Below are 112606 nucleotides of genomic sequence, written 5' to 3' on the forward strand. Positions count from 1 at the left end.
GTCACCGACCGTATCCGCCGCCTGCTGCGCTCGCCACGCGCGGGCTCCGGCCACATCGAAGTCCGCTGCGGCCTGCAAGACCCACGCCCCTTCCCTCCCCAATACCTGAGCTGGGTAGACGTCGAGGGCGACGGCCGCTACATCTACCGCGAGCAGCACAACGACTTCCACGTCGAACCCTGCTCCCAACAAGCCGTCCTGCACGAACTCACCCGCATGTCCCAGCAGGGTGCAGCGGACCGGGCCGGGTGATCCCTACCTCCTCCGCCACCACCCCACCAACATCCCCGCCACAGCCCCCACCCCGAACAACGCCGCCCCCGCCCGTCCTGTCATCCCCACGTTCACCCTCGGCTCGATGATCGCCGGTGGGGGCGGGGCAATTTCGGCTTCGGGTTCGTTCTCGCGGGCGGTGGCGGCCCAGGCGGTGGCGAAGAGGATTATGCGGGCGGTGATGTAGGCGAAGACCATGAGGCCGATGATGGGGCCGAAGGTCACCCCGGCGGGGCTGTTGAGAACGGATTTGAGGTAGATGCTGGCGAGTTGTTTCCAGATTTCGAAGGCCAGGGCGGCGAGCAGGGCCGCCTTGACCGCGCTGACGAGGGTGACCGGTTCGCGGGGGAGGCGGGCGATGATCCAGACGAATACCGCCCAGGACGCGAGCACGGCCAGCACCAGCGAGACGATGGTGAGCAGGACGCCCACGCCGGGCGCGTTGTCGAGGCGGACCGACTTCAGCACACTGCGGCCGAGTCCGCTGCCCGCCAGTGCCGACAACCCCAGCGAGACCACCATCGCCACGCCCAGTCCGAGCAGCGCGAGCAGGTCGGATACCTTGCTGCCGAACCAATTGCCTTCGGTCGTCTTCTGTTCCCACTGTTCGGTGAGCGCGGCGCGCAGGTTCGCCATCCAGCCCAGCCCGGCGTAGAGGGCACCGACCAGGCCGACCACACCGACGCCGGTGCGCGATCGCACCGCCTGATCGATCAGATCGGTCAGCTGCCCGCCGAAGGAGCCCGGCACCTTCTCGACCACCTTCTGCTGCAGCTCGGCCAGCAGGTCCGGGTTGCGCGCCAGCACGAACCCGGCCACCGCGAAGCCGACCATCAGTAGCGGAAACAGTGACAGCACAGTGAAGTACGTGATGCCCGCGGCGTAGTAGTCGCCGCGCTGACGCTGGTACCGCCCGCCGGCGCGGATGGCGTGGTCCAGCCACGGCCGTGCCTGTACTTCCCGTTCGATCCGCGCCTTGACCTTGCCGAACACCAGACCTCCCGAAACCCGGCCCCGCGAGGCGGACGTCAGCGAGGCAGGAACCCCACCCGGTCGTACACCTGCGCCAGGGTATTGCCGGCGATTTCCCGAGCGCGCTCGGCACCGGCGCCGAGAATACGGTCGAGTTCGCCCTGGTCGTCCAGATACTCTTGCACTTTCGTCTGCAACGGCGTGACGAATTCGACCAGCGCGTCGGCCACATCGCCCTTGAGATCGCCATACCCCTTGCCGGAGTAATCATTCTCCAACGTCACGATGGGGCTGCCGGTCAGCGACGACAGAATAACGAGCAGATTGCTGATACCGGGCTTGGTCTCCGGGTCGTAGCGGATCTCGCGTTCGGTGTCGGTGACCGCGGAGCGAATCTTCTTCGCTGAGATCTTCGGATCGTCGAGCAGGTTGAGCAGCCCGGCGTCGGTGGCGGCCGACTTGCTCATCTTCGATGTCGGATCCTGCAGGTCGTAGATCTTCGCGGTGCCGGAGACGATGTGCGCCTCGGGGACGACGAATGTCTTCTTGAACCGGGTGTTGAACCGCTGGGCCAGGTTGCGGGTCAGCTCCAGGTGCTGGCGCTGATCCTCGCCGACGGGCACCTGATGCGCCCGGTACAGCAGGATATCGGCGGCCATCAGGACCGGATAGGTGAACAGGCCGACGGTGGCGTTCTCCGCACCCTGCCGCGCCGACTTGTCCTTGAACTGCGTCATCCGGCTGGCCTCGCCGAAGCCGGTGATGCAGTTCAGCACCCAGGTCAGCTCGGCGTGCTCGGGTACCTGGCTCTGCACGAACAGCGTGGACCGCTTCGGGTCGATGCCCAGCGCCAGCAGTTGGGCAGCGGCTCGCTTGGTGCGGTTGCGCAGTTGCTTGGGGTCCTGCGACACGGTGATCGCGTGCATGTCCGGGATGAAGTAGAGGGCGTCGTAGTCGTCCTGCAGCGTCACCCAATATTGCAGTGCGCCAAGGTAGTTGCCGAGGTGGAAGGAATCGCTGGTCGGCTGGATGCCGGACAGGACACGCTGTTTGCGCTCACCGGGTGCTGCGGGACTCGACATGCACCGATCTTCGCATGCCCGCGATCGGCGGCGGATCGGCACCTTGCTCGCTGGAAATTCACCCGGCAACCGTGTCGCGGTAACCCGCCGCCTGCGTGTCGTTGGTTTACTGGGCTCATGGCCAACCTTTCCCGGCGGCATCTGCTCGGGCTGGCGGCCGGTGGGGCCACCGTGTCCCTGCTGCCGCCCGCCGTGCACCGGGCGATGGCCGCCCCGATGCGGCCGGGCGGGCTGCGGGCCATCGAGCACGTGATCCTGCTGATGCAGGAGAACCGCTCGTTCGACCACTACTACGGGACGTTGCGGGGCGTGCGCGGGTTCTCCGATTCGTCGCCGCTGCGCCTGCGCAACGGCGCCTCGGTCTTCCGGCAGCCGGTGTCGGGAGTCTCGCTGGTGTCGGACGCGCGCGGATCGCCGCGGCCGGGACTGCCCGACTCGGCGGGCGGCTCGGTGCTGCCGTTCTCGCTGCGGCAGGCGGCGGCGCGGGCGGGCCGTCCCGACACCGACATCCAGTACCTGGACAGCCTCGACCACGAATGGGACGGCAGCACCGCGGCGTGGGCGCGCGGCTGGTGGGACGGCTGGATTCCGGCGAAGACCCCGGCGACCATGGCCTACTACGAGCGCCGGGACCTGCCGCTGCAGTACGAGCTGGCCGACACCTTCACCCTCTGCGACGCCTACCACTGCTCCCTGTTCGGCGGCACCAATCCGAACCGCAACTATTTCTTCACCGGCACCACCGGATACGAACCCGGCACCGACGAGCGCGCCGTGGACAATGCCGCCTACGCGGCCACCCATCCCGGCTACGAGTGGACCACCTATCCGGAACGGCTGGAAGCCGCCGGGGTCTCGTGGCAGATCTACCAGGAGTGGGACAACTTCACCGACAATCCCGTCGAGTATTTCGCCACCTTCAAGCGCATCGGGACCGAGCTGCTGACCCAGGTCGAAGGCAACTATCCGACGACGGAGAAGTTCTACGAAGCGCTGCAGCAGAAGCCACCGCCGGACCAGCGGCGGCTGCTCGGGCAACTGGACGCGGCGCGGGCCCGGCTGAGCCCGACGGAGCGGCGCCTGTTCGACCGGGCGATGTATCGCGGCGAACCCGGCAGCCTGTTGCGGCGGCTGGCCGCCGACATCGAGGAGCGGACGCTGCCGAAGGTCAGCTGGCTGGTACCGCCCGCGAAGTACAGCGAGCACCCGTCCTCGTCGACCCCGCTGGGCAGCGCGAACCTGATCTACCGGCTGCTCGACATCGTCGCCGCCGATCTCGACACCTGGTCCCGCACAGCGATTTTCATCAATTTCGACGAGAACGACGGCTACTTCGACCACGTGCCGCCACCCGTGCCTCCACCGGGCGGCGACGACTGGTACGACGGCAAGCCGATCGGGCTGGGGCCCCGGGTGCCGATGACGGTGGTGTCGCCGTGGACGATCGGCGGTTTCGTCAGCTCGGAGGTTTTCGACCACACGTCGGTGCTGCGGTTCCTGGAACAGTGGACGGGCGTGCGGGAGCCGAACATCAGCGGCTGGCGGCGCACCGTGTGCGGGGACCTGCGGTCGGTGTTCGATTTCGGCGCTGCGGGCAAACCCCCGAAACTCGCTGAGCCCAAAGCTGTTCCGGACCCCGTTGCGCGGTGGAAGCCGGCGCCGCCGGACACGCAGGCGCTGCCCGCTCAGGAACCCGGTGCGCGGCCCGCTCGGCCGCTGCCGTATCAACCGGCGGTCTCCGGATCGCTGTCGGGGACGACGCTGACCCTGCGGCTCGCGAACAGCGGTGCGGCGTCGGCGCATTTCGTTCTCTACCCCTTCGGTGGCGCGGCGGACAGCCCGCGGCACTGCGATGTGCGCGGCGAGCGGACCGAGACGTTCACCGTCGCCGACTCTTACGAGGTGTCGGTACAGGGACCGAATCGGTTCTGGTACGAAATGCGCGGCGGCACAGCGGGTCGTGCGGCGGCAGTCGAGGTCGGGACGGTGCCCTCGGGTGGCGGACTCACGATCTCGCTCGCCAATCGGGGGCATCGGCAGGTCACGGTGACGGTCGCGGCGCTGCGGTACGCCGGGCTCCGGGAGCGCGTCGAACTTCCGGCCGGGGCATCTCACTCGCTGGAGTGGAATACCGAAAATGGTTGGTACGACGTGGAAGTCACGGCCGACGAAGATCCGGCCTTCCGGCGGCGCGTCACGGGGCGCATCGAGAACGGCAAGCCCGGAGTGAGTGCGGACTGAAAGGTCCGGGCGCGGACACGGTCAGCGGATCGCACCGCGCGCGATCGACTCGACTACGAAACCCCGCGTTGCTCGTGATTCAACGGATCGACCCCCGGCATACTGGGCCGCCCGGAACTCACCAGCTCGTGCTCCCGGCGGCTGAGCAGCCGATACACCGGGGCGCTGGGCCCCGCGAGCGTGTTACGGAACGGGCGCGGCGCCAGCGGCGGCCTGCGATGCGCCGTGCGGACGCCCTGGGCCAGCGCGCGAAAGGCCAACTCCTCCTTGGCGCCCCACCCGATTCCGTACATCTTCCGGATCCGCGGCGGCAGGCTGCCCTGGATCAGCAGATACACCCCGGAGGTGACCTGGTGCAGTGGCGCGCGCAGCGGGTACGGCACCCGCTTGCCCGCCAGGTACGAGCCGACCAGCCGCGCCTCGTCGGTGAGAAAGACTTCGTCGGAGGCCAGATAGTCGTCGAAGAAGCGGCGGAACGCGGGGTAGTCGGCCGGGGCCGCCGTGCGCGGCATGCCGAACAGTTCCCCCCAGCGCACATAGTCCTGGTAGAGGTCCTCCCGCTCGGCGGCGGTGAGCCTGCGGATCAGCACATCGTGCATGACCTCGGCCGAGTCGAAGGTGAATGCCATGGTCATGAACATCAGGTGCGGGTCCGTCGCGGAGTAGCCGCTGCCCGCCGGATGGTGCGGACCGGCGTCCTCGGGCAGCGCACCCGATACCCGCGCGTGCTTCTTGTGCGTGAAGGCCAGCGCCCGGTCCGCCTCCGCCCGGCTGCCCAGGAACACCGCCTCGAACAGTTTTCCGGTGAGCGCGAGCCGCGTGTAGGGCGTGGTCCGATGCTCGGTGTTCTCGGCGGTCCCGACGTACAGCAGCGGATGAATGGCCCCGACCACCAGCGCCCGCTGGCCGTAGGTGAGGCCCACGGCTCGCTTGCGCATGACGCGGCGAATCATCGAATCGTCGGAGAAATAGCCGGTCTCGGGCATCGTCGCCTCCTCGCACAGGACATCTGGCAATAGAATCCACCAGATTTACCAATCTGGCAAGAGGAGCCCCCAGAATTACGCGGCCCACGCGGCCGACCCGCCATGTGTGCGTCCGGGGCGGGCGCGCGCCGTGCCACAATCGGGTGCGTGGCAGCGCAACGGACGTACGGCGGAGTCTCCGCGGCGCAGCGCCGCGCGCAACGCAGGTCCGCACTGCTCGACGCCGCGCTGGAGATCATCGGCACCCAGGGCCTGGAGAAGCTGACCGTCGCCGGGCTGTGCGCGCGCGCCGGGCTGAACGAGCGCTACTACTACGAGCAGTTCGACGGCCGCGACGCCGTGCTCATCGCCCTGTTCGACGGCGTCGCCGAGGAGCTGGCGGTCGCCATCGTGGCGGCGTTGCAGGGGGCACCCGCCGACACCCGCGGCACCGCGCGGGCCGCGATCGCGGCGGGCATCCACGTGCTCACCGACGATCCGCGCAAGGCCCGGGTGGTCTCGATCGTCGGCACCGCGACTCCCGAATTGCGCTCCCGCACATTGGAATCCATTCGCTCGTTCGCGAACCTCGTGGCCGCCAGCGGAATCGACTTCTACGGGCTCACGACCACCGAACCGGATCCGGTGATCGCCTTCCGCGCCACCTACCTCGTCGGCGGTCTGGCCCAGGCCCTGACGAGCTGGTTGCAGGACGATCTGCCCATGACTCGCGACGAGCTGATCGACCACACGACCGACATCTTCGTTCTGCTCGGCGAGGATCTGGCGAAACGCCTCCGCTGACGGGCCGCGGCGGCCGCGCGTCAGTCGTCCGCGAGCGTGAGCGGCACCGCGGCCAGCTCGGGACGGCCTTGCAGGACAACGCGATACGCGGTATCACGAGTGGACCAGTAGGCGGCCGCGTCGCCCATGGCCCCGGCGAACCAGTCCAATTGGCCCGGCTGATCGGCCAGCAGCTGATCGGCGTCGCGGACCACCACCAGGTAGCCTCGCGCCGGACCGACGAAATCGTCCAGGTCGCGCAGACATTCGTCGAAGGCGTCCTTGTTCGCGCCGAAGTAGTACGGGAACTGGAAGGCCGCGGCGAATTCGTCGTAGACGCCCGCGAGGGTGCGCATCTTGGCGCCGCGCAGCTCACGGACGCGAAAGTTCTCGGGCGCCTGGTAGCGCACACCGCTGAACTTCCCGTCGTCGGCGGCGAGCTCACCCACCACCGGACCGGTGCCGGACAGGAACTGCGACAACGTCATCGGCCTGGTCATCACCGCATCCTCGTGAAGGTCTCGTAGTGGTCGCCGGTGTAGTAGGCCGAGCCGTCGCTGCCGGTGACGATGCGTTCGGCGTCGCGAGTCTGGCCGCGCTTCTTGGGATTCACGTCCCATTCCTTGTAGGCGATCGCCTTGCCGGAGGAATCCGTTCTCGCCAGTGTTCCCTCGCGATTCATCCACTGGTCACCGCCCTTGGTGCCCGGTGCGCCCGCCGAATCGGGCCAGCGTCCGGCGTCTATCTCCACCAGCGTCCGATACGCGCGCTCGGGGACGCCCGCCACCCTGGTGGGTGCGGAAGTGCTGCTGTCCGCCTTCGCGGTCGGCTTCGCCGTCGCACTCGCGGCGACGGACTGCCCCGAGCCGCTCCCGGAGTCGGTGCCACCGCGCAGGCCGAGCACGCCCGCGACCACCACCGCCACCGCCAGAACGGCCAGCACCAGCAGAGTGCGAATTCGCTTGTCGGAGAAGTTCATCGGTACTGCACCGTCACCGGGGCGTGGTCCGACCAGCGCAGCGCGTACTCCGACGCCCGCTCCACCGCCGCGTGCTTCGTCCGCCCGACCACAGCGCCGCGGGGCAGGTGGTATGCGATGCTCCATCGGATCGACTCGGTTCTACAAACAAGAATCGGCTCTGACCACGGAGGTTCCATGGTGGACACCACTCCTCCGCTACACGCCTTGCTGGTCGCGCGGCTATCCGTCATGACAGACGAATCTACGTCACCGGCACCACGAATTCCCTCACCCTTGATGCGGCCAGAACACGACCACAAAGAACACCACCAACGGCACACCGAACGCTAGCCACAGGCCCATCACGCGGGCTCCGTCTCGTCGTCCACCAGGCCAAGCCCTTCAGCCACGCCACGGCCGAACGCGCTTGCGTTGCTCCAAGACTGCCGATACTCCAGGTACACGCCTACGCCTGGTTCATCTCCGGGGTACTCCTGCACCTCGAAGACTCCACCGGGAAACGTGTAAAGCCTTGTGCGCCTTGGCTCTGCGTCCATGTCGTCTCCGTCGCCTCATGTCCGTGGAATGACACCCGGCACCGTGGATGTCGGGTTTCTGCCCGATGCCTGGCTAGTCAGAACCGTATGAACCGAGCCAGACCATGGTCTACAAATGTGCCAAAACTTGCCAACATTTGGCGATATTCATGCAGATGATGTCCATGTCAAGGAGCATGGTCGGTGGTGCTGCACAAAGTGGCACACACCCAGATGGAGAGGCTCAACCATGAGATTGCATTTCCTGGGCAAAGGTGGGTCAGGCCAGGACGACTGCCCGGCGGTGTATGCCACCGACGACGGCCGCTACCTCCTCGTCGGCTGGCGCACCGACACACCCGAAACGGTCGAGATACCTCACCTGCTGCTCGGGTTCGTGGACTCCCGGACCTACATCGGGGCACCGTTGACCGACACCGGCCGGGGAACGTTCACCGTGACCGGCGTACCCGTCACCGCCCGTGAGACTGTCTCAGAACTGAAAATGGAAGACTACGAGACAGCGGTTCTCGTACCCAAGCTAGAGAGGGCTTACTTTGGAATTCCGGCCGACACGCGACCTCTTGCGGCAGTGTCGAAATGAACTGTTTCGCGTAGAGGTCCGAGACACCTATGGGGTGCCGAACGAAGATGAACCGTTCCAGCGGTTCATGAATGGCGAACCGTTCGACTACCGGGAATGGTTCCGGGGCTGGGCGGAACTAGTCCAATGCCTCGTGTCCGAGGGCGCTTCAGTGCGTCGGGTACGTGTGGTTACGGTGCCAGTTGTAGATTATCAACGTTGGTCACTGACGGAGATAACTCCGCTGAACGTTGAAACTGGTGAAGACATCCGGTACCTGAACCGGGCCGAAGCGAGTTCAGTACCGGCCGACGATTATTGGATTATCGACCGGGAAACCGTCGCGTTCACACTCTCCGATTCGGATGGCCGCGCGGTCGGTAGGTCCGGTGTCACAACCGACCCGCAAATAGTCGGATTGTGCCTGAGCGAGGCACAACGACTCTGGTCAGTAGCGACACCCTACGGGGAATTCGTGCGGTGACGAGTTCTGTTCAAGAGGCGAGGCAAGCTCTCGGTAAGCGCCTCCGAGAGATACGCAGGCGTGCGGGATTATCTGCCCGAGAGCTTGCCCGACTCGAAGGCTACCACGAATCGCGTATCTCAAAAATCGAGTACGGGAAGCTGCGCCCGTCCGACCACGATATCAGGGCGTACTGTAACCATGCCGGGGCTGACGATCAACTCGAAGACTTGTTGGCGACCCTGCACAATATCGACTCGGCGTATGTCGAATGGCGTAGACATCTCAGCTCCGGCGTGAAATCGGGCCAGAAGAAGACGTCTAAGCTCGAAGCGCAATCCAAGATCATACGAAACTATCAACCGCATATCGTCACGGGCCTACTCCAAACACCCGAGTATGCCGAAGCAATGATTCGGTGGGTGTCTGAGTTCTATCAACTTCCTGATGACGTAGAGCAAGCGGTAGCCGCTCGAATGGAGCGGCAACAAGTCTTGTATCGGCGAGACCACCGATTCCATTTCATCATCGGCGAGCAAGCTTTGTACACCACTGTCGGAGACAACAACGTGATGATTGGTCAGCTTGATCGTTTGCTTTCCGCTGGGAGTCTCCCACGAGTGACCTTCGGAATCGTCCCGCTTACTGCCGAGGCTCGAGTGTTGTTCAACAATTTCGTCATGTACGACAACCGGTTAGTGACCGAAGAAGGTTCAACCGCAAAACTGACAGTAACTCAGCCGAGAGAGATCGCCCTGTATGGCCGAGCGTTCGAAAAACTCGCCGAACAATCAGTCATCGGTGAAAATGCGCGCAAATTGATAAGGAAAGCGATCGACGCCCGGAATTCATAACCGAACGTCCCGCTAATGCCAGAGTCGCAGCGTGCGGATAGTTACATGCACGGAATCTACCGCAGGCGACTAACCGGAACGCCAGTAAACCGCCGGAGCGGCGATTCTGAGACGTTACTAGCGCGGAGGGGCAACCGGTTTGTGGGAAGACGAACCGCCGACCGGGACCTCCATCGGTCCCATGTCGTTAAGCCCTCAGGCATTGGCCCCCGGCGGTCAGCCCTGCCGGAACCTATCAACAGAACTTGGCGAATGCGACATCGACCCGACCCTGCGGCTACAGCGTTGGCGGTTTCCTCGGGGAAGACCGGGGGTTATCTTCGTCCTGGTCCGACACTCTCCGGCGTAGTGGTCTGAACAGGTTCGCAAGCGCGTTGATAATCTCCGCACGAGTCTCGGGTGGTGCGTCCCAGAGGGCAAAGATACAAACAGCCGATCCACAGACGGCCGCGATTGCGGCAGTTGTTCCCGCGTCCATACCGGTTCAAATCCTTCCTCGGCCAAAGGAAGGCACGACGGCCTCACCTATGACCAGCTGTGTACTAATGCTGGCAAGGTGACGGCTCAATCCGTCGAACTGGCAAGACTTTACATCAATCCGCCTGTTTGTACGAATGCCGCGTCGGCAGCGCGGATCGTGTTGGTCGGGCCGGGATGACTACCGACCCACGCGCCTTGTCGGAGAGGTTCATCGATACTGCACCGTCACGGGGGCGTGATCCGACCAGCGCAGCGCGTACTCGGACGCCCGCTCCACCACCGCATTTTTCGCCCGCCCGGCCACCGCACCGCGGGCCAGGTGGTAGTCGATGCGCCAGCCGGCGTCGTTGTCGAAGGCGCGGCCGCGGTAGGACCACCAGCTGTAGGGCCCCGGTACGTCGGGGTGGAGGGTGCGTACCACGTCGACGTAACCGGCGGCCAGTATCTCATCGAGCCACGCTCGCTCGCCGGGCAGGAAGCCGGAGTTCTTCACATTGCCCTTCCAGTTCTTGATGTCGAGTTCGGTGTGCGCGACGTTCCAGTCGCCGCAGATCACGAAATCGCCGGTCCGCGACCGCAGATGCGCGCCCAGCGCCGCGAGGAACCGGTACTTCTCGTCCTGCATCGGCGTGTCGGCCTCCCCGGTGTGCACGTACACGCTCGCGACGGTGAGCCCGTCGAACTCGGCCTCGACATACCGGCCGACGCCGTCGAACTCCGCGCTGCCGAACCCGGCGCGCACCGCGCGTGGCTCCTGCCGGGACAGGATGCCCACCCCCGCCCGGCCCTTCGTGCCCGGTTCGGCGTGTGCCAGATGCCAACCGGCGGCCAGCGCCGGGGCCAGCGCCTTGCGCGTCTGCTCGTCGGTTGCCCGCGTCTCCTGCACGCAGATGATGTCGGCCTCGGTGGCGGCCAGCCACTCGAGCATGCCCTTCCCCGTCTTGCCGGTCGCCGCCCGGATCCCGTTCACGTTGATCGTGGAGATCGTGCAGTACGAGGCATAGTCGTCCGACGAGGTCTGCTGGAACAGATCGTGAGAACCCACAGCGACACGATAGCCCGAAGCCCGTGCGCCGCACTCACCCAGCAAATTGAAACGAGTCTTGTTTACATCATACCGTAGCGGTGATGTAGACCACATTTCGTCCGTACAATGCTGTCATCAACTCCCTGTGGACATCGAGGTCCAGGAAGGGGTGACGAACGATGACGTCCGGCACCGCCCGATCCGCGCCCCCGCTCGTACCGATGCGGGCACTGCACACCGGATCCGGGGATCCGCTGTTGTTGTTGCACGGGTTCATGCTGTCCCCGCACTGCTGGGAGCAGGTGGCGTTCCGATTATCCAGTACCTGCGAGGTATTCGCGCCCGCCTTCACCGGCCATTGGGGCGGGCCCGACCTGAACGGCTGGTACATCGATGTGGAGGTACTCGCCGATCGGGTCGAGGCCCAGCTCGACGAATTGGGCTGGCGCACTTGCCATATCGCGGGTAATTCGCTCGGCGCGTGGGTCGGCTTCGAACTGGCGCGGCGCGGGCGGGCTCGGACGCTCACCGCCATCGCACCGGCGGGTGGGTGGCAATCGCCGTCGCTGCTGCAAATCCGGGTGGGTCTGAAGTTCTTGTCGCTGGTACCGGTGGTGCAGATCGGCAAACGCTTGCCGACACCGGTCCAATTCAGCGCTCCGGTCCGGCATTTCGCCGCGTACCTGCTCGCCAAGAACACCGGTGCGGCGGCGCGGCGCGGGGTGGAGGCGGCGATCGCCTCGGCGCTGCACTGCACGGCCATGCTGCCGCTGCTGGCCGGTGGGCTGCGCATGCCCGCGCTGGAGGACATGTCCACGCTGCGCACCCCGGTGCGCCTGCTGCTCAGCGAGCACGACCGGGTGATCCCGAATCGCGCGTTCGCACAACGCTTCCTGCGGGAGCTGCCCGATTCGGCGGATCGCATTCTCGTGCACGGCGTCGGCCATGTGCCGATGCTGGAGGCGCCCGACCGCATCGCGACCCTCATCGCCGAGCACATCTATGCCAGCCGCACGCATCTGCGCGCGGTGTGAGAAAGGCCGGCGGATCGGTCACCACCCCTCGGCACCGATCCGCCGGCCGCACTCACCGGGTCATGCCCCGAGCAGGCCCTTGGCGATGTGGGTCACCTGGATCTCGTTGCTGCCCGCGTAGATCATCAGCGACTTCGCGTCGCGGGCCAGCTGTTCCACGCGGTACTCGGTCATGTAGCCGTTGCCGCCGAATCAACTGCACCGCCTCCATGGCGACCTCGGTGGCCGCCTCCGAGCAGTACAGCTTGATCGCCGAGGCCTCCGCGAGTGTCGGCGGCTTACCGGCGCGGGCCCGCTCGATCGAGTTGAACACCATGTTCTGCACGTTGATTCGCGCCACCTCCATCTTGGCCAGCTTGAGCTGCACCAACTGGAAGCGGCCGATCTCCTGGCCCCACAGCTTGCGGCTCTTGGCGTAATCGACGCAGAGCCGGTGGCATTCGTTGATGATGCCCAGCGCCATGAAGCCGACGCCGAGGCGCTCGGCGGTGAAGCTGGACCTGGCGCTCTCGCGGCCGTCGCCGCCCCTGTGCTCCTCGGTCTCACCGAGCAGCCGATCCCGGCCCAGGCGCACGTTGTCGAAGAACAGTTCGCCGGTCGGCGAGGCGTGCAGGCCCATCTTCCGGAACGGTTTGCCCTGGGTGAATCCCTCCATGCCCTTGTCGAGCACGAAGGTCAGCACCTTGCGGTCGCGCTTGTCGACGCCCGCGTCGCCCTCCTCGAGCTTGGCGTAGACGATCACCGTATCGGCGTAGGGACCGTTGGTGATGAAGGTCTTCTGCCCGTTGAGGATGTAGTCCTCGCCGTCGCGCTTGACGTAGGTCTTCATCCCGCCGAAGGCGTCGGACCCGGAGTCGGGCTCCGTGATCGCCCACGCCGCGACCTTTTTCATGGTCACGATGTCCTTCAGCCACCGCTCCTGCTGCGCGAGCGTGCCGCGCGACATGATGGTGGTGGCCCCGAGACCGATCGACACGCCCAGCGCGGAGACCAGCCCCATGCACACCCCGGACAGTTCGCTGATCAGCACGGCCATCAGCGACTCCTGGCCGCCGAACGGGCCGCCGCCGGACCCACCGGGCTTCGCGGCGGATTCCGCCCGCTCGGCCTTGGCCCGCTGCTTGGCCAGCATCTTGTCGACCGCCTCGGCGCCCATCGCGTCGATGCCGAACTCGCCGAACAGCTTTCGGATCACGGGGTAGGGCAGCATCTCGCCGCTCTCCAGGGCGTCCAGGTGCGGACGGACCTCCTTGGCGATGAAGCCGCGGACCGCGTCGCGGATCAGTACGTCGGTCTCGGACCATTCGAACACGTTGTTCTCCAGTGGTTTTCGTGGTTATGGCAGGCGGGCGGCGATGTCGTCGATCAGCCAGGGGCCCTCGGTCTCGATCGTCTTCACGTCGTGCCAGCCCGCCAGTTCGGAGATGGCGCCGCCCTGCACCGCGAACACCTTGCCCGTGATCGCGCACTTGTCGCTGGCCAGATAGGCCACCAGGGGCGAGATATTGGCGGGACTGAAGGCGTCGAACTCGCCCTCGGGGACCTCGGCGGCGAAGATCGCGCCCATGCCCGGGGTGGCGAGGGTCAGGCGGGTGCGGGCCATCGGCGCGATCGCGTTGACCCGCACCCCGTACCGCTCCAGTTCGTCGGCGGCTACCAGGGTGAGCGCGGCGATCCCCGCCTTCGCGGCCCCGTAGTTGGCCTGCCCGGCGTTCGGAACGGTGACGCCCGAGGCCGAGGCGGTGTTGACGACCGCGGCGTTGGGCCGGTTACCCGCCTTGGCCTGCTCTTTCCAGTAGGACGCCGCGTGCCGTAGCACGTTGAAGTGCCCCTTCAGATGCACCGCGATCACCGCGTCCCATTGGGATTCCTCGAGCCCGGCGATGAAGCCGTCGCGCAGGATGCCCGCGTTGTTGACGACCACGTCGAGTTTACCGAACTCCGAAATCGCCAGGTCGACAAGATCTTTCGCGCCGTCCCAGGTGGCGATGTCGCCGGTGTCGGCGACCGCCCGGCCGCCCGCCGCGGTGATCTCGTTCACCACTTCCTGCGCCGGACCGGCGTCCGCGCCCGTCCCGGTGTTGTCGCCGCCGAGGTCGTTCACCACGACCGCGGCGCCCTCCCGCGCGAACAACAGCGCGTGTTCGCGGCCGATACCGCGGCCGGCGCCGGTGATGACGGCGACCTTGCCTTCCAGTGCGCCCATCCGTCTCTCCTGTCTGTGTTCGTTCAGTCCGCGATCTCGGCCAGGCCGTCGCTGAGCACGACGTCCTCGCCACGCACCGTTTCGAAGGCGTAGGTGGTGATGCCGTTGTCCGACTTCACCTTCCAGATCCGGGTGCGCAGCTCGTCGCCCGGGAAGACCAGCTTGGCGAACCGCACCGCGAACCGCCGCAGCCGGCCCACATCCGAGCCGCCGACCTCGGTGAGCACCGCCCACGAGGCGAAGGCCATGGTGCACAGGCCGTGCGCGATGATGCCCGGCAGCCCGGCGTCCTTGGCGACGTCCTCGTCCAGGTGCAGCGGCACCGGGTCGCCCGAAGCCGGTGCGTAGCGGTAGGTCTGGTCGAGGTCGATGCGCTGGGGCACCTCGGCGACCGGGTCCCGGGCGCGCAGGTTCTCGTCGAACTTGTGCTCCGGCGCGGCCTGTCCCGCCGTCCTGCCCGCATCGATGTTGCGGAAGAAGGCGGTCAGGTACTGCTCGTTGACGAGTTCGCCGGAGTCGGTGCGGCTTTCGATGTGCACCGTGATGCCGCTGCCGTTGGACCGGCCCGCGTACCCGATCGCCCGCGCCCGCGAGACCAGCGTCTCCCCCGGCCGGATCGGGCGGTGGAAGTGAAAGTCCTGCTCGCCGTGCACGACTCGGCCGAAGATGTCCATCGGGGCCACATCGAGGACCGGCACCAGCATGGCGTCGAAGACCGGCACGATCGCGAAGACGGGCGGCGCCACCGCGCCGCTGCGATGCGCCTCGATGGGATCGTTGGTGGCGGCGGCGTATTCGGCGATGCGCTCGGGCAGCACCTCGAAACGTTCCTCGTCGCACCAGCGATTCAGGCCGGAATCGTCGAATTCGACTACCCGGCCGCCGGTTTCGGTACTCACGCAGCGGCCGCCAGCGCCTCGAGCTGCTCGAGCGACTTCTCGAGCTGCTTGCGGCCGTCCTTCTCCACCGCCTTGCCCAGCGCGCCCTTGATCAGCGCGCCCTCGAAGTCACCGTTGACCGACAGCTCCGTGCCCGCGGCGGCGGGCGCGAGGGTGAAGGTGAATTCGACCTTGACTCCGGCCATTCCGGTCGCGGTGAGGGTCAGCGTGCGCGGCGCCTCGACCGCCGCGACATTCCATTCGAACTTGTTGGCCATGCCCAGCATGACCACCTTGGCCACCAGCTTGTTGCCGACCGCCAGCGTCGTCGGCGGCTCCTCCATCCAGCGCTCGTGAATGGAGAACCAGTCGCCCCAGGTGTTCGGGTTGCCGACCACGGCCCACAGGGCCTCGGGGGTGGCGGACAGAGTCTTGGTGTATTCGATGTGGCCCATGGTGCTCTCTTTCGTCGTCGGCCGGACTCAGCGGTCCGCGCGCTGGTAGGCCGTGACGACGGCCGCGCCGCCCAGGCCGATGTTGTGTTGCAGCGCGGCGGTGACGTTCGGCACCTGCCGCTTGTCCGAGTGGCCGCGCAGCTGCCAGGTCAGCTCGCTGCACTGCGCCAAACCCGTTGCGCCCAGCGGATGTCCCTTGGAGATGAGGCCACCGGACGGGTTGACCACCCACTTGCCGCCGTAGGTGGTCTGGTTGTCGTCGACGAGCTTCCCGGCCTCGCCCTCGCCGCACAGGCCCAGCGCCTCGTACAGCAGCAGTTCGTTGGCCGAGAAGCAGTCGTGCAGCTCGATGACCTGGAAGTCCTCCGGGCCCAGGCCGGACTGCTCGTAGACCTGGCGCGCCGCCTGCACGTTCATGTCGAAGCCGATGATGCTCTTGGCCGTGCCGTCGAAGGTGGAGGCGAAGTCGGTGGTCATGGCCTGGCCGACGATCTCCACCGCCTGGCTCGCCAGGTCGTGCTCGTCGACGAACTTCTCCGACGCCAGGATGGCCGCGCCGGAGCCGTCGGAGGTCGGCGAGCACTGCAGTTTGGTCAGCGGGTCGTAGATCATCCGCGCGTCGAGGATGTCCTGGAGCGAATACTCGTCCTGGAACTGTGAATACGGGTTGTTGACCGAATGCTTGTGATTCTTGTACCCGATCTTCGCGAAATGCTCGGCGGTGGTCCCGTACGCCCGCATGTGCTCGCGACCGGCGGCGCCGAACATCCACGGGGCGGGCGGGAACAGCACCTCGGAGATCTCCGCCAGCGCCATCATGTGCTTGGCCATCGGCTGCTCGCGGTCGTCCCAGGTGGAGCCGAGCGAGCCCGGCTGCATCTTCTCGAAGCCCAGGGCCAGGGTGCAATCGGCCAGGCCGCCCCGAATCGCCTGTGCCGCAAGATAGAGCGCGGTGGAGCCGGTGGAGCAGTTGTTGTTGACATTGACCACCGGGATGCCGGTCATGCCCAGCTCGTAGACGGCGCGCTGGCCCGAGGTCGACTCGCCGTACACATAGCCGACGTACGCCTGCTGCACGCGGTCGTAGGAAATGCCCGCGTCGGCAAGGGCTTTGGTGCCCGACTCGCGCGCCATGTCCGGGTAGTCCCACGCCCGCGGGCCGTCCGCGTCCTCGACCTGACGCCGGCCCGGCTTCTCGAACTTCGTCATGCCGACGCCGACGACGTAGACCTTGTTCGCCATCGAACTCCTCACCTCGCGTGGTCTGATCCGGAAACAAACATACAGAGATGTATGTAACTAGGCAAGAGGAGGCGCGTGATTTCCGGCAGCGGTACCTGCTCGGCAGCTCAGCCGAATCGCGGCGACATACATCCCGCCGTGTACGCAGCCGGACATCGGGTCGCGATACCGATCGTCGCGGCCATCGCCCGGCTCGCGCCGCGCACTCAGCCTCCGTGCGCGAGGCCGGTTCGGGCTATGCCACGCTCAGCCGTCGGCAGGCAAGGCGGGGAACGTGGCGACCGTCAGTCGTCGGCAGGCAAGCCGGGGAACGTGGCGACCGTCAGCCCTCGGCACGCAAGCCGGGCCACGTGGCGACCGCGCGCTCAGCCGTCGGCACGCAAGCCCGGCAGCGACGACTCGGCGGCGGTACGCAGGTGCGTCGAGGCGCGCTTCCACCGGCGCAGCGCGCGGTCGGAGTCCGGATCGATGAAGTTGGACATCAGGATTCCGCGCAGCGCGTCCATCGCGGTGTAGACGAAATCGCGGGCGGTCTTGCGGTCGACCTCGTCGGGCACCAACTGGGCGACCGCCATCAGCACGGCGTTGTTGACGAACGGCTCGACCTTCGCCATCTCGGCGGCCAGCACCCGGTCGACGCGACCGGCCACCCACAGCTCCATCGCCGCGATGAACAGCGGACCCTGATGCAGTTCCCACAGGAAATCCAGCACCGCGGCGACCGGGTCGCCCTCGTGCCGGAACCGGCCCAGCTCCCGCATGGCCGCGTCGGTGCGGCGCTGCGCGAGGTGGCTGATCGCGGCCACGACGAGATCGGTCTTGGACCCGAAATGGTGCACCTGCGCACCCCGGGTGACGCCCGCGCGCTCGGCCACCCGCGGCGTCGTGGTGCCCGCGTAGCCGTACTCGACCAGGCAGTCTATGGTGGCGTCGAGCAGCCGGACGCGCATCTCGCTACTGCGCTGCTCCTGCGTGCGGCGCTGTGGTTTCGAGACTGCGGGCCTGACCATCCGGGAATCATACACTTACATGCAGTGGTGAATGAAAATGCGCATGAATCGCTACCGGCCCCCTGCGGCTACAGGCGAGTCGCAGGGCGTCGGCGGGCGAGCCACACGGTGCCGGTGAACGTCAGCACGCCCACCACCGCCAGCCCCGCGCCGACCACCGCCGGAGCCGTGTAGCCGAGATTCGCCGCGATCACCAAGCCACCGAGCCACGCGCCCGCGGCATTGGCGATGTTGAGAGCCGCGTGGTTGAGTGCGGCAGCGAGGGTCTCAGCATCGCGCGCTACATCCATCAGGCGGATCTGCAAGCCGGGAGCCAGGGCCGCGCCGGAGGCGCCCACCAGGAAGGCTCCGACCCCCGCGGTGTACGGATTGTGCGCTGCCGCAACGAATCCGGCGAGGATGACGACCATCGACAGCAGCGCCAGGAACACCGCGCGGTCCACACCGCGATCGGCCAGCACGCCGCCGACGATATTGCCGGCGATCATGCCCAGCCCGAACAGCGCGAGCACGATCGGCACCAGCCCGATCGGCATGCCCGCGACATCGGTGAGCGTGGTGGTGATGTAGGTGTAGACGGCGAACATGCCGCCGAAGCCGACAGCGCCCACCAGCAGGGTGAGCAGCACCTGGGAGCGGCGGAGCGCGCCGAGTTCGGTGCGAGGGTCTGTGACGCGGACGCCGGTGAGTTCCGGTACGAACCGCGCGATGGCGAACACCGTCGCCAAACCGATCACGGCGACCACCGCGTAGGCATCCCGCCAGCCCAGATGCTGCCCCAGCCAGGTTGCCGCGGGAACGCCGACAACGTTGGCGGCGCTCAACCCCAGCATAACCGCGGCAACCGCCTTGGCACGCTGCCCGACGGGCGCCAGGCTGGCCGCGGCCAGCGACGCCACGCCGAAGTACGCGCCGTGCGGCAGGCCGGAGACGAAGCGCGCGGCGGTCAACGTGGCGAACGAGGGCGCCAGCACCGTGGCGATATTGCCGATGGTGAAGGCCGCCATCAACGCGATGAGCAGACGCTTGCGCGACATCCGCGCGCACAGCGCCGCGATCACCGGCGCCCCGACCACCACGCCCAGCGCGTATGCCGACACCGCGTGCCCGGCGGTCGGCTCCGACACGTTCATGGCACGCGCGATATCCGGCAGCAAACCCATGGTGACGAATTCGGTGGTGCCGATACCGAATCCGCCGAGCGCCAGGGCCAGCAGCGCGGGAACATGCCACCCGGTGCGGTCGGGCCGCTCGACCGCGGGCACGTCGGCAACAGGCGTCTCACCACGGTCGCGCGCGGGCGCGACCGAGGCGGTGGTCAGGGACTGGGTGGTGGGCAGGGACTGATGGAAGGCCACGGCGGGCTCGGGTACGGAAGCCACGACACAGCGCAACACGGCGGCGAACGCTCGCGCATCCCCGGACGCCGGTGATCTCACTCACCGCACCGCGATGCCGTACCTTCTCCCGGCTCGCGGCGCGAGCGCGCGACCCCGAATCATGGGAGGTCGGGAAACAATTCGGGCACCCGCGGCCACCGGGGTTCGGTGGGGGCGGGTGCCCGGATGTGCGGTACGAGAAATTCTCGCGGGGCCTAGCGCAGTTCGCGCGCCAGGTTGGCGTCGAGCACGCCGAGGAACTCCTCGGTGGTGAGGTAGCCCTGATCGCCGCCGACCAGCAGCGCCAGGTCCTTGGTCATCTGGCCGTCCTCGACGGTCTTGATGACGACATCCTCGAGGGTCTGCGCGAAGCCGATGACCTCGGGGGTGTTGTCCAGCTTGCCGCGATGGGCGATGCCGCGGGTCCACGCGAAGATCGAGGCGATCGGGTTGGTGGAGGTCGGCTTGCCCTGCTGGTGCTGACGGTAGTGGCGGGTCACGGTGCCGTGCGCGGCCTCGGCCTCACAGGTCCGCCCGTCCGGGGTCAGCAGCACCGAGGTCATCAGGCCCAGCGAGCCGAAGCCCTGCGCCACGGTGTCGGACTGCACGTCGCCGTCGTAGTTCTTGCACGCCCAGACGTAGCCGCCCTCCCACTTCAGCGCGGAGGCCACCATGTCGTCGATCAACCGGTGCTCGTAGGTGAGGCCGGCGGCGTCGAACTCGTTCTTGAACTCGGTCTCGTAGATCTCCTGGAAGGTGTCCTTGAACATGCCGTCGTAGGCCTTCAGGATGGTGTTCTTGGTCGACATGTAGACCGGGTAGTTCTGCTGCAGTCCGTAGTTCAGCGACGCGCGCGCGAAGTCCTCGATGGACTTCTTGAAGTTGTACATGCCCATGACCACGCCGCCGTCCTCGGGCAGCCGCACGACCTCGTGCTGGATCGGCTCGGAGCCGTCCTCGGGCGTGAAGGTCAGGGTGACGGTGCCGGCCTGATGCACCTTGAAGTCGGTGGCGCGGTACTGGTCACCGAACGCGTGCCGGCCGATGATGATCGGCTTCGTCCAGCCCGGCACCAGGCGCGGGACGTTGGAGATGATGATCGGAGCGCGGAAGATCGTGCCGCCGAGGATGTTGCGGATGGTGCCGTTGGGCGACCGCCACATCTTCTTCAGGCCGAATTCCTTGACGCGCGCCTCGTCCGGGGTGATGGTGGCGCACTTGACGCCCACGCCGTGCTGCTTGATGGCGTTGGCGGCGTCGACGGTCACCTGATCGTCGGTCTTGTCCCGATACTCGATACCGAGGTCGTAATACTCGAGATTGATGTCCAGGTACGGATGGACCAATTTGTCCTTGATGAACTGCCAGATGATCCGGGTCATCTCGTCGCCATCGAGTTCGACGACGGTACCTTCAACCTTGATCTTGGACATGGATCTTCGTGTCCTCCTAGGAAGGTGCTCCCATTGCACGGCCAGGTGAACACGCTTGTGAGCGGACCCCAGCTGTTCAACAGACAACGTATACGCCCCGCGTTGTCCGCGAGACTTCGAGGTACTAAACAAGACAAGCGTACTGGTGCGCTGGGTCTCACTTCCAGGGGCTGCCCCATTGAGAGGTGCCCGCGTCACATTCGCGGGACGCGCACGAGGGCCGGTGCCACCTCAGCGGCACCGGCCCTTCCCCGCCTGTGAGTAATCAGACAGCCATCGGCGCGTGCTCGGCGCCCTCCAGCAGGTTCTCCGGCTTGTCGCGGATCATCAGCGCGACGATCGCGATCGCGGCCAGGAAGAAACCCGCGCCGATGTAGAAGGCCACGTCGTAGCTGTGGATCGCGGCGCGGGCCATCAGGTTGTCGGCGGTCGGGTTGTTCTCGGCGTAGCGCTGGGCCACCTGCACCGAGATGGTGGTCAGCAGGGCCGTGCCGATCGCGCCGCCGACCTGCTGGGCGGCATTGAGCAGCGCACTGGCCACGCCGGAGTCCTTCTCCTCGACCTGGTGCAGCGCGGTGGTCTGCATGGACACGAACAGCGCTCCCATGCCCAGCGCGATGAGCACGGTGGCGGGCAGCACGGTCGCGGCGAAGCTGTCGCCGAAGTTCAGCTGTGCCAGGTAGAGCAGGCCCGCGATACCCAGCACGCCGCCGGCGATCATCAGCGGGCGCGGCCCGATGCGGGGCAGCAGCGCGCTGGCCACGCCCGCGGAGATCACGATGCCGACCGGGAACGGCAGGAACGCGACACCGGCCTTCAGCGGGCTGTAACCGAGGGTGATCTGCAGGTAGTAGCTCAGGTTGATGAACATCGCGAACATCGCGATCGGCACCAGCAATGCCACCAGGAACGAGCCGCCGCGGTTCAGCTCGCCCGGAATATGCAGCGGCAGTAGCGGATTGGCGCTGCGCCGTTCGATCGCCACGAACGCGATCAGCAGCGCCACCCCGGCGATCAGCAGCGCGAGCGTGGACGAGGCGAGCCAGCCGTCGTCGGCGGCGCGGCTGAAGCCGTACACGACCGAGATCAGGCCCAAGGTCACCGTCACCGCGCCCGGCACGTCGTAGCCGCCGGTCCGCGGCACGGGCACGTCCTTGATGACGAACGCGAACGCGCCGACCAGCGCCAGCAGCGCGACGGGCGTGTTCACCAGCAGGCACCAGCGCCAGTTGGCGTATTCGGTGAGCGCGCCACCGGCGATCAGGCCGATCGCCGCGCCACCGGCCGAGACGCCCGCGAAAACGCCGAAGGCCCTTGCCCTTTCGCGCGCCTCGGTGAAGGTCACCGACACCAGCGACAGCGCCGCCGGGGCCAGCAGCGCGCCGAACGCGCCTTGGAGCGCGCGGCCCGCGAACAGCTCGGCGGAGTTCTGCGCCAGCCCGGCCAGCGCCGAGGCGGCGGCGAAGCCGACCAGGCCGATCAGGAAGATCCGGCGGCGGCCCAGGTAGTCGGCGAGGCGGCCGCCGAGCAGCAGCAGGCCGCCGAAGATCAGCGTGTAGGCGGTGAGCACCCACTGTTTGTCGCCGTCGCTGATGCCCAGATCCTGCTGGGCGAACGGCAGCGAGATGGTCACGATCGTGGCGTCGAGCACCACCATGAGCTGGGCCAGGGCGATCACGCCCAGCGCCCACCAGCGGGCCGAGCTCTTGGGCTCGGTCGATATGTCGGGTGGAACGAGTGTCCCGGTTTCGGTCATGAGGGGGACTCCTGCATCGGAAGAAGTGTGCCGCCATCGTGTCATCGGACGACAATTGGCGTCAAGAGAAAAATGTCTGAGTGTGACATTTGGCGTCCATAGTCACATTCAGAGCGGTTAGCGATAGAATCGGGCCATGCTCGACTCATCGCCGCGTCCCGCCCAGGCCGGCCTGCGCGAACGCAAGAAGCAGCAGACCCGGCGCCGCATCATCGAGGTGGCGCTGCGGTTGTGCGACGCGAACGGGTTCGAGGCGACGACGGTCGAGCAGATCGCGGAGGCGGCCGACGTGTCGCCGCGCACGGTGAACCGGTACTTCGAACTGAAGGAGGACATCGTCCTCGCCCCGATCGAGGACTGGGGCAAGGCGATCGGGGCGGAGCTGCGCAAGCAGCCGGTCACCGGCAACGAACTACAGGCCCTGCTGGACACCTACCTGGCCGTCACCGCACAGAGCATCGCGGAGGGGGAGGTGCCGTTCGAGTGGTTCCAGCGGATGCAGCGGATCAGCCGGGCCAGCACCACGGTCCGCGCGCGCAGCATGGAGATCGCCGACACCAAGACCGTCGAGATCCACACCGCGCTCGCCGAGCGCATCGGCGCCGACAGCGAGTCCATGACCGTCCGGCTCATCGCGGCCACCTTCAACGCGATCCTGCGCACCGGCATGGAATGTGATGCCGAGGTGCCCGAGGGCGAACCGGCGGTCTCGGCGGAGGCCAGCGTGCGGGCGGTGCGCGGCGCCTACGACGAATTCGTCCGCCGCTGCGCGATTCCCGTGGCGGCGGCCGACGGCGGTGGCACCGGCTCGCGGCGATAGCGGCGACCTGGCCTCGCACCCGTCGCCGACGATCCGCTACCATCCCAGTCAGGTCATGAGTGCCAGCGCCAAGCCCCGGCTCGCTGGCCGGCAACCCTCCAGTTGCGGTGGGGTGCTCCGGGTGATGACCGGGCTCTCGAAAGCCGAGAGCAAGCGCGACTTATCAGGAGGTCCCCGAAATGTGTTGTTGCCGGTCGCTACCCGAGCCCCGCTGACAGCCGCATACGGCCCCTTCACCTGGAGTAGTACATGAGCGACTCGACTGCTGCTGTCTGCGACCCGGCGAACATCTCCTACGGCCCGCGCGGCACCGAGCATCCGATGCCGTCCGGTCGTATCGCTACCATCGAAGACGTGTGTTCTCCCCTGCTCGCTCCGGCATCGGCCCAGCATGCGCGGCCGTCGCGCGGCGGGCGCCCGGTCACCGGCGGGGCGGCGCACGGCATCGATCACGTTCCGGCCGGCCGCTGTGGCGGGCCCGCGACGGCGGCGCGGTGACCGTGAGCACCGAACCGACGACGGCCCGGTCGGCCGCCGCTGCCCTGTTGCCCCCGCCGGACGGCACGCTCGGCACCATCGCCGTCGGCGCGGTCCGGCTGGAGAACGGGGCGGTGATCCCCGAGGTCGAGCTGGCCGTGCAGCGCTGGGGCGAGTTGTCGCCCGACGCGGACAACGTCGTACTCATCGAGCACGCGCTGACCGGCGACTCGCACGTGGTGGGTCCGCCGGACGAGGTGCATCCGCTGCCGGGCTGGTGGGACGGCATCGTGGGGCCGGGAGCCCCGCTCGACACCGACCAGTGGTGCGTGATCGCCACCAATGTGCTCGGCGGCTGCCAGGGCAGCACCGGGCCGTCCTCCCTCGCACCGGACGGAAAGCCCTGGGGCGCAAGGTTTCCCGAAATCTCCATCCGTGATCAGGTGACCGCCGAAGTGGCGCTGTGTGACCTGCTCGGCATCGAGCGGCTCGCCGCGGTGGTCGGCGGATCGATGGGCGGGATGCGGGTGCTGGAGTGGATGGTCGGCTCTCCGCAGCGGGTCGAGGCCGCGCTGGTGCTGGCCGTCGGAGCGCGCGCCACCGCCGACCAGATCGGCACCCAGACCACCCAGATCGCCGCGATCCAGGCCGATCCGAACTGGCAGGGCGGCAACTATCACGGCACCGGGCGCGCGCCGATCGCCGGGCTGGGGATCGCCCGCCGCATCGCGCACCTGTCCTACCGCACCGAATTCGAGCTCGACCACCGTTTCGAGAATCACGCGCAGGGCGACGAGGATCCGCGCGCCGGCGGCCGTTACGCGGTGCAGAGCTACCTGGAGTATCAGGCGCAGAAGCTGGTGCACCGGTTCGACGCGGCCACCTACGTGCTGCTGACCGAGGCGATGAACCGCCACGACGTGGGCCGCGGGCGCGGCGGGATCGCGGCCGCGCTGGCGGCCACCCCGGTGCCGTGCATCGTGGGCGGCGTCGACTCGGATCGGCTGTATCCGCTGCGCACGCAGCAGGAGCTGGCCGATCTGCTGCCGGGCTGCCGCGGCCTCGAGGTCGTGCACTCGCGCGACGGGCACGACGGGTTCCTCACCGAGACCGAGGCGGTCGGCAAGCTGCTGATGGAGACGATGGAGCTGGTGCACTCGGCGCGGGCCGCGCGCTGAGCCGGCGGTTCGCCGTCAGCCGACGCCCAGGCTGTTGATGGTCGCGGCCAGGGCGATGACGGCGCCGCCGAGCACCGCGTAGGCGCCGACGTCGAAAGGCTTGCTGCGCACCGCGAGCAACCCGACCCGGGCGGTCGGCAGGCAGGCCCGCAATGTCGCCGCCAGCAGCGTCGCCCCGCCGATCACGTACGCGCCGCGCCGCCAGCGGTCCTGCGCCACGAACACCACTGCCACCAGCAGCACCGCCACCACGAGCAACAGCGGCAGGTGGTTGCGGAAGAACCGGCCGGACGGGCCGGAGTGCTGTGCGGGAGCTGCGGGGGCCTCGGTCACGCCCCGATTCTCGCATTGCGCGCGCGGGTCCCGCCGATGTGGCACCGAGGCGGTCGATTCTGGGGTCGTGCGATGCTTGTCGCCGTGCTCCATGTGGTGTTCTTCGAGCCCCGTATCCCGCCCAACACGGGTAACGCGGTCCGTCTGGCGGCCGGCACCGGCTGTGAGCTGCATCTGATCGAGCCGCTCGGCTTCGATCTGTCCGAACCGAAGCTGCGCCGGGCTGGGCTGGATTACCACGATCTGGCGTCGGTTACCGTGCACGCGAATCTCGCCGCCGCATGGCAGGCCATCCGGCCCGAGCGGGTGTACGCCTTCACCACCAAGGCGACGACGCGCAACACCGATATCGCCTATCGCAAAGGCGATGTGCTGTTGTTCGGGCCCGAGCCGACCGGGTTGCCCGAGGAGGTGCTCGCGGACTCCCGCATCACCGATCAGCTGCGGATTCCGATGCTGCCCGGGCGGCGGTCGATGAATCTGTCCAATGCGGCGGCGGTGGCGGTCTATGAGGCGTGGCGACAGCTGGGGTTCCCGGGCGCGGTGTAGGGCGTCGGCGTCAACCGATCTCGAAGCGCTTGAGTCCGGACGTGGCTCCCGCCGTGAGCCGGATCGAGCTTTTCGGAACGCCGTAGTGCGCGGCCAGCAGGTCGATGGCGGCCTTGTTCGCCTTGCCCTCGACGGCGGGAGCGCGCACGTAGAGCTGTAGCGTGCCGTCGCCGAGGGTTTCGACCAGCGGTCCCTCCCTACTGTTGGGCTTGATCACCGCCCGGACGACGGTCGGCGGCATCGGCACCCCCCGGCTCCGCCGTTCCGGCCTGCTGCGGTGAACCCTCTTCCGCAGCAGCACCTTTCCCCCGCCCCGACCCCTTCTCATCGGCGTCTCCTCCTGGAGCCGACACCTTCTCGCCCGCAGCAGTCTCCGCGGGGGCCGATCCCCCCTCACCCACAGCAGCTTTCGCCGGGGACGATGCCCCCTCGCCCGCAACAGCTTTCGCTGAGGCTGATGCCTTCTCGGCCGCAGCAGCTTGCGCCGGGGACGATGTCCCCTCGCCCGCAGCAGGTTCCGCCGAGGCCGATGCGCCCTCACCCACAACAGGTTCCGCCGAGGCCGATGCGCCCTCACCCACAACAGGTTCCGCCGAAGCCGATACCCCCTCACACACAACAGGTTCCGCTGAGGCCGATACCCCCTCACCCACAACAGGTTCCGCTGAGGCCGATGCCTTCTCGGCTGCAGGAGCTTGCGCCGGGGCCGATACCTCCTCTGCCGCAGTAGCTTGCGCCGGGCCCGATGTCCTCTCGGCCGTAGTGGTTTCCGCAGGGGACGGCGCGGCCGCGGTGGCCGGTTGGCGCTCCGATTCCGAGCGTGTCGGCGGGGGCTGGTGCGGTGCGGGGGAACGGCGCCTGGTTGCCAAGCGGACGACGCCCCAGGCGAGGGCGGCGAGGACCAGGAGGAAGGCCAGCCACGGGAGTGCGTTGCCGGTGGACTTCAGCGCTCGCAGCAGTGAATTCCAGCCGTCGACGATGCGGTTCCAGTAGTTGTCGGGCTTCGAGCCCGGCGGCTCGTCGGTGCTGAGCTGGACGGTGAGCGTGGACAGGGCGACCTCGTCGTCCAGCTGACGTTTGCGGGCGGTGAGGCTGTCCAGCTCGCCCTGCCGACTCGACAGCGCGTTCTCGGCGGCGATCAGGTCGGCGGTGGTGGCCGCGCCCGACACCAGCGCGCGCAGCCGATCGACCGAGGCCTGCAGGGCCTTGATCCGGGCGTCGAGGTCCTGCCACTGCATGGTCACGTCCGAGCGTTCGGTCGTCACACTGGTGACCTCGCCGATGCCGCCGAGCCCGTCGACGAAGGCGTCGGTCTTGTCGGCGGGCACCCGGATGGTCAGTGTCGCACGGGGTTCGGTGGTGTCGGTGCCGGGCTGCTCGGAGCGGCTGTCCACCCGGCCGTCGAGGGTCCGCACCCGGTCGGCGACCTTACCGGCGGCTCCGATCGGGTCGTCGGTGGTGATGTCGACGCTGCCGGTGACGATCTCCTTGCGCTCGACGGTGGCGTCGGCGGAGTCGCTGTTCTGCTGCTTCGGGCTCGCGGGCCCGGACTCGCGCAGGGCGGGCGGACCGGACGGCGCGGTCGCCGCGTACGGAGCGCCCCGGGCACCCGATCCCTTCTCGGAATCGGAGTGCTCGGATCCGCCACACCCGGCCAGCAATGCCAGGGCCAGCAGGCCGACCGGCAGGACAGCGAGTCTTCTCATGGGACGCAGCGTAGCCACCCGCCGGACATTTCACCCGTGATCCGGCACCGACCGTAATCGTGGTGGTGGCCGCTCTCCGGGCGCCCCCCTGCGGCCGCATCGCCATTCGCGGTGTTCGCCAGCGCGGAGAGGATGGCCGGGTGCATACGGGTGGATCCGCCCACCCGCCATTCGGCGTCGCGAGCTGTGTGCGCGACCCGGCGGGCCACCCCGGTTCGGGCAGTCATCCGAGGACCTCCAGAGCGCGGGCGTAGTACTCCTGCCTGGCGGCCAGGCCGTTGTAGCCGCCGTTGACGGCTCGGGTGACGGCGGCGAAATCGTCGGCGTCGGCCAGGGCGTTGATGTTGCGGGAGGTCCAGTACCACTGGGCGATTCGGAAACCGATATCCGGCTGGGCGGCAAGCTCCGGGTTGGCCTCGAGGTCGAGGCCGAGAGCCGCACCGGCCTCCCGGTAGTTCGCGCGTCCGGTCAGCTGGATGGGCCCGCGGCCGTGATAACGCGGCCCGTCACCGGGTTCGGTGTTGCCCGCCGCGGTATTCGGCCGGCCCGGGTCGTACTGGCTGAAATAGTCGTCGTCGCCCAGTTCCTCGAAATAGCGGAGCTGGCAACTCTCATGGGCCAACTGAGCCAAGAAGGCGGCCTGCCGAGGCGGCGTAGTGATGTCGCCCTCCCGCATGGCAGCGTTCAGTGCGGGCAGATACTCCCCGGCCAGCTCCGCAGACAGATCCGGCATGATCGCCACCAGCTGTTCAACGCTGACCCCACCCGGCGGCGGGTCGATCACCGCGGGCGGCAGCAGCGGGACGAAATTCCCTGCCGCCGAACCGGTTTCAATCTCACCGTGCCCCGCCACCGCCGCGGCCGGGATCGTCGGCGCGGACAGGGGACCCGCACCGCCCTGCGCGGTCGACACAGCCGATTGTTGCTGCCCATCGGCGGGAATCAGGGCGGCTGCCGAAGTTTCGGTCTGCGGGCCTTCCTCGTTCCCCGGCCCTTCCGGTACGGCGTCCTCGTCCGATACCTGCCGTGCACTCCCCTCCTCGCCCGATTCCCGCAGGTCATCGTCCTCACGTGGCTCCCGGGAACTACCGTCCTCTCCCGACTTCCCTGAACCACCGCATTCATTGGGCTGCGAGTTGTGCTCCTCCCGCGTGCTGTCGCTTTCCGCCGCGGTCTGTGGGCAGTGGCACTCGTGCGGTGATTGTGAACCGGCTCCGGGGCAGCTGGGGGCCGTGAGGGCGCTCAGGCCGGTGAGCAGCATGCCCGGGAGGTCGAAAGAGGTTGCCAGGTGGTTTATCTCGGTGGTTATCGCTCCGATGGCCATCCGGCCGCACTCGTCGGCTCGTTCGACCGCGGCTACGGCCTCGGTGATTACCTCGGACCACTCCTGTGCGGCCGCGCCGGCGGTTACCGCCCAGTTGTCGGCGACTCGGCAGCCAGCGGCCTCGGCGTCGGCTACGTAGTCCAGCAGGGCCGCGGTGGTGTAGTGCAGTTCCGAGAGGGCTCGGGCCCCCGCGTCGCGCAGTTGTTCGGCCTGCTCGCACAGGCGCTGATGCCGTCGGTGGGCGGCGTCGACGTGGGCGAGCACCGCGTCGTAGGCCAGGCCCTGCCAGCCGTCGCCGTCGAGGCGGTGGCAGGTGTCGCGGACGGTGGCCGACAAGGTTTCCAGATCCTCGATGTGGCGGTCGAACTCCGCGCACAGCAGGTCGGCCGCCTCCAGTGCGCGCCATGACGCCACCACGGGCCGCGGCGGGATCATATGCGGGCCACCGAACGGTCGATGTCGCCGGCGCAGCGGCGGTCGGCCGTGCAGAGCACGTCGACGGCCTGCTCGGTGTGCTCGGCGAGCCGCCGGAAGCCCTCCGCGCTGCGGCGCACGATCTCCAGCGCCACTTTCGCCGAGTCGCACCACTGCGGCGCGGTGGCACTCTGCGGCACCAGGTTCGCGATCGACGCGCCGGCGTCGGCCGCCGTGTCGACCATCTCGCAGATATCTCGAAATACTTGCAGCGCAACGACTCCGAGCCGGAGCACCGCATCAGCATCGACAACGCATGGACCGGACATGCCTCCCCCTCTGCCGTGACTTCCCCTACCTCGGCCACCGTAACCATCGCCTTCGGCCCCTGTCACGGCTCAACGCACTCCCGCACCCCGTGCATGTTCCCGCACCCCTGCCAGCGATGGTGAGGTGCGGGAATGTGCGCGAGAAGCGGAAGATGACGTGCCGCGCTCAGCGGAAGTCTCGTGATTTGGCGGCGATACGCAGGTCCAGGAGTTGCAGGTGTTCGGCTATGACGCTCACCGCGCCCTCGGCGTTCTGTACCCGGCCGCGAATCAGGAGGGCGGAGGCGCCCTGGGCAGTGCGGCGATAGCGCCGCCACAGGCCCACCGAGCACACGATGTTCACCATGCCGGTTTCGTCCTCCAGGTTGACGAAGGTGACTCCGGCGGCGGTGGCGGGGCGCTGTCGATGCGTAACCGCGCCCCCGACAAGCACTTTGGACCCATCGGGCACCTGGGAGAGCTGCGCGGCCGACAGCGCGCCGAGCGAATCCAGGTGCGAGCGCAGGAATTCGGTCGGATAGCTGCCCGGTGACACCCCGCTAGCCCACACGTCGGCGGCGGCGAGTTCCAGTTCGCTCATGCCGGGCAGGGCGGGCGCGGCGGTGGCGGCACCGGTGCCGGGCAGCCGCCCCGCTCGCTCTCCCGCCGCCGCGCCCGCCGCCCACAGCGCCTGCCTGCGATCGAGACCCAGGCTGTCCAAAGCGCCTGCGGTGGCGAGCGATTCGGCCTGCGGCACGGAGAGTTCGACCCGCCCGGTCAGGTCCAGAAACGAGGTGTATGGACCCGATTCCCTTGCCGCGACGATCTTTTCGGCCAGCTCGTCGCCGATGTGCCGGACCGTGGACAGTCCGAGCCGCACCTCGGTGCCGCGCCGCTCCAGCGTGGCACCGGCGCGACTGTGGTTGATGTCCGGACCGTGCACCACCACACCGTGCCGCCGGGCATCGGCGACCAGCGACTGCGGCGAGTAGAACCCCATCGGCTGCGCGTTGAGCAGACCGGCGCAGAACGCCGCCGGATGATGCAGCTTGAACCACGCGGAGTAGAAGACCAGCGAGGCGAAACTCTGCGAATGGCTTTCGGGGAAACCGAAATTCGCGAACGCGTACACCTTTTCGTAGATGTTGTCCGCCAATTCCCCGGTGATGCCGTGCAATTCGCGCATGCCCTGATAGAAGCGCTCGCGCAGCCGTTCCATCCGCTCGGTCGAACGTTTGGATCCCATGGCGCGGCGCAGCTGATCCGCCTCGACCGCGGTGAAGCCGGCGACGTCGACGGCCATCTGCATCAGCTGCTCCTGGAACAGCGGCACCCCCAGCGTACGTGACAGCGAATTCTCCAGTGCCGCATGTTCATAGATCACTTCTTCACTACCGTTGCGGCGGCGGATGTAGGGATGTACCGAGCCGCCCTGAATAGGGCCGGGCCGGATCAGCGCCACCTCCACCACCAGGTCGTAGAACTCGCGCGGCCGCAGCCGCGGCAGCGTGGCCATCTGCGCCCGCGACTCCACCTGGAACACCCCCACCGAGTCGGCGCGCTGCAGCATCTCGTAGACGCCCGGCTCCCGCAGATCCAGCCGATGCAGTTCGATGGCCTCGCCGGTGTGCTCGCGCACCAGGTCGATCATGTAGTGCAGCGCCGACAGCATGCCCAGGCCGAGCAGGTCGAATTTCACCAAACCCGCTGCGGCGCAATCGTCCTTGTCCCATTGCAATACGCTGCGGCCGGGCATGCGCGCCCACTCCACCGGGCACACGTCGGCGACGGGGCGATCGCAGATCACCATGCCGCCCGAGTGGATGCCCAGATGCCTCGGCAGTCCCTCGATTTCCCCGGCCAGTTCCAGCACCTCGCCGGGAATGTCGGTGTGGGTTTCGCCCGCGACGCCGGTCCAGCGGCTGACCTGTTTGCTCCACGCATCCTGCTGCCCGGGTGAGAAGCCCAGCGCGCGGGCGGCGTCGCGGACCGCCGACTTGCCGCGATAGGTGATCACATTGGCCACCTGAGCGGCGTATTCGCGACCGTACTTGGCGTAGACGTGCTGGATCGCCTCCTCGCGGCGGTCGGATTCGATGTCGATATCGATGTCGGGCGGGCCGTCGCGCTCCGGCGACAGGAACCGCTCGAACAGCAGCTCGTTGGCCACCGGGTCCACATTGGTGATGCCGATCGCGTAACAGACCGCGGAATTCGCGGCCGAACCCCGGCCCTGGCACAGGATGTCGTGCTCGCGGCAGAAATCGACGATGTCGTGCACCACCAGGAAGTAGCCCGGGAACTTCATCTCCTCGATAATCCGCAGTTCGTGCTCGATCTGCCGGTACGCCTTGGGGTTTCGCTCCGGACTCCCATACCTGCGAGCCGCACCCCGCATGACGAGTTCGCGCAGCCAGGAGTATTCGTCGTGCTCTTCCGGCACGGTGAACGGAGGCAATTCGGGCGCTATCAAGCGCAGATCGAAGGCGCATTCGCGGCCGAGCGCAACGGCATCGGTGATCGCCCGCGGATACTCGGCGAACAATCGCGCCATCTCGGCGCCCGAGCGCAGATGGGCGCCGCCCGCCGGTGCGAGCCACCCGGCCATCTCGTCCAGGCTCTGCCGGGCCCGGATCGCGGCCAGCGCCATGGCACGGCGGCGCTGCGCGGGGGCCGCGAAATGCGCCGCGGTGGTGGCGATCACCGGCAGGCGCACGCGCTCGGCGAGGGCGAGCAGGCGGGCGTTGCGCTCGTCGTCCTCCGCAATGCCGTGCCGGGTGAGTTCCACGGTCACCCGATCGGCGCCGAACCGCTCCACCAGCTCTCGCAGCGCCGCCTCGGCCGCCGCGTCGCTCTCCCGAAGTGCCCGGCGCACATGGCCTTTGCGGCACCCGGTGAGGATCTGCCAGTGGCCGCCGGCGGCCGCGGTGAGCCGGTCCAGGTCATAGCGCAGCATCCCCTTCTCCCCCGCCGCCATGTGCGCGGCCGAGATCTCGCGCGACAGGCGGCGATACCCCTCCTGCCCGCGGGCCAGCACCAGCAGATGCGGGCCCGCGGGGTCGGGGGCACCGGCGCGAGGTTCGGAGTCGGCCACCACCGGATCGCTCAGTGACAGTTCCGCACCGAAGATCGTCGGCAGGCCCCATTCGGCCGCCGCCTCCGCGAAGCGCACCACACCGTAGAGACCGTCGTGATCGGTGAGCGCGAGCGCCTCCAGGCCCAGCCGCACCGCCTCCTCCACCAGCTCCTCCGGCTGGCTGGCCCCGTCGAGGAAGCTGTAGGCGGAGTGCGCGTGCAACTCCGCGTAGGGCACCACCGGTTCGCCCGGCTCTGGCCGCGGCCCGGCCTGATACTCACCACGCTTACGTGACCAGGCGGGACTGTCGCCGCCGTCGCCGGGCGGATCGTCGGTGCGGCCCGGTCGCCCGGACAGCACCCGCTCCATCTCCGCCCACGTCGGCGGGCCGTTACCCCAGCCCATGCGCACCTCCGGCAAACCGATCGGTCCCTATGTTGTCGAACATACATTCGATACCGTGGAGATGGTCACCGGGGTTGCCGGACTGTGACGAAGCGGCGTTGGCGATGGAACTTACTTTGGAGTAAGTTCGGGGCAACTCGATCTGCAAGGGAGCAGCGATGACCGACAACCATGCGGCCTCCGAGCCGGGCGACGGCAGCGCGCGCGGTCGCCGGCGCGCCCGCCGCGATCTGACCGGCAGACACATCCTGATCACCGGCGCCTCTTCCGGCATCGGGCGGGCCGCCGCGTTCGCGCTCGCCGGTAAGGGCGCGGTCGTGTTCCTGCTCGCGCGCCGCGGTACGGAACTGGACGCGGTGGTCGAGGAGATCCGGGCCGCGGGCGGCGAGGCTTACGGCTACCAGTGCGACGTGACCGACTCCGCGTCCGTCGAGAACACCGTCGAGACCATCCTCGCTACGCACGGCCACGTCGACATGCTGGTCAACAATGCCGGCCGGTCCATTCGCCGCGCCGTGCACCGTTCCACCGATCGGCTGCACGATTTCGAGCGCACCATGGCGGTCAACTACTTCGGCGCGGTGCGGATGACGCTGGCGCTGCTGCCGCAGATGCGCGAGCGCAAGTTCGGCCACATCGTCAACATCTCCAGCGCCGGGGTGCAGGTCGCCACCCCGCGTTTTGCCGCCTACCTGGCCTCCAAGGCCGCCCTCGACAAGTTCGCCGAGGTGACCGCGGCCGAAATGCTCGCCGACAACATCACTTTCACCACCATCCACATGCCGCTGGTGCGCACCCCGATGATCACGCCGAGCGGCAAGCAGGGCCCGTCGGAGTCGCCCGAGTGGGCCGCGGCCACCATCGTGCGCGCCCTCACCGATCGGCCCAAACGCATCGACGTGCCGCTGGGCACCCTGGCCGAGTACGGCACCCTGTTCACCCCGCGGTTGAAGGACCGCATCCTGCACCGCTACTACCGGGCGCTGCCGGATTCCCCCGCCGCCAAAGGCGAGTCGGCGCCGGAGGACGGCCCCGGCTCGGAAGAGCTTGTGCCCGTAGCGGAACCGCGCCGTCAGCCCACGGCCGCGGGACGGATCACGCGCACCACACTCCGCCGGGCCGCCCGCTTGGTCCCCGGCACCCACTGGTGATCAGAACCGCTCTCCCGCGGCCAGTTTGCCGATGATCTGCGCCATCCGCCGCGCCCGCGTCTCCGGCCGGACGGCGTTGCCGAGGTGGTAGCCGATCGCGGCCCGGGACTGGCCGTCGAGGGTTTCGAAGAAGGCCGCGGCCTCCGCGTTCGCCGCCAGCGCGGCGAGGAAGTCCTGCGGCAGCTCCCGGCCGTAGGCGTTGGCCCAGCGCCCGTCCAGCTTGGCGCGTTCGATCTCCGCGTGCCCGGCCGGATGCACCAGCCCCTGTTCGATCAGCTCCTCGACCAGGCCGATATTGCGCTGCGACCAGGGACTGCGCCGACGGCGCGGGGTGAAGCCGACCAGGTAGAAGTCCTCGTCGAAGGAGCGGGCCTGACCATCGATCCAGCCGAAGCACAGCGCCTGCCGTAACGCGCCCGCGTAGTCCAGGGAGACGATCCCCGTCCCCTTCTTCGCGAACTTCAGCCAGATGCCGTCGACCGCGGCATGGTTGGCCTCCAGCCATACCCGAAATGCCTGTTCATCGGGGAAGAACAGGGTCGGACGCTCCAGAACGGACATCGTTTCACTGTAGAAGCCGCTGCCCGGTCAGTGACCGAGGAACGGCAGCACGGTGGCAGTGAACTGCCGGTAGCGGTCGCGGTGGATGCTGTGGCCGCAGTCGAAGTCGTCCACGGTGCAGTCGGCGAGCGCGGTACGGAACAGCTCCAGCTTCTCCGGATCGACCATGCCGCCGGGGCCGCCGCGCAGCATCAGGGTGGGTGCGGTGATCTCCGAGAGCCGCTCCCACCATTCCGGATTCGGCTTGCGGAACTGCTCCAGCGCGATCCGCGTCATCGACCGGTCGTAGGCCAGCACCGCGCCCGGATGGCGGACCAGGCTGCTGGTGGCGTGCCACAGCTCCGGCAGACTCGGCAGACGGCGGGTGAGGGTGAGTTGCTCGTCGCCGGACCGCAGCGGCAGCGGCTGCTCCTCGATGACCAGGCGGCGCACCAGTTCGGGCCGCTCGATCGCCACACACGACACCGCGTAGCCGCCGAGCGAATGGCCGACCAGATCCGCGGTGGTCAGCTCGAGCCGATCGCACAGCCGCAGCACGTCCGCGCCGAAATCGTCGAACCGGTAGGAGCCGGTGTGCGCGCTGCGTCCGTGGCCGCGCAGATCGGGGATGATCACCCGCCGGCCCAGCCGCACCAGCCGCCGGGCGAACCGGTCCCAGGTGTGGCCGTCGCCGCCCATGCCGTGCACCAGCACGACCGGGATCTCGGCGAGAGGGTGCGCGACGGACGGGGTTCCGGAATCGCGATAGGCGATCCGCACGCCCGCCAGCGACACCCGGGTAACCGTCGACTCCACGATCAGCCAGCGTACGGGTTTCGCGAGGCCGCCGCCGCAGGTTGTGGGCGGAGCCATAGGGCGGTGAGCGGGAAAATGCTTGGCGTGTCCGGGGCGCGGTTCGCGATACTGCGGCGCATGCCCACCTTCGCGGAATTCGACCGGCGTAACTATCGCACCGTGGACGTCGCCACCGGGTACGACGGCTGGGCGCCCACCTACGAGCAGACCGTCATGGACGAGATGGACCTCGCACTGCTGGGACGGCTGCGGCGACCGGACTGGAGCCAAACGCGGCGGGCCGCCGACCTGGGATGTGGCACCGGGCGGACCGGCGCGTGGCTGCGCGAGCGCGGCATCGCGCACATCGACGGCATCGACCTGAGCGAGGGGATGCTGGCTCGGGCGCGGGAACGCGGCGCGCACACCAGTCTCGCCCTGGGCGATGTGCGCGCTACCGGATTGGCAAGCGGCACATACGATCTGGTGATCTCCTCGCTGATCGACGAGCATCTGCCCGACCTCGCGCCGTTCTACACCGAGGCACGGCGGCTGGCCGCGCCCGGCGGCGCCTTCGTCCTGGTCTGCTACCACCCGCAGTTCATGATGGTGACCGGGATGCCGACCCATTACACCGCCGAAACCGGTGAGCCACTGGCGATCAGCACCCATCTGCACCTGTTCAGCGAGCATGTGAACGCCGGGGTGGCGGCGGGCTGGCAGCTCGTCGAGTCGGCCGAGGCGGTGGTGGACGACGCCTGGCTCGCCGCCAAACCCAAGTGGGCGCGACTGCGCGGGCATCCGTTCACCATGGCGTTGGTGTGGATGGCGCGCTGACTCACTCGTAGAGGCCCTCGACGTGCCATGCCCCGTCGTAGCCGAGGAGCAGCAGGACGCGGAACTCGGCGTCCAGCAAGATCTGGGCGCGGACGGTGCAGTCGGTGAGATGATCACCGGCCCACCAGCGTTCGTCGAGTAGCCACGGGCCGGTCCAGCCGGTCACGTCCCACTGTTTGCTGCCCCAGCGCAATCTGGCCGGTTCGGCGGTGAACAGGCCGCGGTCGGTGATCCACACCGGGGTGCCGTCGGCGGTCTCCAGTGTCACGCCGGGGTGGTTGACCAGGACCACGGCGGGCGCGGGCGCGGGCAGCCTGCCGGGCCAGGGCAGCGCCGGGTCGGCGGCGGGCATCCGCTCGTCGCCCAGCGCGACCAGGGTGACGCGTTCGGCCGGGCCGCGGCCGCCGCTGAGCACCCCGATCCGCACCGCCTCGCCGCCCAGCAGACCCTGCACTCGAACCAGGGCGCGGCGGGCGCGCTCGTCGCCCTCCCCGACCCCGCCCCACAAGCCGAGCTGCAAGGCCCCCGACGTCACCACTTCGACGGGTTCCAGCCGGAGCAGCGTGATCGGGGCACTCGGGACAAGGCTGCGCGCGTTCGAGGCACTCGATCCGGAAGCACCCGGGGTCGGGGCACTCGCGTCCGGCGGGCTCGGGGCCGGGGCGAATCTCTTACGGCTGTTCGGGTTTTCGGAGTGCGGCTGGGCAGGCGCATTCTCGTCGGCTGGTCGGCCGTGGATGATGCCGAATTCCGATTCCGGCTGGGCGGGGCCGCCGCGGAGCGCGCGGTGGGTGAGCCAGCCGTCCAGCTGCCAGCGCACCCGGTCGGCGGTCTCCTCCGGGGTGAGTGGTTCGGCGCACCGCCAGATTCGGGAAAGGCGCTCTCCGGCAGCGGTTTCGGCGATCACCGCGAGTCGGGTGCACGCCACCGAGGCGGCGGACAGCCGCTCGTGCAGTCGCGTGGCCAGCATGCGACCGGCGAAGGCGGCGGCATCGACCCGGTCGATCGGGGGGTCGCAGGAGTACTCCACCGCGAGGTCCGGCGCGGGTGGGCGGGCCGACGGCGGCCGCTCCGGCTCCGCCCGGGCGCAGCGGTGCGCGCGGATCGCGTCGGCGCCGAAGCGCGAGGCGACCTCGGCCGGGGTCAGCGCGGCGAAGTCGCCGATCCGGCGCAGGCCCAGGCGGTGCAGCAGGTCCACCAGATCCGCGCGCTCGGGTGCGGCCAGGCTCGGTTCCGCGGCGAGTTCCCGCACCGGCAGCGGCGCGAGGAACCGGGCGCCCGTCCCCGGCGGCACGATGGCGGCCCGACGGGCGGCGAGCACCGCCGTCGACAGCTCGTCGGCGATACCGATCCAGCATTCCACCCCGACCGCCGCCACCGCGTCGACGAGCCGCTCGGCCGCCGCCGGCTCGGATCCGAAGTACCGGGCGGCGCCGCGCGCGCCCAGCGCCAGCAGCCCCGGCCGGAGCACCTCCACACCGGGCACCGTCGCGTCCACCGCCGCCACGACCGGTTCGAACAACCGCGCATCCCGATCCGGATCCGCCTGGGCCACATACAGATCCGGGCAGCGGGCCTGCGCTTCCCGGCGCTTCAGCCCGCGCTGCACACCCGCGGCGCGCGCCACCGCCGAACACGCCACCACCCGGTTGGCGTGCAGCACCACCACCGGCCGCGTCGGCGGCACGTCGGCCAGCGCGGCCGCCGCGGCCGCAGGCCAGTCGGGACACCACAGCGCCAGCACCCGCCGCGCCTTCACCCCCATCGCGGGACCGCTCGGGCGACGGCCGTCTTCACGAAGCGACCTCGCGGACGGGTGTCAGTTGCTGTGGCGTGTTCGGCTGTGCGGCAGTCCATTCGACTCGGTCGTCGCGGGGGCTCAGTTCCAGGGTGCCGGTGCGGGGTGGGGAGGATCGGCCGTGGACGCGAACGTCCAGGCGCATGGTGCGCAGGCGGCCGCAGCCGCGGCCGACGCCGTCGTAACCCGCGACCCGAGCCTCGATTCGCAGGGACGGGCCGCTCCAGGCGCCGCCGGTGACGATCAGGGTGGAACCCTTGCTGCGGGCGCGGGCGGCGAGCACCCGAGTTCGGCTGGGCGGCACCGACACTCCGCCCAGGCCGAGCACCACCAGATCCAGGCCGTCCAGCAACACAGCGGCGACCTCCACCGGGTCCGATCCGGGATCTGGCACCACCGCCAGCCGTTCCAGCTCGGCACCCATCTCGGCCGCGGCGAGCAGGCCGAGCCGGGGCAGGCCGACCGCCGCGGCATGACCGCCCGTGCCCGTCACCGCGGCGAGCAGACCGGCCAGCAGCGAACTCGCGCCCGCGTACGCCACCACCGAACCCTTCGGCAGACCACCCTCCGGCAGGAGTTCCACCAGCGCGGACGGCACCGGCAGCGTCTCCCGGCGCAGGGGGCGGCGCAGCGTCGCGCCCGCGCCGCGCGCCGGGACGGCCGCCATTCGCCGCCGCAGTTCCGCGAGCCGCTCTCGTTGCGCCTCTCCAGCCGAACCCATCCTCGACCACCTATCTCCACCGAATGGACTCCACCGCTCGGGCCGCCGGAGCCGCCACTCCAGCACCGATTCAGCTATCGATCTGTATCGAATATACGTTCGACTTCCCTTCAGTAGAACCCCACCCCCGATTCCCGTCAAGCGGCACGCGCGCGAGCGCACTCGCGCGAACCCGAACCGCTGAAGCAGGCCAGTCAGGACGGTTTTCCGCTATCCTCGCGCCGTGACCGAACGCGCCCGTCCCATCGTCGGCCCCGACTACTTGGTTGCCGGCCGCTATCGCCTGCAATCGAAGCTGGGCGGCGGCGGCATGGGCGCGGTTTGGCTGGCCACCGACCGGCTGCTGAACCGCGACGTCGCCATCAAGCAGGTGCTCACCACGGCCGGGCTCAGTGAGCAGGAGGCCACCGAGGTCCGCAACCGGATCATCCACGAGGGCCGCGTCGCCGCGAAGCTGTCGCACGAGCACGCCATCGCCGTCTACGACGTGGTCCTCGAGGCGGGCGAGCCGTGGCTGGTCATGGAGTACCTGCCCTCGCGCAGCGTGGCGAAGGCACTGGCGCTGGCCGATACACTGCCACCGATCGAGGTGGCGCAGATCGGCGCGCAGGTCGCCGACGCGCTGGCCGCCGCGCACGCCGCCGGTATCACCCACCGCGACATCAAGCCCGGCAATATCCTCGTCGCCGACCGCGGCGCCGAGGTGGGCAAGGTCAAGCTCAGCGACTTCGGCATCTCCGCCGGCACCGGCGACCCGCACGACGAACTGGACGACGTGATCACCGGAACCCCCGCCTACCTGCCCCCCGAGGTGGCGCGCGGCGCCCGGCCGACCGAAGCCAGCGACGTATTCTCGCTCGGCGCAACGCTTTACACCGCGATAGAGGGCCAGCCGCCGTACGGCCTGGACGACGACAACGACGCGATCGTCATGCGCGCCGCCATGGCACAGATCATCCCGCCCAGCCGCAGCGGCGCCCTGACCCCCGTGCTCCTGCACATGATGGAGCCCGCCCCTCAACGCCGCCCCACCATGGCCGAAGCCCGCGACGAAATCCTCACGGCCACTTTCGGTCCCGGCACCGCCCCCTACATCCTGGGCGCACCCGTCCGCACCGACGACGGCACCATTCCCGCGTGGGCCGCCCGGAACTCGGCCGCCGGGCTACGCAGCCCCCACAGCACTCCCCTCCCCCGCCCCCCGCGAGCGACAACCTCGAACGCCCCTGCCGCACAACAAAAATTCCAGAACTTCGATCTCTCGGCCCTGGGCCCCAACGCCGCCCCCCTGGCAATAGCCATAGGGCTCCTGATAGGGCTGCTGATCCTGATAGTCATCCTGGTAGCGGTCCTGTAGGACCCCCGTAAGCCGGAGTGTTCGGCCGCCTAATCGATCCGCCGCCGATGCGCCCATCGCGTCAGCGCGTTCCGATTGGACTGCTGAGTCTTACGCAGCACGTTGGAAGCATGCGTCTCCACAGTCTTCACCGAAATGAACAGCGACTCGGCGATCTCCCGATACGTGTACCCCCGAGCGAGCAGCCGCAGCACCTCCAACTCCCGCGGCGTCAGCGAGTCCAACTCGGGATCCAGCGGCGGCTCCGGCACCGGCGACCGCCCGGTGAACGAGTCGAGCACGAACCCCGCCAGCCGCGGACTGAACACCGCGTCACCCCCGGCCACACGCCGAATGCCGTCGGCCAGTTCGGGTCCCGAAATCGTCTTGGTGACATATCCACGAGCACCGGCCCGGATCACCGCGATCACATCCTCGGCAGCGTCGGACACGCTCAGCGCCAGGCACACCGGGCCGTCCTCCACTCCTTGCAGCACCGCCACCCCGCCGCCGTCGGGCATGTGCACATCGAGCAGCACCACGTCGGGCCCGGCCGCCTCGACTCCGGCGATCGCCTCGGCCACCGTGCCCGCCTCGCCGACCACTTCGATATCGGATTCGCGGCTCAGCTCGGCCCGCACCCCGGACCGGAACACGGCGTGATCGTCCACCAGAAACACCCGGATACTCACTGCTCTCCTCACTTCGGACCGATGCCCGCTGCTCGGGCGCGGCGACGCCCACTCATCGGTACCACAAGGCGGGCCGGTGCGCCGTCAACCTGGTAGGCGGTCGGAAACCCGGGTGCGGTCGATCAGCTGGTCTTGTCGAGGACTTCCCGGAGGGTGCGGGCGAAAGCCTCGGGCCGGCCCGGGTAGCCGGATTCGGGGCCGGTGAAGCCGCCGTGATGGCTGGGGAACAGGACCGGCCGCCGACCGAGCCGATCGGCGATCGCCGCCGAGGTGCGGTGGGTGACCGTGCCCGCCGATTCCTCGCCGTAGCCGATGACGATCCGGGTCGGCGCCGCGGTGAGGGCGGCGATGTCGGGGCGGTAGCCGAGGACCGGCCGGGAACGCTCCGACAGCAACGGGTCGTCGCGGGAGCCGTCGTCCTCGGACGGCAGGCCGAACAGGGCGGGATCCGGGGCGGGCGCGGCGAAATAGTCGTCGGTGAATTCGCCCTGCCAGGACGTCATCGCGATGAAGGCCGCCATGCCCGCGCCGAAGCCTTTCGCCGCGTAGGCGTCGCGGTATCCGGCCGCCGCACGTGCGGCCGCATCGGCATCCGGGAGCGCGGCGAGCAGCGGCGGTTCGTGCGCCACCAGTGTGGTCACGTCGCCGGGGTGGGCGGTGACGAGTGCGAGGGCGACAATGGCTCCGCCGCTGCTGGCGAAGATCTCGACCGGGCCGGAGTCCAGGGCTCGGATGACCGCGTGCACATCGTCGGCGTGGACGGCGGGGACGTTGTCGACCTGACCGTCAGTGCGGACGCTGCGGCCGAGTCCGCGCGGGTCGTAGGTGACGACCGTGCGATCGGGGAAATGCGATGCGAGCGCGGAGAATCCGCCGGCCTCCATCGGGAGACCGATCATGAGCAGCGGCGGCCGTCCCTCCGCAGTGGGAAGTGGCCCGTGGACGTCGTAGGTGAGCGTCGCGCCGGAGGTTTCGAGCTTGTGTGTCGTCATGCCGGTACTGACGTGTCCGGAGACGGGAACTCATCGGCGGGTGCGCGAGTACGGCTCCGCAGCGAAGCGGCCATCGTCCAGGTCGGTGTCCGCCGACTCCTCCGGCGCGGCTTCGGCGCTGACTTCGCTCTCGGAGTCGTTGCGGGGCAGCATGATTCGGACCTCGGTGCCGCGGCCCAGGGTGGATTGGATCTCCACGGTGCCGCCGCGGCGCTCGATGCGGGCGCGGATGGATTTGGCCAGGCCCCGACGGTCGGCGGGGACGTCGGCGGGGTCGAAGCCGGTGCCCCGGTCGCGCACGAAGATGCTGACTTGATGCGGTTCCACCTCGGCGAACAGGTCGATGGTGGGGACGCCCGCGTGCTTGGCGGCATTCACCAGCGCCTCGCGGCTGGCGCCCAGGACGGCCGTGAAATGCTCACGGGGCAGGCCGATTCCCGTCTCGCCCGGATCCATCGACACGTCACCGACCGTCACCGGCGTGACCTTCACCCCGTGCTGGTCCTCGACCTCACCGGCGATGGTGCGCAGCGCGGCCGCGAGGCTGGACTGGGCCGGGACGGTGTCCTCGAACAGCCAGCGGCGCAGCTCCCGCTCCTGGCTGCGGGCCAGCCGCGCCACCTCCTGCGGGTCGTCGGCCTGCCGCTGGATCAGCGCGAGCGTCTGCAGGACCGAGTCGTGCAGGTGCGAGGCGATCTCCTCGCGCTCCTCGTTGCGGATGCGGGCGGCGCGCTCGGCGTTCAGCGCCCGCATCATCCGCAACCACAGCGGCACCGTCAGCAGACCCACCCCGATCAGCGTCACCGCGACCGCGATCAGCGCCGAGCCCATGGAACTCAGATTGATCCGGGCCAGCACCACCACACCCAGGCCGACCACGATCAGCGTGATACCGGCCAGGATGCGCGTCCAGGTGAGCACCGAGGGCCGCGCGGGCAGCCCGAGAATCGACCGTGGCCCCTCCGCGTCGAACTCGCGCCACACCAGCGCCGCACCGACCGCCACCACGATGATCGGCGCGACCACCTTGGCCGCGGTGCCGCTGAACAGCCACGACATCGACACGGCCAGCGCCAGCCCGAGCAGGATCAGCCCCACCGCCTGCCGCCGCTCCGAACTGGACGGCGGCGGCGCGTCGGCACCGGCCGGGGTGCACACCCACAGCATGCCGTAGGCGACGATGCCCGCCCCCATCAGCGCCGACAACAGCACGAACGCCATTCGCACCTTGAAGACGTCGACCCCGAGATGATCGGCGACCCCACCCGCGACACCGCCGACGACCCGCCCTCCGGAGCGCCGCATCAGCCGCGCGAACGGCGGCGCGGCGGGAACCCCGCGCGCATCGAACGCAGGCATGGACGGATACATACCTTCGATACTGGCACGCCCCACCGACACCGACCATCGGGAAATACCCCCATTCCGCACTGCGGCGCGGTGGAGTTCAGGTTCGTAATCAGGGTGAACCCCGATGTGCCGGCGCGGCGGCGGTCGCCACCATGGAACCATGACCAGAGCGAACGGCTGGGCCGGCGGGACCGGCCGGATGGGATTCAACGAGCAACTCCACCATTTGTGGCGGACGCGACCCCGGCGGCTGCCGCGGCAGGGGCCGATCGCCGGTGTCGCGGCCGGGTTCGGGCGGCGCTACGGGGTCGATCCGGTACTGGTGCGGGTCGTGTTCGTGGTCGCGTCGATCTTCGGCGGCGCGGGCGTCGTGCTCTATCTGGCGGCCTGGCTGCTGCTGCCCTCGGCCGGTGACCAGGTCTCGGCCACCGAGGGACTGCTGGGCCGGGGCCAGAGTTCGCAGTCGCCGACCAAGACCGTGGTGCTGATCGTGGCCTTTGCCATCGCGGTGAGCACCATGGGCCCGGTCGGGGTGGGGCTGGGCGGGTCCGGCCTGATCAGCTTCGCGCTGATGCTGGCGGGTTGGTGGCTGCTGTACCTGCGCCAGACCGAGCCGCCCGCCGACGGCTACGACGCGCTGATCGCCGAGGGCGGCCCCGCCTCCACCGGGTACCCGGGAACGATGTTCCCCGGCGCCTCGCCGTGGGTAGGCCCCACCTACGGCCCCTACACCAGACTACCGGATCGCTACGAACCCGAGCCATCGAAAACCCCTGCCGCACAAGCTTTCTCCCCGGACAACACGGCCACGGACGTAATCCCCCGCCCGGACACCGGCACGATGTCGAGCCCGGCTACCGGAACCGACACAGCTCCGGCCGCAGCCACAACGGCAACCGGCGCGGTCACCGACGACACGGCATCGGACGCGATCCGCGACGTAGGGGCGACATCGGAGCCGACCGCCGACGCGGCCTCGGACGCGGCTACCGGCAAAGCAACGAGGTCGAATTCCGACGTCGGCACAGCATCGGCCTCCGATACGGCACCCGACTCGAATGCCGACACCGGCGCGCCCTCCGACTCGAATGCCGACACCGGCGCGCCCTCCGGCTCGAATGCCGACACCGGCGCGCCCTCCGGCCCGGATACCGACACCGAGGTGCTGCGGACCAGGGAAGGCGCCGCACGGCCGACTGCCCCGCTGCCCCTCCGCGACTGGCGCACCCGCACCGCGCCCGGACCGGCTCGCCCCGGTCTCACCCCGCCGGGCTGGGATCCGCTGGGGGTCGCACCGCTGGCCTGGGATCTGCCCGAGCCCGGGCCGACGCAGCCGGTCGCGGTGCAGCCGCTACCGTCGCGGCGGCCTCGTTCCCGGCTGACGCCGGTGGTGATCGGTCTGGCCGTGCTCGCCGCGGCGACCGCGGGTGCCGTGGCTGCCTCGGGTGCGGAGTGGATGACTCCCGCGCGGATCGGCGCGGTGGCGCTGGCGGTGGTGGCGCTCGGCCTGATCGTCGGCGCGTTCCTGCGGCGCGGATACGGGTTGATGGTGGTGCTGGCTCCGCTGGCCGGTTTCGTGATCCTGGCGGCGATCGCCGGGCCGCTGGAATTCGACCGCGGCGCGATGGGAGACCGCACCTGGACACCGGCCACCGTCGCCGACCTGAATTCGGACTATCGGGTGAATCTCGGTTCGGGCACCCTGGACCTGCGTTCGCTCGCCCTGACCGAGGACCGCACGGTGGACGTGTCGGTACGCATGGGCAACGTCCGGGTGCTGGTGCCCGAATCCATGCGGTTGCAAGCCAATTGCACGGCCCGCATGGGTGAGTTGACATGTCCGGACGGACGCACCGGCCCGGCCGACGGCCCGGTGCTCACCCTCAATGTCGATGTCCACGCCGGAGACGCGGAGGTGAAACGTGGCTGACAATTCGGAAACCCGTCGGGGACCGTCGTTCTCGATGCTGCTGGCGGGAGTGCTGGCACTGCTGATCAGCATATGGGCCTTCATCGGCCCCTCCTCGTGGCCGGCGCACAGCATCATCCCGATCGGCTGGATCGTGGTAGCGGCCGCGATCGTGGTCGGCATCGTCCTGGTGGTCGCGCCGCGAAGGAAGAAGGACTGACGAAAGGGGCTCGGATCGCGATGATCCGAGCCCCTTTCGCCGCAAGTACTCTCAGCGCATTCTGGTGAAACTGCGATAGTGATCGCCGGTGTACCAAGCCGAGCCGTCACTGCCGGTGACGATGCGCTCCGCGTCCCGAGATCGCCCCGGCTGCTTGGGATTCACGTCCCATTCCTGATACTCGATCCGGTTACCGCTACCGTCGTTCGCGGGCAGCTGCCCCTCACGGTTGCTCCAGGTGCCGCCGCCCTTGGTCCCTTCGGCGCCGGCCGCATCGGGCCACTGCCCGGCGTCGATCAGCTGCAGCGTCTTCCACGCCCGGTCCGGAACGGTGTCCGCGACCGGCCGGATCTCGACCGGCCCCGCCGCGACCGAAGCCGCGCCGGCATGGTCACGCCCCGCATCCGCCCCCGGCATCAGCAAGACGGACACCGCCGCGAGCACCGCCATGGCGAACCCAGCGAAGACCGTAATCGCCTTGGCCCACCGGCCTTTCGCCCGATCGGATCCCTGCGTCATCGGCTACCTCCCCACAATCGGCCGGGCCCGATCCGGCCCGGCGCCTGACCCGAGCACCGAGCGACACCCTGGCAGCAGTGCCTGAACCCCCGCGGCACACCACACGAAACCGACCTTGCTACTGGATGAAATCTCTAGGCACACACCGAGGTTCCACCCTCATTCCCACTCGATGGTCCCCGGCGGCTTGCTGGTCACATCCAGCACCACTCGATTGACCTCCGCCACCTCATTGGTGATCCGCGTGGAAATCCGCTCGAGCACCTCGTACGGCAACCGAGTCCAATCCGCGGTCATCGCGTCCTCACTCGACACCGGCCGCAACACGATCGGATGCCCATAGGTCCGCCCGTCCCCCTGCACCCCGACACTGCGGACGTCGGCCAGCAGCACCACCGGGCACTGCCAGATCTGCTTGTCCAGCCCCGCCGCGGTCAGCTCCTCCCGAGCGATCGCATCGGCCTGCCGCAACGTAGTCAGCCGATCGCGAGTCACCTCCCCGACGATGCGGATGGCCAGCCCCGGACCCGGGAACGGCTGGCGCGCCACGATCTCCTCGGGCAACCCGAGTTCGCGCCCGACGGCGCGCACTTCGTCCTTGAACAGCAGCCGCAACGGTTCGACGAGCTCGAATTCCAGATCCTCGGGCAGCCCACCGACGTTGTGATGACTCTTGATATTGGCCGTCCCCGTGCCGCCACCGGATTCCACCACGTCCGGGTACAGCGTGCCCTGCACGAGGTACTCCACGCTCGCGGCGCCGCCCTCCTCCGCGCCGGTCTCCTCGACGATCTGCGCGACGGCGTCCTCGAAGGACCGAATGAATTCACGCCCGATGATCTTGCGCTTCTCCTCCGGATCGGTGACGCCCTTCAGCTCGCCGAGGAATTTGTCGACCGCATCGACGGTGATCAACTTCGCCCCGGTGGCGGCGACGAAATCGCGCTGCACCTGTTCGCGCTCACCGGCGCGCAGCAGACCGTGGTCGACGAACACACAGGTCAGCTTGTCGCCGATGGCGCGCTGGACGAGCGCGGCGGCGACCGCCGAGTCCACGCCCCCGGACAGGGCGCAGATCGCGTGCCCGTCGCCGATCTGCTCGCGCACCCGGTCGATCAGCAGGTCGGCGATATTGGCGGAGGTCCATGAGCCGGGGATGCCGGCCATCTCGTGCAGGAACCGGCTCAGCACCTGCTGCCCGTGCGGGGAATGCAGCACCTCGGGGTGGTACTGCACGCCGGCCAGCCGCCGGGCGCGGTCCTCGAACGCCGCCACGGGCGCACCCGTCGTGGTGCCGGTGACCTCGAAGCCCGCCGGGGCGTCGGTGACGGCGTCGCCGTGGCTCATCCATACCGGCTGCACGGTGGGCAGGCCGCCGTGCAGGACGCCGCCGTCGATGTTCAGTTCGGTACGGCCGTATTCGCGGGTGCCGGTGTGCGCGACGGTGCCGCCGAGCGCCTGCGCCATCGCCTGGAAGCCGTAGCAGATGCCGAATACGGGCACGTCCAGGTCGAACAGCCGCGCGTCCAGTTGTGGGGCGCCCTCGGCGTAGACGCTGGCCGGGCCGCCGGAGAGGATGACCGCCGCCGGTTTGCGGTCGGCGATCTCCTCGACGGTCGCGGTGTGCGGAACCACCTCGGAGTAGACGCTGGATTCACGCACCCGCCGGGCGATCAGCTGCGCGTACTGCGCCCCGAAGTCGACGACGAGGACTGGTCGCTGGGTTTCTGCCACCCGCACAGTTTAGTGAGCACGCCATCGGGTCCGGTGCCCGGGCAAACCGGCGGGAACAGGGCGCTGCACATCCCATCGCTGGGGACAGCGCCGGACCGCGCTCGCCGTGTCGCGCGGCGACACGCCCTCGCGGTCCGCACCGCCACGAATCCCCCTGTGGCACAAGCTCCCTGCTCGGCGAACCGGCAGCACCTCGGCCGACGGTAAAGATCACCGAGCGCCGTGGAACTGTCGCGCAACCCGGACGTACGGCGCGGCCCGGCCAGCTATCCTCGTGCTCGTGCCATTCGCCCGTGCGATCGATGCCGAGATCCATTACGAGGACAGTGGCGGCAACGGCCCGGTTGTGCTCCTCGGGCACGAATTCTTCATGGACCGAACGATGTTCGCGTCGCAGGTTGCCGCCCTCGCTCCGGAGTTTCGCATCGTCGCCTGGGATGCTCGTGGGCACGGCCGCACCCGCGACAAGGGTTTGCCCTACACATACTGGACGGCCGCCCGCGACGCCCTCACGGTGCTGGACCAGCTCGGTGTCGACCGAGCCGTGGTCGGCGGCACCTCGCAGGGCGGGTTCAGCGCGATGCGCACCGCGTTACTGGCCCCCGAGCGGGTGGCCGCGCTCATCCTGATCGCCACCGAGGCGCACAGTCCGACCCCGCAGGAGCTGGAGACCTCCCGCAGATTCCTCGACCGCTGGCACGAGCCCGGCGTGCGGCGGGCCCTGGCCGACCACCTGGCGCAGTGGCTCATCGGCGACGACCCCTGGTACCGCGCGGTCTGGACCGAGCGCTGGCTGACCCGCGACCCGCATGCCACCGAGGTAGCGGCGGGCTGCCTCCTCGGCCGCGATTCGATCCTCGACCGTCTGCCCGAGATCACCTGCCCCGCGCTGGTGATCCATCCGACCCGAGCCGGCATCCCCACCGCCCACGCCGCGGAAATGGCTCGCGCGCTGGTGAATTCACGCTATCTGGAGATCGAGGGCGCCCACCAAGCGGTGAACATGACGCATCCGGCTCAGGTGAACACCGCCATCCGGGAGTTCCTTCGCCGCACGGTCGTGCGCGCCGGTTGACTAGGCCCGCACCGTGAGTCCCACCCGCTGGAACTCCTTGAGTTCGCAATACCCGGCCTTGGCCATCGAACGGCGCAGTCCCCCAACAAGATTCACCGAACCCCAGGGATCGCTCGACGGCCCGTACAGCACCTGCTGCAAGGTGGGCCGCTCCTCCTCCTCGGCGAACTTCAACAGCGCGCCGCGCGGCACGGAGGGATGGGCGGCGGCCGACGGCCAGAACCAGCCACGCCCCGGCGCCTCCTGCGCCAGCGCCAGCGGCACACCGAGCATGGCGGCGTCGGCGCCGCAGGCAATGGCCTTGGCCAGATGTCCCGACGACACGATGTCGCCGTCGGCGATGACGTGCACGTACCGACCGCCGGTCTCGTCGAGATAGTCACGCCGCGCGGCCGCGGCATCGGCGATGGCGGTCGCGAGCGGCACGCCGATCCCGAGCACCTCACCGGTGGTGGTGGCGCCCGGCGTGGAGCCGTAACCGACGATCACACCCGCCGCACCGGTACGCATCAGATGCAGCGCGGTGCGGTGGTCGCTGACCCCGCCGGCCACGACGGGCACGTCGAGGTCGGCGATGAAGGTCTTCAGGTTCAGCGGCTCACCGTCGCCGACGTGTTCGGCGGAGATGATGGTGCCGTGCACAACCAGCAGGTCCACTCCCGCCTGCACCAGCGCCGGGGTCAGCTGCCGGGCGTTCTGCGGACTGACCCGCACCGCCACCGTCACACCCGCGGCCCGCACCTGCGCGACCGCCGCGGCCAGCAGATCCGCCTGCATCGGCGCGGCGTGTAACTGCTGCAGCAGTGCGACCGCCGCCTCGGTGCCTTCCTTCTCGGCCACTTCGAGCAGATGGTCGATGCGCGCGGCCACATCGGCATGCCGCGCCCACAGCCCCTCGCCGTTGATGACGCCGAGCCCGCCGAGCCGCCCCAGCTCGATGGCGAATTCCGGCGAGACCAGCGCGTCGGTCGGGTGGGTCACCAGTGGGATGTCGAACCGGTAGGCGTCCAGCTGCCAGGCCAGCGAGACCTGCTTGGACGACCGCGTCCGCCGCGAAGGCACGATGTCGACATCGTCCAGTTCGTAGGTACGCCGGGCGGTCCGGCCCATGCCGATCTCGACCATGTCGCGCACTGGTGTATCTCCTTGCTGTGTTTATTGGCCGCGGCTTCGCCGCGGCGGGTTTTCGGCGCCCTGGTGGCTCGGTTTTCGAGGGCCACTGCTTGCTCCTTCGTCGCTTGCGCAGCGACCCTCGAAAACCGAGCCGCGCCGAAAACCGGCTTCGGGTTGGCGGGGAGCCCCCGTCCTCTCGTGCCCAACCTGCACGGACGCTCCCATGATCCCAGCACCCCACGCAAGCCATGCCTTCGGGGGCACACCGGAGACCCCCGCAGAACCCCCACCCCTACGACAGCACCACCCCCGCCCCCACCACCCCAAGCACCCATCACCTCACCGCCCCAAACACGCACCACCTGACCACCCACGCGCACACCGCTTCAAGCACACGCCATCTCACCACCCCAAGCAGACACAACCCCACCACCTCGAGCACACGCCAACCCCACCACCCCATGCAGACACAACCTCACCGCCGCGAGCACACACCGCTTCACCACCCCAGGCGCACCACTTCACCGCCTCGAGCACACGCCCCCACCCAAGCAGACGCAACCTCACCGCCTCAAGCACACGCTCCACCCCAAGCAGACGCAACCTCACCGCCTCAAGCACACGCCCCTCCCCACCCAGGCACACACCACCTCACCACCCGGGCGCACACCACTTCACCGCTTCAAGCAAACGCAATCTCATCGCCCCAGGCAGACGCAACCTCACGATCCCCACGCAACCCCCTCCGCCAAAACCTCCCATAGCCCGCCAACTCCAAAGGTTTTCGGCGCGGCTCGGTTTTCGGGTGCCGCTGCGCAAGCGACGAAGGAGCAAGCAGCGGCACCCGAAAACCGAGCCACAGGGCGCCGAAAACCCGCCGGAGCGAAGCGGAGGCCAAAAATACAGCCCTCCCACCCCACAGCACGCCAACCAGCAGCGCCCTACCCCAACCGCCTACCCACGCCCCGTGTAATTAGGCGCCTCAACAGTCATAGTGATGTCGTGCGGATGACTCTCCTTCAACCCAGCCGCAGTAATCTGCACGAACTGAGCCCGCTGCAAGTCCGCAATAGACTGCGCCCCCGTGTACCCCATAGCCGCCCGCAACCCCCCCACCAGCTGGTGAATAACCTGATTCACCGGCCCCCGGAACGGCACCCGCCCCTCGATCCCCTCGGGCACCAGCTTGTCCTCGGCCAGCACATCGTCCTGGAAGTACCGATCCTTGGAGTAGGACTTCCCCTGCCCCCGCCCCTGCATGGCGCCCAGTGACCCCATCCCCCGATAACTCTTGAACTGCTTACCGTTGACGAGAATCAGCTCACCCGGCGATTCCGCGGTTCCGGCCAGCAGCGACCCGAGCATGACGGTCGACGCCCCGGCCGCGATGGCCTTGGCGACGTCACCGGAGTACTGGATTCCGCCGTCCGCGATGACCGGCACACCCGCCGGCGTGGCCGCGGCGGTCGCCTCGAGAATGGCGGTGATCTGCGGCGCGCCGACTCCCGCGACGACGCGGGTGGTACAGATGGAGCCCGGCCCGACCCCGACCTTGACCGCGTCGACTCCGGCTTCGATGAGCGCCGCGGCGCCCGCCCGGGTGGCGACGTTGCCGCCGACGATCTGAATGCGGTCGCCCACTTCGGTTTTCAGCTTGGCGACCATCTGCAGCACCTGGACCTGGTGGCCGTGCGCGGTGTCGACGATGAGCACGTCCACCCCGGCGTCGCGCAAAGTCATGGCGCGCGACCACGAGTCCTCGCCGACACCGACGGCGGCGCCGACGAGCAGCCGGCCGTCGCGGTCCTTGGTGGCGTTGGGGTACTGGTCGGTCTTGACGAAGTCCTTGACGGTGATGAGCCCCCGCAGCCGGCCGTTGCCGTCCACGATCGGGAGCTTCTCCACCTTGTGGCGGCGCAGCAGGCCCAGCGCGGCCTCGGCGGTCACGCCCTCCTGCGCGGTGATCAGCGGCGCCTTGGTCATCACCTCCGCGACGCGGCGGTTCTGGTCGACCTCGAAACGCATGTCGCGGTTGGTGATGATGCCCACCAGCTCGCCGGTCTCGTCCACCACGGGCAGGCCCGAGATGCGGTATCGGGCGCACATCGCGTCGACTTCGGCGAGAGTGTCGCTGGGGCGGCAGGTGACCGGGTTGGTGACCATGCCCGCCTCGGAACGCTTCACCGTCTCCACGGCGGCGGCCTGGTCGGCGGCGGCGAGGTTGCGGTGCAGCACGCCCATGCCGCCCGCGCGCGCCATCGCGATCGCCATGCGAGCCTCGGTGACGGTGTCCATCGCCGAACTCACCAGCGGCGTGCGCAGCGTGATCTCACGGGTCAGCCGACTGGATGTCTCGACCGAGCTGGGGATGAGATCCGAAGCGGCCGGCAGCAACAGCACGTCGTCGAACGTGAGGCCGAGCATGGCGATCTTGTTCGGATCGTCACCACCCGTATGAGGGCGGACGGCCTGTTCGCCCATCACGGGACTACTCATCGGATCGACCCCTCCTGGACCTCGAAAGCAACAATCCGGGGATCGGCCCGGACCGCGAACGTCTGACGGATTGCCGGAGCCGAAGATCGATACCCGGCGCCGGTTCCGTCCATGGTATCGACCGCGCAACTCAACCGCTCGAGCGACCAGCCCCAGTAATCTCCGCCACACCCGCACTCCCCCGCGACACGCCGACAATCCCCGGCAACCACGCCCGACGCACCGTCGCTAGACGGTCGCGGCCAAGAGCACCCGCCGCCACCACGCAACCCGCCCACCACCAGCCATGCATGCCCACCACCAGCAACGCACACCCACCACCACGCACCCCGCCCACCACCAGCAACGCACGCCCACCACCACGCACCCCGCCTACCACCGGCAATGCACGCCAGCCACCACGCAACCCCGCCCGGTTTTCGGCGCGGCTCGGTTTCGAGCGCCGCTGCGCAAGCGACGAAGGAGCAAGCAGCGGTGCTCGAAAACCGAGCCACAGGGCGCCGAAAACCCGCCGGAGCGAAGCGGAGGCCATCAACGCTCAGGCCATCAACAGAGCAAAACTTCCCCGCAGCGCTGGCGCAGGTACCCCTGTTCTGCGTACCGTGGGATTGTGCGTGACCATCTACCACCTGGCCTGCCGCCGGATCCGTTCGCCGGAGACCCCTCCGACCCGTCGGCCGCGCTCGATGCCATCGAGCCGGGGGAGCCGCTGGATCCTCACGAGCGCCTAGCGGTCGAGGAAGATCTCGCCGACCTCGCTGTGTACGAGGCGCTGCTGGCCCACCGCGGTATCCGTGGGCTCGTGGTCAGCTGCGAGGACTGCCGGCAGGATCACTATCACGACTGGGACATGTTGCGCGCGAACCTGCTTCAACTACTGGTGGACGGCACCGTGCGCCCGCACGAGCCCGCGTACGACCCCACTCCCGAGGCCTATGTCACGTGGGACTACTGCCGCGGTTACGCCGACGCGTCGATGAACGAGGCGCTGCACGGCGACGGGTTCGACGGCTTCGACGCCTGATCTCGCGCTGATCGGATGCGGTGCCGGGCAGGCCGCATCCGATCCACACAGCAAAGCCGATCCACACAGCAAAGCCGACCACCTCGCGGTGATCGGTTGATCTGCTATTTCGGGCCGGTGCCCGCTATCCGCCGAGAATCCCCGGCATCGACCCGCCCGGCAACGACCCGGCCGGCGGCTTGACGACTGTCGGCACCCCGATCGACGGGACGCTGGGACGGCCGGTGGGCTCGATGGTCTGCCCACCCGGCCGCGGCGGAAACGCGGGCGCCCCCGTCGAGCCGATGCTGGTCGGCGCGACGGTGGGCGGTTCCTGCGGGATGGTCGGTGGTTCCTGCGGCACCGTGGGTGGCACGGTGGGCAGTTCGGTCGGCACCGACGGCGTCGTCGGCAGCGTGGGCAGGGTGCTCGGCCCGCCGGGGTTGTTCGCGCTGGGGTCGGTGCCCAGGGTGCGCGGGTCGAAGGTGGTGGTGGGCCTGGTCGCGCTGTCGGCCGGTTGCTGGGTGATCGTCGCCCCGGTGGACGGGATCTGCGGACGCCCCGTGGACTTCGGCGGGCTGATCGGTGTCAGCGACGCGGCGATGTCCGGTGCGTCGATGCTCAGCTGTGCCCACAGCTGGTTCCAGCGTTCCTCCAGCTCGTTGCGGCGCTTCTCGTCGTCGACCTGGATGGCGGTGTTGCGGGAACTCGCCAGCAGCGCCTTGGCCTCTTCCGGCCGGTGCTGCTCGAGCAGCGTCTGCGCCTGGCTCAGCGCATTGTCGGCGCGCTGGGCGATGGTGGTCTGCGCCTGCTGGCTGAACACCACTTCCTTCACCCGCCACAGCGGATCGCCGGGCTGCGCACTGTAAGAGAACGCCGTCATACCGCCGAAGATCAAGGCCACCGCGGCGGCCGCACCCATGAGGGGACGTACCAGCCGTAAATGACTTCGCCGCGCGACGTTAACTCTCGTCTGCCGCGCACCGATTTCCTGATTGACCGCCGCGACAACAGCATCCAGATCCGGCCCGCCCGGCAACGGCTCCTCGACGATCTCCGCCCGCCAGTTCGCGAGCAAAGTCGCGAGCTGGTACTCCTCGGAGCTGTCGGTCGTCACGGGTCCGTCACCGGCGATGGCGTCGATCAAGGCATCGTCGCGGCGTACCGCGGCAATGTCGACCGGGCCGTTGTCCCCGGATGCCTCGGCGTAGGGATCGCTGTTGTGCGATCCAAGCCGCGCCTTCCAGTCGCCCCGACCGCGCTCGCCATCCCTAGCCATACATTTCACCTGCCCTCGCCACTTGTGACTTCAGTTTCGCGAGCGCCCGGTGCTGGGCCACTCGTATAGCTCCCGCCGTACTGCCCACGGCGACAGCAGTTTCTTCTGCTGACAGACCCATGACCAATCGCAGGATCAGGATCTCTCGATGCTTCTCCGGAAGCGTGGCCAGCAGACTGTTCATCTGCCGGCTCGTTTCGGAATCGAGAGCACGCTGCTCCGGCCCTTGGTCGGTGGATATGACATCTGGTACTTCGGCCATCGCGTCCGCCTTGTTACGGGCTGCGTTGCGATGGGCATCGGCGACCTTGTGCGAAGCGATTCCATACACGAAGGCCATGAACGGCCGCCCTTGGTCCTGATAACGCGGCAGGGCGGTCATCACTGCCAGACAGACCTCCTGCGCAACGTCGTCCGCGGAGAGCTGCCCACGCTCCGCGGATCCGATCCGCGCACGGCAGTAGCGAACCACCAGTGGACGGATGATCTCCAGTACCTGGGCTAAAGCCGAACGATCGCCCTGCGCTGCGGCAGCGACGGCGGCGTCCAACTCCTCGCCCGTGTGCGTCATCGTCAGAGATATTCCCGGCGTTACAAGTGGCACGGTCGGTTGTTGACCAGTGCTTCCGCCGATCGGCGGAACGGCTCCAACAATAGCGGCTTCACAACCCGCCACGGGCAACACCTGGGATCAGCCACTACCGAGAACTTCATCGCCCGAACGCAATACACCGCCGTGACCGGCCAGGTCCTGCGCACACGCGCGCGCTTCGGCCGCTGCTCGAGCCGCATCGGCGCCTTCGGCGACCCCCGACAGCAACATGGCGCAGGCCCACCGCAGCGGAAGCAGACCGTTTTCCCGGCTCTGGGAGGAGACCAGGGCGGCCGATGCCCGAGACTGTTCGACATCGCCGGCGGCGGCCGCCGCGGCGGCGACGAGTAGACGGGACTTGACGCGATGGCGCACCGACGGGCCACGCTCCGCGAGTGCGAGCGCGGTTTCGGCGTACCGCAGCGCGGAGCCGGCAACCAGCCCACGGCCCGGCGCGGCCAGCGCGGTCTCGGCCGACACCCAGTGCCAGCGCAGCCGGGCGCGCGCCCCGTCGCCGTCGGCGGAGGCGGACAAATCACCGATAAAGGTCTGGCAACGTTTCAGCAGCCGCGCCGACAGCTCCGGCCGGGCGATCCCCAGCGCATCGGCGGCCAGCCCGGTCAACGCGTCGCAAACCGCCTCTCGCCGCGCCGCCGACCCCGCTGGGCCGACCGCGGACGCGTCCGGCGGCACCAGCGCGAGCGCCCGGCCGTCGAGCACGGCGGCGCGCGCGTGGTGGCCGAGTTGCCGCAGCAGCGAGGCGCGGGTGCTGGTGATCAGCGAGCGCAGTACCGGATCGGCGCTGCCGCGGTATGCCCGGCCCAATTCGGCGCGAGCGGCGGCGTAGCGGCCCTGACCACCGAGAACGACCGCGCGCAGCCAGGATTCGACGGCATCGGCGGCGGCGGGCAGTTCGGCGGCGGGGATGCCGGGACGCTCACCGAACGCGGCGTCGGCGAATATCGCGTGCCGCGAGTTCGCCGGGTCCGGCAGCGCGGAGAAGTGATTCACCGCCGCACCTTATCCGGCGGCGCACACACGCCCGCGCGACCCCGTTTCCGACGGCGAGCAACTGTTCAGCAAGAGGAAAGCATCGCGGATGTTTCGATCTCGTAAAACGACTACGGGCAATCGCCCAGCACGTATGTTAGGAATTTGTATGCTTTTCGGATAATTAACCTGCGCGCCTCGGAGCGGCCATCTGACCATCGCCCACATTCGTCCCAGCGGCGTCATCCACCACGTACCACAAGCTACGTCGGCGATGGAACAAGCGTGCCTTTCTTTCGATGAAATGGTCCATGACCTGGCCGTATATGGCATATCACAGGACAGCAACAGACCGGCCCTGAACTGGCCAACCGAACAGTATCGCCATAGGTGGCCCGGATGTAAATAGCAGGAAGGTTAAATCTCGGAGCCGCTCCCTTTGAAATCGTCGCCAGAGAAACTATTGACTGGATTTCGCTATGCGTCCTAACGTACGACATCGCCGTCGTCGGCGCCGTGTGAAATTGCGGCGACCACGAACTGCGATCGCCGGAACTCCGGCGACACGGTCCGAGCCCGATCTCGGCGAGGTCTCATCCGGCCGCGCCTCGAGGTTCGGACAGACCGCTGCTGACAAGCACCGCTCGACAACGCCGACGAGCTCGCACCACTAGGAGTTCACGATGCCCATGCCCACCCACCTCCCCGGTCCCAACGCCGACATCTGGGATTGGCAGATGCGCGGTTCCTGCCGCGGTGTGGACTCCTCCGTGTTCTTCCATCCCGACGGCGAACGCGGCCGCGCCCGCGCGCAGCGCGAGCTGCGCGCCAAGGAGATCTGCCGCACCTGCCCGGTGCTCATGCAGTGCCGCAGTCACGCGCTGAAGGTCAGCGAGCCGTACGGCATCTGGGGCGGGATGTCGGAGACCGAGCGCGAGATGCACGCGCGGCGCAACCGCCGCCGCGTGACGGTCTGATTCTCGCGGCCGTCGAATTTGCTCCCATCCGGAACGCTCGGCGCGCCGAATGCCTGGCAAACACCGGCCGCTGCGCTACCGGCCGGTGCCGCCGACACAGGCGCGCAGGCCCTTCGGTCACCGCCGACCGCCTGCCGCGAGATGGCCAGAAGCCTTGCCACCCGTCGCCGCGATGCCGGGTACGTCCGAATCGAACACTGCGATCCCCACAATTTCCGGCGTGTCTTACCGAAGACTGCCTCGGCGTGTCGGGCGATGTCCGAAAACCGCTGAGCCGCAGTCAGTTTGCCGATACCCCCACCCGAGAGGAGGTCATAGCGGCACGCTACGGTAGTGGCCGATGACACAGAATGGAGCGTTGTGACAACGCGGCCGCCGGCCGCAGAGGGCGACTCGTTCCAGCAAGCTATCCGGGACGAGCGGGTGGAAACACCCCGCGGAGACTCTGCGGTGACGGCACGCGCAGCCGAAAGCCTCGAACTAGCCGCACTTCTCGAACGGTGCGGCCGATCCGACCAGGAGGCCTTCGCCGAGCTGTACGACCGAACGTGCGCCCGGGTGTTCGGCCTGGTCCTGCGTGTCCTACACGACCCCGGCTACGCCGAGGAGACCACTCAGGAGGTCTACCTCCAGATCTGGCGTACCGCAGCCAACTTCGACTCGTCCAGGGGCTCCGCGGTCACCTGGCTGATGACGCTCGCCCACCGCCGGGCGGTCGATCGCGTCCGCGCCGAACAGGCCCACGCCCAGCGCGAAGTCGCCTACGGCGCAAGCTCTCTCGGTAACGAATTCGACGAGGTCACCGAAGAAGTAGGACGAAGGCTCGATCAGCAGGCGGTCTTGGCGAGCCTGTCCACCCTGACGGAGACCCAGCGCGAAGCCATTTCGCTGGCCTACTTCGGCGGGCGGACGTATGCGGAAGTAGCGGAGTACCTCGGCGTCGGTTTACCGACCGTGAAGTCCCGCATCCGTGATGGATTGACACGATTGAAGAAGAGTTTGGGAGTGACGTGAGATGAACGAAAGCCAGATCGATCTCGCGCATGCGGTCGCGCTCGGATCGATCGGCGACGAGGATCGGCGCGCCGTGCACGATTTGCTCGATTCGGGCGACGCGGCGCTGCGCGCGGACTTCGACAGGGAAGTGCAGCAGACCAGAGAAGCTCTCACCGTGTTCGCCTCGGCGTCGGCCGAACCCCCGCCCCCCGCACTCCGCACCCACCTGCTGGCGGCCATAGCCGAGAACCAGGCTCCCGCAACCGCTACCCACCACCACCAGCAGCAATGAGCCAGGCGAACCCGCGCAGAAACAACAACGGGCCGTTCCCATCCCAAAGGATGCGAACGGCCCGTTCGCCTTTCGGCACACAGGACAACGCTCCCGAAGCTCAACCCGCAACGGGAACCGCACTACCCACCCCGTTCCCCCGCACGGAGCGAGTCTTACGAGCGACCGTTCGCGGCCGGCTCGCGTTTCGGCGGTCGAAGCGCATGCGCGAAGCGCGAGTCTCGACCGCCGAAACGCGAGCCATGAAGGCCGCGAACACGCGACGCCGAAGGCGGCGCCAACAATTCAGTGCGAGTGCCCGTGGTGGTCGTCGGCCTCTTCCTCCGCGGGCTTCTCCACCACGGCGCTCTCCGTGGTGAGCACCATGCGCGCCACCGAGACGGCGTTCAGGACGGCCGAGCGGGTCACCTTCACCGGATCCACCACACCGTCGGTCACCAGATCACCGTAGGTGAGAGTGGCGGCGTTGAAGCCGTCCTTGCCCTCGGCGACCTTGCTGACCACCACGGCCCCGTCGACTCCGGCGTTGCTGGCGATCCAGTACAGCGGCGCGCGCAACGCCTGCCGCACCACATCCACACCGATGGCCTGGTCACCGCTCGACGAGTCGCGCAGTTCGGCCAGCTTGGCCGCCGCCTGCACCAGCGCGGTGCCGCCGCCGGGCACGATGCCCTCCTCGATCGCGGCCTTGGCCGCGTTCACGGCGTCCTCGACGCGGTACTTGCGCTCCTTGAGCGCGGTCTCGGTGGCCGCGCCGACGCGGATCACCGCGACGCCGCCCGACAGCTTGGCCAGCCGCTCCTCGAGCTTCTCGCGGTCCCAGTCGGAATCGGTGGCCTCGATCTCGGCGCGCAGCTGAGCGACGCGCGCGTCGATGGCCTGCTGGGTGCCGGCTCCGTCGACGATGGTGGTCTCGTCCTTGCTGACGACCACCCGCCGCGCCTGGCCGAGCAGGTCCAGACCCGCCTCGCGCAGGCTGATGCCCAGGTCCGGGTTGATCACGGTGCCGCCGGTGACGACGGCCAGGTCGTCCAGGAACGCCTTGCGGCGGTCACCGAAGAACGGCGCCTTGACGGCGACGACCTTGAGGGTCTTGCGGATCGCGTTGACCACCAGGGTGGACAGCGCCTCGCCCTCGACATCCTCGGCGACGATCAGCACCGGCTTGCCGGATTCGGCGATCTTCTCGAGCAGCGGCAGGAAGTCCGGCAGCGAGGAGATCTTCTCCCGGTGCAGCAGGATCTGCGCGTCCTCGAGCACGGCCTCCTGCTTGTCGTGGTCGGTGACGAAGTAGCCCGACAGGTAGCCCTTGTCGAACTGCACGCCCTCGGTGACCACGAGTTCGGTGCTCACGGTGGAGGATTCCTCCACCGTGACCACGCCGTCCTTGCCGACGGTGGTCAGCGCCTTGCCGACCATCTCGCCGATCTCCTCGTCACGCGAGGAGACGGTGGCGACCTGCGCGATGGCCTGCTCGCCGGAGACCGGCTTCGCGGCGGCCAGCAGGGCCTCGGACACCGCGTCGGCGGCCTTGCTCATGCCCGCGCCGAGCCCGATCGGGTTGGCGCCGGCGGCGATGTTCTTCAGGCCGCCGCGGATCAGCGCCTGCGCCAGCACGGTGGCGGTGGTGGTGCCGTCGCCGGCCACGTCGTTGGTCTTGGTGGCGACGCTCTTGACCAGCTGCGCGCCCAGGTTCTCGAAGGGGTCCTCGAGGTCGATGTCACGGGCGATGGTGACGCCGTCGTTGGTGACCGTCGGGCCGCCGAACGCCTTGGCCAGCACCACATGCCGGCCACGGGGGCCCAGCGTGACCTTCACGGCGTCGGCGAGCTTGTCGACGCCGCGCTCCATAGCCCGACGAGCCTTCTCGTCGAACTCGATCTGCTTTGCCATGGTGAAATCAGTCCTTGCTGATGGAAGGGGACGAACGACAACTGCCCCGGCCCCACGCGTGCGGGCACCGGGGCAGCGTCGTTACCGGGTCACTTGTCGACGACGGCCAGCAGGTCGCGCGCCGAGAGGATCAGGTACTCCTCGTTGTTGTACTTGATCTCGGTGCCGCCGTACTTCGAGTAGATGACGACGTCGCCTTCCTTGACGTCCAGCGGGATGCGCTTCTCGCCATCCTCGTCCCACCGGCCGGGGCCGACGGCGACGACGGTGCCCTCCTGGGGCTTCTCCTTCGCCGTGTCGGGGATGACCAGGCCGGAGGCGGTCGTCGTCTCGGCCTCGTTGGCCTGGACGAGGATCTTGTCCTCGAGCGGCTTGATGTTCACGCTCGCCACGTTGAGCCCTCCACTTTCAGGGGATTCGTCGCGTCCGGGGCGGTTCCCCGGGCGCACGGTTATGGTCACGGTGTTGACCCTGTGCATAGCCCCGTCGTCGCGGGTGCCGGGACCCCTGCTCAGTAGTCAAGCGGCACCTGAGCAACATCCGCAGTGCCACCTAGCACTCTATACATGCGAGTGCCAGCGCTCAAGAGCGGGCTGTGCTATTTGGCCTCCGCTTCGCTGCGGCGGGTTCTCGGCGCCTGTGTGTCTCGGTTTTCGGGCACCGCTGCTGGCTCCTTCGTCGCTTCGCAGCGGCGCCCGAAAACCGAGACGCGCCGAAAACCGGGGTGGTGGTGTAGGGATTGGGATCCGTAGGGGGAGGCGGGTTCGACACGCCGGGTGGGCGTGCAAATCATCGTTGAAATCTGTAACGTTCCAATAACGGATTGTGACACTATGGACGACGGCTCCGTGATGTTGCGTCCGCCAGTTGCTCGCGCCGGTTGACGTTCCGTCATGCGAACCGCCGAGTACGACAACACAACTGCTTCACCCCACTCCACCCCGCGCGAACCATCGCGCACGCCTGAGACGAGAGCAAGACCGCAAGTGATCGGTGGTTGGTCCCGAGACCCGAACGGACGAGGGCCCGGCCGGATCCGCCGCTCGGGCCGTTCGCCATCCATGCGGACGCCCGCGCTGCCCGTTCGAGATGGTCGGCGACACCGTGACCATCCGCTCGAAGGGAGGTGAACATGCGAACATCCCTCGGCATCTCCGCCGGGAACGAAGTGGTGTGCTCGGCGCTGGTCGCCACCGCGCCCAACGGCGCTCAGAGTTTCGACTACCGGGTTGTGTCCGCGGACTCCGCGCAGTCCGACCTCGGTGATCTGGTGGCGTCGTCGATCGAACTGATGACCACGCAGATGCCGGCCCGCGACGTGGTGCATCCGGTGGGCGCGCACACAGCCGGCCTGCCCGCGCTGCACCCCGAGACCGCCGCCGCACCGCCGGGCGCGATCGCCGTCGCCTACCGCGACCGGGAGCAGGCCGTCGCCATCCGGTCGGCCATCGGCCGCCAGCGCCGCGACGTGCAGCTGATTCCCGAAAGCACTGCCGCGCTTACGTATCTGCGCCACACCGGTCTGCTCGACCGGTTCGAGACGGTCGCGATCATCGATCTGGGCGCCTCCGGTATGACCGTCACCGTCGCCGATCTCGCCGACGACACCACGCTGCGCTCCGAGCGCACCGCCGCCATCAGCGGCACCGCGGTCGACGAGCTCATCTACCACCATCTGCTGGACTGTCACTTCGCCCGGCGCGGCACCCGTCCCAACCGCAGCATGCTGATCAATCGCAGCCGCGCGGCCAAGGAGCATCTGTCCATCGCCCCGGCGGTGACCATCGACCACGTCGCCGGCCAGCCGTTGAAGTTGACGCGCGCCGATTTCGAGGAGCTGATCGCCGATCTGGTGCGCGACGCGGCCGTGTTCGCGGCCGGAGTGTTCGCCCGCTCGCCGAAGCCGCCCGCGGCGATCGCCGTGATCGGCGGCGGCGCCAACATTCCCACCGTCGTCGCCGGGCTGGACGAGTTGATCGACGTCCCGGTGCTCACCGTGCCGGAGCCGGAGGCCGCTACCGCGAAAGGCGCCGCGCTGGTGGCGGATTCGGCGCAACCGTCGGCATTCCCGGTGATCAGCCTGGGTAGCGACGCGTCCGCGGGTACATTCACCAAGCTGGTCGGCACCCTGGCGGGCGCGGTCGTCGTGGTGGGCCTGGTCGTCGGCTATGGCGTCAAGGAACTGGTTCCGTCCGCCGACCGCCACGACGTCAGCCCGGTCGGCACCAGCAATACCGCGCAAGTGCCTGTGGCGCCGACACTTTCGACCACCCCCACCGGCTCGTCCACCGCACCGGCGGGCCAGTCCCAGCCGGGCCGGGAACCGGCCGCCACCAGCGTGCCCGCGCCGCCGACGGCCACCGGCACGCAGCCGACCACCACCACGGTGAATCGCACGCCCAGCACCACCGCACCGCCGCTGCGGCCGGACCCGAACCTCCCCCAGATCCCCCTCCCCGACCTGCCTCGATTACTCGGCCCGCTCCTGGACACGACCACCCCCGCCCCGGGCCCGACGGTATCCCCCGAGGGGTCGACAACCACAACCCCCACCACCAGCCCCACCCGCGTCCCGCCCCTCCCCCGCTCCAACTCGGGCTCCGCAGCAGGCGCCGCCGCCACGGTCCAGCCAACCGACTGACCGGCCCGACCCGAGCAACCCGATCCGGGCGCACAGCCGCCTTCGTCGTCCAGCCCTCGCGGAAGCAACCGACAGCCGCCGTGACCCACCGGCTTCCACTCGAACCCACCAAATTCGACGCGCCCACGGGATTCACCGCAGCCCCACCGACGTCAATGCAGCCCACCAGCTTCCGCTCGCGCTCGCCGACATCGACGCAACCCACCAGGACACCGCACGCTCACCCACATCGACACAACCCGCCGCGACACCCCGCGCTCGCCGATATCGACGCAACCCACCAGGTCATCGCGTGCTCACCGACATCGACACAACCCGCCGGGACACCGCACCCTCACCCACATCGACACAACCCGCCGCGACACCGCACCCTCACCCACATCGACACAACCCGCCGGGACACCGCATGCTCAGCGACATCGGCGCGAGCACGCCGACTTCGCCGCACGCTCGCCCGGATGGGCGCGGCCCCGGCGGCTCGACGCAATCGCCGGGGATCGATGTGGCGTCGCTGTTCGATGCGGGCCCACCGGTTTTCCGCGGCACCGGTGGGTGTGGCGGTGGGTCAGCGGAGTTGGCTGGTGGAGACGGGGAGGCCGGGGTCGGTGGCTACGGTGAGGGGAGACGGTTTGGCGCCGCCCGCGATGACGTGGGCGCCGAGGGTCGCGATCATGACGCCGTTGTCGGTGCAGAGGCGGGGCTTGGGTACGCGCAGGGTGATATCGGCTGCGGCGCAGCGTTCCTCGGCCATCGAGCGGATGCGTGAGTTCGCGGTGGCGCCGCCGCCGAGTACCAAGGTGTCGACGCCGACATCCCGGGCGGCGCGAATCGCCTTGGCGGTGAGCACATCCGCGACCGATTCCTGGAACGAGGCCGCGATATCGGCGATGGGCAGTTCGGAACCCGTCCGCTGGGCGGCCTCGACATAGCGGGCGACGGCGGTCTTCAATCCGGAGAAGGAGAAGTCGTAGCGCGGATCGCGGGGACCGGTCATGCCGCGCGGGAACATGATGGCGGTCGGATCGCCGTGCGTGGCAGCGGCATCCAGCGCCGGGCCGCCGGGGAAGCCGAGCCCGAGCAGCCGCGCCACCTTGTCGAACGCCTCCCCCGCGGCGTCGTCGACCGTGCTGCCGAGTTCCACGATCGGCTCGGCGAGGTCGGTCACCCGCAGCAGATGGGTGTGTCCGCCGGAGACCAGCAGCGCCACGCACGGCGGCATGGGGCCGTGCTCGAGGGTGTCCACGGCGACGTGGCCACCGAGATGGTTCAACGCGTACAGGGGGATATCCCACGCCGCCGCATAGGCTTTCGCCGCAGCCACCCCGACCAGCAGCGCCCCGGCCAGGCCGGGTCCGATGGTCACCGCCAGCGCGTCGGGTTTGGCGACGCCCGCGGCCGACAGCGCCCGCCGCATCGCGGGCACGATCGCCTCCAGATGGGCCCGCGACGCGATCTCCGGCACCACGCCGCCGAACCGCGCGTGCTGATCGACACTGGAAGCCACCTCGTCGGCGAGCAGCTCGCAGCTGCCCTTCCCCTCCTCGGTCGCGCTGGGATGCCACCGGACGATGCCGACTCCGGTTTCGTCACACGAGCTTTCGATGCCCATGACGATCATGACAGGACCTCTGAGTTGTGCGCGGAATCCGGCTGCGGGAAGCCCGTCATCGCAGGACGGCGCATGGTGAACGCGTCGGCGCCGCTGGGCTGGTAGTAGTTCTTGCGCAGCCCGATGATGTGGAAGCCGTGCTTCTCGTACAGCGCGATGGCGGGTGCGTTGTCGGTGCGGACCTCGAGAAAGACCGGGCCGCCGCGCCTTCCGGCCTCCACCAGCAGCGCGCGCAGCAGCACGGTGCCGATTCCGGCGCGGTGCACCCCCGGATCGACGCCGATGGTGTGCACCTCCGCCTCGGGATGTTCCACGGTGCCCAGCAGCGCGATGCCCGCGTAGCCGACCATGCGGCCGTTCGCGTCGCGGGCCACCACATAGCGGTTGTGCGTGCCGGCCAGCTCCGACCGGAAGGCCACCTCGGGCCACGGATCATCCTCGGGGAACAACAACGTCTCGAGTTCCGCGCAGCGCGCGATGTCGGCCGGGCCCATCGGTTCGACGGTGACGCCCGGTCTATCCGCCGTGGTCATGACACCGCCTGATAGCTGCGTTCGACGGCGTCGGGGCGGCGCAGGTACAGCGGCACCAGCGGTTCGGCGGGCGCGCCCGACAGCACCTCGGTGGCGGCGCAGCGCACCAGCCCCGCCGGTGACGGCGTCTCCACCGGGAGCACCGGCAGGTCGAAGAAGTCGACGTGCGAGGCGGATCCGGCGATCACGGTCGACTCGCGCGTTTCGAGATCGACGGGCTTGCACACGCCCGGACCGGCCACCCGCTCCACGGCCTGCGTGCCGGAACCGGCATCCGGGCGGATGCGGTAGCGCGCCCAGTACACCTCGCGGCGACGGGCGTCGGTGACCACCAGCAACTCGGATTCGGCGGCGGTGATCTCCTGCCACGCGTCGGCGGCGATCGCGTCGAGACTGCACACGCCGTACACCGGCAGGCCGAGGGCGTCACCGAACGCCGCGGCGGTCGCCATCCCGACGCGCAGCCCGGTGAACGGGCCCGGGCCGATGCCGACGACGACCGCACCGAGGTCGGCGCGCGAACGGCCCGCCGCGTCCAGGCATTCCAGGATCTGCGGCGTCAGCACCTCGTTGTGGGCGCGCGCGTCCACGGTCACGCGGGTGGCGAGGGTGTGGACCCGCGCGGCGGGCCCCTCCAGCTCCACCAGTCCTGCTGTAACGGCAGGTGTCGCGGTGTCGACAGCGAGTACAAGCATGATTGGGTCAACGATACCGGTTGGTCACCTTCGCATCGGCACCCCGCCGCCCGGTTCGCGACCCGGGTTCAGGTCGGACTCACCCATTCCCAGGTGGCCGTGCGGGTGTCGGATTCGGGCTCGCGGCGCAGGAGGACGCGCAGGTGGCGATCGGCGAGATGTTCGACCACGCCGAGGCCCCATTCGACTACGACCACGGCGTCGTCCAGGTCGGTGTCGAGATCGAGGGCGTCCAGTTCGTCCAGATCGCCGCCGAGTCGGTACGCGTCGACGTGCACGAGGGCGATCGCGCCCGGGCGGGGCCCGGCCCGGTGCTGGCGGGCGATGATGAAAGTCGGTGAGCTGACTCGTCCTTCGACGCCGAGCCCGGCCGCGATGCCGCGGGTGAGCGCGGTCTTGCCGGCGCCCAGCGGGCCGTCCAGCACCACCAGATCACCGGCGCGCAGGTCGGCCGCCAGCTCGCGGCCCAGGGCCTCGGTGTCCTCGACGGTCGGCAGGATCCGCTGGTCAGCCACGGGCGGCCTCGCGACCGGTGCGTCGGGTGCCGAGCAGCCCGCTGCGCAGCAGCAGGCGATCCAGCGCGGCGTTGACCAGGTCCGGGTACTGCAGGTGCACCATGTGGGCGGCGTCGGTGACGCGGACGAGGTCGGCGTCGGGCAGCCGTGCGGCCAGCGCCCGGGAATTGCGGAACGGGATCACCCGGTCGTGCACGCCGCCGAGCACCAGGGCGGGGCGCGGGGCCAGGGTCGGCAGCGCGGCCGATTCGTCGTGCAGCTCCAGGGCTTTCAGGAATTTCACGATCGTCTCGACAGGGGTGCGGTCGATCATCGAGGTGGTGAACCGGGACAGGGTCGGGCTCACGTCGCCGTGGAACGAACTCACGTGCAGGATCGGCGTGATCACATGACGCGCGGTGACGCGGCCCGCCTGCACCAGCGCCGGCGCGACGCGGGCGGCGACCCGGAACCCGTCGATCGCGGGCGTACGCAGCAACTGCGCGACACCGGCGGAACTGACCTCGGCGGCCGTCGTCGAGAGCAGTGCGACCGCCCGGACCCGGCGCTGGAACAACCGCGGGAACTGCGCCGCGGCCGCCAGGACCGCCATGCCGCCCATGGAATGGCCCACCAGCAGCAGCGGTCCGGTCGGTGCGCGCTGTTCGAGCACCGCGGCGAGGTCACGTCCCAGCTGCGGGACGATGCAGCTGGGGTCGTCCGGCGCGCCGGAGCGGCCGTGCCCGCGCAGATCGAAGAAGACCAGCCGGACCTCGGGGCCCCAGAGCTTTTCGAGGTCGCGGCGCTGAAAGTGGAACGACTCCATGCTGTTGCAGAAGCCGTGCACGAAAACCGCTGTGGCCGGGGCCTTCTCGGGACCGCACTCGCGCACGGCCAGCTCCACCCCGTCGTCGGTGCGCACCGTGGCGGCGCGGTCGCGTTCCAGCAGTGTGAAGTCCTCGTCGCGCAGTTCGTCGCGGTGGGCCGGCCAGCGCACCGCGGAACCCATGCGGCGCAGCGCGTGTGCACCCGCCAACGCGCCCATCGCCCCGGCGGCCGCCACGCCGCCGCGCCACGCCGTCACCCGAAAACCATGCGGCCGTTCGGTTTTCATCAGACACCCCCTTGTCGTGCGACATCGCCCACATAGCGTCGCACGACCCTGCCCCGGGGGGAACAGACGATCTCGTAGTGGATGGTGCCGAGCAGGTCGGCCCAGTGTTGCGGATGCGGTCGGCCCGGACCGAACAGCACGGCCGTATCGCCCTCGCGGACGCCGTCGGTGTTGTCGCCGAGGTCGACCACCAGCTGGTCCATGCAGACGCGCCCGACGTTGGGATAGAGCCGGTCGCCGATGCGGACCGCGATGCGCCCGCCCAGCGGGCGGAACACACCGTCGGCATAGCCCGCCGGGATCAGCGCGACCGTCGTGGCGCGGGGCGCGACCCACTCGTGGCCGTAGGACACGCCCTCGCCCTCCGCGACCGGTTTGACGAGCGCGACCCGGGCCTGGAACGTCATGGCCGGGCGCAGCCCGAAGTCGGAGATCTCCGGCACCGGCGACAGCCCGTAAGCGGCGATGCCCGGCCGCACCATGTCGAAGGCCAGGTCCGGCCGGGTCAGGGTGGCCGCCGAATTGGCCAGGTGCACCAGTTCGGGTTCGAGGCCGTGTTCCTTCGCCACGGCGATGGCGTCCAGGAACCGGTCGCGCTGCATGTCGATCGCCGGATGCTGCGGTTCGTCGGCCCGCGCGAGATGGGAGAACAGCGCCCGGAACCGCACCACCCGCTCGTCGACCAGTTGCCGTAGCAATCCGAGGACCTGCGGGTATTCGGCGCCGGAGACGCCGTTGCGGTTCAGCCCCGTATCCACCTTCACGGTCACGGTCGCGGTGGTGCCGGTGGCGCGCGCGGCGCGCTCGACCGCCCGCAGATGCGCCACCGAGGACACGCCGATCTCGATGTCGGCGGTGACGGCCGCGGCGTAGTCGGCATCCGAGGTGTTGAGCCAGCTCAGGATCGGAGCATCGATCCCGGCGGCGCGCAGCTGCAGCGCCTCGGCGACGGTGGTGACGCCGAGTTCGGCAGCGCCCGCCGCCAGCGCGGCCCGCGCCACCGGCACCGCGCCATGGTTGTACCCATCGGCCTTGACCACGACCATGACAGCGGCTCCCCCCGCGTGATCGGCCAGCACCCGCACGTTGTGCGCGATGGCGTCCAGATCGACGACGGTTTCCACCTGCGGGTCAGCACTACTCACAGCTACCGATCCTGCCACTGGCACAGATCCGCCGAGCAGCGGCTTCCCGAGCAGAAATCACCCCTTGCTTGGAGCGCACTCCAACCAACTAGCGTGGACCAAGCGAACAACGAACAGCGGCCAGTCCCTAAGGGCCAACCCACACGCAACCACAACGGTTTTCGGCGCGGCTCGGTTTTCGGGTACCGCTGCGCAAGCGACGAAGGAGCAAGCAGCGGCACCCGAAAACCGAGCCACAGGGCGCCGAAAACCCGCCGGAGCGAAGCGGAGGCCAAACACGCAGCAGCGAAGCGGAGGCAGAAAACACATGCACAAGATTTGGTTCATCACCGGCGTATCGCGCGGCTTCGGCCGCGAATGGGCCCTCGCGGCACTCGATCGAGGCGACCGCGTCGCCGGTACCGCCCGCGATCTGACCACCCTGGACGAGATCGTCTCCGAATACCCCGACACATTCCTGCCGATCCGGCTGGACGTGACCGACCGATCCGGTGATTTCGCCGCCGTGCAGCAGGCCGCGCAGCACTTCGGGCGGCTCGACGTCGTCGTGAACAACGCCGGTTACGGCCAGTTCGGCATGATCGAGGAACTGACCGAGGACGAGATTCGCGCGCAGCTGGAGACCAATGTGTTCGGCGCGCTGTGGGTGACGCAGGCCGCGCTGCCGATCCTGCGGGCGCAGAGCAGCGGACACATCATCCAGGTGTCGAGCATCGGCGGCATCAGCGCGTTCCCGAACCTCGGCGCCTACCACGCGTCGAAGTGGGCGCTGGAGGGCTTCTCACAAGCGCTGGCGCGGGAAGTAGCGCCGTTCGGCATCCACGTGACGCTGATCGAACCGGGCGGATTCGACACCGACTGGTCCGGTCCGTCCGCCCGCCACAGCACCCCGAACCCGGCCTACGACGAGGTTCGCGAGGCCCGCAACCGCGCCCGCGCGGGCCAGCACGGCGGCGAGCCCACCGCCACCCGAACCGCGATCCTCACGGTCGTAGATGCCGACCAGCCACCGCTGCGCTTGTTCCTGGGCGAAGCCCCACTCGGCATAGCGACCGCCGACTACGAGTCCCGCCTGACCCAATGGCGCGAGTGGCAACCGATCGCCGCAGCCGCCCAAGGCAACTGACCGCCCACACTCATCCGGGCAGCCCAGTGGTCCGAAAGGCACTCGGTTGCCGCGCACCCAGGCTCTCGACCCGCGGCCCACACCACCGCCCTAGCAACACGCAGCCCTATGGTGCGAAGCACGGGCGTTGTGCGGCTCGAGTAGTGCATAGCGCTGCGGCCGGGAAGCCAAGCTGCTCAGGGGGATTCGGCTAGGGCGCGGAGGGTCTGGATGGCTGGGCGGATGTGGTGCAGGAGGGGGGTGGCGGAGATCGGGGCGGCGGCGGGGCCGTGGGCGTGGGCTGCGAGGTTGGCGGCCAGGGAGTGAACGCGGGCGGCGGCGGCCGCGGCCCAGGACGGGGCACGACCGGTGGCCAGGAGGGCGCCGAGGATGCCGGAGAGCACGTCACCGGACCCCGCGGTGGCCGCCCAGGATCCGCCCGCCTCGTTGACGTGGACCGGGCATCCGGGGCTCGCGACGAGGGTGGCGCGTCCCTTCAGCAGCACGGTGACCCGCCATTCCTCGGCGAGTTCGCGGACCGCCGCCACCCGGTCCGGGCCCGGCTCGCGACCGGTGAGACGCGCGAATTCCCCGGCGTGCGGGGTGAGGACGACGGGCGCGCTCCGATCGGTGACCGGAGACGGGTCGTCGGCCAGGAGGGTGAGTCCGTCGGCGTCCACGACCACCGGCAGGTCGGTGGCGAGGATTTCCGTGAACCGCTCGCGAGCGGCGGCGTCGGTGCCCGCGCCGGGCCCGAACACCCATGCCTGCACCCGGCCTGTCTCCGAAACTGATTGCGCTGCAATGACTTCCGGGAAGTGGGCGAGCACCTCGGCGGCTCCGGTCCCGGCGTACCTAACCATGCCGGAGGTCGCGGCCACCGCGCCGCCGGTGGACAGTACCGCCGCACCCGGATACCGCGCACTGCCCGCGCAGACACCGACCACGCCCTGGCTGTACTTGTCGTCCAGCGCGTCGGGCACCGGCCATGCCGCACCGATCGAGAAGGGTTCGAGTGCGGCCAGATTCGGCTCCGGCAGGGTCAGGCCGATCGGCACCAGTTCGATGCGGCCGCACCGGGAAGCGGCCAGCGCGTGCACCGGTTTGTACGCGCCGAACGCGACCGTCACGTCGGCACGCACCGCCGGACCGTCGACGGCCCCGGTGTTCGGGTCGACACCGCTGGGCAGGTCCGCGGCGATGATCGGAACCCGCACGGCCGCAACCAGTTCGGCGGCCCGCGGACGCAGTGCACCGCGACCCGAGATACCGACGATGCCGTCGACCACCAGGTCCGGCTCGCCCAGGTCGTCGCGAATCCGACCACCGGTACGGCGCAGAGCGGCCAACCCTTTCGCGTGCGTCCGTTCCGGCGCGAGCAGCACCGCCGACACGGCGACACCGCGACGGCGCAGCATGGATCCGGCCCACAGTGCGTCACCACCGTTGTCACCGGATCCCACCAGCAGTGTCACCGCACGTCCGGCGACGCCTCCGGTCCGCTCACGCAGTTCGGCGGCGACGACATCGGCCAGCCCATGGGCCGCCCGCCGCATCGGCACTCCGTCGGCGACGCGCTCGAACAGCTCCGCCTCCGCCGCCCGCACTTCGTCGGCGGTGAAGTACCCGCGGACCGTCGGTGCGGTCATGCTCGCCTCCTACCTGCCCGCCGCCTCGTGCGAGCCGACTCGGTAATCCGCAACGAGTGCAGAGTACGCCCGCCGACCACGGCTACTACGCTGTCCCGCATGTCGACTGCTACCTCCGCGCGTGTACTGGTCACCATGCTCGCCGCGGCGGCTGTGCTGCTGGCCGGGTGCGGTTCGGGTGGCTCGGAGAACACGACGGGTCCCTCGGCATCCGCATCGTCGGGCTCGGCGGCTCCCACGACGGACGCGCCGCAGTCGGCGGTGACGGTCCGGGTCGACAACATGAAGTTCTCGCCGTCGTCGGTCACGATCGCCGTCGGTGGCACCGTGACCTGGAAGTTCTCCGATTCGGCCCCGCACGCGGTGCAAGGCATCGGTGATGCGGCCATGGGTCTGAACAGCCCGATCTTCCGTGACGGCGAGTGGAGCCACACCTTCACGACTCCCGGCACATACCGCTACCTGTGCCCCCTGCACCCCGACATGCGCGGCACCGTCACCGTCCAGTAGCGGCGAGTCGCCACCGGAAGTCGTTCAGGCAGGGCGGTATTCGCGCGACCGCGTTCCCGGCGCGGAGGTGTTGAGCGCCTGCACCGCGCCGACCAGCGGGGCCAATTCCGGGTCGGCGGCGGCCTGACGCAGTGCGCCCGCCAGCGCGTCGTCGTAATCGGGGCGCGCGCTGTCGAGCAGCTCGAGGCCGGTCGCCGTGACGTCGGTATAGATGCCGCGTCGGTCGTCGGGGCAGAGATAGCGCTGTAGCAGGCCGCGGTCCTCCAGCCGGGTGACCAGGCGGGTCGTCGCGCTCTGGCTCAGCGCCACCGAGTCGGCCACCTGGTTCATCCGCAGGTGCCCACCCGGTCCGTCGTGCTGGCGGCTGAGCACCGTGAGCACCGAATACTCGCGGACGCTCAGTTCATGGGCCTGCAACGCGCGTTCGAGGTGCGCCTCGATCCGGTCGTGCAGCACCGACAGCGCGCACCAGCCATCCGCCAGGCCGGTCAGCGCGGCATCCGCTGTCATGGGTTCCTCCTGAGTGCGGGGTGTCCCACCAGGATAGCCACCGAGCGCAATAGCCAGCTCTTGCAATTAACCAGCGTGTGCAATTATTGTCTACGCCTGTAATGCTCGCTCGCAATATCGCTGGGAGGCCGCGGCCATGCCGCTCGCACTGTTCGCCCTGACGCTCGGGGCATTCGCCATCGGCACCACCGAATTCATCGTGGTCGGCCTGCTCCCGGGCATTGCCGACAGTTACTCCGTCACCATCCCGACCGCGGGCTGGCTGGTCACCGGGTACGCCCTCGGCGTCCTGGCCGGGGCGCCGATCATGACCGGGCTCGGCACCCGGGTCTCACGCAAACGCATGCTGCTGGTGAGCCTGTCGCTGCTCATCGCGGGCAACGCGCTCTCGGCACTGGCCCCTACCTTCGGGCTGATGCTGACCGGGCGCATCGTCGCCTCGCTGGCGCACGGCGCGTTCTTCGGCATCGGAGCGGTCGTCGCGGGCACCCTGGTCGGCCCGGAGCGCCGGGCCGGGGCGATCGCGATCATGTTCACCGGACTCACCGTCGCCACCGTGATCGGCGTGCCGCTGAGCACCCTGCTCGGCCAGCACTTCGGATGGCGGCTGGCCTTCACACTGGTCGCCGTCGTCGGCGCGATCGCCTTCGCGGGTGTGCTCGCGCTCGTGCCCGACCGCCCCGCGCCCCGCGACGCCCGGCTGCGGCACGAACTGGCCGTGCTGCGGAATCCCCAGGTGCTGCTGGCAATGGCCATGACCGTGCTCGGATTCGGCGGCGTCTTCGCCGCGATCACCTATCTCGCGCCGATGATGACCGAGGTCACCGGTTTCGCCGAGGGCACGGTCACCTGGATCATGGTGCTGTTCGGCCTGGGCTTCCTCATCGGCAATCTGATCGGCGGCCGCTACGCCGACCGGCACCTGATGCCGATGCTGTATCTCACGCTCGCGACGCTGGCCGTCGTACTCGGCCTGTTCACCCTGACCGCGCACAACAAGATCGCCGCCGGAATCACCGTGCTGCTCATCGGCGCGCTCGGCTTCGCGACCGTGCCGCCGCTACAGAAACGAGTGCTCGACCAGTCCGCCGGCGCGCCCACGCTGGCCTCGGCGCTCAACATCGGCGCGTTCAACCTCGGCAACGCGCTGGCCGCGTGGCTGGGCGGGCTGGTCATCGCCGCGGGCTTCGGCTACACCGCACCCAACTGGGTCGGGGTGCTGCTGTCCGGCAGCGCGCTGGGACTGGCCGTGCTGTCGGGCGCGCTGGAACGGCGCTCGACCGCGAAACCACTTGTCCCCGCAGGTCAGTACGCCGAGAAGACGTTGTCGATGGAACCGTAGCGGTTCGCCGCGTAATTGCAGGCCGCGGCGATATTGGCGACCGGGTCGAAGATGTCCCAGGACGTACCGTCGACATGGAATGCCGCGAAGGTCGGATCGATGACCTGCATGAGCCCCTTGGACGGGATACCGGCCGCGGCATTGGAGTCGTACAGATTGATCGCGGCCGGGTTGCCGCCCGATTCCCGCATGACGTTGCGGTAGATGCCGTCGTAGCTGGCCGGAATGCCGTGCTGACCGAGAATGTGCAGGGCGTTGCGGATCCAGCCGTCGAGGTCGTCCGAGAAGATCGGCGGCAGCAGTTGCGGGATCGGCTGCGGCATCGGCTGGATGAACTGCTGCAGCTGGTCCTGCTGCGCCTGCGGCAGTTGCCGCTGCCACTGCGCGGCCTGCTGCTGCACCTGCTGTGCGGGTCCCTGCAGCTCGGGCGGCACGCCCGCGATCGGAGTCTCGGCGGCGGCCTGCGCGGGGACGGCCACGACGGCGGCGAAGGCGGCCAGCGGTAACAGTTTTCGTAAATGCATGGTGACGGGCTCCGACAGCGCGGCAGTACCACACCGGGCCCCTGGCTACCGGTGTCCTGGGTGTGCGCTGGTTTCTTTTATGACTTGCGTTGTGGGATTTGAAGATTCAGTTGTCCGCGAACAGGGCGCGGTGCACCGCGCGCCGGCCGGAAGCCGGCGACCGAGGCGGGGCCGTGGCGGCGGGCATACGCGGGAGCGCGATCACCGCACGCGAGAAACAGACTTGCGGTCCGTTCTCTGGCACATCACAGACTGATTGCGAAAGGTGAACGCAATCTGAACCAGCAGTGAACTCTGCGTTCTATTGTCCTGAGAGAATTCCTTCGACCTGCACCGACCGAGACCTCGGCCACATCACAGATTCGGCACTGCCGCGCGGTTGCCAGGCAGTGCCCGTCGGCTATTCGACCGTGACAGACTTGGCCAGATTCCGCGGCTTGTCGATGTCGTAGCCCCGCGCCTGCGCCACCTCCGCGGCGAACACCTGCAGCGGAACGGTCGACAGCAGCGGCTGGAAAAGTGTTGGCGCAGCGGGGATCTCGATCAGGTGATCGGCGAACGGCCGCACCGTGTCGTCGCCCTCCTCGGCGATCACGATGGTGCGCGCGCCCCGCGCCTGAATCTCGCGGATATTGCTGAGCAGCTTGGAGTGCAGCACCGCCCGGCCCTTCGGCGACGGCATCACCACGATCACCGGCAGGCCCTCCTCGATCAGCGCGATCGGGCCGTGCTTGAGTTCACCGGCCGCGAAGCCCTCGGCGTGCATGTAAGCCAATTCCTTCAGTTTCAGCGCGCCCTCCAGCGCCACCGGATAACCGACGTGGCGGCCGAGGAACAGCACCGTCGGCACCTGCGCGAACTGCCGGGCGATGGCCCGCACCTGCGGCGCGGTTTCCAGGACCCGCGCCACCAGCTTCGGCATCGCCTCGAGTTCGCCGAACTCGCGGGCGACCTCGTCGGGATACTTGGTGCCACGCGCCTGCGCGAGGGCGAGACCCACCAGGTAGTTGGCGGTGATCTGGGCCAGGAATGCCTTGGTGGACGCCACCCCGATCTCGGGACCGGTGCGGGTGTAGACCACGGCGTCGGATTCGCGCGGGATCTGCGCGCCGTTGGTGTTGCAGATGGCCAGCACGCGGGCCTTCTGTTCCTTGGCGTGCCGCACGGCCTCCAGCGTGTCGGCGGTCTCGCCGGACTGGGAGATCGCGACCACCAGTGTCGAGCGGTCCAGCACCGGGTCGCGGTAACGGAATTCGCTGGCCAGTTCCACCTCGACCGGCACCCTTGTCCAGTGCTCGATCGCGTACTTGGCCAGCAGGCCCGCGTGATACGAACTGCCACAGGCGACCACGAAGACCTTGTCGAACTCGCGCAACTCCTGTTCGGCCAGGCGCTGCTCGTCGAGCAGGATGCGGCCGTTGGCGAAATGCCCGATCAGGGTTTCGGCGACGCCGGCGGGCTGCTCCTCGATCTCCTTGAGCATGAAGTAGTCGTGGCCGCCCTTCTCGGCCGCGGCCAGATCCCAGTCGATGGTGAAGGGGCGGGTGCGCACGCCGTCGGTGTTGCCGTCGAAGTCGGTGACCTCGTAGGAGTCGGCGGTGATCACCACCGCCTGGTTCTGCCCCAATTCGACGGCCTCGCGGGTGTGCTCGATGAAGGCGGTCACGTCGGAGGCGATGAACATCTCGCCCTTGCCGACGCCCACCACCAGCGGCGTCGAGCGGCGCGCGGCCACGATCGTGCCGGGATGGTCGGCGTGGGTGAAGACCAGTGTGAACGCGCCCTCCAACCGGCGCAGCACGGCCAGCGCGCTGCCGACGAAATCGCCCGCGGTGGGCCCGGCGGCGTAGGCCCGCGCCACCAGGTGCACCGCGACCTCGGTGTCGGTGTCGCTGCGCAGTTCCACACCGGCGTCCTCGAGTTCGCCGCGCAACGGGGCGAAGTTCTCGATGATGCCGTTGTGCACCACCGCGACCTTGCCGGTGACGTCGCGATGCGGATGCGCGTTGCGGTCGGTCGGAGCGCCGTGAGTGGCCCAGCGGGTGTGACCCATGCCGGTGCTGCCCAGGAACCGCTCGATGCCCGTCTCGGTCAGCTCGGCCTCCAGATTGGCCAGCCGACCGGCCTTGCGTTCCACCGCGATGGTGCCCGCGCCGTCCAGGATCGCTACTCCCGCGGAGTCGTACCCCCTGTACTCCATGCGGCGCAGCGCGTCCACGACGACGCCGAGCGCGTCCCGGTACCCGACGTAGCCCACGATTCCGCACATGGTGTCTCAGCGTACTTGGCGGCTCCAGGCGCAGCGACGGGGTGGCGGCCCGATCGGTGAGCCGGAATACGCTGGTGACCACGTGCGCTCGATCCCTCGGGGAAGCCGTCATATTCGCGCGCGCCGGGCGCGATGGGGTGTCATGGACACGCTGAAACGCCGGAAGAGCGCGTTCATCCGATAAGTTCGTCCTCGTGTCGGCGTCTGTGAAATCGCTTCTGAGCAAACTCGCTACCCCCGGACCGCATCGGGTGCTGCGCGGCAATCTCGGTATCGCGGGGCAGCCGGGGGTGGTGTTCACCCCGGAGAGCGGGCTCAATCTGCCCGCGGTGGTGTTCGGCCACGGCTGGCTGGCCGGTGTCGGCAACTATCGGAAGCTGCTGGAACATCTCGCGTCGTGGGGTTTCGTGGCGGCCGGACCGGACACCGAGCGCGGCCCGATCCCGTCCCACCTGAATCTCGCCACCGACCTGCTCACCACGCTCGACATCTGCACGGGCGTGCGGCTGGGCAACGGTTCGATCAGCGTGCACCCCGACAAACTGGCGCTGGCCGGGCACGGGATGGGTGCCGGGGCGGCCGTGATCGCCGCCGCGCAACGCCGGGTCGCCGCCGTCGCCGCGCTCTTCCCCGCGCCGACGGCCCCCGCCGCGGAATCCCTCGCCCCGGACATCGAGGCCCCCGCCCTCATCCTCGCCGCCGAGGACATCGATTCCGTCAGCTGCAACGCGCTTTCCCTCGCTACCGCCTGGGGCGGCCCCATGGCCCTGCGCACCGTCGACAAATCCACTTCCAACGGCATCGCCTCGGGCCGCCGCGCCCTCGCGGCCCTCGGCGCCGCCAAATACGAACCGAGAACCGACCGCACCGTCCGCGGCCTCCTCGTCGGCTACCTCAGCTACCAACTCCTGGGCGACAAGACCTACCAGCCCTTCGCCGACCCCGAAGCCTCCCTCCCCCACACCCAGCCCGTCGACCCGCACGCCGTCGGTGACGAGCAGCCGGAGCGCCCGTCGAAACTCCAACTCCTGCAAGCCGTCCAGACGCTACGGAAGTAGGCAACGCAGCGTTACCGGGCGATTTCGGCGAACACGGAACCGGCGAGCGGTCGAGAACGTCGAATCATTCGAACAGTCGCGCAGTCATGTCTCTGCGGCAGTCATGTCTCTGCGGCAGTCATGTCTCTGCGGCAGTCATGTCTCTGCGGCAAGGTGTCACGAAGGGCGACGAGTTGACGGAACATATTCGAGCGGACATCGACGCGCTGAACAAAGCTGTTCTGGCACTGCGCAATCCGAGCCGGTGCTCGCCGACGCACTACAGGGCGGGAAAGATCTCCGGTACGCGTACCAAGCCTGGCAAGGCCGATGGCCGGTCTGTCATCATCGTAGGACCGCGGCCGGTCTGAGCGGCCGGTTCTCGGTGGATCGAATCGGGAGAGGGAGGGGCCGTGCTGATCGACCCGCAGTCCGTATTGAATATGGCGAAAGCGCTGGAGCCAGCCACCGATGCGACGCAGAACCACGCGACGCAGATCGCCGACGTCGGTTTCGACGCGACGCACGCCGGTCAGGACTACCAGTCCGAAGGGCAGAAGCTCGCCGCGGGCGTCGACAACATCGTCGGAATGCTGCAGTCGTGGTCCCAGGCATCCGGTGCCACGGTGGAGGCGATGCGTCAAGCGGTGACGGCAATCCAGGCGCAGGAGCAGCAGAACACCGACGGGCTCGGTCAGGCACCCGAGGGTTCGGCTACTGCATGAGCAACCCGCAGCAGTACCAGCAGGCCTACGAGAGTGGATTGGCGTCGACCCGGTCTGCGCTCGAACGCTTTCTCAAGGAAGACGGCACGAACGTCTTCGACAAGAAGATTTGGAGCGACAAGACAAAGGCCACCGGCCAGGACGTCAACAGCCTCCTGGACACCGGGGCACCGGGCCTGCAATGGTTCGAACGAGCGCTGATCCGATATCACCGGTGCGGGGATGTGGGTCTGGAAGGATTCGGCGAGTTCGCGATCCCCCCGCTGGACATGGGCGAGGGAAATATCGCCGCTGAGACAATCAAAACCAGGGCCGAGCCCATGGAGGAGATTCGGCGGCTGGAGTTCAGATGGTACGACCAGCAGCGGAGCATGAACCTCACCAGTCTGCGTGCCCTGTCGGCCCAGCTCCAGGCGGCATCGACCGGGACCGGTACACAAACCTCCACAGCGGACATCACACGGCAGCTGAACGGAGTTGCCCAAGCGGTTCCGGAGCACTGGCAGGGTCAATCCGGCAGTGCCACACAGGATCATCTGGCGGGTTTCCATGCCCACGCCGATCAGCAGTCGCAATATCTGCAAGCGGTGACGGCCGCATTGAGCGGCCTTCCGGAAGTGTTACTCCAGATCGTGAGCGACAAGGCGAATTTCATCGCCGGGTTCGACAGTGAGCAGCTACCGGTCGCTGGGCATGCGATGCGGCTCGGTGACGAGGATCCCGTCAGCACGATCATCACTGTGGCGGCGAGACAAGGGACGGCCCATTCCCTGCGGGCCGATCGGGAGGTGGCGGAAAGTCAGTTCCACCTCGGTATCTATGCGAACGAAGCCGGTGCCGACGACGCGGTCACCGATGCGTGCAAGAAATGGCTGACCGATCATTTCCGGCCGGCAGTCCAGGAGGCGTTCAAGGCCTTCGTCCACCAGTGCGCGCTCGCCGACTATTACATCCGTCAGGCGTACAAGCCGGTAATCACCCTGCTCGATAGTCACGACACCACGCCGTTTCCCACTCCCGGCCAACCCGGCCCGTCCACACCCGGCCCGTCCACACCGGGCCCGTCCACACCGGGACCCTCAACCCCGGGCCCGTCCACTCCCGGCCCCTCCACTACCGATCCGAGCACTACGCCCGACCCGACGACACCGACGTCAGCCACACCTGACCTCAGTTCGGTGATATCCGGTCTGGGCCAGCTCTCGGGCGTCGTCCAGTCCCTGGGAGACCTTGCCACGCAAGGGATCAGCTCCCTGTCCGGTGTCGTTCAGCAGGGTGTCGATGGCGTACTCGCACTACAGGATGTCGCACAACAGGTTCCGAGCGATCCGGCGGCCGACGACCCGACTGCGGGACCGCATCAGTCCGCAGAGTTCGATCTGGCCGGTAAGCACCTGAAGTTCGAGATGGGCCCGAACGGTGAACTGCAGGTGGTCACGACCGACGGCGACGGCCAGCACGCGACGTACGAGCTGAGGTTGGACGAGCAGGGCAGACCGATCATCGCCGTCGATGACCGATCTCCGGACGCGCCGACGGGTGAGTCCCCCGCACAGGGCGACCAGCCGCCCGGCGGTCGGCACGGCGACGGGCAGACGGCCGACCAACCGCCGCAGGGTCTGCGACCACCGCAGCACCCGAGCCCAGGGCCGCAGCACACCGGTGACCAACCACCGAAAGCCACCGGGGAACAGAACGCCCAGCATTCTCCGCCGCCCGCGCAGGAGCCTCCGCCGCCGACAATGGCGCCACCCAGTTATCGCCCCGTGGGCAATCAGAGCGGGCCACCGGTCACGGCACCCGCCCAGCCGATCGACAGTGGCGCGGAGTTGTCGGAAGCGGGCCCACTGTGAACAGCCCCGAGACAAGGCGATGCCTGATGGCTCGCCCCCCGGCAGCCGTCGACCGAAATAGGTGACCAGTAATGGACTACCAGGCCGAGATGGACCGCATCCTCGCCGAGTACAGGACAGCGGCCCGCAGTGTGCAGAGCGAATTCTTCGAGGCCGATGAGCGGACCACTCGAGGTGGCGCAGCGGTCTTCGACGAGCTTCGGCAGGAGTTGAATCAGCCGGAGCCGCAAGCGGAAACGCCGGAGGAAGCGGCAGCACGCGAAGCGCGGGAGGAACGCGATCGGCTGCTACGCGACGCCGCCGAGCGAGCACGAGCCGCGGCTGCCGAGCGGACGCGGCAATCCCAGCCCGGCCGCAACGCGTATGTGCTGCCGTCCGACTGGACCGATGAGGACGAAGCCCGGATGGAGGGCTATGGCCCACCGGACTCCTGGCTGCGCTAGGTCCCCCGGCGAGGGGCACAGCGAACCGAGCGGCAGCGCTCCCTACTTGCCCAACTCACCCTTGTCTGTACGGACCCACTCGCTCGTTCCGTCCGGACGCTGGTGGAATTCCCAAGCCGCGTAGGCGCCGTCACGGTCTATTGCCTTGACGTGGTCGGCGACGCCGTCGTGGTCCATGTCGGTCCAGATGTCGGTGCCGTTGGCGGTTTGGACCGATTCGGTGTCGGGTATGCCGTCGGCGTCGATGTCCTGGGTGGGGTGGTGGAGTTCGACGGGCCCGAGACCGCCGAGATCGGAGTGCGCATCGACGTCCGGCAGGTGCAGACCCGGCAGATCGTCCGATGTCATCATGTGCGGCTCCTCGAGGACGTGCGGCGGATGTCGCTCCATCCTGACATCTGCCGGGCCCCTCGCGCAGCCCGCTGTGGATAACTGTGGCCGCGCCGCACCCGCTCCCTGTGGATAACTGTGCGCGGTCAGACCTTCGGGATGACCAGCCACAGGATGATGTAGAGGATGAACTGCGGCCCGGGCAGCAGGCACGACAGCACGAACAGCAGGCGCACCACGGTGGCGTTCCAGCCGAAGTATTCGGCGAGGCCGCCGCAGACGCCGCCGATCCACTTGTTGCTGCGGGACCGGGTGAGGCGGCGGGTGGGGGCGGTCATGTCGGTTCTCCTTCTCTCGTTCGCTACGTCTCCACTCTGCGCCGACCCGGGCCCTGTGGCATCGGGCGCCGGACCTATCCGCACCCTGATTTTTCCCGGGCCGGACTCAGGGTCCGACCCGGAGCACGGCAGACTCTTCGGGGTGAGCGAACCGAATCCCCGATGCGCGCGGCCCCGGTGCACCGAGGCACGGCCGTGAGCGCCACCCTGCACGCCCGCGGCCTGGCGGCCGGTCACGGCGAGCGCACGCTGTTCAGCGACCTCGATCTGGTTCTCGCGCCGGGCGATGTGATCGGTCTGGTCGGAGTCAACGGCGCGGGCAAGTCGACGCTGTTGCGGATGCTGTCCGAACGCAGCGCACCGACCGGCGAGATCACGCTGAGCCCACCGGACGCGACGGTCGGCTATCTCGCTCAGGAGCCCGAGCGCGTGCCGGGTGAGTCGGTCCTGGGCTTCCTGACCCGTCGCACGGGAGTGGCTGCGGCGCAACAGGTTATGGACGCCGCTGCGGAACAGCTCGCCGATCCGGACACGCCCGGCGACGAGTACACCCCCGCGCTGGAGCGCTGGCTGGCGCTCGGCGGCGCCGACCTGGAACAGCGCGCCGAGGAGACCGCGGCCGACCTGGGCCTGATCGACAGCCTCCCCGACGGCCTCGACACCCTCATGACGGCATTGTCGGGCGGCCAGGCCGCGCGCGCCGGACTGGCCTCGGTGCTGTTGTCCCGCTTCGACATCCTGCTACTCGACGAGCCCACCAACGACCTGGACCTCGACGGGCTGGACCGGTTGGAGCGCTTCGTCACCGGCGTGCGGGTGCCGCTGGTGGTGATCAGCCACGACCGAGAGTTCTTGGCGCGCACCGTGAACCGGATCGTCGAACTGGATCTCGCGCAGCAGCAGGTGGGCGTCTACGACGGCGGCTACGAGGCGTACCTGGCCGAACGCGAGATCGCCCGCCGGCACGCCCGCGAGGCGTACGAGGAATACGCCGACACCAAGGCCGCCTTGGAGACACGAGCGGTGACGCAGCGCAACTGGATGGAACACGGCGTGCGCAATGCCCGCCGCAAGGCGCGCGACCCACGAAAAGTGGACTCCGACAAGGCCGGTCGCAAGATGCGCGCGGAATCCACCGAGAAGCAGGCCTCGAAGGTACGCCAGACGCTGCGCCGGATCGAGCGACTGGACACGGTCGAGGAGCCGCGCAAGGAGTGGGAGCTGCGGATGTCGATCGCCGCGGCGCCGCGCAGCGGGACGGTGGTCGCCACGGTGTCCGGCGCCACGGTGACCCGGGGCGATTTCACGCTGGGACCGGTGACGGCACAGGTGGACTGGGGCGACCGGATCGTGCTGACCGGCGCCAACGGGTCGGGCAAGTCGACGCTGCTGGCGTTGCTGCTGGGCCGGATCCGGCCCGACGAAGGTTCGGCGTCGCTGGGTTCGGGTGTCGCCGTGGGGGAGGTGGATCAGACTCGTGGCCTGTTCCGCGGAAACGCCACGCTGGCAGATACTTTCGGTGCCGAGGTGCCCGACTGGACCGACGCCGACATCCGCACCCTGCTCGCGAAGTTCGGCCTGCGCGGACCACATGTGGTGCGCGCCAACGACACGCTGTCCCCCGGGGAACGCACCCGCGCCGCCCTCGCCCTGCTGCAAGCGCGCGGCGTGAACCTGCTCGTGCTCGACGAGCCCACCAACCACCTCGACCTGCCCGCGATCGAGCAGCTGGAGCAGGCCGTCGAATCCTTCACGGGCACACTGCTATTGGTCACCCACGACCGCCGGATGCTCGACAGTGTCCGCGCCACCCGCCGGTGGCGCATGAACCGCGGCCTACTCACAGAGGACCGCTGACCGAACCGTACGCCTGAACCACGGCTCACCGCGTCCGGAGCAATGCACCGCGGCCTCGGCGCGGCGCACCGGCACAGGGCGGCTTACCCAGTTCCGGCGCACTTGCTGGATTCCTCTGCGCCTGGGTTCGGCCGTGGGGTGGGAGGCTTGTGCCACAGCAGGAGATAACGCCAGAACAGGACTCGGCGTACTCTCGCGCCGGGCAGTGCCGACCGTGCTGTGCGCCGTGCCTCGCGGGTGGTCAGGGGCGGGTTCGATACGACCGGCATCGCGGGGTCGTCGGCGGCGGCGAACCAGCGTTCGCCGGTGAGTTTGCGCAGTGCGAAGAACACCACCGCCAGCACACGGTGACCGAGGGCCGCCGCGATCTCGAGCGGCAGTTCGCGTGGGTCGAATCGGGGTAGCACCACCGCGGCCAGGACGCCGCCGGGTCGCAGGGCGCGGGCCAGGACGGGCAGCGCGTCCTCGAGCGGCAGGTGATGCAGCGCCGTCACCGACACGATCGCGTCGTACCCCGCGTCCGGCAGGTCCCGTTCGAGCACGTCGTCGAGGAGGCAGGTGACATTCCCGGGCACTGTCGCTCGCGCGCGGTCGATCATCTCCGGGGAACGGTCCAGGGCGTCGACATGGTCGGCTCGCTCGGCGAGTTCCGCCGCGAACTCCCCCGCCCCACACCCCACATCCAAGACACGATGGCACGGTCGTGGCAGCTGTCGAATGAGCAACCGGTGATAGAAAGCGTTGTGGCTCCAGGCGAATGCGCTCACCCACCCCAGAATGCCAGCCCGACCCGGCCTGCGTGACGAGACAGCCCGTCACGATCGAACCCGTGACGCGACCGGACCGATACTCACCCCGCGTGGATAGCGCTGATCAAGGTCCGGTTGGCGACGGTTTTGGTGATGACCGTCTGGGTGAACGACTGTGGTGGGTCGTCGGGGGTCTGCTGGGTCAGGCGGACTTCCCACTGGCCCTCCTCGCCCGCCCGGGTGATCTGCACGCAGTAGCGGGTGCCGACGGGTACCTGGTTGATGCCGCGCTGGATCTGTTCGGCCGCGGGCACAGTCGCGTCGTCGGCGACGACGGCGCGGGCCGCGAAGCCGGAACGCTGCACGTAATAGGCGCGTTCGAAGGCGAGGATGGCGTCGGGGCCGTTGCCGGTGCCGCCCGGATCGGTGCCGGACACCACATCGGCGGTTCGCCGCTGCTCACAGCCGTCAGCGGCGAATGTCGCGGGCTGGCCGGTGGAGGGAACGGGCGCGGCCGGGGCGGCGGCCGGACGGGTCGGCACGGCCTGCGCGGCGGCGGTGGTCCGAGCGTCCGTGGTCGGTGTCCGGTCCCGGGCGGTGTGGATGACCGTCAGGACGATCGACACCACGACGATGCCAAGCCCCAGCATGATCAGCGCGGCGACCACCTTGTCGCGGCGGCGATTGTCCGCCTGCCGCCGCCGCGGATGCCGCAGCCGCGGGCCGGGATTGCCGCCCGACCGATCGATGAGCGCCGGAATCAGCGCGGGCCGGTCCTCCTCGACGGGCTCGTCGCCCCACGACTCGGACGGCTGGGACGGCGTCACCACCACGCTCGATTCGCGTTGCGGCGGCGCGGAATCCAGCCACTGTTCCCACTCACCGGACTGGTAGGAAGGACCGCCGGTCATGGGTAGCGCCTCGGGGACGTCGGGTGGCGGCGGCCGGCGACGCCGCGCGCCACGACGCCCGGGACGGCGTCGCTTCGGCCGGCGGGCCGGCATTCGCACCATCGGCAGCCCCAGCTCGAACGGGTTGCCGTCGTCCGGGTGCGGTGCGCCGGGATCAGATCGTGTCATCGCCGAAGTCGCCGATAACGGCCGCCGGGACCGTCTCCTCGATGCGCGCCGGAACGGTCACCCCCAGCTGGCCCTCACCGCGCGGCTTGTGGTCCTGATCGCCGGACGCGGGCGGCGGCAGCGCGAGGCCGCCGGTAGCGCCGGGAACATGTTCGGGCGCGGCCGGTTTCGGCGCGGGGGCCGACGCCTGCGGAACCGGGTCGCTCGGCGGAATGACCGGAGACGGCATCGGAGCGGGTTTGGGCGCGGGCTTCTCCGGCGCGGCGGGAGCGGCCGGGGCATGCTGCGACGGCGGGATGACAGCGCCGCCCGGCGCGGCCCCCGAGTGCGTCGACTGTCCCGAATTCCCGGTGCCGCCGCCGAAGTCGAACAATTTGCTCGACCCGCTGCCGCCGCTCGAGGTGCCGTCGGCGGCGTCGGGGTTGATGGCCTCGGTGATCGCCTTGTCGACCGACGCCGCGACGGTGTCCATGGCGTGCGTGCCGACCTCCGCGATCTTGTCGATCAGGTGCGTGCCGATATCGACACCGGCGTTGATCGCCGTGGTGCCGATCTGCACGCCCGCGGAAATGAGCTGCTGCTGCAACTGCAGCTGCGCGGCGAGCGCCGGATCCATCGGCTGCCCCGGCACCTGGCCGGGCACGGTCGAGTACTGCGCGGGCGTCGAGGGCTGGCCGGGCGCCGACCAGCCCTGCGCCTGGGTGCCGTAGTTCTGCGTCATCCCGGCGGGCGCGCTCACCGTGAGCGGGCCCATCTCGTCCAGGCGGCGGCTGTGGTCGGCCATCTCGGTGCGGGCCGCGGTGACCGTGCCGATGGCCTCGCGCAGCGCCTGCGTGGCTCGGGTGATCACGGCATCGGTGTCGGGGGCCGAGTTGGCATTGTCGAGTATGACGCGGGCATCGCGGCGGAAGTCGTCGATGATCGCGTCGACCTTCTTGGCCGCGCGGGAACTCGTGGACTGCGCGTCGGACAGCACTGCCAGATAGGCCGGGCCGCGGTCGGAGATGTCACCGATCTCGGTCTGGGTGGTGCGCAGTGCCGGGACCGCGGCGTCGGAGGTCCGGCCGACCATGCTGGACTCGATGGCGTGCAGGCCGTCGCGGTGCGGCGTTTCGGTCTCGGCGGCCTGGGCGGAGGCGTTGGACAGCGCGGCGGCGATCGTCGCGTCGGGGACGGGGGCGCCGGTGCCGAGCGAAGCCCGCAGGGCCAGCAGCGGTTCCACCAGACGCGCGATGATCGGCGGGTCGCCGGACGGGCCGGGCGTGGACGCGGGAGCCGCGGCGGACTCCGTCGGCCGGTTCCGCAGGCGCCTCATGGCAGGGACTCCCCGGTCCGGGTCATGGCCGCGGCCGCATCGGCGTCGCCGCCCTGCACCGTGGTGTCGAAACCGCGCAGGACCTGGCCGTAGGCGGAGACCAGCTGGCCCGCTGTCGACAACGCCTGCGCGTGCTCGGAGACCGCCGCGGTGAACCGGGCCGCGAAGTCGGCGCCCAGCAGGCCCAGGTCGGCCGACAGCTTCTCCTGGTTCACGGCGCCCTCCGCGACGGCTGCCGCCGACGCCAGCTGTTGCGACACCGTATCCGCGATGGTGGTGTATGCGGCCATTGCGGCCGGATCGAGCTTCAGCGTGTTCACTGTTCCCCCTCACGGAAACCCAAGCTTGCGCTGTCGCATCAGGATTCGACGTCCACCATACGTGGCGGCGCCGGGACTTGCGCCCCGATCCCTCCGACGGCTGCCGGACGTCCCCTCGAGATTAACGCCTCACCGCAGCTCACGCACTCTTTCGCCGACTTCCCTCAGATGGCGGCTACCCGCTTGGCGAGATCGTCGGCGAGCTCGCGGGCCCGATCGGGATCGGTGGCCTCGACCATCACGCGCACCAGCTGCTCGGTTCCGCTGGGCCGCAGCAGGACTCGCCCGGACTCGCCGAGGATGCGTTCGGCCTCGGTGACGGCGTCGCGGATCTCGGGGGCCGCGGCGACGGCGGCGCGGTCCGACACGGGCACATTGATCAGTACCTGCGGTACGGTCCGGACCAAGCTCGCGAGGTCGTCGAGGCCGCGGCCGGTCTCGGCCATGCGGGCCATCAGCTTCAGACCCGTCAGCACGCCGTCGCCGGTGGTGCCGAACTTCGGGAAGACCACGTGCCCGGACTGCTCGCCGCCGAGGGTGTAGCCGCCGCGGCGCAACTCCTCCAGCACGTACCGGTCGCCGACGCCGGTGGTGCGCACCGTGATTCCGGCCTCGCGCATCGCGATGTGCAGGCCGAGATTGCTCATCACGGTCGCGACGAGAGTCTCGTGGGCGAGTTCGCCGGCCTCGTGCATGGCCACCGCGAGGATCGCCATGATCGCGTCGCCGTCGACCACCGCGCCCGCGGCGTCGACGGCCAGGCAGCGGTCGGCGTCGCCGTCGTGCGCCAGACCGAGATCGGCGCCGTGCTCACGGACCGCGCGCTGGACCTGGTCCAGATGCGTGGAGCCGCAGCGGTCGTTGATGTTCAGGCCGTTCGGCTCGGCGTTGATCGCGACGACCCGCGCGCCCGCCTCGCGGTAGGCCGCCGGGCCCACATCGGAGGCCGCGCCGTGCGCGCAGTCCACCACGACCGTCAGCCCGCTCAGGTCGCGGCCGGTCGCCTCCACCAGATGCTCGACATAGCGTTCGTGGGTGCCGTGCAGGCTGTAGTGATCGTCCACGTGACCGTCGACGCCGGACTGGCTCAGGATGCGGCCCAGCCCCGCCCCGGTCGGGCGCACGAAGGCCTGCTCGCGCACCAGTTCCTCGATGCGGTCCTCCACGGCGTCGTCGAGCTTGTGACCGCCCGCGGCGAAGATCTTGATGCCGTTGTCGGGCATCGGATTGTGCGAGGCGGAGATCATCACGCCCAGGCATGCGTCGTACGCGGCGGTCAGGTAGGCGACCGCCGGTGTCGGCAGCACCCCGACCGAGAGCACGTCCACCCCGGCGGCGGTGAGACCCGCGGTGACCGCGGCCTCCAGCATCTCGCCGCTGGCGCGCGGATCGCGGCCGACCACCGCCACCGCGCGGCGCTTGCCACGTCCGAGGACCTGCGCCGCCGCGGCCGAAACATGTAGCGCCAGTTCCGGACTCAACGACTCGTTGGCAAGCCCACGGACTCCGTCGGTGCCGAACAAACGTCCCATTCCCTCGCCCCTAATGTCTGATCGCGGTGCCCGGCCGCGGTCTTGGTTGCGCGTCCGCGGGAACCTCCATGGTCACGCAGGCTGCCCGTCTGCGTGGCCGATTGCGAAGCGCCGCGGCTGGATACAGCACGAGAGCAGGCGCCCGGGAGGGGCGCCTGCTCTCGTACGAATGACGTAGCGACCGTACCCGATCCGGCACCGTGTCGGTGCCGGACGGATACGGCCGCCCGCCGCAAGATCAGCGCTTCGAGTACTGCGGAGCCTTGCGGGCCTTCTTCAGGCCGTACTTCTTGCGCTCGGTGGCGCGCGGGTCACGGGTCAGGAAGCCCGCCCGCTTCAGGGCCGGACGGTCGTCCGGGGTGACCTCGATCAGGGCGCGGGCGATGGCCAGCCGCAGCGCACCGGCCTGACCCGACGGGCCGCCGCCGACCAGGCGGGCGTACACGTCGAAGTTCTCCGTGCGCTCGACGGTGACCAGCGGGGACTTCACCAGCTGCTGGTGCACCTTGTTCGGGAAGTAGTCCTCGATGGTGCGGCCGTTCAGCACGAAGTTGCCGGAGCCGGGCACCAGGCGGACGCGGACCACGGCCTCCTTGCGACGGCCGACGGTCTGCACCGGGCGGTCGATGAGGGCCGGGGCGACGGTGGCCTCGAATGCCTCCTCGTAACCGGCGCCGTCCTCGACGACCTCGGCCGGGGCCTCCTCGACGTACTCTTCGTTGAATTCCTCAGGAGCGGTCACTGGGCCACCTGCTTGATCTCGAACGGAACGGGCTGCTGGGCCGCGTGCGGGTGCGACGGGCCGGCGTAGACCTTCAGCTTGCGGGCGATCTGGTTGCCCAACTTGTTCTTCGGGATCATGCCCTTGATGGCACGCTCCACGACACGCTCGGGACGGGTCTCCATCAGCTGACGGACAGACCGGGTCTTCAGACCGCCCGGGAACCCGGAGTGGGTGTGGATGAACTTGCGATCGGCCTTGTTGCCGGCGATCGCGATCTTGTCGGCGTTGATGATGATGACGAAATCGCCACCATCGACGTTCGGCGCGTAGGTCGGCTTGGTCTTGCCCCGCAGCAGATTCGCTGCCTGCACGGCAAGGCGGCCGAGCACTACGTCAGTGGCATCGATGACGTACCACTGCCGGGTCACGTCACCCGCCTTCGGGCTGTACGTAGGCACAGTGCTTCCCTGTCTGTCGTCGGTGTTCTGCCGGCCAGGCGAGCGGTCGGGTGATCCCGGCGGCCAGTGGAGACCCGGGGCCCGTCGGACGACGCGAGAATCCCGCGACGTACCGCACGCCAACGGGCAACGATACCAGCAGGCCGAACGACCCTCGAAATCGGTCGCCCGAGCCATCCGCCCGGCACGGATCCGGGCGCTACCGGCCCGCTGCCGGTCACCCTCACTGCCCACAGCCGGGTACCGATGCCGACAACCTGCGCCGCCCGCGTCCCCGGCCAGACCTCCCGCGAAGACGTCCTGCGGACAGACACCGACAACCCGCGGCTCACCTGCGCCGACAGCCGAACCTCCCGACAAGATGTCCGGCAGACGAACACCGACACCGACGGCCCGTGGCTCACCCTGCGCCGACAGCCAGCCTCCCGACAAGATGTCCGGCAGACGAACACCGACACCGACGGCCCGTGGCTCATCCTGCGCGGACAGCCGGCCTCCCGGCGAGATGTCCTGTGGATGACGGCCGAGGCCGACGGCCTGTGGTGCCCCCTTGGCTCATGTCGGGACGCCGAACGAGCTTGTTCTCAGACTTTGCGCGAGCGCTCGCTGGGCTCCGGCTCGTTGTCGTACTCGGCGTTTCGAGCGGGCTGGGCTCCGGTCGAGGGCTCGACGGGCTGGTCGGACGGGCGGCGGCCCAGGACGGTGGCCAGTTGGTCGTCGGGCGGGATTTCGGGTGGGCGGGTGAAGCGGCCACCGGTTTCGGTGAGCGCGGTCTGGTCACGGGTGATGCGGGTGGTCTGCTCGTGGTCGGGCTCGCGGGCGGCGTGGCGGCCGTGGCGTGGCGGCGAATCCGATTCGCGCGCAAGGGTTTCCGATCCGCGTCGGGACGGCGCAGCGGCGGGGCCGATGTGCCGCGCGCCCTGATCGACGGGACGGCCACCGGCGTGGCGCACCGGATCGGACGGGATGCGCAGGCTGTGCCGTCCGCCCTCCTCGACCGGCGCCGCGGTCAGGGGTCCGGCAGCCGTCGGCCCGGATTGTGCCCCTGCCGAGCCGAAATGCTGGGTCGGTACCGCCCCCGGTCCCCCGCTGGGCATGCCGGGCGTCGCCTGTCCAGCCGACCCCGGCCCGGAGTTCCCCGGGTCCACCCCGGATTCCCCCGACGCCGGGCGTCCCCCGCCCGGCTGTCCGGTGTCCTGAGCGGAACCACGCGCGCCGGGCGACTGCCCGGGCTGATGGCCCGCCCCGAGTGCCGTTGCCCCCGCCCCGGACGACGGCCCCCCGAGCGGCGATCCGGGTGTGACAGGCCCTGAACCGGAAGCAGGACCACCGAGCGGCGGCCCCGATGACCCCGAGCCCGACGACAGACCGCCAGGCTGCGATCCCGCAACGGGACCCGAACCCGACGACATGCCCCCATGTGGTGGCCCCGATGAAGCCGGACCCGAGGCTGAGTCGCCGAGCGGCCCCGATGAGCCCGAGCCCGACGACAGACCTCGGGGCTGTGGTCCCGGTGTGGAGCCCGGACCGGGCGGTCCTCCGTGTGGGGATCCCGGTGTGGCGGGACCTGAACCGGGGAGAGGTCCGGTGAGCGGCGAGGCCGTCGGGCCCGACGGCGCTCCGGACTGCGATCCCGGGGCGGCGGGTGCTCGCGGGCCGGGGGTCGGATCGGCCTGGCGCGCAGCGGGTCCCGAGGTGGGGATGGGTGGGTGGTCCGGCTCCTCGTCGGCGTATTCGCTGTCGGTGACCAGCAGGTGCGCGGCGCCCAGCGCCAGCGCGTGCATCGGGTGGTCGGCGACGCGCAGCCGGTGGCCCAGGTGATTCTGGAAGGCCAGCCGCAGCGCGTCGTTGAAACACACGTTCCCGGTGAGCAGCACGGTCGAGGTGTCGGCGCCGATGGAGCGGGCCGCGGCCATCACCTCGATCACCACGTTGTCGGCGGACTGGGCGTCGCGCATGGCGTCGGGGACGATCGGCACGCCGACGGATTCGGTCGGCTGCTCGTCGTCGCCGTGCACCGCGACCACCAGACAGACCCGGCCGTCGGAGTACACGCCGGTGGCCCCGTGACCGCCGCGACCGGCCGCGGGCGGGCGAACCAAGCCGAGCGCCCGCACATAGCCCGACAACGCCACCGATTCCGGTAGCGGTTCGGTTGCCACATCCAGCATCTCGACGACCCGACAGTATTCATCGATCTTCTCGTCCGGCCAGTCGTCCGGGTAGGGCAGCGCCACGACCTGCGGCTTGCCGCGCACATGTTTGCCGATCGCGGCCAGCGGGTTGTACAGCCGCGCGCGGAACACCAACTCCACCGGCCAGGTCGCGCCCGCGATCCGGATCTGCCGATGGCCGAGTACGTCGCGCACATCGGAGATGGCGATGCCCAGGTCGGGACGCTGCCGCTCGGCGCCTGCCGTGTGCAGTCGGCCCGACGCGTCCGCCAGCAGATACGCCGGCGGCGTGTATGTGCCTTCCACCTGGACCGGGCGGATCGGTGTGCCACCGCCGCCTGCGGCCACGGACACCACATCCCAGCCGAGATGCACTGCCCCAACTCGAGCCGTCACACGCATAAGTGTGCCTGCTGCGCTGCCGACACGCTCGGGGCAGGGCGGAAATCCCGCACTGAGCTGCGGGTTCGCTGGGTCATGCCGAGGACTTCTTCAGACGCAGCCGCCACCATGTCAGTACCGACAGCACCGCCGTGATCACCAGCAGCATGCCGATGTCGAGCAGCCAGAAGCCGGACTTGTGCTGCCAGATCGCGTCCGGCTGGGCGTTCGCGAACAGATAGCGGAGATCGACCGTCGCTGCTCCCGAGGCGAAGCCCCAGCGCGACGGGAAGATATAGGACAGCTGCTCGAGCACGATGCGGTCGGTCACCGGGATCATGCCGCCGGCCATCACCAGCTGGCACATGATCATCACGACCAGCAGCGGCATCACCTGCTCGTTGGACTTCGCGACCGTGGACAGCAGCAGGCCGATGACGACACATGCCACCGCCGTGAACGCCAGATCGAAATACAGCTCCACACTGCCCGACGGAATGAGCGCGCCCTTGCCGGGCGGGTTCTTACCCGCCAGCACGATCGCCACCAGCACCGCCGACTGCAGCAGGGCCGCGATGCCGAAGATGGCGACCTTCGCCAGCAGGTACGCCGACGGCAGCAGCCCCACCGCGCGCTCGCGGAAGAAGATCGGGCGCTCGCCGACCAGGTCGCGCACGGTCAGCGTCGAGCCCATGAAGCAGGCGCCGAGAATGAGCACCACCAGCAACTGCTGGGTCTCACCGCCGCCGTCGAGGACGAAGGTGCCGTCCGGCAGCGGCACCGGCACTCCGGGCGCGAAGCCGTTCTCGCCCGGGACCACCAGCGACAGGATGCCCAGCACGAACGGCAGCACCACCAGGAACGCCAGATAGCCGCGGTCGGCCAGGATCAGCCGCACCTGCCGTCTCGACAGTGTCGAGAACTGTTTCCACCCACTGGATTTCGGTGGTTGGCCGGAGACGCCGCGCGGCGCGACCGGAGGGGGCGGCGGGGTCGCGGCGGCCTGCCGGGACCGGTAGTGCGCGAAGGCCCGGTCCGGGTCGGCCGCGACCCGCGCGAAGATGTCCGCCCAGTCGCTGGTGCCCAGGAAGTCGCCGACGGTGGCGGGATGCCCGCAGAACGCCGTCTTGCCGCCGGGCGCCAGCAGCAGCACCTGATCGCACATGTCGAGGCAGGCCACCGAGTGCGTGACGACGATGACCGTGCGCCCCGCGTCGGCCAGCTCGCGCAACATAGTCATCACCTGGCGGTCCAGCGCCGGGTCCAGGCCGGAGGTGGGCTCGTCGAGCAGCAGCAGCGCCGGGCCGGTCAGCAGTTCGAGGGCGACCGAGGCGCGCTTGCGCTGACCGCCGGACAGCTTGTCGACACGGGTGTCGGCGTGCTCGGTGAGCGAAAGCTCCTTCAGCACACCATCGATGACCTGCTGGCGGTCGGCCTTGCTGGAGTCGGGCGGCAGGCGCAGTTCGGCGGCGAAACCGAGGGCCTGGCGCACGGTGAGCTGGCGGTGCAGCACGTCGTCCTGGGGCACCATGCCGATTCGGCTGCGCATGGCCTCGTACTCGGCGTGCAGGTTGCGGCCCTCGAAGGTGACCACACCGGCGGACGGATGCGTAGATCCCGCGATGAGTTTCGACAGCGTGGACTTGCCCGCGCCGGAGGGACCGATGAGCGCGGTCAGGGTGCCGCGTCCGGCCTGCATGTTCACATCGATCAGCAGTTGCTTGTTGCCCTCGACGGTGAACCCGACGCCGTGCACGTGCAGGCCCTGCTCGGTGACGGGCTTCTTGCGGTGCTTGAGGGTCCCCTCCTGCACCACGAAGTCGACGTTGCCGATGGTGACGATGTCGCGCTCGCGCAGCGCCACTCGCTGCTCGCGTCGGCCGTTGACGAAGGTGCCGTTGGCCGAGCCGACGTCCTCGAGAACCAGCCCCTCGGCGCCCTTGACCAGGCGGGCGTGCCGGCGCGAGGCCAGCGGATCGTTGACGACGATCTGGTTGTCGCTGGTACGGCCGATGGTCAGGCCGCCGGCCGGGATGCGGTCGGCGCGGGCGATCGGCGCGGTGGACGCGCGGGCGCGCACCGGCGGCAGCGCCGAGGTGTCGGCCTTGGTCGTCATGTTGACATTCGGCAGGTTCGCGCTCGGCCCCGACGGAAACGGCTGGCGGGGGGCCGAATTCGGCCGCTGCGGCGGCGTCCGATCACGCCCGTGCGGCGGCGACTGCGGACGCTGCGGCGGCCCCTGGGGTCGCTGCGGCGGCTGGTGCGGACGCTGGGACGCCTGCGGCCGCTGGCCCGAGGGCGGCTGCTGACGATGTCCACCCGGCGGGGTCTGCCCGCGCGGATGCCCGTCTCCCGCAGCCTGTCCCCGCGACGGCGCAGGACGCTGCGGCGGCGCCTGCCGCGCGGCATCGGGCACCAGATGCAGCAGCGGGCCGGTGACCGCGTCCCCCAGCCGAACCAGCGTCGGCCGCTCGATCGACAGCGGATCGGTCAACCGCTGCGCGTCCACGAACACGCCGTTGGTACTTCCGTTGTCGCTGAGTATCCAGGTATTACCCTGCCAAGTCAGTGTCGCGTGCACACGGGAAACCAGCGGGCTGTCGACGAACAGCAGTACCTCCGGCGCGCGGCCCACGGTGACGTGCTGAGTGGAGTCGAAGACCCGATCGGTTCCCTCATGGCGCACGGTGATCTTCTGCGCCCCCGGTGATGACATGTGCCGGATCCTATGCGATGACCCGGACATCGGTGAGGCCCGAAGCTGCCCTCGATTACTCTGTACCGGCGACCGCGACCGAGACGTGACCGGCCCCGGGGAGGGAGTGAAGGGTGGCGAGACGCCTAGCCATCACGGCGCTGACCCTGGCAGCCATGGTGCTGACGGGCTGCACGATGACCGTCGACGGCCGGGCGGTGTCGATCTACGACGACCCGTTCAAAGTCGCCGGGCTCCCCACCACCGACGGTCCCAGCGGCCCGCGCGAGGGCGTCCCCGACTCCCCGATGTCGGCTGTCGGCGGCGATCGGGGCGAGATCGACAAGCTGGCGCTCAACGCCATCGACGACATCCAAACCTATTGGCAGGGTGAGTATCACAAGGAGTTCCAGGGCGATTTCGCGCCGGTGGGCAAATTCTATTCGTGGAACGCCAAGGACCCGAAGTCGCAGGAGAGCCAGTTCTGTAAGGAGAGCACCTACCACCTGGTGAACGCGGCCTACTGCCGACTGGACAACTCCGTCGGCTGGGACCGCGGCGTGCTGCTGCCGATGATGCAGGAGAGCTTCGGCAAGATGGCGGTGGTCATGGTGCTGGCGCACGAGTACGGGCACGCCATCCAGACCATGTCGCGCATCGTCGGCGCCAAGGATCCGGTGATCGTCAAGGAGCAGCAGGCCGACTGTTTCGCGGGGGCCTTCATGCGGCACGTGGCCGAAGGCAGCGCGGCGCACTTCACCATCAACACCTCCGACGGCCTGAACAATGTCCTCGCCGCGACGGTCGCGATCCGCGACGCCAACCCCGAGGACCCGGAGGCCGTGCACGGCTCCGCATTCGAGCGCGTGACCGCCGTCCAGATCGGCTTCACCGACGGCCCCAAGGGCTGCAAGGCGATCGACATGAAGGACATCAACCAGCGCCGCAAGAACCTGCCGCAGTCGTTCGAGAGCGATCCCAACCGCGGCGAGATGAAGATCACCAAGGCCAGCCTGATCGAGCTGAGCAAGGCGATGGCCGACATCATGCCGGTGCCCTCCGAGCCCGCCTACGACTACCACGGCGCGACGCTGAACTGCCGCGACGGCGCCGACACCGCGCCGGTCACCTACTGCCCGGCGACGAACACGATCGGCACCGACGTACCGGCCCTCGCCGAACGCGGCCTGGCGAACACCGCGCAGCACGACGGCTTCCCGACCCGCGTGGGCGGCGACTACAACGCCTACGTCGTGTTCGTGTCCCGTTACGCGCTGGCGGTGCAGAACAACGCGCACCAGGCCCTGACCGGTGCGAAGACCGGCCTGCGCGCCGCCTGCCTGGCCGGGGTGATCACGGCGAAGCTCGGCGATCAGAACCGCGATCCCGCGCACGGCGACATCACCCTGTCCCCCGGCGATCTCGACAAGGCCGTCTCCGGCCTGCTCAGCGACGGACTCGCCGCCAGCGACGTGGAGGGCAACACCGTCCGCAGCGGCTTCGCCCGCGTCGACGCCTTCCGCGCCGGCGTCCTCGGTAACCGCCAGACCTGTCAATCCCGGTACTCCTGAGCAGGTTTCGCCCCGATCGGTTCGGAAGCAGGTGGAACCGAACCGGTCTCGCGCGCATCCAATTCAGACAGGGGGATATTCGTCCCCTTCGTGTGATGAAGGAGAGATCGAGAATAAAGCGCACATTCACCATGGCCCTCGCCGTGACCGGATTCGCCCTCGCCACCGCGATGTCCGGCGCCGCGATGGCACAAGCCGAGCCCGCGCCGCCGACCAAGGGCGTGTTCTGCTTCCACGACAAGGAGAGCAAGAAGGTGCCGATGTATCACCCGTTGGACAAGGTGTGCCCGCCGGGAACTCGGCCCGCGCCGGGTTGGCACAACTGATCTGAACCGGCCGCGCAGTACCGTGCGGGTCAGCTCCGTGAGAACAAAGGCGCGGATGTCCCCGACCCGAGAGGCGAACGACCATGCCCGAACCCTCCTCGGCCGTGCCCGATCGCTCGTATCCGCTGCGGCGGCGCGGTCGGGTGCTGTGGTTGCTGGTGCTGCCCGGGGTGCTGTACTGCCTGGCGCCGTTCGTGGCGAACCGGATCGAGCCGCGGGTTTTCGGGATTCCGTTCCTGGTCTGCTATCTGCTCGTGGTGACGGCGCTGACCGGGCCGATCGTCGGGCTGGTGGCCCGGTTCGATCCCGCCTATCGCGAGGGGGCGGCGGAATTCGTTCCGGCCGACGATGATTCGCGGGACTCGGCATGACGCCGGATGCTGCGGTGGCGGTCACGCTGTTCGGCGTGGCGATGGTGGCGACGGTCGCGATCGGGGTGCTGTCGGGGCGCGGGCGGGAGCGGTCGATGGCCGAGTGGTCGGTGTCCGGGCGGGCGCTGGGCACGCTGTTCGTGCTGCTGCTGATGGCGGGCGAGTCGTATACGAGCTTCTCGTTCCTCGGGGCCGCCGGGTGGTCGTACCGGTACGGCGTCCCGATCTTCTACCTGATCGCCTACCTGAGCAGCGGACTGGTAGTCGCCTACTTCGTCGCGCCGCTGCTGTGGACCTACTGCGCCCGCCACCGGCTGGTCTCGATCGCCGACATCGCCGAGCACCGGTTCGGGTCTCGGCGGCTCGGCATCGTCGTGGCCGTCGTGTGCACCGTGTTCCTGATTCCCTACGTGCAGTTGCAGATTCAGGGGATGGGCGTGGTGGTGAACGCCATGTCCTACGGCGCGGTGGACCTGAAGGTCGCCGCCGTGGTGTCGTTCGTCGTGGCCGAGGCGTTCATACTCGCGTCCGGGCTGCGTGGCTCGGCGTGGGTGAGCGTGCTCAAGGACGGGCTCGCGGTGCTGTCGGTGCTGTTCCTGGCGATCTATGTGCCCTGGCACTACTTCGACGGTCCGGCCGAGCTGCTCGACCGCCTGGTCGCGGAGAAACCGCAGTGGCTGACCTTCCCCGGCGCGGGCGGCGGCACCTTCGGCGCGGGCTGGTTCGTGTCGACCATCCTGCTCAATGTGGCGACGATCTGCATCTTCCCGACCACCGTGGCGGGCTATCTGTCGGCCGCCGGTCCGACGCCGCTGCGCCGCAATTCCATCCTGCTGCCGTGGTACCAGCTGCTGCTGGTCGTTCCGATGCTGATCGGCGCGGCCGCGCTGTTCGTGGCGCCGGGACTGGCGAACCCGGACCTGGCACTGTTCGAACTGGTCACCGACGCCCTGCCACCGGCGGTGGTGGCGGTGATCGGCATCGCGGGCGCGCTGTCGGCCATCGTGCCGATGAGCGTCTTCCTGATCTCCATCGGAACGCTGTGGGGCCGCACCATTCTCGGCGGCGGCCTGCACGGGACCCGCCGCGCCGACGGCGTCACCGATCGCGGGCAGCGCGGGCGGTCCCAGCTGATCTGTTTCGTCGTCGGCCTGCTCGCGCTGGCGGGCGCGCTGATCTATCCGAAGGCCCTGGTCGATCTGTCGGTGCTGTCCTACGAGGGCATCGCGCAGCTGCTGCCCGCCGTGCTGCTGGGGCTGTACTGGCGGCGGCTCACCACGGTGGGCGCGACGGCGGGACTGCTGACCGGCACCGCGATCGTGGTCGTCCTGCACGCCCTCGGCCGCGACCCGCTGGCCGGGATCAACGGCGGTCTGATCGCCCTGGCCGCCAATGTCGCTGTCGCCGCCGCGGTCTCGACGGTGTCCGGTTCCACGCGCGCGGCCGGTGCCGCCGTGCCGACCACGCGCCGAGCTGCGCCGGACAGTTGACCGGACCCGCGCCGCGGGGCATGGTTGGGCGATGAGCGGCGAGGAGACACGCCAGGGCGTGACGCTGACCAATCTCGACAAGCCGCTGTTCGACGGCGCCGACGCCACCAAGCGCGATCTCGTCGACTACCTCGAGTCGGTCGGCGACCGCATGGTCCGCGGGTTGCGGGAGCGGCCGCTCTCGGTGGTCCGCATCCGCCCCGGGCAAGAACCGTTCATGCAGAAGAATCTGCCCAAGTACACCCCGGAGTGGATGGCCCGGGTGACGATCTGGGCGGAGAGTTCGCGCCGCGAGGTTACCTACGCACTCTGCGACGACGTCCGCACGCTGCTGTGGTTCGGCAATCAGCGCGCCATCGAATATCACCCCACCCTGCTGCTCGCCGACCACCGCACCGGCCCGACCCATCTGGTGCTGGACCTGGACCCGCCACCCGGGGAGCACTTCCGGCAGGCTGTGCGCGCCGCCGAACTCGTCCGAGTGGCACTGCACGCCGACGGCCTGTCCGGCGCGGTCAAGACCAGCGGCGCCAAGGGCCTGCACGTCTTCGTCCCGATCGCGCCGGGCACCGGCATCGAGGACGCCGCCGCGGCCACGCGGGCCGTCGCCGCCCGCGCTGAACGGCTCGACCCCGAGCTCGCCACCACCGCGTTCATCCGAGAGGACCGCGGCGGCAAGGTATTCCTGGACTCGACCCGATCCGGCGGCGCGACCGTGGTGGCCGCGTACAGCCCGCGGGTGCGGCCGGGCGCCACAGTGTCGTTCCCGCTGTCGTGGTCCGAACTCGACGCGATCAGCCCCCGCGACTTCACGATCCGCACGGCGGCGGACGCACTCGCCGATCGCGACCCGTGGCGCGAGGAGATGCCTCCGCCTCAGACACTGCCGGCCGACCTGATCGAGGAAGGCCACACCATCCCGATCGCCCGCGTGCAGGCCATGCACGAGGGCAAGCGCCGGGCCCGCGCCCGACGCGCCGGCACCGACTCCTGACCGGCCCGCGCCCGACGCGCCGACAGCCGTCTCCTCGCCTGCGCCCGCCACGGAGTCCATGAAACCGGTCCGTCGACCAGTTTGTATCGACCGCAAATAAAAACTCGCGTTACGGTTTGCCTGACAATTTACTGGGTAATTGCCAAGCATGCGCGAGCATCGCCCGCCGGAACCGGCGGAGCGCAACCACGAGGAGCGCGGCATGTTCGATATTGCTCACCGTCGAGCCCTGCTCGATCAGGACACGCAACGCATCATCCGCCCGTCCCGCGACGGCGATCCCGACCAATTGCGCATTGCCGGAGAATTCTACTCGGAACCGGCTGTTACTACATCCGACACGGCCGAGCAGTTCCGTACTTAGCGCCGTCTGTCCGATGCGACATCCACCGAATTTATCGGAATGAAGCCCTATATTCTAAAATGCCGACCGTTTTCCACGGTCGGTGGTTCTCGATTGTCTGAACCTTATTGATTCACGACGACCGGAGGGCAGTGCGGTGAACGCTGAGGTACCTCGACGCCTGCAGCACAGCTCGTGAACGAATCAGAACGGTCCGCACACAGCGCCGAAGCCGATCTCTGGCTCGCGCAATATCGTGACTGCGGCTGTGAACCCGTGGGACTGACGCCGGAAAAAGCTAGATTCGTGCGAACGGTGCACGCCGGTCATGGTCCCGGATGTCAGTTGTACCTCGCCGCCGCCGCTTATCTGAGCCAGGCGGTCGAGGCGCCGACCGAGCCGACCACGCCATTCGGACGAGACTCGGTCATCACTCCACACCAGCGAGGAGGAAGCACCATGAGCAGTACCCTGTCCGGCGCCGATTCGATTCTCGACCAGCTGCGCGGATCCGGCTCACCACTGCATATCGTGATGGTCGCGCCGCCGTACTTCGAGGTACCACCGGCCGGCTACGGCGGCGTCGAGGCTGTGGTCGCACAGCTCGCCGACGCGCTCGTCGACTGCGGGCATCGAGTCACGCTGCTCGGAGCAGGGCGTCCCGGGACCAAAGCGGATTTCGTGCCGGTATGGGACGACATTCTTTCCGACCGGCTCGGCGAACCTTTCCCGGAAGTCCTCAACGCGCTCAAGGTGCGACGCATCGTCACCGAGATCGCACAAAAGGAACGGGTGGACATCGTGCACGACCACACGTTCGCGGGTCCGTTGAACGCACCGATGTACAAGGAACTCGGCATTCCGACCGTGGTGACCGTCCACGGCCCGGTCGACGGCGACCCCGGCGAATATTATCGGGCACTCGGCGACACGGCTCATCTGGTCGCCATCAGCGATCGGCAGCGCGGCCTGGCCACCGAGCTGAATTGGCTCGGGCGGGTGTACAACTCGATTCGGCCGAGCGAGTTCCCGTTCCAGGCGGAAAAGCAGGACTTCGCGCTCTTCCTGGGTCGGTACGCGCCGTACAAGGGCCCGGATCTGGCATTGGAAGCGGCCCATGCGGCCGGGGTGCCACTGGTGCTGGCAGCGAAAATGAACGAGCCTCCGGAAAAGGCGTACTTCGAGCGTTCGGTGCGCCCGCTATTGACCGATCGCGATCTGGTTTTCGGCGAGGCGGACTCGGTTGCCAAGAAGCTGCTGCTTTCCCAAGCGCGCTGCCTGCTGTTCCCGATCCGCTGGGAGGAACCTTTCGGCATCGTCATGATCGAGGCGATGGTCTGCGGCACCCCCGTGGTGGCGCTACGCGGTGGAGCGGTCGAGGAGGTGGTCGAGCACGGCGTCACCGGCATCATCTGTGACGACCCGGCCGAGTTGCCGGCCGCGATCGCCGCGTCCGCCGAACTCGACCCGGCGGCCTGCCGGCGACGCGTGATGGAACGCTTCGCCACCGAACACCTCGGCGCGGGCTACGAGGCGGTCTACTACGCCGCCCTCGAATCCGCAGAACTGCCGCGCATCCCGGCCCTCGCGGCGGGGCGACGGCCCGGCCGCACCCTGTCGGTCGCGAGCAACGGCTGACCGGTCCAACCGTCGTACTCCGCACAGCATCATGCGCCCGGGTCGGATTCGACCCGGGCGCACTCGCGCACAACGCCGAGAAAACGGACATACAGGACGCAGGACAGCCCTTTCGACAGCTGTCCGGACACATTGACTCAGACACTTGTGTCCGCTCACAAGAATTGCCACGGCACCATTGTGGCGAAGATATTTTTTCTTCAACTATCAGGCGAATGTTCTTGCCCATATTTCCCCGAGCGCGGGCCGTGGAGAAAACCTGGCGAAGTCTACTTACGTAATACCGATTGCCGGTACGCCCGCGGCGACATGCCACGCCAGCGGGTGAAGGCATGGGTGAAGTTCGCGGTCTCGGCGTAGCCCAGGCGGCGGGCCACGTCCTCGACGGTCGCGGACGTGCGCAGCAGCTCGGCCGCCTTGATTTCGCGGACGTTGTTGAGCAGGCCGCGGAACGTGGCGCCCTCCTCCGCCAGCCGGCGCCGCAGGGTGCGCACGGTGACGTGCAACTCGGCGGCAACCTCGACCATGGACGGCATCCGGTCGGGGTCGCTCAGCAGCCGTTCGCGCACCTTCGCCGTCAACCGCCAACTCGACCCGAGCAGGTGCCGCAGCGCCTCGCGGCACTGCCGCTCGATGGCCGAGGCCGTGCGCGAATCCGCTTGTGGCATGGGATGATCCAGGAAGGCGCGGGGCAACCTCACGAGATTGCGAGGCCGCTCGAAGAGGATCGGGTGCCGATCGAACGGCGTGAGCGCCGCCAGTTCCGCGCCGCGTTCGGCCGAGACCTGCATCTCGACACCCAGGACCGGGATCTCGACATCCAGCAACTCCCCGGCCATGAAGATGAACGCCACCTCGCGCTCGACGAAGAATTCCCGCACGTCCTCGGGCACCGCGGCCCCGTCGACCACGATCGCGACCTCGTCGCCGCGGTCCTCCAGCGAATAGCGCGCCGCGACGGAGACCAGGTCCTGGTAGCGGACCGTGATCGAGAGGACATCACCGATCGTCGGGCTGACCAGTGCAGCGAGGCCGACCATGCCGCCCTTGCCGATGGTGGCGTGCCGAGCGGTCTGCACGCCCAGCCCGGGCACGTCGCCGAGGTGCCCGAGCAGATTCCGGGCAACATCGAATTCCTGATCCGGCCAGATTTGCGCATTCTCGTCGTCGAGGTCGCCGACCGATATTCCGGTACCCGCCAATAACAATGTTTCGTCCAGACCGTGCGCCTGTCCGACACTGACCATCATCCGCACGCTGACGCTGCTGTGAGGTAGCACGCCGGGCGGTACACCAAACGAAACCACTGTCCGAAATTACCAACAATCCGTCCCGTCGGCACATTCTTTCGAACGGAATCGCCGAATAGTCTCGACGACACCGGCGTTGCGGTCCTCCCGGCACGGCGCGCCGACGGGTTTCCGGGATCGAGAAAGAGGCATCCGACGTGGACATGTTCAGTACCTGCTGGATCGAGCCCCTCCAGCTGACGCCCCAGAAGGCCCACGCCATCATGCAGATGCATCTCAACTGCCGCACCGAGGAATGCCCGCGGCGACGGGCGGCGGTGCGGACCCTCGTCGAGGCCGGGCGCCTGGTTCCCGATTCCTCTCGCGCGCGGTAGGCGCGGCTGATCAGTCGAGGGTGCGCCAGCGCCAGGACATCTCGGCCACCAGTGGCTGCTCCGGCGTGACCGGCCGCGGTTCGGTGTTCAGGCCGTTCGGCGGGCCGGATTGTGGTTCGACACAGGCGGTTTCGGGCGGGAGGTCGTAGACCACCACCCACGACAGCGGGCTGGTGACGGTCAGCTCGAGGGTTTCTGGCCAGGTGAGTGTCACGTCCACGCCGTCGGGCATGGCGAAACAGTCGTCCCAGGGGCCCGGCAGCGGGGCGATGCGGTTGCCGTCGGGCAGGTAGTCGGGGCCGCGCTGCTCCTGCCATGCCGGGGTGAATCGCAGTTCGACCGCCTTGCCGTCGGCGGCCAGGGTCCGCCGGAACCAGGGATGCCAGCCCACCTGTGCCGGAAAGGGCTCCGCGGCCGATTCGACACTCATGCGAAAGGTCGCGGAGTCGACGCCGAGCCGGAACGATTGCGTCACCCGTCCGGCGAACGGCCACGGCTCGGTAAGTTCCCGCGCGACAACGGCTTCCGTGCCGCCGCTGTCGACCACTCGCCAGGGGCGGTCGCGGACCGTGCCGTGGATGGCGTGCGGCTCGGCGTTGCGCGGCAGCTGGTAGGTGCGCCCGTTCCACGCCAGCACCCCCTCGCGCATGCGCCCGCACCACGGCGCCATGGGAAAGCTGCCGAACCGGGGACCGGTCCGCAGGATGTCCAGACCGCCGACGGCGAAGCGCGCGACGCGGCCCGTGGCGGTGTTCACCACCATCCGCGCGTCTCCCGCGCGCAACTCGAGTTCCCCTTCGGCCATGCCACGCCTCCTCGCCTCGACGGACTCCGATCGTGCTCCGGCCGAACCGTTTCCGATCGGCACCCACAGCATGTCACAGCCCACCGACGACTCGGCGGCTACAAGATCACCGCGGGAGTGCTGTCGCCCGGGGCTAGTTTGCCCAGGCACTGGTCCAGCGGCGGGCGATTCGGGTGGCGCGGGCCGGGGGCATGCGGTCCGGTTCGGTGAGGACGGCGATCGTCAGACCGTCCAGGAGGCCCAGCAGTTCGGCCGCGGCGTCGGCGGCGTCGCTCGAGCGGGCGGGGTTCACGGCGGTGAGGGCGCGGGCGATGATGTCCTCGGTGCGCTGCCACTGGCCGCGGTGGAGGGCGGCGATTTCCGGGTCGTGGGCGGCGCGGGCCGCCAGGGCGAGCCAGACGCGGGCCAGGGTGTCGTCGCTGTCGGGGGCGATGAGCAGGTCGGTCAGGCGGTGCAGGCGTTCTTCCGGCGCGAGGTCGGCGACACCCGAGTCCAGGAAGCGGTTGGCCGCCTCGTCCCGCACGTGCTCCCAGACCCGCAGCAGCAGATCGTTCTTCGTCGAGAAGTAGTACTGGACGGTGCCGATCGACACGTTGGCGCGGGCGGCGAGGGTGCGGATGCTGACGCCCTCGATCCCGTCCTCGGCGATCACCTCGGCCAGCCGGTCGAGCAGCGCGCGACGACGGTCGGTGGCCTCGGCGGTCGCCGCCGCCTGCCTAGCGCCCATCGGGCCGACTCCTCTCCCGCCGATTGCGGTCTCGATAGTAGCGCCAGGCCGCCGCGCCGAGCTGCCGCGCCGCCGCCACGGGCTCGCGACGTCCGTCCACGTCGGGCCGCTCCACCACCGCCGCGAAGAACAGCAGCAGCACGCCGATGCCGCCGAGACCGAAGTAGACCGTGTCGCCCAGCAGATTCACGATCATGCGCGCCGACTCGTGTTCCTCCCCCGCCAATGCCGGTATGACCACGCCGAGTTGCAATCCGCGCAACGCCTCCGCGAGCAACCACACCAGGGCCCCGCCCGCGAGCGCCAACCCCGCGATCCGGTATCGCCGTGCCAGCCGCAGCCCGAACACCAGCGACCCGGCACCCAGCGCCACGACCGCGACCTCCCCGGCCGCGAACACCACCGACCCCGCCATCACCGCACCGCCACCCGGCTCGGCCGCCGCGACACCGCGATCAACAGCAGTCCCCACGCGGCCGCCAGCAACAGATTCCGCACGCCGCCACCGAATTCCATCCGTTCGGTGATCCCCTCCGCGCCGCCACCGCCGAACCACATCGCCCGCCCGGTGACCACGCCGACCACGGAACCGCACGCCGACACCACGGCAGCCGAGAGCGCGTACCCGAACGCCGCGCCCATCCGCCGCCGGTAGTACAGCACCAGTCCCGCCCCGACGAGCGGGGCGCACAAACCCACCAACTCGACCACCCGCAGCATTCCCACTCCTTTCATACGTTCGTATTGCACGATAGGCACGCCACCGCCCTTGGTCAATACACTCGTATGAAACTCCAGGTAGAAAGGGTTTCGAATCCCACGCGATGCCTGGCGCCGCGCCGTCTCGGCGCCGGTGTGCCGGTGTGCCGGTGTGCCGGTGTGCCGATCCGGCCGCGTACGACCGAGCTAGGCAACCGTGGTGTCGATCACACACGAGGCGACAGGTTGCGGCGTGCGGTCCGATCACGAAACCGCTTACAGTGCAGCAGGTTTCGCCCACGGCAGGCCGACACCGGACGATCGGACCGCGATGGGGTCTGAATGCGGGCGCTATTCGCCTGCGGCGCGGCGGATCTCGCCGCCCGCGGCCCGGTTGCGGGTGGCTCGGGCGGCTGCGGCGTCGAAGGGCTCGAGGTGATCGAAGGCGGCGTCTTCGTCGTCGACATCCAGGACTACCGCGCGTCGACGCAGGACTCGGGCGGCGTCGCGGTCGAGGGCGGCGCGGTCGTCGCGGACCTGCCGGCTGTCGGGGGCGGCGCGGTTCGGTTGCTGACGGCTGCGAGACAGGCGGGCGGCGCGGCGGCGGCGGATCTCCTCCTCCATGCGCACCTGACGGCGGAGATAGGCCAGGTAGGTGCCGAGGATCAGGACGGCCAGCGCGCAGCCCCACCACAGCATCGGCGCGACGGCGAACGCGAAACCACCGAACATCAAGGCGCTCAACGCCAGACCGAGCGCGGTGCGCTGACGGAAGCGGTAGCGCATCCGGCGGGCCATCGCGTCGGACTCCGGATCGTAGCCGCCGCGTCCGCGCCGGGTCGGCACGAAATCCGGGTCGTCGGAATCGAATTCGGCAGCCTCCGGCAGCAGCGCCGGGTCGGCCGCCGAGGGAACCGGGGGGATACGCGCCATCGCCGGAGTGGGTTCGGCGGTGGATTCCTCGTCGTACTCGTCCGAGAAGTCGGCGTCGGCGGCGTCGGCGAAGGTGTCCGCCTCCGCGTCGTCGACCTCGGCGGCACCGGCGGGTGGCGCATCGTCGGTGGCCGCGTCATCGATCGCGCCGTCGTCCATTTCGTCGTCGATCTCGGCCTCGAGGATTTCGCTGTCGGTGTCGGCCGTCGGTTCGGCCGGATCGCGGTCGCGGGCGGTCTCGTCGTCGTGCTCGGTGACGGTCTCATCGGCCGATGTCGTCATCCGATCCTCCGCATCATCGCCGTGGGAAAGCTTTCTGTGCACGCGGGTCGGCACCCAGTCCGGGTCGGATTCGTGCCCGGCGGCCGGGCCCTTCTTCATACGTCGCTTGGTGTCGCCGCGATGCAGCACCCGGGTGGCCAGCGCGGCATCGGTGGTACGCCGGATGCGCGGGTGCCGGTCGGCGAGCATCGGGAACAGCACGAAGACCCAGAGCACGACAAGGCCGACCCACAAGATCGAATTCGGCATCGCGCTCGCACCTCCCTCCCCGCCCGGCTGTTGTCCCTTCGACGGCTCTCACCTCGTGACCGGCGCAGCGCCCCGTCGGCGCGCCGGTCACACCGCCGCCTGGTCGGGTCACTCCGCCGGCTCCCTTCCGGTAGTGCGGGACGCACCACCGACGTCCGTAGGCTAGTGCCGTGCCACAGGAATATCCCGCAGGCGCGCCGTCCACACCTGCCACTTCAGTAACAGTATTTAATTTGCGCCGCCTTCGGCGTCGCGGGTTTTCGGCGCCTGTGTGGCTCGGTTTTCGGGTACCGCTGCTTGCTCCTTCGTCGCGAACGCAGCGGTACCCGAAAACCGAGCCGCGCCGAAAACCTTTGGGGTTGGCGGGCTATGGGGAGGGTTGGGAGCATGGGGGGCAGAAGGGTTGTGAGACTTGCGGTTTGGCTTGCGCGGGGGTGGGTGGTGGTTTATGGGAGGGTGGCTCGGCCTGCTTTTATCAGGCGGTCTACTACCGTGCTGGTGATTTCCTCGGCGGTCATCGCTACCAGGAGGTGGTCTCGCCAGGCGCCGTCTACGTCGAGGTAGCGGCGGAGTAGGCCCTCTTCTCGGAAGCCGACGTTGCGGAGAACCGCTTGGCTGGGCAGGTTTTCGGGACGGACGGTGGCTTCTACGCGGTGCAGGCCCACGGGGCCGAAGCAGTGGTCCAGACCCAGGGCCAAAGCCGCGGTGGCTACGCCTTGGCCGCCGACGTCTTTCGCGACCCAGTAGCCGATCCAGGCCGAGCGCAGGGCGCCGCGCACGATGTTGCCCACGGTGAGTTGTCCGGCGAAGGCGCCGTCGACCTCGATCACCAGCGGGATCATGGCTCCGCGACGCGCCTCGGCCTTCAGGCTGGACCACAGCGACGGCCAGTTGGACGGGTGGTTGCGGGCCTCCCAGGAGCCGCGGCCGGTCGGCTCCCAGGGCTCCAGGTGCTCACGGTCGCGCACTCGGATGCGGGCCCAGGCCGCGGCGTCACGCAGGCGGATCGGCCGGAGGGTGACCCGCCCGGCCGCGACCCCGACCGGGCCGAGATGTACGGGCCAGCCCGGATGCTGCGCTGCCCGGAACACGTTCATGTCCACATCTCACCCGCGCTGGGCGAGGAAGGCGACCTGAACCTCGTCCCCGGTGCGCACCTCGGTGACATCGGGGTCGAGCACGATCAGGCTGTTCGCCTCGGCGAGCGTGGACAGCAGATGTGAGGATCCGTTGCCGCCGAGCGGTTGCACCAGGTACTCACTGGTCTGCTCGTCGCGCATGAGCTGCGCCCGCAGATAGCCGCGGCGGCCCTGCATCGAGGCGATGGGCATGATGGTGCGCGCCCGCACGACCCGGCGCATGGGATGGCGACGGCCCAGCGCGATCCGGATCAGCGGCCGCACCATCACCTCGAAAACAACCAGTGCCCCAACGGGATTCGACGGCAGCAGGAAAGTCGGCACCTCGTCGCGGCCCAATCGGCCGAAGCCCTGTACCGAGCCGGGATGCATGGCGACCCGGGCGACCTCCAACTCCCCCAGCCCGGCCAGCGCCTCGCGGATCTGCTCGGAGGCCCAGCCGCCCACCGCACCGGCGATCACCACCACCTCCGAACGAACCAGCTGGCCCTCGACCACATCGCGCAACCGGCCCGGGTCGGCGCTGACGATGCCCACCCGGTTGACGTCCGCCCCCGCGTCACGCGCGGCCGCCGCCAGCGCGTAGGAGTTCACGTCGTAGACCTGGCCGGGCCCGGGCGTGCGATCGATGTCGACCAGTTCGCCGCCGATCGAGATGACCGACAGTCGCGGCCGCGGATGCACCAGCACCTTGTCGCGACCGACCGCGGCCAGCAAACCCACCTGCGCCGCGCCGATGATGGTCCCGGCCCGCACCGCGATGTCGCCGGGCTGCACGTCGTCGCCGATGCGGCGGACGTAGTCGCCGGTGCGCACCGGCTCGTACACCTTCAGGCGGGCGCGCCCGCCGTCGGTGAAATCCAGGGGCAGCACCGCGTCGGCCAGCGTCGGCAGCGGCGCACCGGTGTCGACCCGTACGGTCTGGCGCGGCTGCAAGCGGATCGGCTGACGCGAGCCCGCGGCCACCTCGCCCACGACCGGCAGGGACAGATCGATCGGCTGACCGTCCTCGTCGCGAATATCGGCGCCCGCACCCTGCACGTCGACGCTGCGTACCGCGTAACCGTCGATGGCCGCCTGGTCGAACCCGGGGAGCGGCCGCTCGGTGACGACGTCCTCGGCGCACAGCAGACCCTGGGCCTCGGAGATCGCGACCCGGACGGGCCGCGGGGCGACGGCCGCCGCGGTCACCTTGATCTGCTGGTCCTCAACCGAGCGCATGCAGCCCTTCCCTCATAGTCCGGCGTCCCTGCGACCCCGCACGACGAGAACCGAGCCGCACCCGTCACTCGGACGAGGTCAGCTGCGGATTCCAGTCGGGAGCGAGCCGGCGCTCCAGCCACTCGCGCAGCGCCGGGCCGTATTCGTCTCGCTCCAAAGCGAAATCGACCGCAGCACGAAGATAACCGCCCGGGTTGCCCAGGTCGTGGCGCGACCCACGGTGCACCACCACATGAACCGGATGCCCCTCGGCGATCAGCAGCGAGATGGCGTCGGTGAGCTGCAGTTCACCGCCCGCGCCGGGTTCGATGCGGCGCAGGGCGTCGAAGATCGCGCGATCGAGCAGATAGCGGCCGGCGGCGGCGTAGGTGGACGGCGCCTCGGCCAGCTCGGGCTTCTCGACCATGCCCTTGACGCGCAGCACATTCGGGTTCGCTGCGTCGGGCACCGTCGCCACATCGAAGACGCCGTACGCGCTGACCTGGTCCTTGGGTACGTCGATCGCGCACAGCACGGTCCCGCCGCGCTTGCGGCGCACCCGGGCCATCACCTCCAGCACGCCGCTGGGCAGCACCAGGTCGTCGGGCAGCAGCACCGCGATGGCGTCCTCGTCGGCGTCGAGGACCGCCTCGGCCTGGGCGACGGCGTGGCCGAGACCCAGCGGCTCCTCCTGCACGACCGAGGTCACGTCCAGCAGACCCGGCGCCTTGCGCACCTTCTCCAGCAGCTGGAACTTGCCCCGCTCGGCGAGCGTGCTCTCCAGCATCAGATCCTCGACGAAGTGCGCGACCACGCCGTCCTTGCCCGGCGAGGTGACGATCACCAGGCGGGCGGCGCCGGACTCGGCGGCCTCCGCCGCGACCAGCTCGATGCCGGGCGTGTCCACCACCGGCAGCAGTTCCTTCGGCACGGTCTTGGTGGCGGGCAGGAACCGCGTTCCGAGCCCGGCCGCGGGCACCACCGCGGTACGGAAACAGGCGTCCGTTCCGGCGTCAGCTGTCATGTCGCACACCCTATCCATCAGATTCGTCGGCCGGACTCGCTTCGCCCGGGCCCGGCATCCGGAGAGCCTAGGCGTCGACCGGGTGCGGCGCTTGCCGGTGGCGGTCCGGGAACGGAGGAACAGCACGCGGGGCAGCCACGGAAATCTCGGCCGACGCCCGGCCTGTGGTGAAGCGGGATTACCCGTGGGCCGGGCGGGGAAACGCACCCGCAGGCAAGATCACACTAGGCCCGCGGCCTATCGTGGTCGAGTGGATACGGCTGGTCAGCGGGACAAACAGCGGTGGCGCGCGGAGTTGGCGGCGCGGCGGGCCGCCGTCACCGCGCCGGTCCGGGAGGCCGAGGCTGCCGCGCTGACCGCGGCCGTGGAGCAGCTGGTCGCCGAGTGGGTTGTGGGCGCGTGGGCGGGCGGAACGGGGGCAGAGGGCTCGAGGGCGGAGGGCACGGGCGGGGCCACGTGGGTAGCGGCGTATGTGCCGGTGGGCGGTGAGCCGGGCTCGACGGCGATGCTCGACGCGTTGCGGGCGGGGGGCGCGCGCGTGCTGTTGCCGGTGACCGGGCCGCCCGGGCCGCTGGATTGGGCGGAGTACACCGGCGCCGGTTCGTTGCGCCGCGCGCGCTACGGGCTGCCGGAGCCGGACGGCCCTCGACTGTCCACGGCCGCAATCGGTTCGGCGCGGGTGGTCCTGGTCCCGGCGCTGGCCGTGGATCTCGCGGGGGTGCGGTTGGGCCGGGGCGCCGGATACTACGACCGGACCCTGCCCGCGGCGCGTCCCGATGCCCGGTTGATCGCGGTCGTGCGCGACGACGAAGTGGTGCCCCGGTTGCCGGAGGAACCGCACGATCGGCGGATGGGCTGGGCACTGACTCCCGGCGGCGGACTGCGGCGGCTGGGCGGCGTGTGATCGGGAATTACGGCCGGATTGGCACTGTTGGCACTGTCGGCTGTAGAGTGCTAACGACGGAGACTGTGGAGGTTCCTGTGCCTACTTACTCGTATCAGTGCACGCAGTGTGGCGACAAATTCGACATCGTGCAGTCGTTCTCCGACGACACGCTCACCACCTGCGAGAAGTGCAACGGTAAGCTGCGCAAGCTGTTCAACTCGGTCGGCATCGTCTTCAAGGGCAGCGGCTTCTACCGCACCGACAGCCGCAACGGTTCCTCGACCGCGAGCGATCCCGCCAAGTCCGGCAGCGCGGCGTCCGGTTCGTCCGACGGCTCGGCTTCGTCGAGTTCGTCGTCGTCCGATACCAAGCCGTCGACCAGCACTTCTTCCAACGGCTCCAGCACCGCCACCACCGGCTCGGCGGTCGCCTGAGCGGCATTCGCCGCCGGCGAGTTGTCCACAGCATTCTCGTTATCCACAGCCCGGTATCGACCAGCTGATCTCCGACGCTGACCCGTGGCGTCCGACGTAGCGTTGCGGGCATGAGACGAGGACCGCGCCGCGATGCCGATCTGGGCCGAGAACCGCACTGGGACAGGCTGATTCGCTACCGACCGGCCTGGGCGGATGCCACTCTGGTTCGCCGCGCGCTCGCGGCCGCGCTCGTCGTGCTGGCCGCGGCCCTCTACCTGCGCGGCGACCCCGACACACATCCGGTCGACACCGTCGTCGCCGCCCACGACCTGGCGCCCGGCCGCGTACTGGAAGCCACCGACCTGAACACCGTCCCCCGCCCCGCGGGCATGCTGCCCGAGGGCGCTCTTGGCGACTTCGCGCCGCTGCTGGGCGCCACGGTCACCGCGCCCGTGCGGGCGGGCGAGATACTCACCGACCTCCGCGTCCTCGGCCCGCGGCTGGCCACGGCCGCCACCGGTGCCCGGGAGGCTCGCATCGTGCCGATTCGCTTGGCCGACAATGCCGTTGCCGAGATTCTCCGCATCGGCGACCGGGTCGACGTGATCGCGGGGGGCGAGCCCGCCGCCGAGGGCGCGCACGGTCCCGCGCCGCCGCACACGCTCGCCACCGATGCCGTGGTGGTGCTCATCGCGGGCGCCGCCAAGGTGCGCGGCTCCGACGAGCGGGTCGTGCTCGTCGCCCTGGATCCCGGACCCGCCACCACCGTCGCGGCCGCCTCGCTCACCAGCGCGCTGACCGTCGTCTTCCATTGACGGCACGCGACTGACGGCACGCGACCCACACAAGGTTCGCCGAATATTTGCCTCGAACTCGAGTAGCATCCGGTCTACCCGATCCGAAAACGCAGCCATTCACCGCGCCACCTGCCACTACCAGCACTTCTACCGTCGTCCGGGCGCGGTGAGGAAACAGGAGCCGCAATGCTGAAGGGTTTCAAAGAGTTCCTGCTTCGCGGGAACGTGATCGATTTGGCCGTCGCGGTGGTCCTGGGCACCGCCTTCGTCGCGATCGTCACGGCCTTCACCAACGGGATCATCAATCCGTTGCTGGCGCTGCTAGGCGAACAGAACGAACTGGGCTGGGGCATCCAGCTCGACGCCGACAAGCCGGCCACCTTCATCGCCGTCGGCCCGATCGTCACCGCCGCGATCAACTTCCTGATGATCGCGGCGA

Annotated in this window: 108 protein-coding genes, 2 pseudogenes and 1 riboswitch (2 of these 111 only partly in view); of the genes and pseudogenes, 42 read left to right on the forward strand and 68 right to left on the reverse strand. The window is 69.1% G+C overall.

Annotated features, from left to right (window positions below; translation table 11 throughout):
• Positions 1-252, forward strand: partial view of an ESX secretion-associated protein EspG gene (locus NWFMUON74_RS30660; protein WP_187685202.1) — the 3' portion only. It extends 474 nt beyond the left edge of the window; only the last 252 of its 726 coding nucleotides appear in the window; the start codon falls outside the window, past its left edge; it ends in the stop codon at positions 250-252.
• A 3-nt stretch (positions 253-255) separates the two neighbouring features.
• Here NWFMUON74_RS30660 and yhjD read toward each other — a convergent pair whose 3' ends face one another.
• Positions 256-1266, reverse strand: a complete 1011-nt coding sequence (gene yhjD, locus NWFMUON74_RS30665; protein WP_187685203.1) for an inner membrane protein YhjD — start codon at positions 1264-1266, stop codon at positions 256-258.
• A gap of 35 nt (positions 1267-1301) precedes the next feature.
• Positions 1302-2327 carry a tryptophan--tRNA ligase gene (gene trpS / locus NWFMUON74_RS30670; protein ID WP_187685204.1) on the reverse strand — a complete coding sequence of 342 codons (1026 nt, stop codon included), beginning with the start codon at positions 2325-2327 and terminating at the stop codon, positions 1302-1304.
• A 117-nt stretch (positions 2328-2444) separates the two neighbouring features.
• Here trpS and NWFMUON74_RS30675 point away from each other — a divergent pair, with 117 nt between their 5' ends.
• Positions 2445-4568 carry a phosphocholine-specific phospholipase C gene (locus NWFMUON74_RS30675; RefSeq protein ID WP_187685205.1) on the forward strand — a complete coding sequence of 708 codons (2124 nt, stop codon included), beginning with the start codon at positions 2445-2447 and terminating at the stop codon, positions 4566-4568.
• Between the two features lie 53 nt (positions 4569-4621).
• Here the strand turns inward: NWFMUON74_RS30675 and NWFMUON74_RS30680 are convergent, their stop codons facing one another.
• Positions 4622-5554: an oxygenase MpaB family protein gene (locus NWFMUON74_RS30680; RefSeq protein WP_187685206.1), complete on the reverse strand. Its 933-nt coding sequence runs from the start codon at positions 5552-5554 to the stop codon at positions 4622-4624.
• Positions 5555-5701: 147 nt separating this feature from the next.
• Here NWFMUON74_RS30680 and NWFMUON74_RS30685 point away from each other — a divergent pair, with 147 nt between their 5' ends.
• Positions 5702-6337: a TetR/AcrR family transcriptional regulator gene (locus NWFMUON74_RS30685; RefSeq protein ID WP_232110684.1), complete on the forward strand. Its 636-nt coding sequence runs from the start codon at positions 5702-5704 to the stop codon at positions 6335-6337.
• Positions 6338-6357: 20 nt separating this feature from the next.
• On the opposite strand, the gene NWFMUON74_RS30690 is transcribed toward NWFMUON74_RS30685, so the two are convergent.
• From NWFMUON74_RS30690 to NWFMUON74_RS36420, 3 genes and pseudogenes are all read right to left on the reverse strand, one after another.
• Positions 6358-6816, reverse strand: a complete 459-nt coding sequence (locus tag NWFMUON74_RS30690; RefSeq protein ID WP_187685208.1) for a barstar family protein — start codon at positions 6814-6816, stop codon at positions 6358-6360.
• Positions 6816-7295, reverse strand: coding sequence for a guanyl-specific ribonuclease (locus NWFMUON74_RS30695; RefSeq protein WP_187685209.1), 480 nt, complete (start codon positions 7293-7295; stop codon positions 6816-6818). The genes NWFMUON74_RS30690 and NWFMUON74_RS30695 overlap by 1 nt, the downstream gene beginning before the upstream one ends.
• Positions 7292-7420, reverse strand: a pseudogene (locus tag NWFMUON74_RS36420) (exodeoxyribonuclease III); the annotation flags it as partial. The pseudogene NWFMUON74_RS36420 and the gene NWFMUON74_RS30695, both read right to left, overlap by 4 nt.
• 643 nt (positions 7421-8063) lie before the next feature.
• On the opposite strand from NWFMUON74_RS36420, the gene NWFMUON74_RS30700 reads away from it, so the two are divergent.
• From NWFMUON74_RS30700 to NWFMUON74_RS30710, 3 genes are read left to right on the forward strand one after another with little or no spacing between them, the layout of a single operon-like run.
• The gene (locus NWFMUON74_RS30700; RefSeq protein WP_187685210.1) at positions 8064-8417 is read left to right on the forward strand and encodes a hypothetical protein; all 354 of its coding nucleotides are present in this window, start codon (positions 8064-8066) and stop codon (positions 8415-8417) included.
• A complete protein-coding gene (locus tag NWFMUON74_RS30705) occupies positions 8398-8880 on the forward strand; it encodes a DUF6879 family protein (protein WP_342213631.1) in 483 nt (160 codons plus the stop codon). The genes NWFMUON74_RS30700 and NWFMUON74_RS30705 overlap by 20 nt, the downstream gene beginning before the upstream one ends.
• Positions 8877-9713 (forward strand): helix-turn-helix domain-containing protein, encoded by an 837-nt coding sequence (locus NWFMUON74_RS30710; protein ID WP_187685212.1) that lies wholly within the window; start codon positions 8877-8879, stop codon positions 9711-9713. Before NWFMUON74_RS30705 ends, NWFMUON74_RS30710 begins: the two co-directional genes overlap by 4 nt.
• 688 nt (positions 9714-10401) lie before the next feature.
• Here NWFMUON74_RS30710 and NWFMUON74_RS30715 read toward each other — a convergent pair.
• Positions 10402-11238 (reverse strand): exodeoxyribonuclease III, encoded by an 837-nt coding sequence (locus tag NWFMUON74_RS30715; protein ID WP_232110686.1) that lies wholly within the window; start codon positions 11236-11238, stop codon positions 10402-10404.
• Positions 11239-11399: 161 nt separating this feature from the next.
• Between NWFMUON74_RS30715 and NWFMUON74_RS30720 the strand changes: the two genes are divergently transcribed.
• Positions 11400-12254, forward strand: coding sequence for an alpha/beta fold hydrolase (locus NWFMUON74_RS30720; RefSeq protein ID WP_187685214.1), 855 nt, complete (start codon positions 11400-11402; stop codon positions 12252-12254).
• A 60-nt stretch (positions 12255-12314) separates the two neighbouring features.
• Here NWFMUON74_RS30720 and NWFMUON74_RS30725 read toward each other — a convergent pair.
• The 9 genes and pseudogenes from NWFMUON74_RS30725 to NWFMUON74_RS30765 all read right to left on the reverse strand — a co-directional run bounded on the left by NWFMUON74_RS30725 (position 12315) and on the right by NWFMUON74_RS30765 (position 22613).
• Positions 12315-13566 (reverse strand): annotated as a pseudogene (locus NWFMUON74_RS30725) (acyl-CoA dehydrogenase family protein).
• Positions 13567-13590: 24 nt separating this feature from the next.
• Positions 13591-14460, reverse strand: coding sequence for an SDR family oxidoreductase (locus NWFMUON74_RS30730; RefSeq protein ID WP_187685215.1), 870 nt, complete (start codon positions 14458-14460; stop codon positions 13591-13593).
• Between the two features lie 23 nt (positions 14461-14483).
• Positions 14484-15359 carry a MaoC/PaaZ C-terminal domain-containing protein gene (locus tag NWFMUON74_RS30735; RefSeq protein WP_187685216.1) on the reverse strand — a complete coding sequence of 292 codons (876 nt, stop codon included), beginning with the start codon at positions 15357-15359 and terminating at the stop codon, positions 14484-14486.
• Positions 15356-15793: a type II toxin-antitoxin system Rv0910 family toxin gene (locus NWFMUON74_RS30740; protein WP_187685217.1), complete on the reverse strand. Its 438-nt coding sequence runs from the start codon at positions 15791-15793 to the stop codon at positions 15356-15358. Before NWFMUON74_RS30740 ends, NWFMUON74_RS30735 begins: the two co-directional genes overlap by 4 nt.
• 27 nt (positions 15794-15820) lie before the next feature.
• Positions 15821-17035, reverse strand: coding sequence for a lipid-transfer protein (locus tag NWFMUON74_RS30745; protein WP_187685218.1), 1215 nt, complete (start codon positions 17033-17035; stop codon positions 15821-15823).
• Positions 17036-17400: 365 nt separating this feature from the next.
• A complete protein-coding gene (locus NWFMUON74_RS30750) occupies positions 17401-18045 on the reverse strand; it encodes a TetR/AcrR family transcriptional regulator (protein WP_187685219.1) in 645 nt (214 codons plus the stop codon).
• 68 nt (positions 18046-18113) lie between these two features.
• Positions 18114-19310, reverse strand: coding sequence for an MFS transporter (locus tag NWFMUON74_RS30755; RefSeq protein WP_232111247.1), 1197 nt, complete (start codon positions 19308-19310; stop codon positions 18114-18116).
• A gap of 329 nt (positions 19311-19639) precedes the next feature.
• The gene (locus NWFMUON74_RS30760) at positions 19640-20857 is read right to left on the reverse strand and encodes an NADP-dependent isocitrate dehydrogenase (RefSeq protein WP_187685220.1); all 1218 of its coding nucleotides are present in this window, start codon (positions 20855-20857) and stop codon (positions 19640-19642) included.
• Positions 20858-21122: 265 nt separating this feature from the next.
• Positions 21123-22613: an MFS transporter gene (locus NWFMUON74_RS30765; protein WP_187685221.1), complete on the reverse strand. Its 1491-nt coding sequence runs from the start codon at positions 22611-22613 to the stop codon at positions 21123-21125.
• Positions 22614-22749: 136 nt separating this feature from the next.
• Between NWFMUON74_RS30765 and NWFMUON74_RS30770 the strand changes: the two genes are divergently transcribed.
• From NWFMUON74_RS30770 to metX, 3 genes are all read left to right on the forward strand, one after another.
• A complete protein-coding gene (locus tag NWFMUON74_RS30770; RefSeq protein WP_187685222.1) occupies positions 22750-23433 on the forward strand; it encodes a TetR/AcrR family transcriptional regulator in 684 nt (227 codons plus the stop codon).
• A 51-nt stretch (positions 23434-23484) separates the two neighbouring features.
• Positions 23485-23595, forward strand: a riboswitch (SAM riboswitch).
• Positions 23596-23682: 87 nt separating this feature from the next.
• Positions 23683-23931, forward strand: coding sequence for a hypothetical protein (locus tag NWFMUON74_RS30775; protein ID WP_187685223.1), 249 nt, complete (start codon positions 23683-23685; stop codon positions 23929-23931).
• Positions 23928-25088 carry a homoserine O-acetyltransferase MetX gene (gene metX / locus NWFMUON74_RS30780; RefSeq protein ID WP_187685224.1) on the forward strand — a complete coding sequence of 387 codons (1161 nt, stop codon included), beginning with the start codon at positions 23928-23930 and terminating at the stop codon, positions 25086-25088. The genes NWFMUON74_RS30775 and metX overlap by 4 nt, the downstream gene beginning before the upstream one ends.
• A gap of 15 nt (positions 25089-25103) precedes the next feature.
• Here the strand turns inward: metX and NWFMUON74_RS30785 are convergent, their stop codons facing one another.
• The gene (locus NWFMUON74_RS30785; protein WP_232110687.1) at positions 25104-25421 is read right to left on the reverse strand and encodes a DUF3017 domain-containing protein; all 318 of its coding nucleotides are present in this window, start codon (positions 25419-25421) and stop codon (positions 25104-25106) included.
• Between the two features lie 72 nt (positions 25422-25493).
• Here NWFMUON74_RS30785 and NWFMUON74_RS30790 point away from each other — a divergent pair, with 72 nt between their 5' ends.
• Positions 25494-25970: a tRNA (cytidine(34)-2'-O)-methyltransferase gene (locus tag NWFMUON74_RS30790; protein ID WP_425343077.1), complete on the forward strand. Its 477-nt coding sequence runs from the start codon at positions 25494-25496 to the stop codon at positions 25968-25970.
• A gap of 10 nt (positions 25971-25980) precedes the next feature.
• On the opposite strand, the gene NWFMUON74_RS30795 is transcribed toward NWFMUON74_RS30790, so the two are convergent.
• The 5 genes from NWFMUON74_RS30795 to NWFMUON74_RS30815 all read right to left on the reverse strand — a co-directional run bounded on the left by NWFMUON74_RS30795 (position 25981) and on the right by NWFMUON74_RS30815 (position 33203).
• A complete protein-coding gene (locus NWFMUON74_RS30795; protein WP_187685226.1) occupies positions 25981-26211 on the reverse strand; it encodes a DUF167 domain-containing protein in 231 nt (76 codons plus the stop codon).
• A complete protein-coding gene (locus NWFMUON74_RS30800) occupies positions 26168-27676 on the reverse strand; it encodes a DUF4349 domain-containing protein (protein ID WP_187685227.1) in 1509 nt (502 codons plus the stop codon). Before NWFMUON74_RS30800 ends, NWFMUON74_RS30795 begins: the two co-directional genes overlap by 44 nt.
• A gap of 223 nt (positions 27677-27899) precedes the next feature.
• Positions 27900-29435 (reverse strand): glycoside hydrolase family 19 protein, encoded by a 1536-nt coding sequence (locus tag NWFMUON74_RS35780; protein WP_197986934.1) that lies wholly within the window; start codon positions 29433-29435, stop codon positions 27900-27902.
• Positions 29432-29659, reverse strand: a complete 228-nt coding sequence (locus tag NWFMUON74_RS30810; RefSeq protein WP_187685228.1) for a hypothetical protein — start codon at positions 29657-29659, stop codon at positions 29432-29434. The genes NWFMUON74_RS35780 and NWFMUON74_RS30810 overlap by 4 nt, the downstream gene beginning before the upstream one ends.
• Positions 29660-29909: 250 nt before the next feature.
• Complete coding sequence (locus NWFMUON74_RS30815; RefSeq protein ID WP_187685229.1) at positions 29910-33203, reverse strand: error-prone DNA polymerase; 3294 nt, start codon at positions 33201-33203, stop codon at positions 29910-29912.
• A 158-nt stretch (positions 33204-33361) separates the two neighbouring features.
• On the opposite strand from NWFMUON74_RS30815, the gene NWFMUON74_RS30820 reads away from it, so the two are divergent.
• Positions 33362-34354 (forward strand): SDR family NAD(P)-dependent oxidoreductase, encoded by a 993-nt coding sequence (locus NWFMUON74_RS30820; protein ID WP_187685230.1) that lies wholly within the window; start codon positions 33362-33364, stop codon positions 34352-34354.
• On the opposite strand, the gene NWFMUON74_RS30825 is transcribed toward NWFMUON74_RS30820, so the two are convergent.
• Positions 34355-34915 (reverse strand): YdeI/OmpD-associated family protein, encoded by a 561-nt coding sequence (locus tag NWFMUON74_RS30825; RefSeq protein ID WP_187685231.1) that lies wholly within the window; start codon positions 34913-34915, stop codon positions 34355-34357.
• A 27-nt stretch (positions 34916-34942) separates the two neighbouring features.
• On the reverse strand, positions 34943-35710 hold the full coding sequence (locus NWFMUON74_RS30830; RefSeq protein WP_187685232.1) for an alpha/beta fold hydrolase: 768 nt from the start codon (positions 35708-35710) through the stop codon (positions 34943-34945).
• Positions 35711-35827: 117 nt separating this feature from the next.
• Here NWFMUON74_RS30830 and NWFMUON74_RS30835 point away from each other — a divergent pair, with 117 nt between their 5' ends.
• Positions 35828-36526, forward strand: coding sequence for a class I SAM-dependent DNA methyltransferase (locus NWFMUON74_RS30835; RefSeq protein WP_187685233.1), 699 nt, complete (start codon positions 35828-35830; stop codon positions 36524-36526).
• Between the two features lies 1 nt (position 36527).
• Here NWFMUON74_RS30835 and NWFMUON74_RS36425 read toward each other — a convergent pair whose 3' ends face one another.
• Both NWFMUON74_RS36425 and NWFMUON74_RS30845 read right to left on the reverse strand, forming a co-directional pair.
• Positions 36528-38291: a DNA polymerase Y family protein gene (locus NWFMUON74_RS36425; RefSeq protein ID WP_232110688.1), complete on the reverse strand. Its 1764-nt coding sequence runs from the start codon at positions 38289-38291 to the stop codon at positions 36528-36530.
• Positions 38292-38319: 28 nt separating this feature from the next.
• A complete protein-coding gene (locus NWFMUON74_RS30845) occupies positions 38320-39045 on the reverse strand; it encodes a hypothetical protein (protein WP_187685234.1) in 726 nt (241 codons plus the stop codon).
• A 223-nt stretch (positions 39046-39268) separates the two neighbouring features.
• Between NWFMUON74_RS30845 and NWFMUON74_RS30850 the strand changes: the two genes are divergently transcribed.
• Entirely contained in the window at positions 39269-40402 is a 1134-nt protein-coding gene (locus tag NWFMUON74_RS30850) for a serine/threonine-protein kinase (RefSeq protein WP_187685235.1), read from the forward strand.
• A gap of 29 nt (positions 40403-40431) precedes the next feature.
• Here NWFMUON74_RS30850 and NWFMUON74_RS30855 read toward each other — a convergent pair whose 3' ends face one another.
• The 3 genes from NWFMUON74_RS30855 to NWFMUON74_RS30865 form a co-directional block, all read right to left on the reverse strand.
• Positions 40432-41067 carry a response regulator gene (locus tag NWFMUON74_RS30855; RefSeq protein ID WP_187689525.1) on the reverse strand — a complete coding sequence of 212 codons (636 nt, stop codon included), beginning with the start codon at positions 41065-41067 and terminating at the stop codon, positions 40432-40434.
• A 128-nt stretch (positions 41068-41195) separates the two neighbouring features.
• On the reverse strand, positions 41196-42065 hold the full coding sequence (locus NWFMUON74_RS30860; RefSeq protein ID WP_187685236.1) for an alpha/beta fold hydrolase: 870 nt from the start codon (positions 42063-42065) through the stop codon (positions 41196-41198).
• Positions 42066-42095: 30 nt separating this feature from the next.
• The gene (locus tag NWFMUON74_RS30865) at positions 42096-43424 is read right to left on the reverse strand and encodes an ATP-binding protein (RefSeq protein WP_232110689.1); all 1329 of its coding nucleotides are present in this window, start codon (positions 43422-43424) and stop codon (positions 42096-42098) included.
• A 151-nt stretch (positions 43425-43575) separates the two neighbouring features.
• Here NWFMUON74_RS30865 and NWFMUON74_RS30870 point away from each other — a divergent pair, with 151 nt between their 5' ends.
• Together NWFMUON74_RS30870 and NWFMUON74_RS30875 are read left to right on the forward strand one after the other, a co-directional pair.
• Entirely contained in the window at positions 43576-45345 is a 1770-nt protein-coding gene (locus NWFMUON74_RS30870; protein ID WP_232110690.1) for a PspC domain-containing protein, read from the forward strand.
• Positions 45338-45544 (forward strand): hypothetical protein, encoded by a 207-nt coding sequence (locus tag NWFMUON74_RS30875; protein WP_187685238.1) that lies wholly within the window; start codon positions 45338-45340, stop codon positions 45542-45544. Before NWFMUON74_RS30870 ends, NWFMUON74_RS30875 begins: the two co-directional genes overlap by 8 nt.
• Before the next feature lie 51 nt (positions 45545-45595).
• On the opposite strand, the gene NWFMUON74_RS30880 is transcribed toward NWFMUON74_RS30875, so the two are convergent.
• Positions 45596-45994 (reverse strand): guanyl-specific ribonuclease, encoded by a 399-nt coding sequence (locus NWFMUON74_RS30880; protein ID WP_232110691.1) that lies wholly within the window; start codon positions 45992-45994, stop codon positions 45596-45598.
• 228 nt (positions 45995-46222) lie between these two features.
• A complete protein-coding gene (gene guaA / locus NWFMUON74_RS30885) occupies positions 46223-47803 on the reverse strand; it encodes a glutamine-hydrolyzing GMP synthase (protein ID WP_187685240.1) in 1581 nt (526 codons plus the stop codon).
• A 274-nt stretch (positions 47804-48077) separates the two neighbouring features.
• Here guaA and NWFMUON74_RS30890 point away from each other — a divergent pair, with 274 nt between their 5' ends.
• Positions 48078-48872: an alpha/beta fold hydrolase gene (locus NWFMUON74_RS30890; RefSeq protein WP_187685241.1), complete on the forward strand. Its 795-nt coding sequence runs from the start codon at positions 48078-48080 to the stop codon at positions 48870-48872.
• Here NWFMUON74_RS30890 and NWFMUON74_RS30895 read toward each other — a convergent pair whose 3' ends face one another.
• Both NWFMUON74_RS30895 and guaB read right to left on the reverse strand, forming a co-directional pair.
• A complete protein-coding gene (locus tag NWFMUON74_RS30895) occupies positions 48873-50006 on the reverse strand; it encodes a GuaB3 family IMP dehydrogenase-related protein (protein ID WP_187685242.1) in 1134 nt (377 codons plus the stop codon).
• Positions 50007-50939: 933 nt separating this feature from the next.
• Complete coding sequence (gene guaB, locus NWFMUON74_RS30900; protein WP_232110692.1) at positions 50940-52481, reverse strand: IMP dehydrogenase; 1542 nt, start codon at positions 52479-52481, stop codon at positions 50940-50942.
• Positions 52482-53091: 610 nt separating this feature from the next.
• Between guaB and NWFMUON74_RS30905 the strand changes: the two genes are divergently transcribed.
• The gene (locus NWFMUON74_RS30905; RefSeq protein WP_019932909.1) at positions 53092-53505 is read left to right on the forward strand and encodes a DUF5319 domain-containing protein; all 414 of its coding nucleotides are present in this window, start codon (positions 53092-53094) and stop codon (positions 53503-53505) included.
• 124 nt (positions 53506-53629) lie between these two features.
• Here NWFMUON74_RS30905 and NWFMUON74_RS30910 read toward each other — a convergent pair whose 3' ends face one another.
• The 3 genes from NWFMUON74_RS30910 to NWFMUON74_RS30920 form a co-directional block, all read right to left on the reverse strand.
• Positions 53630-54763 carry an anti-sigma-D factor RsdA gene (locus NWFMUON74_RS30910; RefSeq protein ID WP_187685243.1) on the reverse strand — a complete coding sequence of 378 codons (1134 nt, stop codon included), beginning with the start codon at positions 54761-54763 and terminating at the stop codon, positions 53630-53632.
• Positions 54756-55334, reverse strand: coding sequence for a sigma-70 family RNA polymerase sigma factor (locus tag NWFMUON74_RS30915; RefSeq protein ID WP_040746108.1), 579 nt, complete (start codon positions 55332-55334; stop codon positions 54756-54758). Before NWFMUON74_RS30915 ends, NWFMUON74_RS30910 begins: the two co-directional genes overlap by 8 nt.
• 120 nt (positions 55335-55454) lie before the next feature.
• Complete coding sequence (locus tag NWFMUON74_RS30920; protein WP_187685244.1) at positions 55455-56366, reverse strand: hypothetical protein; 912 nt, start codon at positions 56364-56366, stop codon at positions 55455-55457.
• Positions 56367-57028: 662 nt separating this feature from the next.
• Here NWFMUON74_RS30920 and NWFMUON74_RS30925 point away from each other — a divergent pair.
• The 3 genes from NWFMUON74_RS30925 (at position 57029) to NWFMUON74_RS30935 (ending at position 58610) form a co-directional block, all read left to right on the forward strand.
• Positions 57029-57322 (forward strand): WhiB family transcriptional regulator, encoded by a 294-nt coding sequence (locus NWFMUON74_RS30925; RefSeq protein ID WP_187685245.1) that lies wholly within the window; start codon positions 57029-57031, stop codon positions 57320-57322.
• Between the two features lie 408 nt (positions 57323-57730).
• Positions 57731-58336, forward strand: a complete 606-nt coding sequence (locus tag NWFMUON74_RS30930; protein WP_269475368.1) for a sigma-70 family RNA polymerase sigma factor — start codon at positions 57731-57733, stop codon at positions 58334-58336.
• 1 nt (position 58337) lies between these two features.
• Positions 58338-58610, forward strand: a complete 273-nt coding sequence (locus NWFMUON74_RS30935) for an RskA family anti-sigma factor (RefSeq protein ID WP_187685246.1) — start codon at positions 58338-58340, stop codon at positions 58608-58610.
• 285 nt (positions 58611-58895) lie between these two features.
• On the opposite strand, the gene groL is transcribed toward NWFMUON74_RS30935, so the two are convergent.
• On the reverse strand, positions 58896-60503 hold the full coding sequence (groL, locus tag NWFMUON74_RS30940; RefSeq protein ID WP_187685247.1) for a chaperonin GroEL: 1608 nt from the start codon (positions 60501-60503) through the stop codon (positions 58896-58898).
• A gap of 89 nt (positions 60504-60592) precedes the next feature.
• Positions 60593-60895, reverse strand: a complete 303-nt coding sequence (gene groES, locus NWFMUON74_RS30945) for a co-chaperone GroES (RefSeq protein ID WP_187685248.1) — start codon at positions 60893-60895, stop codon at positions 60593-60595.
• 740 nt (positions 60896-61635) lie between these two features.
• On the opposite strand from groES, the gene NWFMUON74_RS30950 reads away from it, so the two are divergent.
• Positions 61636-63144: a DUF7159 family protein gene (locus tag NWFMUON74_RS30950; RefSeq protein ID WP_187685249.1), complete on the forward strand. Its 1509-nt coding sequence runs from the start codon at positions 61636-61638 to the stop codon at positions 63142-63144.
• A 565-nt stretch (positions 63145-63709) separates the two neighbouring features.
• On the opposite strand, the gene tsaD is transcribed toward NWFMUON74_RS30950, so the two are convergent.
• The 6 genes from tsaD to alr form a co-directional block, all read right to left on the reverse strand.
• Positions 63710-64762 carry a tRNA (adenosine(37)-N6)-threonylcarbamoyltransferase complex transferase subunit TsaD gene (tsaD, locus tag NWFMUON74_RS30955; RefSeq protein ID WP_187685250.1) on the reverse strand — a complete coding sequence of 351 codons (1053 nt, stop codon included), beginning with the start codon at positions 64760-64762 and terminating at the stop codon, positions 63710-63712.
• The gene (gene rimI / locus NWFMUON74_RS30960) at positions 64759-65286 is read right to left on the reverse strand and encodes a ribosomal protein S18-alanine N-acetyltransferase (protein ID WP_187685251.1); all 528 of its coding nucleotides are present in this window, start codon (positions 65284-65286) and stop codon (positions 64759-64761) included. The genes tsaD and rimI overlap by 4 nt, the downstream gene beginning before the upstream one ends.
• Complete coding sequence (gene tsaB, locus NWFMUON74_RS30965) at positions 65283-65981, reverse strand: tRNA (adenosine(37)-N6)-threonylcarbamoyltransferase complex dimerization subunit type 1 TsaB (RefSeq protein WP_187685252.1); 699 nt, start codon at positions 65979-65981, stop codon at positions 65283-65285. The genes rimI and tsaB overlap by 4 nt, the downstream gene beginning before the upstream one ends.
• Positions 65982-66049: 68 nt before the next feature.
• Positions 66050-66496: a tRNA (adenosine(37)-N6)-threonylcarbamoyltransferase complex ATPase subunit type 1 TsaE gene (gene tsaE, locus NWFMUON74_RS30970; RefSeq protein ID WP_187685253.1), complete on the reverse strand. Its 447-nt coding sequence runs from the start codon at positions 66494-66496 to the stop codon at positions 66050-66052.
• Positions 66489-67589, reverse strand: a complete 1101-nt coding sequence (locus NWFMUON74_RS30975; protein WP_187685254.1) for an alpha/beta fold hydrolase — start codon at positions 67587-67589, stop codon at positions 66489-66491. Before NWFMUON74_RS30975 ends, tsaE begins: the two co-directional genes overlap by 8 nt.
• On the reverse strand, positions 67589-68734 hold the full coding sequence (gene alr / locus NWFMUON74_RS30980) for an alanine racemase (RefSeq protein ID WP_232110693.1): 1146 nt from the start codon (positions 68732-68734) through the stop codon (positions 67589-67591). Before alr ends, NWFMUON74_RS30975 begins: the two co-directional genes overlap by 1 nt.
• Positions 68735-69041: 307 nt before the next feature.
• Here alr and NWFMUON74_RS30985 point away from each other — a divergent pair, with 307 nt between their 5' ends.
• Positions 69042-69860, forward strand: coding sequence for an SDR family oxidoreductase (locus NWFMUON74_RS30985; RefSeq protein WP_187685255.1), 819 nt, complete (start codon positions 69042-69044; stop codon positions 69858-69860).
• Positions 69861-70036: 176 nt separating this feature from the next.
• Here NWFMUON74_RS30985 and NWFMUON74_RS30990 read toward each other — a convergent pair whose 3' ends face one another.
• On the reverse strand, positions 70037-71488 hold the full coding sequence (locus NWFMUON74_RS30990) for an NAD(P)H-hydrate dehydratase (RefSeq protein WP_187685256.1): 1452 nt from the start codon (positions 71486-71488) through the stop codon (positions 70037-70039).
• 99 nt (positions 71489-71587) lie between these two features.
• Between NWFMUON74_RS30990 and NWFMUON74_RS30995 the strand changes: the two genes are divergently transcribed.
• Complete coding sequence (locus NWFMUON74_RS30995) at positions 71588-71998, forward strand: plastocyanin/azurin family copper-binding protein (RefSeq protein ID WP_187685257.1); 411 nt, start codon at positions 71588-71590, stop codon at positions 71996-71998.
• A 24-nt stretch (positions 71999-72022) separates the two neighbouring features.
• Here NWFMUON74_RS30995 and NWFMUON74_RS31000 read toward each other — a convergent pair whose 3' ends face one another.
• Entirely contained in the window at positions 72023-72508 is a 486-nt protein-coding gene (locus tag NWFMUON74_RS31000; protein WP_187685258.1) for a MarR family winged helix-turn-helix transcriptional regulator, read from the reverse strand.
• Positions 72509-72644: 136 nt separating this feature from the next.
• Between NWFMUON74_RS31000 and NWFMUON74_RS31005 the strand changes: the two genes are divergently transcribed.
• Complete coding sequence (locus NWFMUON74_RS31005) at positions 72645-73850, forward strand: MFS transporter (protein WP_187685259.1); 1206 nt, start codon at positions 72645-72647, stop codon at positions 73848-73850.
• On the opposite strand, the gene NWFMUON74_RS31010 is transcribed toward NWFMUON74_RS31005, so the two are convergent.
• Positions 73814-74374 carry a transglycosylase SLT domain-containing protein gene (locus NWFMUON74_RS31010; RefSeq protein ID WP_187685260.1) on the reverse strand — a complete coding sequence of 187 codons (561 nt, stop codon included), beginning with the start codon at positions 74372-74374 and terminating at the stop codon, positions 73814-73816. The two genes, NWFMUON74_RS31005 and NWFMUON74_RS31010, sit on opposite strands and share 37 nt — an antisense overlap.
• 400 nt (positions 74375-74774) lie before the next feature.
• Positions 74775-76643: a glutamine--fructose-6-phosphate transaminase (isomerizing) gene (gene glmS, locus NWFMUON74_RS31015; RefSeq protein ID WP_187685261.1), complete on the reverse strand. Its 1869-nt coding sequence runs from the start codon at positions 76641-76643 to the stop codon at positions 74775-74777.
• 194 nt (positions 76644-76837) lie between these two features.
• On the opposite strand from glmS, the gene NWFMUON74_RS31020 reads away from it, so the two are divergent.
• From NWFMUON74_RS31020 to NWFMUON74_RS31035, 4 genes are all read left to right on the forward strand, one after another.
• Positions 76838-77701, forward strand: a complete 864-nt coding sequence (locus NWFMUON74_RS31020) for a dienelactone hydrolase family protein (protein WP_187685262.1) — start codon at positions 76838-76840, stop codon at positions 77699-77701.
• A gap of 392 nt (positions 77702-78093) precedes the next feature.
• On the forward strand, positions 78094-78405 hold the full coding sequence (locus NWFMUON74_RS31025) for a hypothetical protein (RefSeq protein ID WP_187685263.1): 312 nt from the start codon (positions 78094-78096) through the stop codon (positions 78403-78405).
• Entirely contained in the window at positions 78402-80258 is a 1857-nt protein-coding gene (locus tag NWFMUON74_RS31030) for a hypothetical protein (RefSeq protein WP_187685264.1), read from the forward strand. Before NWFMUON74_RS31025 ends, NWFMUON74_RS31030 begins: the two co-directional genes overlap by 4 nt.
• Before the next feature lie 71 nt (positions 80259-80329).
• Positions 80330-80701 (forward strand): hypothetical protein, encoded by a 372-nt coding sequence (locus NWFMUON74_RS31035; RefSeq protein ID WP_187685265.1) that lies wholly within the window; start codon positions 80330-80332, stop codon positions 80699-80701.
• Positions 80702-80743: 42 nt separating this feature from the next.
• Here the strand turns inward: NWFMUON74_RS31035 and NWFMUON74_RS31040 are convergent, their stop codons facing one another.
• On the reverse strand, positions 80744-81052 hold the full coding sequence (locus tag NWFMUON74_RS31040) for a DUF6802 family protein (protein ID WP_187685266.1): 309 nt from the start codon (positions 81050-81052) through the stop codon (positions 80744-80746).
• A 125-nt stretch (positions 81053-81177) separates the two neighbouring features.
• Complete coding sequence (locus NWFMUON74_RS31045; RefSeq protein WP_187685267.1) at positions 81178-81369, reverse strand: PspC domain-containing protein; 192 nt, start codon at positions 81367-81369, stop codon at positions 81178-81180.
• 195 nt (positions 81370-81564) lie between these two features.
• On the opposite strand from NWFMUON74_RS31045, the gene NWFMUON74_RS31050 reads away from it, so the two are divergent.
• Positions 81565-83226, forward strand: a complete 1662-nt coding sequence (locus NWFMUON74_RS31050) for an ABC-F family ATP-binding cassette domain-containing protein (RefSeq protein ID WP_187685268.1) — start codon at positions 81565-81567, stop codon at positions 83224-83226.
• An 83-nt stretch (positions 83227-83309) separates the two neighbouring features.
• On the opposite strand, the gene NWFMUON74_RS31055 is transcribed toward NWFMUON74_RS31050, so the two are convergent.
• The 9 genes from NWFMUON74_RS31055 to NWFMUON74_RS31095 form a co-directional block, all read right to left on the reverse strand.
• Positions 83310-83993 (reverse strand): class I SAM-dependent methyltransferase, encoded by a 684-nt coding sequence (locus NWFMUON74_RS31055; RefSeq protein ID WP_232110694.1) that lies wholly within the window; start codon positions 83991-83993, stop codon positions 83310-83312.
• 83 nt (positions 83994-84076) lie between these two features.
• Positions 84077-85054 carry a DUF8176 domain-containing protein gene (locus NWFMUON74_RS31060; protein ID WP_187685269.1) on the reverse strand — a complete coding sequence of 326 codons (978 nt, stop codon included), beginning with the start codon at positions 85052-85054 and terminating at the stop codon, positions 84077-84079.
• Positions 85041-86369: a hypothetical protein gene (locus NWFMUON74_RS31065; protein ID WP_187685270.1), complete on the reverse strand. Its 1329-nt coding sequence runs from the start codon at positions 86367-86369 to the stop codon at positions 85041-85043. The genes NWFMUON74_RS31060 and NWFMUON74_RS31065 overlap by 14 nt, the downstream gene beginning before the upstream one ends.
• The gene (locus NWFMUON74_RS31070; RefSeq protein ID WP_187685271.1) at positions 86366-86689 is read right to left on the reverse strand and encodes a hypothetical protein; all 324 of its coding nucleotides are present in this window, start codon (positions 86687-86689) and stop codon (positions 86366-86368) included. The genes NWFMUON74_RS31065 and NWFMUON74_RS31070 overlap by 4 nt, the downstream gene beginning before the upstream one ends.
• A gap of 164 nt (positions 86690-86853) precedes the next feature.
• A complete protein-coding gene (gene glmM, locus NWFMUON74_RS31075) occupies positions 86854-88221 on the reverse strand; it encodes a phosphoglucosamine mutase (RefSeq protein ID WP_187685272.1) in 1368 nt (455 codons plus the stop codon).
• A gap of 238 nt (positions 88222-88459) precedes the next feature.
• Positions 88460-88963, reverse strand: a complete 504-nt coding sequence (gene rpsI, locus NWFMUON74_RS31080) for a 30S ribosomal protein S9 (RefSeq protein WP_187685273.1) — start codon at positions 88961-88963, stop codon at positions 88460-88462.
• Complete coding sequence (gene rplM / locus NWFMUON74_RS31085; protein WP_187685274.1) at positions 88960-89403, reverse strand: 50S ribosomal protein L13; 444 nt, start codon at positions 89401-89403, stop codon at positions 88960-88962. The genes rpsI and rplM overlap by 4 nt, the downstream gene beginning before the upstream one ends.
• Positions 89404-89987: 584 nt before the next feature.
• Positions 89988-91973: a hypothetical protein gene (locus tag NWFMUON74_RS36430; RefSeq protein WP_232110695.1), complete on the reverse strand. Its 1986-nt coding sequence runs from the start codon at positions 91971-91973 to the stop codon at positions 89988-89990.
• A 79-nt stretch (positions 91974-92052) separates the two neighbouring features.
• Positions 92053-94674 carry an FHA domain-containing protein gene (locus NWFMUON74_RS31095; protein ID WP_187685275.1) on the reverse strand — a complete coding sequence of 874 codons (2622 nt, stop codon included), beginning with the start codon at positions 94672-94674 and terminating at the stop codon, positions 92053-92055.
• Between the two features lie 155 nt (positions 94675-94829).
• Here NWFMUON74_RS31095 and NWFMUON74_RS31100 point away from each other — a divergent pair, with 155 nt between their 5' ends.
• The 7 genes from NWFMUON74_RS31100 (at position 94830) to NWFMUON74_RS31130 (ending at position 101386) form a co-directional block, all read left to right on the forward strand.
• Positions 94830-96224 carry a neutral zinc metallopeptidase gene (locus tag NWFMUON74_RS31100; RefSeq protein WP_187689531.1) on the forward strand — a complete coding sequence of 465 codons (1395 nt, stop codon included), beginning with the start codon at positions 94830-94832 and terminating at the stop codon, positions 96222-96224.
• A gap of 95 nt (positions 96225-96319) precedes the next feature.
• Positions 96320-96550, forward strand: coding sequence for a hypothetical protein (locus NWFMUON74_RS31105; protein ID WP_232110696.1), 231 nt, complete (start codon positions 96320-96322; stop codon positions 96548-96550).
• 83 nt (positions 96551-96633) lie between these two features.
• Complete coding sequence (locus tag NWFMUON74_RS31110; RefSeq protein WP_187685277.1) at positions 96634-96921, forward strand: DUF3311 domain-containing protein; 288 nt, start codon at positions 96634-96636, stop codon at positions 96919-96921.
• On the forward strand, positions 96918-98411 hold the full coding sequence (locus NWFMUON74_RS31115) for a sodium:solute symporter family protein (RefSeq protein WP_187685278.1): 1494 nt from the start codon (positions 96918-96920) through the stop codon (positions 98409-98411). The genes NWFMUON74_RS31110 and NWFMUON74_RS31115 overlap by 4 nt, the downstream gene beginning before the upstream one ends.
• Positions 98412-98442: 31 nt before the next feature.
• Positions 98443-99405: a non-homologous end-joining DNA ligase gene (gene ligD / locus NWFMUON74_RS31120; protein WP_187685279.1), complete on the forward strand. Its 963-nt coding sequence runs from the start codon at positions 98443-98445 to the stop codon at positions 99403-99405.
• Between the two features lie 148 nt (positions 99406-99553).
• Complete coding sequence (locus NWFMUON74_RS31125; protein WP_187685280.1) at positions 99554-99769, forward strand: hypothetical protein; 216 nt, start codon at positions 99554-99556, stop codon at positions 99767-99769.
• A 450-nt stretch (positions 99770-100219) separates the two neighbouring features.
• Positions 100220-101386, forward strand: a complete 1167-nt coding sequence (locus tag NWFMUON74_RS31130; protein ID WP_187689532.1) for a glycosyltransferase family 4 protein — start codon at positions 100220-100222, stop codon at positions 101384-101386.
• 269 nt (positions 101387-101655) lie between these two features.
• Here the strand turns inward: NWFMUON74_RS31130 and NWFMUON74_RS31135 are convergent, their stop codons facing one another.
• Positions 101656-102633 carry an AraC family transcriptional regulator gene (locus NWFMUON74_RS31135; protein WP_187685281.1) on the reverse strand — a complete coding sequence of 326 codons (978 nt, stop codon included), beginning with the start codon at positions 102631-102633 and terminating at the stop codon, positions 101656-101658.
• Positions 102634-102833: 200 nt separating this feature from the next.
• Here NWFMUON74_RS31135 and NWFMUON74_RS31140 point away from each other — a divergent pair, with 200 nt between their 5' ends.
• Complete coding sequence (locus tag NWFMUON74_RS31140) at positions 102834-103010, forward strand: hypothetical protein (protein ID WP_187689621.1); 177 nt, start codon at positions 102834-102836, stop codon at positions 103008-103010.
• Positions 103011-103020: 10 nt separating this feature from the next.
• On the opposite strand, the gene NWFMUON74_RS31145 is transcribed toward NWFMUON74_RS31140, so the two are convergent.
• The 8 genes from NWFMUON74_RS31145 to NWFMUON74_RS31180 form a co-directional block, all read right to left on the reverse strand.
• Entirely contained in the window at positions 103021-103815 is a 795-nt protein-coding gene (locus tag NWFMUON74_RS31145; RefSeq protein ID WP_187685282.1) for an aldose epimerase family protein, read from the reverse strand.
• A 133-nt stretch (positions 103816-103948) separates the two neighbouring features.
• Positions 103949-104542 (reverse strand): TetR/AcrR family transcriptional regulator, encoded by a 594-nt coding sequence (locus NWFMUON74_RS31150; protein ID WP_187685283.1) that lies wholly within the window; start codon positions 104540-104542, stop codon positions 103949-103951.
• Positions 104532-105014 carry a hypothetical protein gene (locus NWFMUON74_RS31155; protein ID WP_187685284.1) on the reverse strand — a complete coding sequence of 161 codons (483 nt, stop codon included), beginning with the start codon at positions 105012-105014 and terminating at the stop codon, positions 104532-104534. The genes NWFMUON74_RS31150 and NWFMUON74_RS31155 overlap by 11 nt, the downstream gene beginning before the upstream one ends.
• A complete protein-coding gene (locus NWFMUON74_RS31160; RefSeq protein WP_187685285.1) occupies positions 104957-105262 on the reverse strand; it encodes a hypothetical protein in 306 nt (101 codons plus the stop codon). Before NWFMUON74_RS31160 ends, NWFMUON74_RS31155 begins: the two co-directional genes overlap by 58 nt.
• A 330-nt stretch (positions 105263-105592) precedes the next feature.
• Positions 105593-106705: a divisome protein SepX/GlpR gene (gene sepX, locus NWFMUON74_RS31165; RefSeq protein ID WP_187685286.1), complete on the reverse strand. Its 1113-nt coding sequence runs from the start codon at positions 106703-106705 to the stop codon at positions 105593-105595.
• Positions 106706-107151: 446 nt separating this feature from the next.
• Positions 107152-107802, reverse strand: coding sequence for a GNAT family N-acetyltransferase (locus NWFMUON74_RS31170; RefSeq protein WP_187685287.1), 651 nt, complete (start codon positions 107800-107802; stop codon positions 107152-107154).
• A gap of 9 nt (positions 107803-107811) precedes the next feature.
• Positions 107812-109065 carry a molybdotransferase-like divisome protein Glp gene (glp, locus tag NWFMUON74_RS31175; protein ID WP_187685288.1) on the reverse strand — a complete coding sequence of 418 codons (1254 nt, stop codon included), beginning with the start codon at positions 109063-109065 and terminating at the stop codon, positions 107812-107814.
• A 64-nt stretch (positions 109066-109129) separates the two neighbouring features.
• Positions 109130-110068 (reverse strand): UTP--glucose-1-phosphate uridylyltransferase, encoded by a 939-nt coding sequence (locus NWFMUON74_RS31180; RefSeq protein WP_187685289.1) that lies wholly within the window; start codon positions 110066-110068, stop codon positions 109130-109132.
• Between the two features lie 250 nt (positions 110069-110318).
• Here NWFMUON74_RS31180 and NWFMUON74_RS31185 point away from each other — a divergent pair, with 250 nt between their 5' ends.
• The 4 genes from NWFMUON74_RS31185 to mscL all read left to right on the forward strand — a co-directional run.
• Positions 110319-110972, forward strand: a complete 654-nt coding sequence (locus NWFMUON74_RS31185; RefSeq protein WP_232110697.1) for a 5-formyltetrahydrofolate cyclo-ligase — start codon at positions 110319-110321, stop codon at positions 110970-110972.
• 77 nt (positions 110973-111049) lie between these two features.
• Complete coding sequence (locus tag NWFMUON74_RS31190) at positions 111050-111388, forward strand: FmdB family zinc ribbon protein (RefSeq protein WP_187685291.1); 339 nt, start codon at positions 111050-111052, stop codon at positions 111386-111388.
• A gap of 110 nt (positions 111389-111498) precedes the next feature.
• Positions 111499-112185: an SAF domain-containing protein gene (locus NWFMUON74_RS31195; RefSeq protein ID WP_187685292.1), complete on the forward strand. Its 687-nt coding sequence runs from the start codon at positions 111499-111501 to the stop codon at positions 112183-112185.
• A gap of 168 nt (positions 112186-112353) precedes the next feature.
• Positions 112354-112606, forward strand: partial view of a large conductance mechanosensitive channel protein MscL gene (gene mscL / locus NWFMUON74_RS31200; RefSeq protein WP_187685293.1) — the 5' portion only. It continues 155 nt past the right edge of the window; the window shows 253 of its 408 coding nt (coding positions 1-253); its start codon is at positions 112354-112356; the stop codon falls past the right edge of the window.

The sequence above is a fragment of the Nocardia wallacei genome (assembly GCF_014466955.1).
GTDB lineage: Bacteria > Actinomycetota > Actinomycetes > Mycobacteriales > Mycobacteriaceae > Nocardia > Nocardia wallacei.

Excerpts from the sequence above, each read along its gene's own strand:
- trpS (WP_187685204.1), bottom strand. The coding sequence starts at position 2,327 with ATGTCGAGTCCCGCAGCACCCGGTGAGCGCAAACAGCGTGTCCTGTCC.
- NWFMUON74_RS30675 (WP_187685205.1), top strand. The coding sequence starts at position 2,445 with ATGGCCAACCTTTCCCGGCGGCATCTGCTCGGGCTGGCGGCCGGTGGG.
- NWFMUON74_RS30680 (WP_187685206.1), bottom strand. The coding sequence starts at position 5,554 with ATGCCCGAGACCGGCTATTTCTCCGACGATTCGATGATTCGCCGCGTC.
- NWFMUON74_RS30690 (WP_187685208.1), bottom strand. The coding sequence starts at position 6,816 with ATGACCAGGCCGATGACGTTGTCGCAGTTCCTGTCCGGCACCGGTCCG.
- NWFMUON74_RS30695 (WP_187685209.1), bottom strand. The coding sequence starts at position 7,295 with ATGAACTTCTCCGACAAGCGAATTCGCACTCTGCTGGTGCTGGCCGTT.
- NWFMUON74_RS30700 (WP_187685210.1), top strand. The coding sequence starts at position 8,064 with ATGAGATTGCATTTCCTGGGCAAAGGTGGGTCAGGCCAGGACGACTGC.
- NWFMUON74_RS30720 (WP_187685214.1), top strand. The coding sequence starts at position 11,400 with ATGACGTCCGGCACCGCCCGATCCGCGCCCCCGCTCGTACCGATGCGG.
- NWFMUON74_RS30730 (WP_187685215.1), bottom strand. The coding sequence starts at position 14,460 with ATGGGCGCACTGGAAGGCAAGGTCGCCGTCATCACCGGCGCCGGCCGC.
- NWFMUON74_RS30740 (WP_187685217.1), bottom strand. The coding sequence starts at position 15,793 with ATGGGCCACATCGAATACACCAAGACTCTGTCCGCCACCCCCGAGGCC.
- NWFMUON74_RS30745 (WP_187685218.1), bottom strand. The coding sequence starts at position 17,035 with ATGGCGAACAAGGTCTACGTCGTCGGCGTCGGCATGACGAAGTTCGAG.
- NWFMUON74_RS30750 (WP_187685219.1), bottom strand. The coding sequence starts at position 18,045 with ATGGTCAGGCCCGCAGTCTCGAAACCACAGCGCCGCACGCAGGAGCAG.
- NWFMUON74_RS30760 (WP_187685220.1), bottom strand. The coding sequence starts at position 20,857 with ATGTCCAAGATCAAGGTTGAAGGTACCGTCGTCGAACTCGATGGCGAC.
- NWFMUON74_RS30765 (WP_187685221.1), bottom strand. The coding sequence starts at position 22,613 with ATGACCGAAACCGGGACACTCGTTCCACCCGACATATCGACCGAGCCC.
- NWFMUON74_RS30770 (WP_187685222.1), top strand. The coding sequence starts at position 22,750 with ATGCTCGACTCATCGCCGCGTCCCGCCCAGGCCGGCCTGCGCGAACGC.
- NWFMUON74_RS30775 (WP_187685223.1), top strand. The coding sequence starts at position 23,683 with ATGAGCGACTCGACTGCTGCTGTCTGCGACCCGGCGAACATCTCCTAC.
- NWFMUON74_RS30790 (WP_425343077.1), top strand. The coding sequence starts at position 25,494 with ATGCTTGTCGCCGTGCTCCATGTGGTGTTCTTCGAGCCCCGTATCCCG.
- NWFMUON74_RS30795 (WP_187685226.1), bottom strand. The coding sequence starts at position 26,211 with ATGCCGCCGACCGTCGTCCGGGCGGTGATCAAGCCCAACAGTAGGGAG.
- NWFMUON74_RS30800 (WP_187685227.1), bottom strand. The coding sequence starts at position 27,676 with ATGAGAAGACTCGCTGTCCTGCCGGTCGGCCTGCTGGCCCTGGCATTG.
- NWFMUON74_RS35780 (WP_197986934.1), bottom strand. The coding sequence starts at position 29,435 with ATGATCCCGCCGCGGCCCGTGGTGGCGTCATGGCGCGCACTGGAGGCG.
- NWFMUON74_RS30810 (WP_187685228.1), bottom strand. The coding sequence starts at position 29,659 with ATGGTCGACACGGCGGCCGACGCCGGCGCGTCGATCGCGAACCTGGTG.
- NWFMUON74_RS30815 (WP_187685229.1), bottom strand. The coding sequence starts at position 33,203 with ATGGGCTGGGGTAACGGCCCGCCGACGTGGGCGGAGATGGAGCGGGTG.
- NWFMUON74_RS30820 (WP_187685230.1), top strand. The coding sequence starts at position 33,362 with ATGACCGACAACCATGCGGCCTCCGAGCCGGGCGACGGCAGCGCGCGC.
- NWFMUON74_RS30825 (WP_187685231.1), bottom strand. The coding sequence starts at position 34,915 with ATGTCCGTTCTGGAGCGTCCGACCCTGTTCTTCCCCGATGAACAGGCA.
- NWFMUON74_RS30835 (WP_187685233.1), top strand. The coding sequence starts at position 35,828 with ATGCCCACCTTCGCGGAATTCGACCGGCGTAACTATCGCACCGTGGAC.
- NWFMUON74_RS36425 (WP_232110688.1), bottom strand. The coding sequence starts at position 38,291 with ATGGGGGTGAAGGCGCGGCGGGTGCTGGCGCTGTGGTGTCCCGACTGG.
- NWFMUON74_RS30845 (WP_187685234.1), bottom strand. The coding sequence starts at position 39,045 with ATGGGTTCGGCTGGAGAGGCGCAACGAGAGCGGCTCGCGGAACTGCGG.
- NWFMUON74_RS30860 (WP_187685236.1), bottom strand. The coding sequence starts at position 42,065 with ATGACGACACACAAGCTCGAAACCTCCGGCGCGACGCTCACCTACGAC.
- NWFMUON74_RS30865 (WP_232110689.1), bottom strand. The coding sequence starts at position 43,424 with ATGCCTGCGTTCGATGCGCGCGGGGTTCCCGCCGCGCCGCCGTTCGCG.
- NWFMUON74_RS30870 (WP_232110690.1), top strand. The coding sequence starts at position 43,576 with ATGACCAGAGCGAACGGCTGGGCCGGCGGGACCGGCCGGATGGGATTC.
- NWFMUON74_RS30880 (WP_232110691.1), bottom strand. The coding sequence starts at position 45,994 with ATGGCGGTGCTCGCGGCGGTGTCCGTCTTGCTGATGCCGGGGGCGGAT.
- guaB (WP_232110692.1), bottom strand. The coding sequence starts at position 52,481 with ATGAGTAGTCCCGTGATGGGCGAACAGGCCGTCCGCCCTCATACGGGT.
- NWFMUON74_RS30910 (WP_187685243.1), bottom strand. The coding sequence starts at position 54,763 with ATGGCTAGGGATGGCGAGCGCGGTCGGGGCGACTGGAAGGCGCGGCTT.
- NWFMUON74_RS30915 (WP_040746108.1), bottom strand. The coding sequence starts at position 55,334 with ATGACGCACACGGGCGAGGAGTTGGACGCCGCCGTCGCTGCCGCAGCG.
- NWFMUON74_RS30925 (WP_187685245.1), top strand. The coding sequence starts at position 57,029 with ATGCCCATGCCCACCCACCTCCCCGGTCCCAACGCCGACATCTGGGAT.
- NWFMUON74_RS30935 (WP_187685246.1), top strand. The coding sequence starts at position 58,338 with ATGAACGAAAGCCAGATCGATCTCGCGCATGCGGTCGCGCTCGGATCG.
- groL (WP_187685247.1), bottom strand. The coding sequence starts at position 60,503 with ATGGCAAAGCAGATCGAGTTCGACGAGAAGGCTCGTCGGGCTATGGAG.
- NWFMUON74_RS30950 (WP_187685249.1), top strand. The coding sequence starts at position 61,636 with ATGCGAACATCCCTCGGCATCTCCGCCGGGAACGAAGTGGTGTGCTCG.
- tsaD (WP_187685250.1), bottom strand. The coding sequence starts at position 64,762 with ATGATCGTCATGGGCATCGAAAGCTCGTGTGACGAAACCGGAGTCGGC.
- rimI (WP_187685251.1), bottom strand. The coding sequence starts at position 65,286 with ATGACCACGGCGGATAGACCGGGCGTCACCGTCGAACCGATGGGCCCG.
- tsaB (WP_187685252.1), bottom strand. The coding sequence starts at position 65,981 with ATGCTTGTACTCGCTGTCGACACCGCGACACCTGCCGTTACAGCAGGA.
- NWFMUON74_RS30975 (WP_187685254.1), bottom strand. The coding sequence starts at position 67,589 with ATGAAAACCGAACGGCCGCATGGTTTTCGGGTGACGGCGTGGCGCGGC.
- NWFMUON74_RS30985 (WP_187685255.1), top strand. The coding sequence starts at position 69,042 with ATGCACAAGATTTGGTTCATCACCGGCGTATCGCGCGGCTTCGGCCGC.
- NWFMUON74_RS30990 (WP_187685256.1), bottom strand. The coding sequence starts at position 71,488 with ATGACCGCACCGACGGTCCGCGGGTACTTCACCGCCGACGAAGTGCGG.
- NWFMUON74_RS30995 (WP_187685257.1), top strand. The coding sequence starts at position 71,588 with ATGTCGACTGCTACCTCCGCGCGTGTACTGGTCACCATGCTCGCCGCG.
- NWFMUON74_RS31000 (WP_187685258.1), bottom strand. The coding sequence starts at position 72,508 with ATGACAGCGGATGCCGCGCTGACCGGCCTGGCGGATGGCTGGTGCGCG.
- NWFMUON74_RS31005 (WP_187685259.1), top strand. The coding sequence starts at position 72,645 with ATGCCGCTCGCACTGTTCGCCCTGACGCTCGGGGCATTCGCCATCGGC.
- NWFMUON74_RS31010 (WP_187685260.1), bottom strand. The coding sequence starts at position 74,374 with ATGCATTTACGAAAACTGTTACCGCTGGCCGCCTTCGCCGCCGTCGTG.
- glmS (WP_187685261.1), bottom strand. The coding sequence starts at position 76,643 with ATGTGCGGAATCGTGGGCTACGTCGGGTACCGGGACGCGCTCGGCGTC.
- NWFMUON74_RS31030 (WP_187685264.1), top strand. The coding sequence starts at position 78,402 with ATGAGCAACCCGCAGCAGTACCAGCAGGCCTACGAGAGTGGATTGGCG.
- NWFMUON74_RS31035 (WP_187685265.1), top strand. The coding sequence starts at position 80,330 with ATGGACTACCAGGCCGAGATGGACCGCATCCTCGCCGAGTACAGGACA.
- NWFMUON74_RS31040 (WP_187685266.1), bottom strand. The coding sequence starts at position 81,052 with ATGATGACATCGGACGATCTGCCGGGTCTGCACCTGCCGGACGTCGAT.
- NWFMUON74_RS31045 (WP_187685267.1), bottom strand. The coding sequence starts at position 81,369 with ATGACCGCCCCCACCCGCCGCCTCACCCGGTCCCGCAGCAACAAGTGG.
- NWFMUON74_RS31060 (WP_187685269.1), bottom strand. The coding sequence starts at position 85,054 with ATGACACGATCTGATCCCGGCGCACCGCACCCGGACGACGGCAACCCG.
- NWFMUON74_RS31065 (WP_187685270.1), bottom strand. The coding sequence starts at position 86,369 with ATGAGGCGCCTGCGGAACCGGCCGACGGAGTCCGCCGCGGCTCCCGCG.
- glmM (WP_187685272.1), bottom strand. The coding sequence starts at position 88,221 with ATGGGACGTTTGTTCGGCACCGACGGAGTCCGTGGGCTTGCCAACGAG.
- NWFMUON74_RS31095 (WP_187685275.1), bottom strand. The coding sequence starts at position 94,674 with ATGTCATCACCGGGGGCGCAGAAGATCACCGTGCGCCATGAGGGAACC.
- NWFMUON74_RS31100 (WP_187689531.1), top strand. The coding sequence starts at position 94,830 with ATGGTGCTGACGGGCTGCACGATGACCGTCGACGGCCGGGCGGTGTCG.
- NWFMUON74_RS31105 (WP_232110696.1), top strand. The coding sequence starts at position 96,320 with ATGAAGGAGAGATCGAGAATAAAGCGCACATTCACCATGGCCCTCGCC.
- NWFMUON74_RS31110 (WP_187685277.1), top strand. The coding sequence starts at position 96,634 with ATGCCCGAACCCTCCTCGGCCGTGCCCGATCGCTCGTATCCGCTGCGG.
- NWFMUON74_RS31115 (WP_187685278.1), top strand. The coding sequence starts at position 96,918 with ATGACGCCGGATGCTGCGGTGGCGGTCACGCTGTTCGGCGTGGCGATG.
- ligD (WP_187685279.1), top strand. The coding sequence starts at position 98,443 with ATGAGCGGCGAGGAGACACGCCAGGGCGTGACGCTGACCAATCTCGAC.
- NWFMUON74_RS31125 (WP_187685280.1), top strand. The coding sequence starts at position 99,554 with ATGCGCGAGCATCGCCCGCCGGAACCGGCGGAGCGCAACCACGAGGAG.
- NWFMUON74_RS31135 (WP_187685281.1), bottom strand. The coding sequence starts at position 102,633 with ATGGTCAGTGTCGGACAGGCGCACGGTCTGGACGAAACATTGTTATTG.
- NWFMUON74_RS31145 (WP_187685282.1), bottom strand. The coding sequence starts at position 103,815 with ATGGCCGAAGGGGAACTCGAGTTGCGCGCGGGAGACGCGCGGATGGTG.
- NWFMUON74_RS31150 (WP_187685283.1), bottom strand. The coding sequence starts at position 104,542 with ATGGGCGCTAGGCAGGCGGCGGCGACCGCCGAGGCCACCGACCGTCGT.
- NWFMUON74_RS31160 (WP_187685285.1), bottom strand. The coding sequence starts at position 105,262 with ATGCTGCGGGTGGTCGAGTTGGTGGGTTTGTGCGCCCCGCTCGTCGGG.
- sepX (WP_187685286.1), bottom strand. The coding sequence starts at position 106,705 with ATGCCGAATTCGATCTTGTGGGTCGGCCTTGTCGTGCTCTGGGTCTTC.
- NWFMUON74_RS31170 (WP_187685287.1), bottom strand. The coding sequence starts at position 107,802 with ATGAACGTGTTCCGGGCAGCGCAGCATCCGGGCTGGCCCGTACATCTC.
- glp (WP_187685288.1), bottom strand. The coding sequence starts at position 109,065 with ATGCGCTCGGTTGAGGACCAGCAGATCAAGGTGACCGCGGCGGCCGTC.
- NWFMUON74_RS31180 (WP_187685289.1), bottom strand. The coding sequence starts at position 110,068 with ATGACAGCTGACGCCGGAACGGACGCCTGTTTCCGTACCGCGGTGGTG.
- NWFMUON74_RS31195 (WP_187685292.1), top strand. The coding sequence starts at position 111,499 with ATGAGACGAGGACCGCGCCGCGATGCCGATCTGGGCCGAGAACCGCAC.